Source organism: uncultured Microbacterium sp. (assembly GCF_900078385.1).
Lineage (GTDB): Bacteria > Actinomycetota > Actinomycetes > Actinomycetales > Microbacteriaceae > Microbacterium.
This window is the reverse complement of sequence record NZ_FLQR01000007.1, coordinates 1-111,499: the sequence shown is the minus strand read 5'-3', so window position 1 is coordinate 111,499 and position 111,499 is coordinate 1. Positions and strand designations below refer to the sequence as shown.

110 protein-coding genes, 1 pseudogene and 1 riboswitch (1 of these 112 cut by a window edge) are annotated in these 111,499 nt (G+C 71.8%); of the genes and pseudogenes, 70 read left to right on the top strand and 41 right to left on the bottom strand.

Annotated features, from left to right (window positions below):
- The 5 genes from dnaK to QZL85_RS08200 all read left to right on the top strand — a co-directional run.
- Nucleotides 1-1,823, top strand: the 3' portion of a protein-coding gene (gene dnaK, locus QZL85_RS08220; protein ID WP_295575940.1) for a molecular chaperone DnaK. The gene continues 55 nt to the left of window position 1, outside the view; only the last 1,823 of its 1,878 coding nucleotides appear in the window; its start codon lies beyond the left edge, outside the window; its stop codon occupies nt 1,821-1,823.
- Nucleotides 1,824-1,828: 5 nt separating this feature from the next.
- Nucleotides 1,829-2,443 (top strand): nucleotide exchange factor GrpE, encoded by a 615-nt coding sequence (gene grpE / locus QZL85_RS08215; RefSeq protein ID WP_295575938.1) that lies wholly within the window; start codon nt 1,829-1,831, stop codon nt 2,441-2,443.
- 15 nt (nt 2,444-2,458) lie between these two features.
- Nucleotides 2,459-3,439 carry a DnaJ C-terminal domain-containing protein gene (locus QZL85_RS08210; RefSeq protein ID WP_295575936.1) on the top strand — a complete coding sequence of 327 codons (981 nt, stop codon included), beginning with the start codon at nt 2,459-2,461 and terminating at the stop codon, nt 3,437-3,439.
- 20 nt (nt 3,440-3,459) lie between these two features.
- On the top strand, nt 3,460-3,894 hold the full coding sequence (locus QZL85_RS08205) for a heat shock protein transcriptional repressor HspR (RefSeq protein ID WP_295575934.1): 435 nt from the start codon (nt 3,460-3,462) through the stop codon (nt 3,892-3,894).
- A gap of 63 nt (nt 3,895-3,957) precedes the next feature.
- On the top strand, nt 3,958-5,058 hold the full coding sequence (locus tag QZL85_RS08200) for an alcohol dehydrogenase catalytic domain-containing protein (protein ID WP_295575932.1): 1,101 nt from the start codon (nt 3,958-3,960) through the stop codon (nt 5,056-5,058).
- Between the two features lies 1 nt (nt 5,059).
- On the opposite strand, the gene QZL85_RS08195 is transcribed toward QZL85_RS08200, so the two are convergent.
- Entirely contained in the window at nt 5,060-5,650 is a 591-nt protein-coding gene (locus QZL85_RS08195; RefSeq protein WP_295575930.1) for a hypothetical protein, read from the bottom strand.
- Between the two features lie 36 nt (nt 5,651-5,686).
- On the opposite strand from QZL85_RS08195, the gene QZL85_RS08190 reads away from it, so the two are divergent.
- The 14 genes from QZL85_RS08190 (at nt 5,687) to QZL85_RS08125 (ending at nt 21,035) form a co-directional block, all read left to right on the top strand.
- Entirely contained in the window at nt 5,687-6,901 is a 1,215-nt protein-coding gene (locus QZL85_RS08190; protein WP_295575927.1) for an endonuclease/exonuclease/phosphatase family protein, read from the top strand.
- Nucleotides 6,902-7,017: 116 nt separating this feature from the next.
- The gene (locus tag QZL85_RS08185) at nt 7,018-8,223 is read left to right on the top strand and encodes a glycosyltransferase (RefSeq protein WP_295575925.1); all 1,206 of its coding nucleotides are present in this window, start codon (nt 7,018-7,020) and stop codon (nt 8,221-8,223) included.
- 2 nt (nt 8,224-8,225) lie between these two features.
- Nucleotides 8,226-9,317, top strand: coding sequence for a glycosyltransferase family 1 protein (locus QZL85_RS08180; RefSeq protein ID WP_295575923.1), 1,092 nt, complete (start codon nt 8,226-8,228; stop codon nt 9,315-9,317).
- 56 nt (nt 9,318-9,373) lie between these two features.
- On the top strand, nt 9,374-10,072 hold the full coding sequence (locus QZL85_RS08175) for a hypothetical protein (protein WP_295575921.1): 699 nt from the start codon (nt 9,374-9,376) through the stop codon (nt 10,070-10,072).
- A gap of 346 nt (nt 10,073-10,418) precedes the next feature.
- Nucleotides 10,419-11,384 carry a GlxA family transcriptional regulator gene (locus QZL85_RS08170; RefSeq protein ID WP_295575918.1) on the top strand — a complete coding sequence of 322 codons (966 nt, stop codon included), beginning with the start codon at nt 10,419-10,421 and terminating at the stop codon, nt 11,382-11,384.
- A gap of 36 nt (nt 11,385-11,420) precedes the next feature.
- On the top strand, nt 11,421-12,509 hold the full coding sequence (locus tag QZL85_RS08165) for a response regulator (protein WP_295575916.1): 1,089 nt from the start codon (nt 11,421-11,423) through the stop codon (nt 12,507-12,509).
- A complete protein-coding gene (locus QZL85_RS08160; RefSeq protein ID WP_295575914.1) occupies nt 12,506-13,480 on the top strand; it encodes an ATP-grasp domain-containing protein in 975 nt (324 codons plus the stop codon). The genes QZL85_RS08165 and QZL85_RS08160 overlap by 4 nt, the downstream gene beginning before the upstream one ends.
- 2 nt (nt 13,481-13,482) lie before the next feature.
- Complete coding sequence (locus QZL85_RS08155; RefSeq protein WP_295575912.1) at nt 13,483-14,205, top strand: PHP domain-containing protein; 723 nt, start codon at nt 13,483-13,485, stop codon at nt 14,203-14,205.
- The gene (locus QZL85_RS08150) at nt 14,202-15,701 is read left to right on the top strand and encodes a glycosyltransferase family 2 protein (protein WP_295575909.1); all 1,500 of its coding nucleotides are present in this window, start codon (nt 14,202-14,204) and stop codon (nt 15,699-15,701) included. Before QZL85_RS08155 ends, QZL85_RS08150 begins: the two co-directional genes overlap by 4 nt.
- On the top strand, nt 15,698-15,838 hold the full coding sequence (locus QZL85_RS08145; RefSeq protein WP_295575907.1) for a hypothetical protein: 141 nt from the start codon (nt 15,698-15,700) through the stop codon (nt 15,836-15,838). Before QZL85_RS08150 ends, QZL85_RS08145 begins: the two co-directional genes overlap by 4 nt.
- Nucleotides 15,835-16,194 (top strand): response regulator, encoded by a 360-nt coding sequence (locus tag QZL85_RS08140; protein ID WP_295575904.1) that lies wholly within the window; start codon nt 15,835-15,837, stop codon nt 16,192-16,194. The genes QZL85_RS08145 and QZL85_RS08140 overlap by 4 nt, the downstream gene beginning before the upstream one ends.
- On the top strand, nt 16,191-17,924 hold the full coding sequence (locus QZL85_RS08135; RefSeq protein ID WP_295575901.1) for a PAS domain-containing sensor histidine kinase: 1,734 nt from the start codon (nt 16,191-16,193) through the stop codon (nt 17,922-17,924). The genes QZL85_RS08140 and QZL85_RS08135 overlap by 4 nt, the downstream gene beginning before the upstream one ends.
- Before the next feature lie 45 nt (nt 17,925-17,969).
- Nucleotides 17,970-20,174 (top strand): ATP-dependent Clp protease ATP-binding subunit, encoded by a 2,205-nt coding sequence (locus tag QZL85_RS08130; protein WP_295575899.1) that lies wholly within the window; start codon nt 17,970-17,972, stop codon nt 20,172-20,174.
- Nucleotides 20,175-20,201: 27 nt separating this feature from the next.
- Nucleotides 20,202-21,035 (top strand): UbiA family prenyltransferase, encoded by an 834-nt coding sequence (locus QZL85_RS08125; protein ID WP_295575896.1) that lies wholly within the window; start codon nt 20,202-20,204, stop codon nt 21,033-21,035.
- 19 nt (nt 21,036-21,054) lie between these two features.
- On the opposite strand, the gene QZL85_RS08120 is transcribed toward QZL85_RS08125, so the two are convergent.
- The 4 genes from QZL85_RS08120 to QZL85_RS08105 form a co-directional block, all read right to left on the bottom strand.
- Complete coding sequence (locus QZL85_RS08120; protein ID WP_295575895.1) at nt 21,055-22,185, bottom strand: NAD(P)/FAD-dependent oxidoreductase; 1,131 nt, start codon at nt 22,183-22,185, stop codon at nt 21,055-21,057.
- A complete protein-coding gene (locus tag QZL85_RS08115) occupies nt 22,178-22,876 on the bottom strand; it encodes a methyltransferase domain-containing protein (protein ID WP_295575892.1) in 699 nt (232 codons plus the stop codon). The genes QZL85_RS08120 and QZL85_RS08115 overlap by 8 nt, the downstream gene beginning before the upstream one ends.
- The gene (locus QZL85_RS08110; protein ID WP_295575889.1) at nt 22,873-23,994 is read right to left on the bottom strand and encodes a type III polyketide synthase; all 1,122 of its coding nucleotides are present in this window, start codon (nt 23,992-23,994) and stop codon (nt 22,873-22,875) included. The genes QZL85_RS08115 and QZL85_RS08110 overlap by 4 nt, the downstream gene beginning before the upstream one ends.
- A gap of 95 nt (nt 23,995-24,089) precedes the next feature.
- Nucleotides 24,090-25,361 (bottom strand): MFS transporter, encoded by a 1,272-nt coding sequence (locus QZL85_RS08105; RefSeq protein ID WP_295575886.1) that lies wholly within the window; start codon nt 25,359-25,361, stop codon nt 24,090-24,092.
- Between the two features lie 58 nt (nt 25,362-25,419).
- Between QZL85_RS08105 and QZL85_RS08100 the strand changes: the two genes are divergently transcribed.
- Entirely contained in the window at nt 25,420-25,938 is a 519-nt protein-coding gene (locus QZL85_RS08100; protein ID WP_295575884.1) for a transcriptional regulator, read from the top strand.
- A 21-nt stretch (nt 25,939-25,959) separates the two neighbouring features.
- Here QZL85_RS08100 and QZL85_RS08095 read toward each other — a convergent pair whose 3' ends face one another.
- Entirely contained in the window at nt 25,960-26,538 is a 579-nt protein-coding gene (locus QZL85_RS08095; protein ID WP_295575882.1) for a nitroreductase family protein, read from the bottom strand.
- A 124-nt stretch (nt 26,539-26,662) separates the two neighbouring features.
- Here QZL85_RS08095 and rraA point away from each other — a divergent pair, with 124 nt between their 5' ends.
- Both rraA and QZL85_RS08085 read left to right on the top strand, forming a co-directional pair.
- The gene (gene rraA / locus QZL85_RS08090; RefSeq protein WP_295575879.1) at nt 26,663-27,130 is read left to right on the top strand and encodes a ribonuclease E activity regulator RraA; all 468 of its coding nucleotides are present in this window, start codon (nt 26,663-26,665) and stop codon (nt 27,128-27,130) included.
- 67 nt (nt 27,131-27,197) lie between these two features.
- A complete protein-coding gene (locus tag QZL85_RS08085; RefSeq protein ID WP_295575878.1) occupies nt 27,198-27,584 on the top strand; it encodes a VOC family protein in 387 nt (128 codons plus the stop codon).
- Between the two features lie 5 nt (nt 27,585-27,589).
- Here QZL85_RS08085 and QZL85_RS08080 read toward each other — a convergent pair whose 3' ends face one another.
- Both QZL85_RS08080 and QZL85_RS08075 read right to left on the bottom strand, forming a co-directional pair.
- A complete protein-coding gene (locus tag QZL85_RS08080) occupies nt 27,590-28,687 on the bottom strand; it encodes an ABC transporter permease (RefSeq protein WP_295575875.1) in 1,098 nt (365 codons plus the stop codon).
- The gene (locus tag QZL85_RS08075) at nt 28,684-29,568 is read right to left on the bottom strand and encodes an ABC transporter ATP-binding protein (protein WP_295575872.1); all 885 of its coding nucleotides are present in this window, start codon (nt 29,566-29,568) and stop codon (nt 28,684-28,686) included. Before QZL85_RS08075 ends, QZL85_RS08080 begins: the two co-directional genes overlap by 4 nt.
- A 186-nt stretch (nt 29,569-29,754) precedes the next feature.
- Between QZL85_RS08075 and QZL85_RS08070 the strand changes: the two genes are divergently transcribed.
- On the top strand, nt 29,755-30,324 hold the full coding sequence (locus QZL85_RS08070) for an NADPH-dependent FMN reductase (protein WP_295575870.1): 570 nt from the start codon (nt 29,755-29,757) through the stop codon (nt 30,322-30,324).
- Nucleotides 30,325-30,401: 77 nt separating this feature from the next.
- Here the strand turns inward: QZL85_RS08070 and QZL85_RS08065 are convergent, their stop codons facing one another.
- Entirely contained in the window at nt 30,402-31,052 is a 651-nt protein-coding gene (locus tag QZL85_RS08065) for a response regulator transcription factor (RefSeq protein WP_295575868.1), read from the bottom strand.
- Entirely contained in the window at nt 31,049-32,293 is a 1,245-nt protein-coding gene (locus QZL85_RS08060; protein ID WP_295575865.1) for a sensor histidine kinase, read from the bottom strand. The genes QZL85_RS08065 and QZL85_RS08060 overlap by 4 nt, the downstream gene beginning before the upstream one ends.
- A 151-nt stretch (nt 32,294-32,444) precedes the next feature.
- Here QZL85_RS08060 and QZL85_RS08055 point away from each other — a divergent pair, with 151 nt between their 5' ends.
- Genes QZL85_RS08055 through QZL85_RS08045 form a run of 3 tightly spaced genes read left to right on the top strand, consistent with a single transcriptional unit; the run spans nt 32,445 to nt 34,197 of the window.
- On the top strand, nt 32,445-32,882 hold the full coding sequence (locus QZL85_RS08055) for a VOC family protein (RefSeq protein WP_295575862.1): 438 nt from the start codon (nt 32,445-32,447) through the stop codon (nt 32,880-32,882).
- On the top strand, nt 32,882-33,568 hold the full coding sequence (locus QZL85_RS08050) for a helix-turn-helix domain-containing protein (protein ID WP_295575859.1): 687 nt from the start codon (nt 32,882-32,884) through the stop codon (nt 33,566-33,568). Before QZL85_RS08055 ends, QZL85_RS08050 begins: the two co-directional genes overlap by 1 nt.
- A complete protein-coding gene (locus QZL85_RS08045) occupies nt 33,565-34,197 on the top strand; it encodes a dihydrofolate reductase family protein (protein WP_295575856.1) in 633 nt (210 codons plus the stop codon). Before QZL85_RS08050 ends, QZL85_RS08045 begins: the two co-directional genes overlap by 4 nt.
- Before the next feature lie 13 nt (nt 34,198-34,210).
- Here the strand turns inward: QZL85_RS08045 and QZL85_RS08040 are convergent, their stop codons facing one another.
- Nucleotides 34,211-35,056, bottom strand: coding sequence for an exodeoxyribonuclease III (locus tag QZL85_RS08040; protein WP_295575853.1), 846 nt, complete (start codon nt 35,054-35,056; stop codon nt 34,211-34,213).
- Between the two features lie 102 nt (nt 35,057-35,158).
- Between QZL85_RS08040 and QZL85_RS08035 the strand changes: the two genes are divergently transcribed.
- The gene (locus tag QZL85_RS08035) at nt 35,159-35,953 is read left to right on the top strand and encodes a trypsin-like serine protease (RefSeq protein WP_295575850.1); all 795 of its coding nucleotides are present in this window, start codon (nt 35,159-35,161) and stop codon (nt 35,951-35,953) included.
- 30 nt (nt 35,954-35,983) lie between these two features.
- On the opposite strand, the gene pntB is transcribed toward QZL85_RS08035, so the two are convergent.
- Together pntB and QZL85_RS08025 are read right to left on the bottom strand one after the other, a co-directional pair.
- Nucleotides 35,984-37,384: a Re/Si-specific NAD(P)(+) transhydrogenase subunit beta gene (gene pntB, locus QZL85_RS08030; protein WP_295575847.1), complete on the bottom strand. Its 1,401-nt coding sequence runs from the start codon at nt 37,382-37,384 to the stop codon at nt 35,984-35,986.
- Entirely contained in the window at nt 37,381-38,922 is a 1,542-nt protein-coding gene (locus tag QZL85_RS08025; protein ID WP_295575844.1) for a Re/Si-specific NAD(P)(+) transhydrogenase subunit alpha, read from the bottom strand. The genes pntB and QZL85_RS08025 overlap by 4 nt, the downstream gene beginning before the upstream one ends.
- Before the next feature lie 175 nt (nt 38,923-39,097).
- Here QZL85_RS08025 and pyrE point away from each other — a divergent pair, with 175 nt between their 5' ends.
- Nucleotides 39,098-39,676 (top strand): orotate phosphoribosyltransferase, encoded by a 579-nt coding sequence (gene pyrE / locus QZL85_RS08020; protein WP_295575841.1) that lies wholly within the window; start codon nt 39,098-39,100, stop codon nt 39,674-39,676.
- 18 nt (nt 39,677-39,694) lie between these two features.
- On the opposite strand, the gene QZL85_RS08015 is transcribed toward pyrE, so the two are convergent.
- Nucleotides 39,695-39,874, bottom strand: coding sequence for a hypothetical protein (locus tag QZL85_RS08015; protein WP_295575839.1), 180 nt, complete (start codon nt 39,872-39,874; stop codon nt 39,695-39,697).
- 106 nt (nt 39,875-39,980) lie between these two features.
- Nucleotides 39,981-40,790, bottom strand: a complete 810-nt coding sequence (locus tag QZL85_RS08010; RefSeq protein ID WP_295575837.1) for an HAD-IIA family hydrolase — start codon at nt 40,788-40,790, stop codon at nt 39,981-39,983.
- 41 nt (nt 40,791-40,831) lie between these two features.
- Between QZL85_RS08010 and QZL85_RS08005 the strand changes: the two genes are divergently transcribed.
- The gene (locus QZL85_RS08005) at nt 40,832-41,785 is read left to right on the top strand and encodes an SDR family NAD(P)-dependent oxidoreductase (RefSeq protein ID WP_295575835.1); all 954 of its coding nucleotides are present in this window, start codon (nt 40,832-40,834) and stop codon (nt 41,783-41,785) included.
- A gap of 3 nt (nt 41,786-41,788) precedes the next feature.
- On the opposite strand, the gene QZL85_RS08000 is transcribed toward QZL85_RS08005, so the two are convergent.
- The gene (locus tag QZL85_RS08000; protein ID WP_295575832.1) at nt 41,789-42,427 is read right to left on the bottom strand and encodes a metal-dependent transcriptional regulator; all 639 of its coding nucleotides are present in this window, start codon (nt 42,425-42,427) and stop codon (nt 41,789-41,791) included.
- An 8-nt stretch (nt 42,428-42,435) separates the two neighbouring features.
- Nucleotides 42,436-43,707: an Nramp family divalent metal transporter gene (locus QZL85_RS07995; RefSeq protein ID WP_295575830.1), complete on the bottom strand. Its 1,272-nt coding sequence runs from the start codon at nt 43,705-43,707 to the stop codon at nt 42,436-42,438.
- A gap of 150 nt (nt 43,708-43,857) precedes the next feature.
- On the opposite strand from QZL85_RS07995, the gene QZL85_RS07990 reads away from it, so the two are divergent.
- A complete protein-coding gene (locus QZL85_RS07990) occupies nt 43,858-44,505 on the top strand; it encodes a TrmH family RNA methyltransferase (RefSeq protein WP_295575827.1) in 648 nt (215 codons plus the stop codon).
- 126 nt (nt 44,506-44,631) lie between these two features.
- Here QZL85_RS07990 and QZL85_RS07985 read toward each other — a convergent pair whose 3' ends face one another.
- Nucleotides 44,632-45,951 carry an MATE family efflux transporter gene (locus QZL85_RS07985; RefSeq protein ID WP_295575823.1) on the bottom strand — a complete coding sequence of 440 codons (1,320 nt, stop codon included), beginning with the start codon at nt 45,949-45,951 and terminating at the stop codon, nt 44,632-44,634.
- A 96-nt stretch (nt 45,952-46,047) separates the two neighbouring features.
- Between QZL85_RS07985 and QZL85_RS07980 the strand changes: the two genes are divergently transcribed.
- Genes QZL85_RS07980 through QZL85_RS07970 form a run of 3 tightly spaced genes read left to right on the top strand, consistent with a single transcriptional unit; the run spans nt 46,048 to nt 50,807 of the window.
- Nucleotides 46,048-47,841: a lipase family protein gene (locus tag QZL85_RS07980; protein ID WP_295575821.1), complete on the top strand. Its 1,794-nt coding sequence runs from the start codon at nt 46,048-46,050 to the stop codon at nt 47,839-47,841.
- Between the two features lie 19 nt (nt 47,842-47,860).
- The gene (locus QZL85_RS07975; protein WP_295575818.1) at nt 47,861-49,840 is read left to right on the top strand and encodes a M13 family metallopeptidase; all 1,980 of its coding nucleotides are present in this window, start codon (nt 47,861-47,863) and stop codon (nt 49,838-49,840) included.
- Between the two features lie 49 nt (nt 49,841-49,889).
- Nucleotides 49,890-50,807 carry a serine hydrolase gene (locus tag QZL85_RS07970; RefSeq protein ID WP_295575815.1) on the top strand — a complete coding sequence of 306 codons (918 nt, stop codon included), beginning with the start codon at nt 49,890-49,892 and terminating at the stop codon, nt 50,805-50,807.
- Nucleotides 50,808-50,849: 42 nt separating this feature from the next.
- Here the strand turns inward: QZL85_RS07970 and purU are convergent, their stop codons facing one another.
- Both purU and QZL85_RS07960 read right to left on the bottom strand, forming a co-directional pair.
- Nucleotides 50,850-51,728: a formyltetrahydrofolate deformylase gene (purU, locus tag QZL85_RS07965; protein ID WP_295575814.1), complete on the bottom strand. Its 879-nt coding sequence runs from the start codon at nt 51,726-51,728 to the stop codon at nt 50,850-50,852.
- 74 nt (nt 51,729-51,802) lie between these two features.
- Entirely contained in the window at nt 51,803-53,242 is a 1,440-nt protein-coding gene (locus QZL85_RS07960; protein WP_295575811.1) for an MFS transporter, read from the bottom strand.
- A gap of 132 nt (nt 53,243-53,374) precedes the next feature.
- Between QZL85_RS07960 and QZL85_RS07955 the strand changes: the two genes are divergently transcribed.
- Complete coding sequence (locus QZL85_RS07955) at nt 53,375-54,094, top strand: GNAT family N-acetyltransferase (RefSeq protein WP_295575808.1); 720 nt, start codon at nt 53,375-53,377, stop codon at nt 54,092-54,094.
- A 7-nt stretch (nt 54,095-54,101) separates the two neighbouring features.
- Here QZL85_RS07955 and QZL85_RS07950 read toward each other — a convergent pair whose 3' ends face one another.
- Nucleotides 54,102-54,479: a hypothetical protein gene (locus QZL85_RS07950; protein ID WP_295575805.1), complete on the bottom strand. Its 378-nt coding sequence runs from the start codon at nt 54,477-54,479 to the stop codon at nt 54,102-54,104.
- 126 nt (nt 54,480-54,605) lie between these two features.
- Here QZL85_RS07950 and QZL85_RS07945 point away from each other — a divergent pair, with 126 nt between their 5' ends.
- Entirely contained in the window at nt 54,606-54,764 is a 159-nt protein-coding gene (locus QZL85_RS07945) for a hypothetical protein (protein ID WP_295575802.1), read from the top strand.
- Here the strand turns inward: QZL85_RS07945 and QZL85_RS07940 are convergent.
- Complete coding sequence (locus tag QZL85_RS07940) at nt 54,748-55,239, bottom strand: YcxB family protein (RefSeq protein ID WP_295575800.1); 492 nt, start codon at nt 55,237-55,239, stop codon at nt 54,748-54,750. The two genes, QZL85_RS07945 and QZL85_RS07940, sit on opposite strands and share 17 nt — an antisense overlap.
- Before the next feature lie 37 nt (nt 55,240-55,276).
- Here QZL85_RS07940 and menC point away from each other — a divergent pair, with 37 nt between their 5' ends.
- Both menC and QZL85_RS07930 read left to right on the top strand, forming a co-directional pair.
- Nucleotides 55,277-56,410 (top strand): o-succinylbenzoate synthase, encoded by a 1,134-nt coding sequence (menC, locus tag QZL85_RS07935; protein WP_295575798.1) that lies wholly within the window; start codon nt 55,277-55,279, stop codon nt 56,408-56,410.
- 19 nt (nt 56,411-56,429) lie between these two features.
- On the top strand, nt 56,430-57,284 hold the full coding sequence (locus QZL85_RS07930) for a hypothetical protein (protein WP_295575795.1): 855 nt from the start codon (nt 56,430-56,432) through the stop codon (nt 57,282-57,284).
- Between the two features lie 56 nt (nt 57,285-57,340).
- Here the strand turns inward: QZL85_RS07930 and QZL85_RS07925 are convergent, their stop codons facing one another.
- Nucleotides 57,341-58,801, bottom strand: a complete 1,461-nt coding sequence (locus QZL85_RS07925) for a flotillin family protein (RefSeq protein WP_295575793.1) — start codon at nt 58,799-58,801, stop codon at nt 57,341-57,343.
- 85 nt (nt 58,802-58,886) lie between these two features.
- Nucleotides 58,887-59,981, bottom strand: coding sequence for a bifunctional 2-polyprenyl-6-hydroxyphenol methylase/3-demethylubiquinol 3-O-methyltransferase UbiG (locus QZL85_RS07920; protein ID WP_295575791.1), 1,095 nt, complete (start codon nt 59,979-59,981; stop codon nt 58,887-58,889).
- Nucleotides 59,982-60,066: 85 nt separating this feature from the next.
- On the opposite strand from QZL85_RS07920, the gene QZL85_RS07915 reads away from it, so the two are divergent.
- On the top strand, nt 60,067-60,441 hold the full coding sequence (locus QZL85_RS07915; protein ID WP_295575788.1) for a DUF4870 domain-containing protein: 375 nt from the start codon (nt 60,067-60,069) through the stop codon (nt 60,439-60,441).
- Nucleotides 60,442-60,563: 122 nt separating this feature from the next.
- Nucleotides 60,564-61,952 carry a glycine--tRNA ligase gene (locus QZL85_RS07910; RefSeq protein WP_295575787.1) on the top strand — a complete coding sequence of 463 codons (1,389 nt, stop codon included), beginning with the start codon at nt 60,564-60,566 and terminating at the stop codon, nt 61,950-61,952.
- Nucleotides 61,953-61,982: 30 nt separating this feature from the next.
- Here the strand turns inward: QZL85_RS07910 and QZL85_RS07905 are convergent, their stop codons facing one another.
- The 3 genes from QZL85_RS07905 to QZL85_RS07895 are packed head-to-tail and all read right to left on the bottom strand — an operon-like array spanning nt 61,983 to nt 63,455.
- A complete protein-coding gene (locus tag QZL85_RS07905; protein WP_295575786.1) occupies nt 61,983-62,405 on the bottom strand; it encodes a DUF1801 domain-containing protein in 423 nt (140 codons plus the stop codon).
- A 49-nt stretch (nt 62,406-62,454) separates the two neighbouring features.
- On the bottom strand, nt 62,455-62,883 hold the full coding sequence (locus tag QZL85_RS07900; protein ID WP_295575784.1) for a DUF1801 domain-containing protein: 429 nt from the start codon (nt 62,881-62,883) through the stop codon (nt 62,455-62,457).
- A complete protein-coding gene (locus QZL85_RS07895) occupies nt 62,883-63,455 on the bottom strand; it encodes an HhH-GPD-type base excision DNA repair protein (protein ID WP_295575783.1) in 573 nt (190 codons plus the stop codon). The genes QZL85_RS07900 and QZL85_RS07895 overlap by 1 nt, the downstream gene beginning before the upstream one ends.
- Nucleotides 63,456-63,499: 44 nt before the next feature.
- Here QZL85_RS07895 and QZL85_RS07890 point away from each other — a divergent pair, with 44 nt between their 5' ends.
- The 6 genes from QZL85_RS07890 (at nt 63,500) to QZL85_RS07865 (ending at nt 67,612) form a co-directional block, all read left to right on the top strand.
- Complete coding sequence (locus QZL85_RS07890; RefSeq protein WP_295575781.1) at nt 63,500-64,966, top strand: NAD(P)/FAD-dependent oxidoreductase; 1,467 nt, start codon at nt 63,500-63,502, stop codon at nt 64,964-64,966.
- A gap of 93 nt (nt 64,967-65,059) precedes the next feature.
- Nucleotides 65,060-65,431 (top strand): hypothetical protein, encoded by a 372-nt coding sequence (locus tag QZL85_RS07885; RefSeq protein ID WP_295575780.1) that lies wholly within the window; start codon nt 65,060-65,062, stop codon nt 65,429-65,431.
- Between the two features lies 1 nt (nt 65,432).
- Complete coding sequence (locus tag QZL85_RS07880; protein WP_295575777.1) at nt 65,433-65,843, top strand: phage holin family protein; 411 nt, start codon at nt 65,433-65,435, stop codon at nt 65,841-65,843.
- Entirely contained in the window at nt 65,833-66,102 is a 270-nt protein-coding gene (locus QZL85_RS07875; RefSeq protein WP_295575774.1) for a hypothetical protein, read from the top strand. Before QZL85_RS07880 ends, QZL85_RS07875 begins: the two co-directional genes overlap by 11 nt.
- 172 nt (nt 66,103-66,274) lie before the next feature.
- Complete coding sequence (locus QZL85_RS07870) at nt 66,275-67,078, top strand: uroporphyrinogen-III synthase (RefSeq protein WP_295575773.1); 804 nt, start codon at nt 66,275-66,277, stop codon at nt 67,076-67,078.
- 75 nt (nt 67,079-67,153) lie between these two features.
- Nucleotides 67,154-67,612, top strand: a complete 459-nt coding sequence (locus QZL85_RS07865; protein ID WP_295575770.1) for a hypothetical protein — start codon at nt 67,154-67,156, stop codon at nt 67,610-67,612.
- A 3-nt stretch (nt 67,613-67,615) separates the two neighbouring features.
- Here the strand turns inward: QZL85_RS07865 and QZL85_RS07860 are convergent, their stop codons facing one another.
- On the bottom strand, nt 67,616-68,437 hold the full coding sequence (locus QZL85_RS07860) for an ABC transporter permease (protein WP_295575768.1): 822 nt from the start codon (nt 68,435-68,437) through the stop codon (nt 67,616-67,618).
- A complete protein-coding gene (locus QZL85_RS07855; protein WP_295575766.1) occupies nt 68,434-69,648 on the bottom strand; it encodes an ATP-binding cassette domain-containing protein in 1,215 nt (404 codons plus the stop codon). Before QZL85_RS07855 ends, QZL85_RS07860 begins: the two co-directional genes overlap by 4 nt.
- Nucleotides 69,649-69,748: 100 nt before the next feature.
- Between QZL85_RS07855 and QZL85_RS07850 the strand changes: the two genes are divergently transcribed.
- Nucleotides 69,749-70,834 carry an enoyl-CoA hydratase/isomerase family protein gene (locus tag QZL85_RS07850; RefSeq protein WP_295575763.1) on the top strand — a complete coding sequence of 362 codons (1,086 nt, stop codon included), beginning with the start codon at nt 69,749-69,751 and terminating at the stop codon, nt 70,832-70,834.
- 4 nt (nt 70,835-70,838) lie between these two features.
- Nucleotides 70,839-71,768, top strand: coding sequence for a DnaJ domain-containing protein (locus QZL85_RS07845; protein WP_295575760.1), 930 nt, complete (start codon nt 70,839-70,841; stop codon nt 71,766-71,768).
- Between the two features lie 14 nt (nt 71,769-71,782).
- Here QZL85_RS07845 and QZL85_RS07840 read toward each other — a convergent pair whose 3' ends face one another.
- On the bottom strand, nt 71,783-73,147 hold the full coding sequence (locus QZL85_RS07840) for a D-alanyl-D-alanine carboxypeptidase family protein (RefSeq protein WP_295575757.1): 1,365 nt from the start codon (nt 73,145-73,147) through the stop codon (nt 71,783-71,785).
- Nucleotides 73,148-73,218: 71 nt separating this feature from the next.
- Nucleotides 73,219-73,328, top strand: a riboswitch (TPP riboswitch).
- On the opposite strand from QZL85_RS07840, the gene QZL85_RS07835 reads away from it, so the two are divergent.
- From QZL85_RS07835 to QZL85_RS07825, 3 genes are all read left to right on the top strand, one after another.
- Nucleotides 73,321-73,953 carry an ECF transporter S component gene (locus QZL85_RS07835; RefSeq protein ID WP_295575754.1) on the top strand — a complete coding sequence of 211 codons (633 nt, stop codon included), beginning with the start codon at nt 73,321-73,323 and terminating at the stop codon, nt 73,951-73,953. It overlaps the preceding riboswitch by 8 nt.
- 1 nt (nt 73,954) lies before the next feature.
- A complete protein-coding gene (locus QZL85_RS07830; protein ID WP_295575752.1) occupies nt 73,955-75,424 on the top strand; it encodes an ABC transporter ATP-binding protein in 1,470 nt (489 codons plus the stop codon).
- Entirely contained in the window at nt 75,421-76,212 is a 792-nt protein-coding gene (locus tag QZL85_RS07825) for an energy-coupling factor transporter transmembrane protein EcfT (protein ID WP_295575750.1), read from the top strand. The genes QZL85_RS07830 and QZL85_RS07825 overlap by 4 nt, the downstream gene beginning before the upstream one ends.
- Before the next feature lie 16 nt (nt 76,213-76,228).
- Here QZL85_RS07825 and QZL85_RS07820 read toward each other — a convergent pair whose 3' ends face one another.
- Nucleotides 76,229-76,621, bottom strand: a complete 393-nt coding sequence (locus QZL85_RS07820; protein WP_295575748.1) for an MmcQ/YjbR family DNA-binding protein — start codon at nt 76,619-76,621, stop codon at nt 76,229-76,231.
- Nucleotides 76,622-76,672: 51 nt separating this feature from the next.
- Here QZL85_RS07820 and QZL85_RS07815 point away from each other — a divergent pair, with 51 nt between their 5' ends.
- On the top strand, nt 76,673-77,752 hold the full coding sequence (locus QZL85_RS07815) for a DNA polymerase IV (protein ID WP_295575746.1): 1,080 nt from the start codon (nt 76,673-76,675) through the stop codon (nt 77,750-77,752).
- A 35-nt stretch (nt 77,753-77,787) separates the two neighbouring features.
- Here the strand turns inward: QZL85_RS07815 and QZL85_RS07810 are convergent, their stop codons facing one another.
- Nucleotides 77,788-78,630, bottom strand: coding sequence for an SDR family NAD(P)-dependent oxidoreductase (locus QZL85_RS07810; protein ID WP_295575744.1), 843 nt, complete (start codon nt 78,628-78,630; stop codon nt 77,788-77,790).
- Nucleotides 78,631-78,665: 35 nt separating this feature from the next.
- A complete protein-coding gene (locus QZL85_RS07805; protein ID WP_295575742.1) occupies nt 78,666-79,391 on the bottom strand; it encodes an aminoglycoside 3'-phosphotransferase in 726 nt (241 codons plus the stop codon).
- A gap of 100 nt (nt 79,392-79,491) precedes the next feature.
- Between QZL85_RS07805 and QZL85_RS07800 the strand changes: the two genes are divergently transcribed.
- Genes QZL85_RS07800 through QZL85_RS07790 form a run of 3 tightly spaced genes read left to right on the top strand, consistent with a single transcriptional unit; the run spans nt 79,492 to nt 81,877 of the window.
- Nucleotides 79,492-80,253, top strand: a complete 762-nt coding sequence (locus QZL85_RS07800) for an SDR family NAD(P)-dependent oxidoreductase (RefSeq protein WP_295575740.1) — start codon at nt 79,492-79,494, stop codon at nt 80,251-80,253.
- 8 nt (nt 80,254-80,261) lie between these two features.
- Complete coding sequence (locus tag QZL85_RS07795; protein ID WP_295575738.1) at nt 80,262-81,044, top strand: enoyl-CoA hydratase/isomerase family protein; 783 nt, start codon at nt 80,262-80,264, stop codon at nt 81,042-81,044.
- The gene (locus QZL85_RS07790; protein ID WP_295575736.1) at nt 81,041-81,877 is read left to right on the top strand and encodes an NAD(P)-dependent oxidoreductase; all 837 of its coding nucleotides are present in this window, start codon (nt 81,041-81,043) and stop codon (nt 81,875-81,877) included. The genes QZL85_RS07795 and QZL85_RS07790 overlap by 4 nt, the downstream gene beginning before the upstream one ends.
- Nucleotides 81,878-81,893: 16 nt before the next feature.
- Here the strand turns inward: QZL85_RS07790 and QZL85_RS07785 are convergent, their stop codons facing one another.
- The 6 genes from QZL85_RS07785 to QZL85_RS07760 form a co-directional block, all read right to left on the bottom strand.
- Nucleotides 81,894-82,751, bottom strand: a complete 858-nt coding sequence (locus QZL85_RS07785) for a Cof-type HAD-IIB family hydrolase (RefSeq protein WP_295575734.1) — start codon at nt 82,749-82,751, stop codon at nt 81,894-81,896.
- Between the two features lie 58 nt (nt 82,752-82,809).
- Nucleotides 82,810-84,228, bottom strand: a complete 1,419-nt coding sequence (locus QZL85_RS07780; protein ID WP_295575732.1) for a glycoside hydrolase family 1 protein — start codon at nt 84,226-84,228, stop codon at nt 82,810-82,812.
- Nucleotides 84,229-84,241: 13 nt separating this feature from the next.
- Nucleotides 84,242-86,092, bottom strand: a complete 1,851-nt coding sequence (locus tag QZL85_RS07775; RefSeq protein ID WP_295575731.1) for a beta-glucoside-specific PTS transporter subunit IIABC — start codon at nt 86,090-86,092, stop codon at nt 84,242-84,244.
- A gap of 183 nt (nt 86,093-86,275) precedes the next feature.
- Complete coding sequence (locus tag QZL85_RS07770; RefSeq protein ID WP_295575729.1) at nt 86,276-87,178, bottom strand: PRD domain-containing protein; 903 nt, start codon at nt 87,176-87,178, stop codon at nt 86,276-86,278.
- A 29-nt stretch (nt 87,179-87,207) separates the two neighbouring features.
- Nucleotides 87,208-87,849 (bottom strand): LysE family translocator, encoded by a 642-nt coding sequence (locus QZL85_RS07765; RefSeq protein ID WP_295575727.1) that lies wholly within the window; start codon nt 87,847-87,849, stop codon nt 87,208-87,210.
- Between the two features lie 14 nt (nt 87,850-87,863).
- Nucleotides 87,864-88,322 carry a GNAT family N-acetyltransferase gene (locus QZL85_RS07760; RefSeq protein WP_295575724.1) on the bottom strand — a complete coding sequence of 153 codons (459 nt, stop codon included), beginning with the start codon at nt 88,320-88,322 and terminating at the stop codon, nt 87,864-87,866.
- 59 nt (nt 88,323-88,381) lie between these two features.
- Between QZL85_RS07760 and rlmN the strand changes: the two genes are divergently transcribed.
- The 4 genes from rlmN to QZL85_RS07740 all read left to right on the top strand — a co-directional run bounded on the left by rlmN (nt 88,382) and on the right by QZL85_RS07740 (nt 91,726).
- On the top strand, nt 88,382-89,638 hold the full coding sequence (gene rlmN, locus QZL85_RS07755; protein ID WP_295575721.1) for a 23S rRNA (adenine(2503)-C(2))-methyltransferase RlmN: 1,257 nt from the start codon (nt 88,382-88,384) through the stop codon (nt 89,636-89,638).
- 180 nt (nt 89,639-89,818) lie between these two features.
- Nucleotides 89,819-90,832, top strand: a complete 1,014-nt coding sequence (locus QZL85_RS07750; RefSeq protein WP_295575719.1) for an aldo/keto reductase family protein — start codon at nt 89,819-89,821, stop codon at nt 90,830-90,832.
- A 1-nt stretch (nt 90,833) separates the two neighbouring features.
- Nucleotides 90,834-91,310 carry an NUDIX domain-containing protein gene (locus QZL85_RS07745; protein ID WP_295575716.1) on the top strand — a complete coding sequence of 159 codons (477 nt, stop codon included), beginning with the start codon at nt 90,834-90,836 and terminating at the stop codon, nt 91,308-91,310.
- A gap of 56 nt (nt 91,311-91,366) precedes the next feature.
- Entirely contained in the window at nt 91,367-91,726 is a 360-nt protein-coding gene (locus tag QZL85_RS07740; RefSeq protein ID WP_295575714.1) for a VOC family protein, read from the top strand.
- Between the two features lies 1 nt (nt 91,727).
- Here the strand turns inward: QZL85_RS07740 and QZL85_RS07735 are convergent, their stop codons facing one another.
- On the bottom strand, nt 91,728-92,264 hold the full coding sequence (locus QZL85_RS07735) for a ribonuclease H (RefSeq protein WP_295575713.1): 537 nt from the start codon (nt 92,262-92,264) through the stop codon (nt 91,728-91,730).
- A 163-nt stretch (nt 92,265-92,427) separates the two neighbouring features.
- Here QZL85_RS07735 and QZL85_RS07730 point away from each other — a divergent pair, with 163 nt between their 5' ends.
- From QZL85_RS07730 to QZL85_RS07690, 9 genes are all read left to right on the top strand, one after another.
- Nucleotides 92,428-93,057, top strand: a complete 630-nt coding sequence (locus QZL85_RS07730; protein WP_295576358.1) for a GntR family transcriptional regulator — start codon at nt 92,428-92,430, stop codon at nt 93,055-93,057.
- Nucleotides 93,054-94,580: an MmgE/PrpD family protein gene (locus QZL85_RS07725; RefSeq protein WP_295575711.1), complete on the top strand. Its 1,527-nt coding sequence runs from the start codon at nt 93,054-93,056 to the stop codon at nt 94,578-94,580. The genes QZL85_RS07730 and QZL85_RS07725 overlap by 4 nt, the downstream gene beginning before the upstream one ends.
- On the top strand, nt 94,580-95,482 hold the full coding sequence (gene prpB / locus QZL85_RS07720; RefSeq protein ID WP_295575709.1) for a methylisocitrate lyase: 903 nt from the start codon (nt 94,580-94,582) through the stop codon (nt 95,480-95,482). Before QZL85_RS07725 ends, prpB begins: the two co-directional genes overlap by 1 nt.
- 2 nt (nt 95,483-95,484) lie before the next feature.
- Complete coding sequence (locus tag QZL85_RS07715) at nt 95,485-96,675, top strand: bifunctional 2-methylcitrate synthase/citrate synthase (RefSeq protein WP_295575707.1); 1,191 nt, start codon at nt 95,485-95,487, stop codon at nt 96,673-96,675.
- Between the two features lie 188 nt (nt 96,676-96,863).
- Nucleotides 96,864-98,036, top strand: coding sequence for a thiolase family protein (locus QZL85_RS07710; RefSeq protein ID WP_295575704.1), 1,173 nt, complete (start codon nt 96,864-96,866; stop codon nt 98,034-98,036).
- Nucleotides 98,037-98,160: 124 nt separating this feature from the next.
- Entirely contained in the window at nt 98,161-104,247 is a 6,087-nt protein-coding gene (pulA, locus tag QZL85_RS07705) for a pullulanase-type alpha-1,6-glucosidase (RefSeq protein ID WP_295575702.1), read from the top strand.
- Between the two features lie 140 nt (nt 104,248-104,387).
- The gene (locus QZL85_RS07700) at nt 104,388-106,235 is read left to right on the top strand and encodes a hypothetical protein (protein WP_295575699.1); all 1,848 of its coding nucleotides are present in this window, start codon (nt 104,388-104,390) and stop codon (nt 106,233-106,235) included.
- 197 nt (nt 106,236-106,432) lie between these two features.
- Nucleotides 106,433-107,587 carry an acyl-CoA dehydrogenase family protein gene (locus tag QZL85_RS07695; protein ID WP_295575697.1) on the top strand — a complete coding sequence of 385 codons (1,155 nt, stop codon included), beginning with the start codon at nt 106,433-106,435 and terminating at the stop codon, nt 107,585-107,587.
- Nucleotides 107,588-107,591: 4 nt separating this feature from the next.
- Complete coding sequence (locus QZL85_RS07690) at nt 107,592-108,368, top strand: enoyl-CoA hydratase (protein WP_295575695.1); 777 nt, start codon at nt 107,592-107,594, stop codon at nt 108,366-108,368.
- A gap of 6 nt (nt 108,369-108,374) precedes the next feature.
- Here QZL85_RS07690 and QZL85_RS07685 read toward each other — a convergent pair whose 3' ends face one another.
- A complete protein-coding gene (locus QZL85_RS07685; RefSeq protein WP_295575694.1) occupies nt 108,375-108,887 on the bottom strand; it encodes a MarR family winged helix-turn-helix transcriptional regulator in 513 nt (170 codons plus the stop codon).
- A gap of 104 nt (nt 108,888-108,991) precedes the next feature.
- Here QZL85_RS07685 and QZL85_RS07680 point away from each other — a divergent pair, with 104 nt between their 5' ends.
- The 3 genes and pseudogenes from QZL85_RS07680 to QZL85_RS07670 form a co-directional block, all read left to right on the top strand.
- A complete protein-coding gene (locus QZL85_RS07680; protein WP_295575691.1) occupies nt 108,992-109,768 on the top strand; it encodes an electron transfer flavoprotein subunit beta/FixA family protein in 777 nt (258 codons plus the stop codon).
- A gap of 11 nt (nt 109,769-109,779) precedes the next feature.
- Nucleotides 109,780-110,772: an electron transfer flavoprotein subunit alpha/FixB family protein gene (locus QZL85_RS07675; RefSeq protein WP_295575689.1), complete on the top strand. Its 993-nt coding sequence runs from the start codon at nt 109,780-109,782 to the stop codon at nt 110,770-110,772.
- A 221-nt stretch (nt 110,773-110,993) separates the two neighbouring features.
- Nucleotides 110,994-111,499 (top strand): annotated as a pseudogene (locus tag QZL85_RS07670) (cytochrome b/b6 domain-containing protein); the annotation flags it as partial.

Sequence of the window (111,499 nt, the reverse complement as noted above, 5' to 3'; positions counted from 1 at the left end):
TCGAAGGCGGCGAGCCGAAGGTCATCGCCAACGCCGAGGGCTTCCGCACGACCCCGTCGGTCGTCGCGTTCACGAAGGACGGCGAGGTGCTCGTCGGCGAGACCGCCAAGCGCCAGGCCGTGACGAACGTCGACCGCACCCTGACCTCCGTCAAGCGCCACATGGGCACCGACTGGAAGACCCAGTCGATCGACGGCAAGGCGTACACCCCCCAGGAGATCTCCGCCCGCATCCTGCAGAAGCTGAAGCGCGACGCCGAGCAGTACCTGGGCGACACGGTGACGGATGCCGTCATCACGGTCCCCGCCTACTTCAACGACGCCGAGCGTCAGGCCACGAAGGAGGCCGGCGAGATCGCGGGCCTGAACGTCCTGCGCATCATCAACGAGCCCACCGCCGCCGCGCTCGCGTACGGCCTCGACAAGGGCAAGGAGGACGAGCTCATCCTCGTCTTCGACCTCGGTGGCGGCACGTTCGACGTGTCCCTCCTCGAGGTGGGCAAGGACGACGACTTCTCGACCATCCAGGTGCGCTCCACCGCCGGTGACAACCGCCTCGGCGGCGACGACTGGGACCAGCGGGTCGTCGACTACCTCATCAAGCAGTTCAAGGACACGACCGGCGTCGACGTCTCGGGCGACAAGATCGCGCTGCAGCGCCTCAAGGAGGCCGCGGAGCAGGCGAAGAAGGAGCTCTCGTCCTCGACGAGCACGAGCATCAACCTGCCGTACCTCTCGCTGACCGACTCCGGCCCCGTGTCGCTGTCCGAGACGCTGACGCGCGCCAAGTTCGAGGACCTGACGAAGGACCTGCTCGACCGCACGAAGAAGCCGTTCGAGGACGTCATCCGCGAGGCCGGCATCAAGGTCGCCGACATCGACCACGTCGTCCTCGTCGGCGGCTCGACCCGCATGCCCTCCGTGGGCGAGCTGGTCAAGCAGGAGACCGGCAAGGAGCCCAACAAGGGCGTGAACCCGGATGAGGTCGTCGCCGTCGGCGCCGCCCTCCAGGCCGGCGTCCTCAAGGGCGAGCGCAAGGACGTGCTGCTCATCGATGTCACCCCCCTGAGCCTCGGCATCGAGACCAAGGGCGGCATCATGACGAAGCTCATCGAGCGCAACACCGCCATCCCGACCAAGCGCAGCGAGACCTTCACGACGGCCGACGACAACCAGCCGTCCGTCGCGATCCAGGTCTTCCAGGGCGAGCGCGACTTCACGCGCGACAACAAGCCGCTCGGCACGTTCGAGCTGACCGGCATCGCGCCGGCCCCGCGCGGCATCCCGCAGGTCGAGGTCACCTTCGACATCGACGCGAACGGCATCGTGCACGTGTCCGCGAAGGACAAGGGCACCGGCAAGGAGCAGTCGATGACGATCACGGGCGGCTCGTCGCTGCCCAAGGACGACATCGAGCGCATGGTGCGCGAGGCCGAGGAGCACGCCGCCGAGGACAAGAAGCGCCGCGAGGCCGCCGAGGTCCGCAACCAGGCCGAGACCCTGTCGTACTCGATCGACAAGCTGATCGCCGACAACGCCGACAAGCTGCCCGAGAACGTCAAGACCGAGGTCCAGGCCGACGTCGACGCGCTCAAGACGGCGCTCGCCGGTGACGACGACGACGCGGTGAAGACCGCGTTCGACAAGCTGAACACGTCGCAGACGAAGCTCGGCGAGGCCATCTACGCCTCGTCGCAGGCCGAGCAGCAGGCACCGGATGCCGGTGCGCCGCAGCCCGGTGCGGAGGGCGACGCGCCGACGGCATCCGCGGAAGAGGATGTCATCGACGCCGAGGTCGTCGACGACGAGGACGAGAAGAAGTAGGACTCATGACGAAGAAGGACTTCGAACAGCCCGAAGAAGGCGACGAGGTCCTCGGCGAGGAGGGGTCGGAGGCGCAGGTCTCCGACCCCGACCCGCAGGAGGACACCGCCGAGGCGGACATCGCCGACGAGGACGAGCTGACCGTCGAGGACATCCTCGGCGCAGCGCAGTCCGACGAGGCGACCGTCGCGGACGCGCCGGCCGAGGAGCACGACCTGCTCATCGACCTCAAGCGCCTGCAGGCCGAGTACGCCAACTACCGCCGCCGCACCGAGGAGCAGCGGGAGACCGAGATCGAGCGCGCCAAGGGCGCGGTCGCGAAGGGCCTCCTGCCCGTCCTCGACGACCTGGACCGCGCCGAGAAGCACGGCGACCTCGAGGAGGGCACACCCTTCACGCAGATCGCCGACAAGCTCCGCGGCGTCGCCGAGCGCATGGGCCTCACCGCCTACGGCGAGGCCGGCGAGGCCTTCGACCCGCAGCGGCACGAGGCGATCTTCCAGGCCCCGACCCCGGGTGTCGAGACCGCGACGGTCCTCGAGGTGGTCGAGGTCGGCTACCGGCTCGGCACCACCGAGCTGCGGCCGGCGAAGGTCGTCGTCGCCGTCCCGGCGGAGTAGTCGGAGAGGAGTTCCATGGCCAGTCAGGACTGGTTCGACAAGGACTTCTACAAGGTCCTCGGTGTCAGCAAGGACGTCACCGACGCCGACCTGAAGAAGACGTACCGCAAACTCGCGCGCACGCACCACCCCGACTCCAATCAGGGGGATGCCGGCGCCGAGGCGAAGTTCAAGGAGATCAGCGAGGCCTACGCCGTGCTGAGCGACAAGGAGCAGCGCGCGGAGTACGACCAGATCCGCGCCATGGGCTCCGGTGCGCGCTTCCAGGCGCCCGGCGCCGGCGGAGGCTTCGAAGACGTCTTCAGCCGCTTCGGCGGGCGCGGCGGCGCGCAGTCGGCCGACTTCGACGACCTCTTCGCGATGTTCGGCGAGCAGACCGGCGGTCGCTTCGGGTCGGGCCGGTTCGGCCAGACCTCGGGCGGCTTCCGGGGCTTCGGCGGCCCGCAGCGCGGCGCCGATGTCACGGCCCGCACGACGCTGGACTTCCAGACCGCCGTGCGCGGCGAGACCATCTCGCTGCAGGGCGAGGACGGCAAACCGTTCAAGGTGAAGATCCCCGCGGGCGTGGCCGACGGGCAGAAGATCCGCCTGCGCGGTCGCGGGCGCCCGTCGCCGGACGGCGGCGAGCCGGGCGACATCGTCGTGGCGGTGGCCGTCCGCCCGCATCCCGTGTTCACGCGCGACGGACTGAACCTCCGCGTCACCGTCCCGGTGACCTTCACGGAGGCGGCACTCGGCGCGACGATCGAGGTGCCGACGCTCGGCGGCGACCCCGTCAAGCTCCGCGTGGCCCCCGGGACCCCGTCCGGGCGCGTGCTCCGCGTCAAGGGTCGGGGCGTCGAGACGGCCAAGGGCACGGGCGATCTCCTGGCCGAAGTGCAGGTGGCCGTGCCGTCCCACCTCGACGACAAGGCACGCGAGGCGCTCGAGCGGTTCCATGAGTTCGAGTCCAAGGAGAATCCGCGCGCCGACCTCATGAGCAAGGCCCGCGAGTAGAGACGACGAGGTGAGGACGCATGGCTGACGGCACGATCGATGAGGATGCCCCAATCCTCGCCATCGCGGTGGCCGCGGAGCTCGCCGGGATGCACCCGCAGACCCTGCGCCAGTACGACCGGCTGGGCCTCGTCATCCCCGCCCGCACCCAGGGCGGCTCGCGGCGCTACTCGCTCCGCCACGTCGCGCAGCTGCGCGAGGTCGCGGCGCTGTCCGCCGACGGGATGAGCCTCCCCGCCATCGCGCGGATCATCGATCTGGAGAACCAGGTGCGCCGGCTCCGCCGCGAGGTGATCGACCTCGAGCAGCGCCTGCGCGACGAGGTCGACCAGCGCCGCGGCGCGCGCGTCTTCGCCGCCGGGGCGAGCGGCAGCGTCGTGAGGCTGCGGCACGGCACCCGCGTGCGCCGGGCCACCGAGGTCGTCCTCTGGCAGCCCCGCGAGCCCCGCGACTGACCTGACGCCGCGGTCCGCCGGCCGAGCGGTCGGGTAGCGTCGGACGCAGACGAGGAGGTCGCCATGCAGATCGTCGGTGCAGTCCTGGAGACATCGGGCGCGGACGCGCCCTTCGCGCAGTCGCGCCCGTTCCGCGTGGGGCCGCTCGAACTCGACGGACCCGAGGCCGGCGAGCTGTTCGTGCGGATCGAGGCCGCCGGCGTCTGCCACTCCGACCTCAGCGTCGTGGACGGCAACCGCCGCCGCCCGACCCCGATGCTGCTCGGTCACGAGGCCGCCGGCATCGTCGAACGGCTCGGATCCGGCGTGACCGATGTCGCCGTCGGCGACCGCGTCGTCATGACCTTCCTGCCGCGCTGCGGCGAGTGCGCGGGATGCCGCACCGACGGGCGCCTCCCGTGCGAGGTGGGCACCGCGGCCAACAATGCCGGCACGCTCGTCGGTGGCGGCATCCGCCTGCATCGGGGGAGCGACCCGGTGCACCACCATCTGGGCGTGAGCGGGTTCGCGTCGCACGCGGTCGTCAGCCGCACCTCGGTCGTGCCGGTGCCGGCCGACGTGCCGGGCGAGATCGCGGCGCTGCTCGGCTGCGCGGTCCTCACCGGGGGTGGCGCCGTGATGAATGCGGCCCGCCCCGAGCCCGGCACCACGATCGCGATCGTCGGACTGGGCGGGGTCGGGATGGCGGCGCTCCTCGTCGCGGTCGCGCTCGGTGTCCGGGTGATCGGCATCGACGCCGTGCCGGCCAAACTCGATCTCGCGCGCGATCTCGGCGCGGCCGAGGCCCTCTCGCCTGCGGATGCGGTCGAGCGCGGTGTCCGGGTCCCGGCCGCCGTCGAGGCCGCCGGCAACGCGCGCGCCTTCGAGACCGCGCTCGCCGTGACCGCCCCCGGCGGCACGACCGTGACCGTCGGTCTTCCCGCCCCCGACGCCCGCGCGGCGGTGTCGCCGCTCCAGCTGACCGCGGAAGCCCGGACGATCATCGGCAGCTACCTCGGCTCGGCGGTGCCGAGCCGCGACATCCCGCAGTACGTCGACCTCTGGCGGGCCGGCCGGCTGCCCCTGGAGAAGCTCGTCTCCAGCCGCATCCGCCTCGACGACATCGACGCCGCGATGGACCGCCTCGCGGCGGGCGGCGAGCTGCGTCAGCTCATCACGTTCTGACTCAGCTCGGATCGAGCCGGAGCACGTTCGTCTCGCCGACGGAGAGGTCGTCGACGAGCCGCAGCGAGCGGGCCACCTCGTCGACGGCGGCCAGGGCCGTGCCGAATCGCTCCCGGTCGGCGCTGACGGCCGTCAGCGTCACGAGGTGCGAGCCGGTGTCCCACGTATAGGTCGCGAACGGCGGCGTGCGGGGGTCCGGCGGCAGATCCATCACGAGCTTCTCGCCGACGCCGAGGTAGGTGCCGCGGAACGATTCGGTGTCGTCGTACTCGATCGGCATCATGGCCCGCGCCGCACGCACCTGCGGCGTGGCCTGCTGCACCTGCGCGAGGGTCACGAGCAGCTCGGGGTCGTCCTTCCAGACCCACGCGAGCACGCGCCCGTCGGCGCGGCGCATGAGCAGCGGAGCCGCCTGGCTCATCGCCCACGCCGCGACGCGGCTGCCGGGTCGATCCGCCCGGCCGACCGCCGTGTTCGCCTGCGCCAGCAGCATCCCGATCGCGCGCTTGCGGGCCCGCCGGCCACGCAGGCCGAGCGAGCCGGTGACGGGCACCCAGCGGCGCGGATCGGCGTCTGCCTGCAGTCGGGCCATGACACCCAGCGTACGGTCCTGTTAGCATCGGCGCCCATGCGCCTGCGTTCCCCCCGCCTGGCTGCCGTCGCCCTCCTCGCGACGCTCGCCCTGCTCACGCCCACCAGTCCCGCCGTCGCCGCGATCGCCCGCCCCGCACAGGTCGGTCTCGTGAGCTTCACGGGCGCCTCGCTGACCTCGACGGGCGCGACGCTCACGGTCGACTGGCCGGATGCCGCCGGTGCCGCCGGCTACGAGGTGTTCGCCGCGCGGAGCCTCGACGCGGTCGCGGCGGCCACGACTCCGGCCGTCAGGGTGACCGACTCGAGGGCCACCGTCTCCAGGCTCACCGCGGGCGTGGACTACTTCGTGCAGGTGCGCGCGGTCAACTCCGTCGGGGTGGGACCGCGGTCGTCGCGCGTCGGCCACGGCACGATCGCGTCGCAGGGGACATTCCCCGCCGGCGCGCCGTCCTACCGCGCCCTGACCTGGAACGTCTGCTCCAACGCGTGCGCCGGCATCACGACGCGAGCCAAGGTGATCAACCGCCGCATCACGGAGATCGCCCCCGACATCGTCGCGCTGCAGGAAGCATCGAAGTACACCACCGCGCCCACCGGGTACCGGTTCGTCGCGAACGGGCAGAACGACATCCTCGTCCGGTCGGGACAGTTCGCCGTCGTCCCGATGAAGACCGCGGCGACGGCGGGGAGCACCGTCTTCGCCCGGAAGTCGGCGACGCCCGGCAAGGGGATCGCGTGGGCCGCCCTCCGTCACCGCACCGGCGCCTATGTCGTCGTCTTCGACGCCCATCTCGTCTCCGGGACCACCGCGGCGCAGGTGGCGCAGCGCACGTACGAGGCCGAGCGCCTGAACGCCTTCGTGCTGTCGACGCTCGGAAAGCTCGCCGCCTCCTACGGGTCGCTGACGAACTGGAAGAACGCGCCCGTCATCATCCTGGGCGACTTCAACACACACAAGTCCCGCGTCGGCGACGGTACCCAAGCCGTGCTGCAGAAGGCGGGCTGGTACGACGCATACGATCAGGCCCGCAGCCTGATGGCGCAGCACCACAACTCCGCGAACCCGACCATGCAGACGGCGCCGGTCATCGGGGTGAGGTGGGGCGACCACGTCGACAAGGTGCTGGTGCGCCCATCGCGCACGGCCGTCATCCGGTGGGCGAACGCCGGGAAGCGGGTCGGCGGGACGTACGTCGCGCCGCTCGGATCGGATCACCACCCCGTCCTGGCAGTGGTGTCCGTCCGCTGACGGATGCCGCCGCGCGCGGCACGGCTCCGGGCCCGGCGGGGACGCTCGACTAGACTCGGAACCGGCGCAGACGCGAACCGCGGCTCGCGCCAGCCGCACAGATTGGCCCGTTTCCTGTGACCGACTCCGCGACACCTCTCAGCGAACCCGTCGCTGACCGACGTCCGCTCACGATCGTGATGGCAGCCGACACCTTCGGCCCCGATGTGAACGGCGCCGCGCGCTTCGCCGAGCGCCTCTCGGCGGGCCTCGCCGCGCGCGGTCACGACGTCCACGTCGTGACGCCGAGCGTCACGCACTCCCAGCACGGCACGTTCACGGAGATCATCGAGGAGCAGGCCATCACGGTGCACCGGCTACCGGGATGGCGCTGGTACCCCCACGACTGGCTGCGCTTCGTGCTGCCGTGGATGGCGAAGCACTACGCGCGCCGCATCCTCGCCGAGGTCAAGCCCGACGTCGTGCACAGCCAGTCCCACATCGTCATCGGCCGCGGGATGACGCGCATCGCGCGCCAGCGCGGCATCCCCGTCGTCGCGACCAACCACGTGATGGCCGAGAACATCATCGACTTCACGACCCTGCCGCCGCTCCTCGACAAGGTCGTCATCAAGCTCGCGTGGGACGACGCCAAGCGCACGTTCGAGATGTCGCGCGCGGTCACGACGCCCACGCGTCGCGCCGCCGAGTTCCTCGAGAAGACGATCGACATCCGCGGGGTCGTCGCGATCAGCTGCGGCATCGACAAGGGCAACTACACCCCCGACCTCACGCCGCGCCCGCACCGGCGCGTGCTGTTCGTCGGACGCCTCACGACCGAGAAGCACGTCGAGGTCACGCTCGAGGCCATCGCGAAGCTCGTGCCCGAGCTCGACATCGTCTTCGACATCGTCGGCGGGGGCGACCAGCGCCGGAACCTCGAGCAGACGGCGCACCGGCTCGGCCTCGACGACCGGGTCGTCTTCCACGGCCGCACGTCGGAGGAGGACCTCCGGGCCGCCTACACGCGCGCCGACGTCTTCGCGATCGCCTCGATCGCGGAGCTGCAGTCGATCGCGACGATGGAGGCGATGGCGTCCGGGCTCCCGATCGTCGCCGCCGACGCCGTCGCCCTCCCGCACCTCGTGCACGACGGCGAGAACGGCTACCTGTTCGCGCCGGGCGACGTCGACGACCTCGCCGAGAAGCTCCGCCGGGTCCTGACGGCGTCTCCCGAGGAGTACCTGCGCATGCAGCAGGCGTCCCTCACCGCGGTCGAGGCGCACGACATCCACAAGACGCTGGACACGTTCGAGAAGCTGTACCGCGGCGAGCCGCTCTGACGATGCGGCTGCTCTTCGACGCCCGGTACATCCGCACCGACTTCCACGACGGCATCAGCCGCTACTCGGCCGAGCTCGCCGCGGCCGTCGCCGCCGTGGCTCCGGAGCGCGGCGTCCAGGTCGTCTACCTGATCTCCGACGAGCGTCAGCGCGCGTTCCTCCCACCGGGCGCGGCGGTGCTCCCGATCCACGCGCCCACCTCGTGGCGTGAGCCGTTCACCGCGCTGCGGCTGAACCGCCACCGCCCCGACGTCGTGTTCTCGCCGATGCAGACCATGGGCTCGCTCGGCCGTCGGTTCCGCCTCATCCTCACGCTGCACGACATGATCTACTACCGGCATCGGACCCCGCCGCGCGAGCTCCCCGCCCCGATCCGGCTCGGCTGGCGGCTGTTCCACCTCAGCTACCTGCCGCAGCGCATCGCGCTCAACGCGGCCGATGTCGTCGCGACGGTGAGCGAGACGAGCAAGCGGCAGTTCGCCGCGGTGCGCCTCACGAAGCGCCCCGTCGTCGTCATCCACAATGCCCCGCAGCGTCTCGCCGCGCTGCTGCAGACGGGTAGCGTCGTGGTGCCGGGCACGCAGAACCTCGTCTACATGGGCTCGTTCATGCCGTACAAGAACGTCGAGACGCTCGTGCGGGCGATGGCGTCGCTGCCGGGCCGCACGCTGCACCTGCTCTCGCGCATCTCGCCGGCGCGGCGCGCCGACCTCGAGGCGCTCGCGCCCGACGGAACGGATGTCGTCTTCCACAGCGGGGTCACCGACGAGCAGTACGCGGCACTGCTGGCCGACCGGGCGGTGCTGGTGAGCGCCAGCCTCGACGAGGGGTACGGTCTGCCGCTGGCGGAGGCGCTCGCCCTGGGCGTGCCGGCCGTCGTGACCGACATGCCGATCTTCCGCGAGGTCGCCGGCGATGGCGCGCGCTACGCCCCCGGAACGGATCCCGACGCGTTCGCCGCCGCCGTGCGGTCCCTCGACGACCCCGCCGAATACGCCCGCACCGTCGCGGCCGGCACCGCGCACATCGCGCGCTTCTCGTGGGCGCGGTCGGCCGGCATCCTGCTCGACACGGTCGCCGGCCTGGCCCGCTGACGGATCCTCGCGGCGAACGTCTCGCGTGGGGAGTCGCGGTGAGTCAGGATGTGGCCATGACCGAGCTCGTCGACGACGTCGTCCCGCCCGCTGTCGCTGATGCGCGACCGAGTCGGCGCGTCGGCCGTGGGGTAACGGTCACGGTCGGCATCGCCGGTGTCGCGGCGCTCGCGCTGATCGGATGGTTCGTGGCTGTGCAGGTCTCCCTCAGCAACGTGCGGATCGCGTACGACGCGGCACCCGTGCGGTGCGATGGCGCGAACGTCGGCCTCTACTCGTCTGACGACGCGGACGGCACGACCGCTGAAGTCCCGTTCGACGACCGCCTTCTCTCGCCCGTCGTCGATGTCACACAGGGGATGCTCTGCGCGGTCCGCCTGCACATCGTGAACACCTCCTGGGCCGAGGTCGAGGTGATGACGGTCGGGGCGCCGATGATGGGACGCGAGATGTCGACGCCTCTGCGCGCGCTCCATGTCAACCCGAACGGACAGACGCGGCTGCCCGATACGGTCGAGGGCTCGGCCGAGTTCCTGATCGAGGGCGGGATCACCGTGCCGGCGGGGGGATCGCAGACGCTCCTGGTGGTCATCGACGCGTCGGGCGTGCGTGACGGGTTGGGTCCGTGCATCGCGCTACGACCCTCGTCGCCGTATGTCGTCGTGCAATTGGCCGGACTGTCGCGCCACGTGGCATCCGATGAAGAAGACGGCATCTGGTACCGCCGCGGCTCCGCTGCTGAGTGCGACTTCTGACTGCCGGCCGCGCCGCACCGCTTCGCCGCCGATAGCGATAGCACCCGAACGCGGAGAGCGCCGGACGCTGCCGCCCGTCAGGGGGCTGTCTCAGCAGCACCTGGCGCTCTCGCGTGAACGGTGTGGGAACCTCCCCGGGGAGAGGCGGCCCGCGTGCGTCAGGGGTGACGCGCGGGGTCGGTGGGCGTGGCGCGGTAGCCGTCGGTGGTTACGGCCCGGGCGGTGCCGATCAGGCCGACGACGGCGAGGGCCGCCAGGAGTATTACGATCATCATGGCAGAAAAGCTACGCCGCACTTGATACTGCCACTAGTGGCAGACCAGCCGCTGTTGGTAGGATTTCTGCCATGAAGACTGTCGCGTGCGTCGTCCAGCCCGGATTCGCCCCGTTCGAGTTCGGCCTCGCCTGCGAGGCCTTCGGGCTCGACCGCAGCGACGACGACATCCCGAACTTCGACTTCCGCATCGTGACGCCCGATCCGGGCGCCGTGCCCAGCAACATCGGGTTCTCCCTCAACGTCGACGCCGACCTCGCCTTCGCCGACGAGGCCGACCTCGTCGTCATCACGCCGATCCCGCGGGAGGCCTGGGATCACGTCGACGAGCGCGTCACCGCCGTGGTCCGGCGCGCGGTCGAGCGCGGCGCGTGGGTCCTGACGGTCTGCAGCGGCGCGTTCGTCGTCGCGGCCGCCGGCGTCCTCGACGGCCGCCGCGCGACGACGCACTGGCGGTACGCGGACACGATGGCGCGCATGTACCCGGCCATCGAGGTCGACCCGCACGTGCTGTACGTCCAGGACGGCCGCATCATCACGAGCGCCGGCACCGCGGCGGGCCTCGATGCCTGCCTGCATCTGCTGCGGATCGAACTGGGCGCCGAGACGGCCAACAAGATCGCCCGCCGCATGGTCGTCCCCCCGCAGCGCGACGGCGGCCAGGCGCAGTTCATCGACCGGCCGCTGCCGGTGTCGACCTCCCTCTCCCTCACCCCGGTGACCGATTGGATGCTGGAGAACCTCCGCCTGGACCTGCCCGTCGACCAGCTCGCGGCGCGCGCGCACATGTCGCCCCGCACCTTCGCCCGCCGGTTCAAGGCGGACTACGGCACGACGCCCGCCGCCTGGCTCGCGCGGCAGCGCATCATCCACGCGCAGCGCCTCCTCGAGCAGACGGATCTGGGCCTCGACAAGATCGCCTGGGAGTGCGGCTTCGGGTCGGCGGCCGTGCTGCGTCAGAACTTCGGGCGGACGCTCGGCACGACGCCCACGGCCTACCGGGCGCGCTTCACCTGCACCGAGCCGATGGCATCCTGACCTGATCGGGTTCCACGGCGTATATCGTGAGTCGTGATGTCGAACCCCCCTTTCCGCGTCATCGTCCTCGAAGACGATGAGGACGTCGCCGTCTATGTGAAGACCGTCCTCGAGCGACGGCTCGGCTGCGACGTGCGCCTCCTGGGCAGCACCTTCGGGTTCTCCGAAGCCGTCCGCGAGTTCGCGCCGGATGCCGTCGTGACCGACATCGAGATGCCCGGCGGCAGCGGCCTGGACATCCTCGGCATCGCGCGCGACCTCGACCCGGAGCTCCCCGTCATCGTCATGACGGCGCACGCCTCGGTCGACTACGCCGTCCGGGCCCTCCGCGGGGGCGCCGACGAGTACCTCCAGAAGCCGCTCGTCTCGGCCGAGCTCGTCCGTGCCGTCGAGCGCCTCGCGACCGCCGCCCGGCAGGCGCGCGCGGCACGGCGCAAGCGCGCGGTGCTCGCGATCGGCGCGCACCCGGACGATGTCGAGATCGGCGTCGGCGGCACGCTCGCCGCGCACGCCGCCGCCGGTGACCCGATCACGATCCTCACGATGTCGCGGGGAGCGCGCGGCGGCCCGGCGGACGACCGTCAGCACGAGTCGCTCGCGGCGGCCGATCTGCTCGGCGCCCGCCTGTTCCTCGAGGACCTCATCGACACGGCGATCCCCAACGCCGATCCGACCGTCGGCATCATCGAGCGCGTCGTCGCCGAGGTGCAGCCGACGACCGTGTACGTGCACTCGCGCAACGACCGCCATCAGGATCACCGCGCCGTGCACGAGGCGGCCGTCATCGCCACCCGTCGGGTCGAGAACCTCGCCTGCTATCAGAGCCCGAGCGCCACGATCGAATTCCGTCCGTCGCGCTTCGTGTCGATCGACGGCTTCACCGAGGCCAAGCTCGCGCTGCTCGCCTGCTTCGCGTCGCAGTCCGGCATCCGCGACTATCTCGAACCCGACCTCGTCCTGGCCACCGCGCGGTACTGGTCGCGCTTCGGCACCGGCACGCACGTCGAGCCGCTCGAAGTGATCCGCGACGCCAGCGGGATCGGCGTCGGCGGCGCGGCGCCCGCGACGCGCGCCGCCGCCCACGAGGGCCGCCCCCGCGACGCCACGAGCGGAGACTCCGCATGACCACCCGTGTTCTCGTCACCGGCGCCGGGGGACCCGCCGGCGTCGCGGTCATCCGCTCGCTGCTCAAGCGCGACGACCTCGAGGTCTTCGCCGCCGACATGGACGGCTGGGCCAGCGGCCTCTACCTCGTGGATGCCGACCACCGGCGCATCATCCCGCCCGGTCGACGAGACGACTTCGTCGACGCCGTCGCCGCGCTCGTGGCCGCGGACGCACTGGGGCTCGTCGTCTCGACCGTCGACGTCGAGCTCGTGCCGCTGAGCGCCCGCCGCGACGAGCTCGGCGCCCCGCTCGCCGCTCCCAGCGAAGAGGCGCTCCGCACGTGCCTGGACAAGTGGCTCCTCGTGCAGGCGTGCGCGCCGCACGCGCGCGTCCCCGAGACCGCGGTCCTCGACGACGCCGGCGTCGCGCGGGCGTGGGACTTCCCCGTGATCGTCAAGCCGCGCAGCGGCGCAGGCTCCCGCGGCGTGCACCTCGTCGCGGACCGCGCCGCGCTCGAGGCCGAACCCCGCGACGACGGGTGGATCATCCAGGAGAACCTGCCGGGCGAGGAGTTCTCGGTCGACGTCTTCATGGGCCGGAACGGCCGGGCCGTGTCGGCCGTGCCGCGCCTGCGGGCCCGCGTCGACTCCGGCGTCGCGATCGCCGGCCGCACCGTCCATCGCGACGAGCTCGAGCGCACCGCGGAAGCGTGCGCGGCCGCGGCCGGCATCGTCGGGGTGTGCAACGTGCAGCTGCGCTACGACAGCGCCGGCGCCCCGGCGCTGCTCGAGATCAACCCGCGCTTCCCGGGCGCGATGCCGCTCACCATCGCCGCCGGCGTCGACATGCCCTCGCTGGCCGCCGACCTCGCCCTGGGCCGCGAGATCCCGGAGCGCGTGGCGTTCGCGGAGATCGCGAACGTCCGCTTCCTCGAGGACGTCTTCGTGCCGACGACGGAGATCCTCGCCGGTGTCGAGGCCGAGCGGTGAGCATGACCGAGCTCACCGGTGACTGGCACGTCCACTCGACGTTCTCCGACGACGCCGTCAGCACGCTCGAGGAGAACATCGCCGCCGCGCACGCGCGCGGGCTGCGCGCCATCCGCCTCATCGACCACGTGCGGGCCGACACGACGTGGGTTCCGGACTTCCTCGCCGCCGTCCGCGGTCTCGCCGTCCCCGACGGACTGACCGTCCGCACGGGGGTGGAGGCGAAGATCCTGGATGCCGCCGGCACCCTCGACGTCCCCGCCGACCTCGTCGTCGGGCCCGGCGGCGTCGACGGCATCGTGATCGCCGACCACCAGTTCCCGGGCCCCGACGGCCCATGGAGTCCCACGCGCGCGATCGCCGCGCTGGCCGCCGGCGAGCTCTCCTCGGCCGAGGCCGTCGCGATGCTCGTCCACGCCACGGTCGCCGCCATGGAGAGCGCGGGCGGCGGTGCGCAGCTCGCGCATCCGTTCTCGATCCTCCCGAAGATCGGGCTCAGCGAGGACGACATCCCGGGCGACCTCCTGCGCGCCTGGGCGGAGGGCGCCGCCCGCACGGGCACCCGCGTCGAGGTCAACGAGAAGTGGGCCTGCCCCTCGCCGCGCGCCGTGCGCGCCGCGCGGGCCGCGGGGGCCGAGCTCGTCGCCTCCACCGACAGCCACCGCGCCGAAGACGTCGGTCGCTACGACCGGGTGGTCGGCATCCTGCACGCCGCGACGCCATGACCGGACAGGGCTGGCTCGACGCCGGCGAGAGCGTGCTCGCCGTCGTCCTCACGATCTTCGCGCTCGCGGGAGCCGTGCCCGCCGTCATCATGGGCTTCCAGTTCCTCCTGGTCCCGGTGCACGGGTTCGTCAACCACTACCGCCGCGCCGCGCCGACCACTCCGCGCGTCGCCGTCATCGTCCCCGCCTGGAACGAGGGAGCCGTCATCGGCGCCTCCATCGACCGGCTCATGGCCCTCGAGTACCCGGACGGGCATCTCCGCATCTACGTCGTGGACGACGCGTCGACCGACGACACGCCCGACGTCGTGCGCGCGAAGGAGCGGCAGTACCCGGGATCCGTCTTCCATCTGCGGCGCGAGCGCGGCGGCGAGGGGAAGGCGCACACTCTGAACCACGGCATCCGCCACGTCCTGTCGGAGGACTGGATGGAGGCGATGCTCATCATGGACGCCGACGTCATCTACCTCCCCGACTCGCTGCGCAAGATGACGCGCCACTTCGCCGATCCGAAGGTCGGCGCCGTCACCGCCTACATCCGGGAGGGGAGTGCGGAGAAGAACTTCCTCAATCGGTTCATCGGCTTCGAATACGTCCTCTCCCAGCTCGGCAGCCGCCGCGCGCAGAACGTCCTCGGTGCGATGGCCTGCCTCGCCGGCGGCGCGCAGCTGCACACGCGCCACAACATCGAGCAGCTCGGCGGCGCGATCGACACGAGCTCGCTCGCCGAGGACACCGTCACGACCTTCGAGACGCAGCTCGCCGGCCGACGCGTCGTGTTCGAGCCGTACGCCGTCGTCCTGGCGGAGGAGCCGCACCGCGTCGGCGCCCTGTGGAAGCAGCGGCTGCGCTGGGCGCGCGGCAACGTGCAGCTGACGGCGCGCTTCCGGAAGCTGTGGTTCCGGCCGGCGCGCGGTCACCGGCTCGGGTCGATCTCCTTCGGCCTCACATGGTTCGGCGTGTTCCTGCTGCCCGTCTTCATGATCCTGGCCTCGATCGGCCTCATCGGCCTGTACCTGATGCAGTCGCCGATCTCCGGAGTGATCTTCCGATCGATGTGGATCGTCATCGGCTGCGCCTACATCTACACGATCACGCTCGCCGTCCAGCTCGACCCCGGGATGGCCCGCGCCGCGTGGCGCGAGGTGCTCGTCTTCCCGGGCCTCGTCTCGATCGTCGTCATGCTGTCGGCGTTCTTCCCCGGCCTGTTCACGGAACTGGTGCCGGCACTGTTCGGCCTCCGGATGAGCGAGGGCGGCATCTTCGCGTGGTATCTCGCGATCTACGCCTGGATATCGTTGTGCATGGTGGGCGCGTGGGGCGCGAAGCGCCTCGACGACGCCCGCGTGCCGCAGTGGATCGTCGCCCTGTACGTCTACCTCGTCGGCTACGGGCCGATCCTCTGCGCGGTAACGTTCGATGCGTATGTCAAGGAGGCGCGGGGAGCCGCCATGGTCTGGGACAAGACGGAGAAGACGGGTCGGGTGATGGGATGAGCGAGCTGGGGACGCGCGCTGCGCTGGAGGAGATCGAGCGCGATCGGCGCACGGAGCGGAGAGTGGTCGTGCAGGCCGTCGTCGCGCTGCTGGTCGTGACCGGCTTCGTGCTGATCCGGCTGGTGATCGTCGGATGACGGGGCTGCCGTGGCGCGTCCTCGTCATCGATGACGTCGAGGATCAGCGCGACCTGCTCGCGCACCTGTTCACGCGGGCGGGCTGCGTCGTGCAGGTCGCCGCGGGCACGGAGGAGGCGCAGGAGCTGCTGCGGGCCGCGACGCCGGACATCGCCGTGATCGATCTCCTCCTCGGCGGGGACGACAACGGCTGGACCGCGATCGACGCCACCCGTGAGCTCGCGCCGAGCGCGAAGATCATCGTCACGTCGGTGCTGGACGTCGCAGAGTTCCCCGAGGCGGATGCCCGTCTGCCGAAGCCCTTCACGATCGCTCAGGTGCAGGCGCTCGTCGACGGATTCCGCCCGGCGTCGTGAGCGAATCCCAGACGCTCTTCACCGTGACGCGCGGCGAGTCGCCCGCGTTCCGTCATCTGTCGGTCGTGATCGCCGTCGCGTTCGCACTGCTCGCGGTCGCCCTGAGCGGTGGCGAGCTCATCGCGTACCCGGGCTGGATGTGGAGCGGGGTCGGCATCGTCGTCGCCGTCCAGCTCATCGCCACCGCGCTGCCGTGGCCGACGATCGACGCCGGCTGGGTCGTCGCCGTGCCCCTGGCATCCCTCGCGGGGCTGGCGCTCTTCCGCGTCGGCACCGGTGGCTCGTCGTCGATGTTCGGCGCCATCGTCGTGCTCCCGCTCATCTGGATCGCGATCGAGAAGGGGCTGCGCGTCGTCGTCATCGCCGCGGCCGCGATCGTGGTGACGCTCATGATGCCGTTCCTCTGCGGCACGGAGGACTGGGCCAACGGCCAGCTGGTGCGCGTCGCCTTCGGCGGGGTCGTGTTCACGGGTGTCGCGATCATCGTGCACGACGTGGCGCGGCGCGCACGCGCCCGCCTGACCGAGCTCGACGAGGTCTCCCGCGAGCGCGCGCGACTGCTGGACGAGGCGGCGGCGGCCACGGCGGAGCTGTCCCGGACGGCCGAGGAGCTCCGCGCGAGCGAGGCCTTCATGGACAGCGTGTGGCACGCGATCGTCAACGAGGGCGTCGTCGTGACCGAATCCGACGGCCGGATCGTCTCCTGGGGTCCGGGCGCGACGGCGCTGCTCGGCTACCCCGCCGAGACGATGGCCGAACAGTCCGGCGCCGCCGAACCGCGGAATGTCGGCGACATAGTCTGGCCGCAGGATGCCGAGGGCTCCCCGGCGCGGTTCGCCCGCGCCGTCGACGCGGGCTCCGCGCCCGGGGGCGGCGACGGGGAGCTGGTGCTGCGGACGGCCGCGGGCGACCCGCTGCCCGTCTTCCTCACCTGCTCGCAGCGCCACGACGCCGCAGGCGACGCGGTCGGCTACATCTTCGTCATCCACGATGCGCGTCACGCGCAGGAGATCTCGCGGCTGAAGGACGAGTTCGTCGGCACGGTGTCCCACGAGCTGCGCACCCCGCTGAGCTCGATCATCGGCTACCTGGAACTCGTGGCGGAGGAGCAGGAGAACCTCACCGACGACCAGAAGCGCTTCCTGAAGGTGGCCGAGCGCAACGCGCACCGGCTGCTCCTGCTCGTCGGCGACCTGCTCTTCATCGCTCAGGTCGAGGCGGGGAAGCTCCCCATCGATCCGGTCGAGGCCGATCTGACCTCGGTCGCGGCGGCGTCCGTCGAGTCCATCGAGCCCGTCGCGGCACGCGCCGGCGTCACCGTGCGCGCCGAACTGCCGGACGCGCCGGTCTCGGTGTCCATCGATCTCCGTCGCGTGGGCCAGGCCGTCGACAACCTCCTCTCGAACGCGGTCAAGTTCACCCCGGACGGCGGCACCGTCACGGTCGTCGTCCGCACCGAGGGCGATGACGCCGTCATCGAGGTGCGCGACACCGGCATGGGCATTCCCGCCGACGAGCTGGAGCAGCTGACGCAGCGCTTCTTCCGGGCGAGGATGGCGACGCGCCAGGCGATCCAGGGCGTCGGCCTCGGCCTCAGCATCACGAAGGCGATCGTCACGGCGCACGGCGGCCTGCTGTCGGCGTCCAGCACCGTGGGCGAGGGCACGACGTTCGAGATCCGCCTCCCGGCGCAGCGGGAGCGGACCTCCCCGGTCGACACCCTCGCGTGATAAACTTGAGTCCGTAAGGCTCAAGTTTGGGATGCGAGGGGAACGATGAACGCACAGCCCACGCCCGGCCAGGAGGAGCAGCAGAGCGCCCTCGAGCAGTTCGGGATCAATCTGACCGAGCGCGCACGGCAGGGCAAGCTCGATCCCGTCATCGGCCGCGACAGCGAGATCCGCCGCGTCAGCCAGGTGCTCACGCGCCGGACGAAGAACAATCCCGTGCTCATCGGCGAACCCGGCGTCGGGAAGACCGCCGTCGTGGAGGGCCTTGCCCAGCGCATCGTGGCCGGTGACGTCGCGGAGTCGCTCAAGAACAAGGAGCTCATCACCCTGGACATCTCCGCGCTCGTGGCGGGGGCGATGTACCGCGGGCAGTTCGAGGAGCGGCTGAAGAGCGTCCTCAAGGAGATCACCGAGTCCGAGGGACGCGTCATCACGTTCATCGACGAGCTGCACGTGCTGATGGGCGCCGGCGGCGGCGAGGGGTCGGTCGCGGCATCCAACATGCTCAAGCCCATGCTCGCCCGCGGCGAGCTGCGTCTCATCGGCGCGACGACGCTCAACGAGTACCGCGAGTTCATCGAGAAGGATGCCGCGCTGGAGCGCCGGTTCCAGCAGGTGTACGTCGGCGAGCCCAGCGTCGAGGACACCGTCGCGATCCTCCGCGGGCTGAAGGGCCGGTACGAGGCGCACCACGGCGTCACGATCAGCGACGGCGCGCTCGTCGCGGCGGCGGCGCTGAGCAACCGGTACATCCCTTCGCGGCAGCTGCCCGACAAGGCCATCGACCTCATCGACGAGGCGATGAGCCGCCTCAAGATGGAGATCGACTCGAGCCCCGTCGAGATCGACGAGCTGCGCCGCCAGGTCGACCGCATGCGCCTGGAGGAGCTCGCCCTCAAGCGCGAGAAGGACGACGCGTCGAAGGAGCGCCTCGCGAAGCTGCGCGAGCAGATGGGGAAGGCGGAGGCTCAGCTCACGGCGCTCGAGGCGCGCTGGGAGCGCGAGCGCGCCGGACTGAACCGCGTCGGCGACCTCAAGAAGCAGTACGACCGGGCCGTCACCGAGCGCGATCGCGCCCTGCGGGAGGCCGACTACGCACGCGCCTCGAAGCTCGAGTACGAGACGATCAAGCGGCTCCAGCAGGAGATCGCCGACGCCGAACGTGCCGAGGCGAATCCGACCGAGGAGCGCATGGTCAACGAGCAGGTGACCGACGAGGACATCGCGGCCGTCATCGCCGCGTGGACCGGCATCCCGGTCGGCCGTCTCCTGCAGGGCGAGTCCGAGCGTCTCGTGCACCTGGAGAACGAGCTCGGCAAGCGGCTCATCGGGCAGAAGCAGGCCGTCAAGGCCGTCGCCGATGCGGTCCGCCGCTCGCGGGCGGGCATCAGCGACCCGAACCGCCCGACCGGTTCCTTCCTCTTCCTCGGCCCGACCGGTGTCGGCAAGACCGAGCTCGCGAAGGCGCTCGCCGACTTCCTCTTCGACGACGAGCACGCCATGGTCCGCATCGACATGAGCGAGTACGGCGAGAAGCACACGGTCGCCCGGCTCGTCGGGGCCCCTCCGGGGTACATCGGCTACGAGCAGGGTGGTCAGCTGACCGAGGCCGTGCGGCGCCGGCCGTACTCCGTCGTGCTGCTGGACGAGGTCGAGAAGGCGCATCCCGAGGTCTTCGACGTCCTGCTGCAGGTGCTCGACGACGGTCGTCTCACCGACGGGCAGGGCCGCACGGTCGACTTCACCAACACGATCCTCATCCTCACATCGAACATCGGCTCGCCCATCCTCATCGACCCGATGTTCTCGCCCGACGCGAAGCGCGAGCAGGTCATGGCCCTCGTGCGGCAGGCGTTCCGCCCGGAGTTCCTGAACCGCCTCGACGACATCGTGCTGTTCCAGGCGCTGACCGAGGACGATCTCGCGCAGATCGTCGAGCTCTCCGTCGACACGCTGCAGCGCCGCCTCAAGGACCGCCGGCTCACGCTCGCCGTCACGCCGGACGCCCGCGCGTGGCTGGCCGAGCGCGGCTACGACCCGCTCTTCGGAGCCCGGCCGCTGCGCCGGCTCATCCAGTCCGAGATCCAGGACCGCCTCGCGATGGCGCTGCTGTCCGGAGGGGTCCGCGACGGCGACATCGTGCGGGTCGACGTCGCGGCCGACGGGTCGCAGCTCGTGCTCACGAGCGACGGCGCTCCGCCGCCGGTGGCGGACGACGACGTGATCGAGGCGGAGCTGCTCGAGGACTGAGCCCGGCGGGCGTGAGAGCATCGAGCAGTGACCACGCTCCGCGCCCTGTGGGGGTCGACGCACCCCGGGCCCTCCGTCGTCGTGACGGTGCTCGCTGTGGTGCTCGGGATCGCGGCCGGCGTCGACCCCTGGCGCGTCGTGCTGCTCGGGGCTGCCGTGCTGAGCGGGCAGCTGTCGGTCGGGATCTCCAACGACGTCATCGACCGTGATCGCGATCGTGCGGTCGGCCGCACCGACAAGCCGCTCGTCCGAGGCGAGGTCTCGGCGCGGACGGCATGGATCGCGGCCGTCGGCACGCTCGCGCTCGCCGTGGTCCTGTCCGCCGGGCTGGGGTGGGGGATGCTGGCGGCGCACGCCGTCGCGCTGGCCGCCGCCTGGTCCTACAACGCGGGACTCAAGTCCACGCCGGTCTCGATCGTCCCGTTCCTCGTGAGCTTCGGGATCTTCCCGTCCCTCGCGACCCTGTCCGCCGCTCCGCCGCACCTCGCGCCGGCGTGGGCGTGGATCGCCGGCGCGGCTCTCGGCGCGGCCGTGCACCTCACGAACGTCCTACCTGACCTGGACGACGACGACCGCACCGGGGTGCGCGGACTGCCGCACCGGCTCGGTCCGCGCCGCGCGGTCGTGCTCGCGGCGGGCGCCGTCACCGCCGGTGCGGGCGCGGTGCTGGTCGGAGCAGCCGGCGCCGGCGCGATCGGCGCGCTGTCCTGGGTGCTCTTCGCCGGAGTGGTCGCCCTCGCCGCCGCGACGGTCGTGCGTGTGGTCGTCCGGCGACCCGACCGCACCGTCTTCCGGCTCGTCATGGCCGCGGCACTGCTGCTGGCCGCCCTGCTCGTGGCCGCGCCGGGCGCGCTGCGCTGACCCGCCTCCGGACGCCGGCTCAGCGCGCGGCGGCGTCGAACCCCATCGCGTACCCGCGGGCCGCGAGCGGACCGGCCGCACCGAGCGCGGCGCGCAGCGCCGCCTCGCGGAGGACGTGACCCACCGCTCCCCGTGGCCGGCCGAGCCCCGTGTTGAGCGCGGCCAGGCGTGCCGCCCATCCGGCCGAGCGCACCCGCGCCCGCTCCCAGGCCGCGAGTTCGGCCTCCGGTTCCCGTCCCGTTCGCAGCCACAGGGCCAGCAGCGGTGCGAGGGTCGCGGCATCCAGCAGTCCGAGGTTCATCCCCTGCCCGCCGATGGGGCTGACTTCGTGCGCGGCGTCGCCGATGACGACGACCCGGCCGCGGCGGAGCCGCGGCGCGACGATCCGCCGCACGCCGAACGCCGTCGCCGAACCGGTCGCGTCGACGGCATCCGCCTCACCGCGGTCGGCCAGAGCGGCGCGCAGTCGCGCGAGTCGGGCGGCGGGGTCATCGGCGCCGCCGCCATCCCACGCGACGAACCGGCGGCGCCCACCGGGGAGGGGGAACGATTCGAGGACGCCGGACGGCGCCAGATGGACGACGGCGACCTCCGCATCCGCCCGCCCCGGCACGTCCGCATCCGTCATGAGGTACCGGTCGGGGTACGCGGTCTGCCGGAGCGCGCCCGGCCGATACACGAGCCCGCGCGCCCCCGCGCCGCCGGCGACGACGACGAGGGGCGCCGACAGCTCGCTCCCACCCGCGGCCGTCACGCGGACGAGGGCGGCCTCCGTGCGGATGCCGTTCACGGCGACGCCGCGCTGCGGCTCTGGGGCGCCGACGGCCAGCGCCGCCTCGGTCTCGGCCTGGGGGAGGGTGGCGACGAAGGGATGCCGCGCGCTCAGCCGATCGAACCGTACGACGCCCAGCAGCCGCCCGTCGCTGCGCGCCTCGCCGCGGCGGACGCGCACGGCCCGTTCCAGGATGCGGTCGGTCGCGCCGCCGTCCTCCAATGCCGCGAGCACGGGCGCGTGCAGGCCGATGGCGCGCGATCCCGGGCCCCGCTCGGTACGGCGCTCGAGCAGCGCCACGTCGACGCCGCGGCGGGTGAGCTCGGCCGCCAGCAGCGTCCCGACGGGCCCGGCGCCGACCACGACGACGTCAGGCATCGCCCACGCTCCGCGCCAGCAGGCGGAAGGGCGCCGGACGCTCGATCCGCCACGGGCTCGGTGCATCCGCGATCGCCGCAGCGAGCTCGTCGGTGCGGAAGCTGCGCCGGATCGAGCGCAGCCCGTCGGTGCGGAGGAACGTGCCCCGCGCGTACGGCGTGATCCCGACGGTGTACAGCGCGTACGCGAGCCGGCCGCGCTCGATGTCGGAGTGCAGGACCGGACCCGTTGACAGCGCGCGGGACTCCGCCGCGAACGCCGCGAGCCCGGTGCCGAGATGATGCAGGACGTGGTTGGAGACGACCGCGTCGAACCGCTCGCCCTCCGCGACGAGGGTCGCGGCATCCACCGCCCGGAACCGGATGCCGGGCGCCGCCCACCGTCCCGCGACGTCGTGCGCCCGCGGGTCGGGGTCGACGCCGGTCCACTCGACGGCCAGACCGTCGGCCCGGGCCAGGCCCGCGAGACGCGCGACGAGGTCGCCGCCGCCGCAGCCGAGATCGAGCACGCGTGCCGGTCGGCCGAGCCCGGCGAGGTGGGGCCGGAGCACCGAGCGGTACACGCCGCCCCAGCCGGAGACGAGGCGGTTCACGACGGCGAACCGGTGCAGCGTCGCGGCCAGACGCGCCGGGTCGCAGTCCGGGTCGTCCATGAGCTCGCGGAGCGTCTCATCCCGCGTGGCGAGGCTCACGCGTGCTCCGCCGTGCGCCGGGTGAGGAGGGCCGACTCGACGGTGAGGCCGGGTCCGAAGGCGAGGGCCGCGATGCGCTGGACGGGCGGGGCGGCATCGCCCGTCGACCCCTCGAGGAACCGGCGAAGGATGAACAGGATCGTCGCGCTGGACATGTTCCCGTAGTCGCGGAGGACGCCGCGGGAGGCGGCGAGCGCGTCAGGGCCGAGTTCGAGGCCGGCTTCCACGCGGTCCAGCACGCTGCGCCCGCCCGGATGCACCGCCCACGCGTCGACGGCCTCGTCGCCGAGGAACCGGTCGACGGCGCCGCGGATCTCGCGGCCCACGATCCGGGGGACCTCGGCGGAGAGGACCATCTCGAAGCCCGCGTCGCCGACGGTCCAGACCATGTCGCTCTCCCCCTCATCGGTCAGCGCCGTGCCGAACCGCTCCAGCTCGAGCCAGTGCTCACGGCGGAGCGCGGTGTCGGCCGTCACGACGGCCGCCGCGGCCCCGTCGGCGAAGACGGAGGAGGCGACGATCTGCTGCGGGTCCTCGGACGAGCGGAAGTGCAGCGTGCAGAGCTCCGCGCAGACCACGAGGACGACGGCCTCCGGCTGCGCGGCGCAGATGCGCGCGGCCGTGCGCAGTGCGGGCAGGCCCGCGGCGCAGCCCACGAACCCGAGGTGATACCGCTCCACGGTCGTCGGGAGGCCCAGGTCGCGGACGAGCCGGTAGTCGGGGCCGGGCGCGACGAGACCCGTGCACGAGACGGTCACGACGTGGGTGACCTGACCCGGGGCGACGGCGGCGGCCGTCAGGGCCGACCGCGCGGCCTCCGCGAAGAGCGCGGGCGCCCGCCGGATGAACTCCGCGTTGCGGTCCCCGGTGGTCGGGCGCAGCAGCGTGCCCGCCGCATCCACGACGGCCAGCGCCTTCTCGTCGTCGGACTCCTGCCCCGACAACCCGGCCAGGACGGTATGCCGGTGCTCGATCGCCGCGGCGTCGAAGGCGGCGTGGATGAGCCGCTGCGCGCGCCGGTCGATGCCCGGCTGCGCGGCGAAGAGGTCGCGCACCTGCCCCTGCGCCAGCCGCGTCGAGGGGACCGCGGTTCCGATGGACAGGACGCTCGTGGTCATGGTCCACCCTAACCAGGTCTGGAGGTCGCGAGGCCGGGGGTGGTGCCGTGGTGATCGGCGGTCTACAGTGCTCCGGCCGGTTGCGGGCCTCCCCGTCAGTCGCCGGGCGTCGGCAGCTCCCGCATCCGCCAGAACGGTCCGGTGACGACGAAGAGGGCGGACAGGACCGCGCCCACCGCCGCGATCCACATCGTGGTCGGGACCCCGAGCCACGTGCCCAGCCCGCCGGCCAGCAGCGCCGCGATCGGCATCACACCCCACACGCAGAATCGGATGGAGGCGTTCATGCGGCCGAGGAGCCTCGGCGGCGTGATGCGCTGCCGGAAGGTGACCTGCGTGATGTTGTACAGCAGGACGCTGAAGGTGGCGAGGAAGCTCTGCACGAGCAGGAGCGGGAACGCGATCGACGGGGTGATCACCGCGACCGGCAGGAGCAGCGCGATGAGGGAGAAGACGAGGGCGCTGACCGGGATGGTGCGCGCTTCCCCCAGCCGGCGGAGGATCCGGGGGGTGACCAGGGCGCCGATGAATCCGCCCACCGCGCCGACGGCGAAGATGACCCCCATCTGGGCGGGGGACAGGCCGAGCGTGCGCAGGAGGAAGATCGGCAGCAGCGTGAAGGTGATCGTGCTGAAGAAGTTCGACACCGCCGTCGTTCCGACGATGCGGCGCAGGTGCACGTTGTGGAACACCCAGCGCAGACCCTCCCGGATCGAGCTGACGAGCGGATCGTGCTCGTGCCGCTCGGCGACCCGCTCGGTGTCGCGGGTGCGCAGCAGCGCCCCGGCCGAGAGGAGATAGGTCGCGGCGGTGACGAGGACCGCGAAGGGCGCCGTGATCACCCCGATGAGCCAGCCGCCGGCGGCGGGGCCCGCGATGCCGGCGAGCTGGGCGGTGGACTCGAGCTTGCCGTTGGCCTCGGCGATGTGGTTCGCGGGCACCAGCGACGGGACGACGCTCTGGTAGGACACATCGAAGAAGACGGTGGCGACGCCCATGACGAGCGCGACGAGGACCATGTGCCAGATCTCGAGCACGCCCGCCCACCACAGCAGGGGCAGCGCCGCGAGCGCGACGGCACGGACGAGGTCGGCGGCCACCATGACGTGCCGCTTGCGGAGTCGGTCGATCCACGCGCCGGCGGGAAGCCCCACGAGCAGGAACGCCGCCGTTCCCGCGGCTCCCAGAAGCCCGACGTCGAACTCCGTCGCCTGGAGGAGGAGGACGGCGAGGACGGGCAGTGCGAGCTCGGTGATCTGCGCGCCGAACTGGCTCAGCGCCTGTCCGCTCCACATCGTGAGGAAGTTGCGGTCGCGCCACAGCGATCGGTCGGACGTCAGCGTCGGCGACTCGACTGGTTGGGACATGTCGATCAGTCTGGAGCGACTAGTTGGGTTTTGTCAATCGCAACGCTACGCTCGGGTCATGACCGAGGACCCGAACGGCTCCGACAAGGCGGCCGTCGCTCTCGCGCGAGCGCTCAGCTCGCCCCTGCGGCTGCGTGTGCTGCGCCTCTGCGCGTTCGACGCGCGCACCAACAAGGAGCTCGCGGAGCTGCTGGATGTCAACCCGGGCACGATGCTCCACCACGTGCGGACCCTCGTCGACACCGGACTGCTCGCCGCCGACGCGGAGCGCACCGGAACCCGCGGCGCGCGCGAGGTGCCGTACCGTGCGACGGGGCGGTCGTGGCACGCGCCGCACGGGCCGAACTTCTCCGTTGTCCTGCTGGAGACCATGCGGCAGCAGCTGCAGGACGTCGACCCGCAGCTCGTGGAGACGAGCTGGCTGGGCCTTCGGCTGAACCCCGAGAACCTCGACGAGCTGCACCAGCGGCTGTACGGACTGCTGCAGGAGTTCAAGGACCGAGGGCCGGATGCGGGCGGGGAGTCGTACTCGCTCGTGACCGTCCTGCATCCCGATCGGAACCCGCCGACCGTCTAGCGGCCGCGTGGGAACCGGCGCTTACGCGCCGACGAGCGAGTCCGCGATGCTGCGGCGCGTACGCGGGGCGAGCTCGCGCTCGCGGAGCGGCTCGGGGGCGCCCGCGACATCGCCCAGGGCGCCGACGGCCATGACGGTGAGCGGCGTGATGTCCGCGCCGAGGCCGAAGGCCGCGGCGATCGCGGCGCGGTCGAAGCCGCCCATCTGGTGGGTGTGGAGGCCGGAGGCGTGCGCCTGCACCGTGAAGTGGGCGGCGGCCTGGCCGGTGTCATACGTCGCGAAGTGCTGCGGCCGGCCGTCGACCTCGGTCGTCGCCGCGAAGACCACGAGGGCGGCGGCGTCCGTGGCCCAGCTCTGGTTGAACCCCACCAGCGTGGCGACGACGGCCGCGTGCGCCTCGGTGCCGCGACGCGCGACGATGAAGCGCCACGGCTGCGTGTTGTTGGCGGAGGGCGCCCAGCGCGCCGCCTCGAGGGCGCTCGCGAGCGCCGCCTCGTCGAGGGGCGCGACCGGGTCGAAGATGCGGGTGCTCCAGCGCTCCGCGAGGACGTCCAGGATGGGGGCGTCGGTGGATGCCGTGCGGTCGAGGGTGAGGTTCACGTCGTCTCCTGATGGTGCTGCTGCGGGGGAGAGGGACGCCGTCGGCCCGGTTCACTTCGATTCAAGCGTATGCACCTCGGATTTGTTCCCGGTGCCGGAGCCGGGTGGGCAATAGCGTGGGTCCATGACGACCGCGACGGCCGACCTCTTCGACGAACGGGGGGAGACGCTCGACTCCCTCTCCCTTCAGCTGCACGACCTCGGCGGGCGGGTGGCGTTCGACGGTGTCGTCCGCACCGTGCGCTGCCACCGGGACAACGCGCTCGTCAAGGCGACGCTGGCGACACCCGGCGGCGGTGCGGTGCTCGTCGTCGACGGCGGGGGCTCGCTCGAATCGGCGCTCGTCGGCGACCTCATCGCCGCCTCCGCCGTCGAGAACGGGTGGGCCGGGGTCATCGTGCACGGCGCCGTCCGCGACCGCGCCGCCCTGGCGACCCTGCCGCTCGGCGTCAAGGCACTCGGCTCGAATCCGCGCAAGAGCGCGAAGGACGGTCACGGCGAGGTGGATGTGACCGTGACGATCGCCGGCGTCTCCTTCCGCCCCGGGGCCCACGTGTGGGCAGATGCCGACGGCATCCTCGTGGAGCGCTGAAGGCCTTCCGTCGCGGCGCGGGGCGGTCGATACTGGCCACGACGCCCGCCCGACCCCGAGGAGCATCATGATCCGTTCCGCCGCGTCGTTCGCCGGATTCTCGGTGGACGACATCGCCGCCGCCGAGGCGTTCTACCGTGACGTGCTGGGGCTCCCGGTCCAGACCAACGCGATGGGGATCCTCGAGATCACGATGCCGGGCGGCTGGCGCGTGATCGCCTATCCGAAGGACGACCATGTGCCGGCGAGCTTCACGATCCTGAACCTCCTCGTCGACGACATCGACGCCGCCGTGGACGAGCTGAACGCGCAGGGCGTCGCGACGAAGCTCTACCACGACCCCGACTTCGGGACCGACGAGCGCGGCATCGCCCGCGGGAACGGCGGCCCCGACATCGCGTGGTTCCGCGATCCCGCGGGCAACGTCCTCTCCGTGCTCGTGGACGCCGGGTAGACGGCTCAGGCCTTCAGGGCCTCCGCGAGCGAGACGCGGGCGCCCATCCGCAGCAGCGAGTTCTCGTAGATCTTCGCGCCGACGAGGATCGCCGCGACGCACGTCGCGAGCAGGATCGCCAGGGAGAGCAGCGGCTCCCACCACTGCGCCTCGCCGAGGAAGATCCGCACCGGCATCCCGACGGGCGCGGAGAACGGCACGTACGACATCACCGTCAGGACGACGGGGTTGTCGTTGAAGAAGATCACGAGGAAGTACGGCGCCATCACGAGGAAGGTGAGCGGCGTCGTGGTCGACCCGATGTCCTCCTGACGCGACACCATCGCCGCGGCCGCCGCGAAGAGCGACGCGAGCAGGATGAAGCCGAAGAGGAAGAACACCGCGAACCAGACGAGCGGTGCGCCGAGGCCGCTGAGCAGCGCGCTCTGCCCCGTGACGGTCAGCCCGACGATCGTGATCGCGGCGAGCCCGATCACCTGGCCCATCGCGAGGACCGTGTTGCCGATGACCTTGCCGGCCAGCAGCGCCCGGGTGGGGATGGCGGAGATGAGCAGTTCGACGACGCGGGTCTGCTTCTCCTCGACGACGCTCTGCGCGATGGTCGAGCCGAACGTGAGGGCGGCCATGAAGAAGATCAGGCCGAAGCCGAGCGACACGATGTAGCGGAGGAACTCGTCCGTGCCGCCGGTCGTGAGCAGCTCGACCTCGGGCGTCACGTTCAGGAGCGACTGGAGGGCCGAGGGTGCCGACTCGTCGGCGACGATCGTGTACCCGAACGGCTCGGCGCCGCCGGGGATGAGCGCCGCGTCGACGTCGCCCGAGCGGACCAGGTCGCGCGCGGCGTCGGCGGTCGCGACCTCGGTGAGCTCGACGACATCCTCCGCGCCGGCGAGGGCCGATGCCGTCTCGGAGGTGACCGCGACGGGGATGCGGGTCTCGGTCTGTGCGGCGAACCCGCCCCACAGCACCCCCGCCAGGGCGATGGCGAAGAGGATCGCGGTCGAGATGACGAACGCCTTGCTGCGCAGCTTCGAGCCGACCTCGCGCTCGGTGACGAGCCAGACGCTCTGCGCGAACGAGGGGGCGACGGTGGGGGTGCTCACTGGATGACCTCCTTGAAGATCTGGGCGAGGGAGGGATGCCGGGGGGAGAAGCTCGCGACGTCGCCGGACTCGACGGCCCGGCGGAGGACCCGCTGCGCCGTCTCGTCGCTGTCGGCGTCGAACACGGCATAGCCGCCGTCGAACTCCAGCACCTCGACGCCCGGCTCCGCGCGCAGCCAGCCGGCGTCGCCGCCGGAGATCAGCTCGAACCGGCGCAGGGCGTGCTGCGCGCGGAGCTCGTCGCGGCTCCCGGCGGCGCGGATCGTGCCGCCCGCGATGATGACGAGGTCATCGCACAGGCGCTCGACGACGTCGAGCTGGTGCGAGGAGAACAGCACGGCGGCGCCCGCCGCCGCGCGGGCCTGGAGCACCGCCGCCACGACGTCGACCGCGAGGGGGTCGAGGCCGGAGAACGGCTCGTCGAGGATCAGCACCTGCGGGTCGTGCACGAGCGCGGCGGCGATCTGCGCGCGCTGCTGGTTGCCGAGCGACAGGGTCTCGACGTTGTCGCCGAGGCGCTCGCCGAGCCCCAGCTCCTCGAGCAGGGCCGTGCCGCGCGTCGTGGCATCCGTCTTCGTGAACCCGTGCAGCCGGGCCAGGTAGACGATGTGCTCGAGGACCCGCATCTTCGGGTACAGCCCGCGCTCCTCCGGCATGTAGCCGAACCGGCGCCGGTCGACGGCCGTCACGGGGCTGCCGTCGAGGGTCACGGTGCCCCCGTCGCGGGCGAGGACGCCGAGGATGATCCGCATCGTCGTGGTCTTGCCGGCGCCGTTGCCGCCGACGAAGCCCGTCAGGCGGCCCTCGGTCACGGCGAACCCGACGTCGTCGAGCACGCGGCGCGCACCGTAGCTCTTCGTGATCCCGCTCAGTTCGAGCATCGTTCCTCCTCCATCATCGTGTCTCCGACGCTACGGATCCGGCGCGCGCCGCGCCTCCCCCCTGCGGGGGATCCCGGCTCCCCCTTCAGGATCCATGCGCGGGAATAGGCATCGACGGCGAGCCGTTGGGGCCAGTGTCACCGGCGCGATCCGCCGCGCCATCGCATCCCCTGGAGGAATCACACCATGACCGACCGGACCATCGGCTACATTGTCGGCAGCCTCTCGTCGACCTCGATCAACCGCCGCCTCGCGAAGGCTCTCGAGCGGCTCGCTCCCGAGGGGACGACGCTCGTCGAGATCCCGATCGCCGACCTGCCGTTCTACTCCGTGGACCTCGAGGCCGACTTCCCGCAGGCCGCGCGTGACTTCAAGGATGCGATCGACGGCGTCGACGGCGTCATCATCGTGACCCCGGAGTACAGCCGCTCGATCCCCGGCGTGCTGAAGAACGCGCTGGACTGGTCCGCGCGCCCCTACGGACAGGCCTCCTTCAACGGCAAGCCCACCGCGGTCATCGGCACCTCCGGCGGCGGCATCGCCACCGCCGCCGCGCAGCAGCACCTGAAGGCGATCCTCAGCCACTTCAACGCGCCGACGCTCGGCCAGCCCGAGGGCTACGTGCAGTCCCTTCCGGGCCTGTTCACCGAGAACGGCGAGGTCACGAACGATGAGACCGCCGCGTTCCTCGTGGCGTACCTCGACGCGTTCCGCGCCCTCATCGAGCGCTACGCCCCGGTCGCCGTCGCGGCCTGACCCACGACTCCTCCGACGCCCCCTGCCGCTGTGGCGGGGGGCGTCGTCGCGTCCGCCGGGGCGGACGGGTGGTCGGCTCAGGCGAGGCCGCGCCGGTGCGCCCACACGACGGCGGCCACACGATCGCGGACCCCGAGCTTCTGCAGGACGTTCGACACGTGCGTCTTCACGGTGGCCTCGCCGATGAACAGCCGCTCGCCGATCTCGGCGTTGCTGAGGGCCTGCGCCACGAGGCGCAGCACCTCCTGCTCCCGCTCGGTCAGATCGACGGCGGGCTCGGGTGCCGGCGCTGGCGCATCGACCCGCTGACGCGCGAAGCGCTCGATGACCCGGCGCGTCACGGCGGGCGCGAGCAGCGCGTCGCCGGCCGCGGCGACCCGGACCGCCGCCGTGAGCTCCTCCGGCCCCGCGTTCTTCAGCAGGAACCCGCTCGCCCCCGCGTCGAGCGCCTGGAAGAGGTAGTCGTCGCGATCGAAGGTCGTGACGACGACGACCGCCGCGTCGTTGCCCGGATCGGCCACGATCCGTCGCGTGGCTTCGAGGCCGTCGACACCGGGCATCTGCACGTCCATGCAGATCACGTCGGGATGCAGAGCGGATGCCGCCGTCACGGCGGCCGCGCCGTCCGCGGCTTCGCCCACGATCACGACGTCGCCGGCGGCCTCGAGGATCATCCGGAACCCCGCACGCATCACGGCGTGGTCGTCGACGAGCAGCACGCGGATCACGCCGGCACCGCCGCGACGGCGGGAACCCGCGCCCGCACCACGAAGCCGCCCCGAGCGCGTGGTCCGGCCTCGAAGGTGCCCCCCGAGGCGGCGGCGCGCTCCCGCATGCCCACCAGGCCCAGGCCCGGGCGCCCGCTCGCCATGACGCGCCCGCTGTTGGCCACTTCCAGCTCGATGGCCGCATCGGCGTAGCGCAGCCGGACGTCCGCGACGGCATCCGGTCCGCCGTGGCGGCGTGCATTCGTGAGCGCTTCCTGCGCGATCCGATAGAGGTTCACCTGCACGAGCTCGGACGCCTCGACGGGGTCGCCCACGACGGTCAGGGTCGTCGGCAGACCGTTCTCGCGGGCGTGGTCGACGAGGTCGCCGAGCGCGTCCAACCGCAGCGTGGACGCGCCGGGTCCGTCGGCGTCGGGGGTGCGCAGCGTCTCGAGCAGCTGGCGCAGCTCGTCCAGCGCGTCCCGCGCCGACGACTCGATCGCCCCGAGCGCGCCGCGTGCGGCGGCCGGGTCGCGGTCGAGCACGGCGCGCGCCGCACCGGCCTGCACCCCCATGGCCGACACGTGGTGCGCGACGACGTCGTGCAGCTCGCGGGCGATGCGCACGCGGTCGAGAGCCACGGCCTGCGCGGCGGTGAGCTCCCGCTCCCGCTCGAGGTCCGCCGTCCGCTCCTCCAGTGCGGCGCGCGCCAGCCGCTGCGCGTGGGCGCGCTCGCCGAAGAAGTAGGCGCCGCCGAAGAAGGCGGCGTTGACGAGGAACTGCATGAGGATGAACGCCGCGAACGGCGAGAAGAGCCCGGCCCGCGACAGGCCGTCGTCGGAGTCGCCGACCGCTGACTGGAAGGTCGTGACGATGAGCCAGACGAACATGCCCACGATGACGAGCACGCGCACCGCGGTCGCACGGCGCCGATCCTCCGCCCACGCGCCGACCGTGTACATCGCGATGAACAGGGCGATGTTGCCGACGTAGACCTCCGGAATGCGGAACGAGACGCCGACGAAGAACGCGATCGCGATCGCGACGAGGACGAGTTCCGGATGCCGACGGCGCAGCGCCAACGGAGCCGTGAGGCCCAGCGCGTAGACGACACCCCAGCCGAGCGGGGGCCCGTCCTCGCCGTAGACGCCGGCGACCTGGCCGAGGCCCGTGCTGAGGATGGCCGCGACCAGCAGGAGTCCGGCGAGCCACAGGTCGCCGGAGAGCGGGCGGGGGCGGGGTCGGCGGGGCGGGGACGTCATCCCTCCAACGTAGGGCGGAGACAGGACCGGGGCATCCGTCGCGCGGCGGAGATCACCCCTCCACGCTTGCTCTTGACAAGCAAGCTTGTTATTTGCAAGTGTGAGTTCGATCCCCGGCACGGACGCCGGGGCCTCACCACTGGAGGACGCGATGACCGACATCTTCGTCAACCTGCCGACCACCGATCTCGAGCGCAGCAAGGCGTTCTACACGGCCCTCGGCTGCGAGCTGAACCCGCTCTTCACCGACGAGAACGCCGCGTGCGTCGTGTGGGCGGAGAACATCTACTTCATGGTGCTCACGCGCGAGTTCTTCGCGACGTTCACCGACAAGGACGTGGCCGACCCGCGGACGACCGCGCAGGTGCTCACCGCCCTGAGTCGCCCGTCGCGGGACGAGGTCGACGCCGTGCTCGCCGCCGGGCTCGCCGCGGGCGGCGTCGAGCCGCGTCCCGCGCAGGACTACGGCTTCATGTACTCCCGCGACCTGGAGGATCCGGACGGCAACGTGCTCGAGTTCGTCTACATGGACCCCAAGGCCGCGGAGCAGGGACCGGACGCCTACCTCGCGGAGCAGGCGCAGCAGTAGTGGCATCCCGGAGCTACGGCCAGTACTGCGGGGTCACGACAGCCGTGGAGCTGCTCGGGGAACGCTGGTCGCTGCTCATCGTCCGCGACCTCCTCGTCGGACCGCGCCGCTACACCGACCTCAAGCAGGGGTTGGCGCGCATCCCGACGAACATCCTCTCGACGCGACTCAAGGAGCTGCAGGAGGGCGGGGTGATCCGCCGGGTGCCGCTCATGAACTGCGGCCTCGTCTACGAGCTGACCGACTACGGTCGCCGGCTCGAGCCCATCGTGCTCGCGCTCGGCCGGTGGGGGTTCGAGGCGATGGGCGACCCCGGTCCGGGCGACGTCGTGACGGCCGATTCGCTGACGATCGCGTTGCGGACGGCCTTCCGACCGGATGCCGCGGCGGTCATGCCTCCGACGGCATACGACGTGCACGTGGGCGCCGTCGCGCTGCGCGCCGACGTGTCGCGGGAGGATCTGCGGATCGCGCAGCTCGCGCCGCCGGCGCCGCCGGTCGGTGGGCGACCGCCGGAGGGCGAGGCCGACGTCGTGTTCGCCGCGAGTCCCGGCATCCGGCACATCATCTCCGGCGCACTCACGCCGGCCCAGGCGGTCGACGAAGGAGTGGTGCGTGTCGTCTCGGGCGACGAGACTCTGCTCGAGCGGTTCGCCGCGACCTTCCACATCGGAGGCACCTCATGACCGGACGCATCGTCATCGACATCTTCATGACCCTGGACGGCGTCGCGCAGGCGCCGGGCGGTCCGGACGAGGATCCCAGCAGCGGGTTCCCCTACGGCGGCTGGCAGGCGCCGTTCGCGGATCGTGCCAGCGGAGAGCAGATCGTCGAAGGCATCACGCGCATCGACGCGCTCCTCCTCGGACGCCGCACGTACGACATCTTCGCGGCGTACTGGCCGGGTCACGCGGGACAGGCCTCAGTCATCGCGGACGTCCTCAACGGCGTGCCGAAGTACGTCGCGTCGCGCGGCACGCCGACGCTGGACTGGGCGGAATCCACTCTCCTCGGCCCCGACCTCTCCGCCGAGATCGCCGCGCTGCGCGACCGGTACGACGAGACCCACGTCATCGGGAGCATCGACTTCGCGCACAGCCTGCTCGACGCGGGCCTCTTCGACGAGCTGAACCTGTGGGTGTACCCGCTCGTCCTCGGGCGAGGGAAGAAGGTGTTCCCGGAGGGCGCGGTGCCCTCGACCCTGCGGCTCGTCGAGCCGCCGTTCGGGTCGGAGACCGGCGCCGTGCGCCTGCGCTACGCCCCGGCCGGCCCGGTCACGACAGGCGACATGGGCGCCGACGACCGCGGAGCCTGAGCGCGCGCGGGACTCAGCCGAAGATCATCGGCACGTCGTCGTCGTCGTCCGGCCCCGTGAGGTCGAGGTCGACGACGACGGGGACGTGGTCGCTCGGAGCGTCGCCCTTGCGCTCGTTGCGGTGGATCGCCGCGCCGGCCACGGCGTTCGCGAACGCGTGCGAGCCGAGGATGAAGTCGATGCGCAGGCCCTGGTTGCGCGGGAAGCGCAGCTGCTTGTAGTCCCAGTACGTGTACCCCTCCGGCACGAGGGGGCGCACGGTGTCGGACAGCCCGGCATCCAGGAGCGCCTGGAATGCGGCACGCTCCGGCGGCGACACGTGGGTCGTCGCGCCCACGAGCACCGTGGGATCCCCGTTGTCGGCGTCGGTCGGGGCGATGTTGAAGTCGCCGGTCAGCGCCAGCGCCAGGTCGGGCTGGGCGGCGAGGGTCTCCTGCGTGTATCCGCGCAGCGCCTCGAGCCAGTCGAGCTTGTACAGGTAGTGCGGGTCGTCGAGGGAGCGGCCGTTCGGGACGTACAGACTCCAGACCCGCACGCCGCCCACCGTCGCGCCCATCGCCCGCGCCTCGAGTGCGGCGCCCGGGCCGTTGTGGCCCTTCTCGAACCCCGGCATCCCTGGGAACGCCGTCACGACGTCGTCGAGCGGCTCCCGGCTCGCGATCGCGACGCCGTTCCACTGGCTGAGGCCGTGCGCCTCGACGGTGTACCCGGCCGCCTCGAACTCGGCGTACGGGAACTGCTCGGGCTTGCACTTGATCTCCTGCATCGCGAGCACGTCGACGTCCTCGCGGACGGCGAACTCGACGATCCGCCCCACACGGGCGCGGATCGAATTGACGTTCCAGGTGGCAAGACGCATGACATCCAGCCTATGCACCGCCGACGACGTCGGAGCAGATCGCCCCTTGTCGTGGTCGCCTCGAAGTGGGATGCTCAGCCCACCCGTGAACAAGGAGGAGAAATGCGCAGACCCGCTTTCGCCGTGGCGGCCGTGGCCGCCCTGCTGCTCGTCTCGATGGCGTCACCCGCCCAGGCGATCACCGACGGAGTCCCGGACGGTGACGACCACCCGCAGGTGGGACTCATGGTCGCCTTCGACGCCGACGGCCCCGCGTGGCGCTGCAGCGGCACCCTCATCTCGCCGACCGTCTACCTGACGGCAGGGCACTGCACGTACGGGGCGACGCACGTCGAGATCTGGTTCGGCGACGACATCCGCGACGCCGCAGCCAACTCGTACCCGACCACGGGCGACGTGAGCGGCACTCCCTACACGCACCCGCAGTACGACGACGCCGCGTTCTACCTCTACGACGTCGGGGTGGTCGTGCTCGACGAGCCCGTCATCCTGCCGGAGTACGGCACCCTGCCGACGCTGAACCTGCTCGACACCCTCGGCGCGAAGAGCGGCAAGAAGAACGTCACGTTCACGGCCGTCGGCTACGGGCTGCAGAAGTCCTTCCCCGACGCCGCATCCTGGAAGGACCAGGCCGAGCGACTGCGCATGGTCTCCTACCCGAAGCTCAACCAGATCAACACCGGGTTCACGGGCGACGGCTCGCTCCTTCTGTCGAACAATGCGCACACGGGCGGCACTTGCTCCGGCGACTCCGGCGGACCGAACTTCCTCGGCGACTCGCTCGTGATCGCCGGGGTCACCTCGTTCGGCCTGAACAGCACGTGCGCCGGCACGGGAGGCGTCTACCGCGTCGACCGCGCCGACGACCTCGCGTTCATCGGCTCGTTCCTGGACTGACCGACCGCACGAACCGACCGAGAGGGCGGGTCAGAGGACGCGCAGGATGTCCTCGACCCGCTCTTTCGCGTCCCCGAAGAGCATCTGCGTGTTCTCCCGCCAGAAGAGCGGGTTCGCGACCCCCGCGTAGCCGGAGGCCATCGACCGTTTGAAGACGATGACGTGCTCGGCCTCCCAGACGCGCAGCACCGGCATCCCCGCGATGGGACTGCTCGGATCCTCCGCCGCGGCCGGGTTGACGGTGTCGTTCGCGCCGATCACCAGCACGACCGACGTGCGGGCGAAGTCGTCGGTCACCTCGTCCATCTCCAGCACGATGTCGTACGGCACGCGCGCCTCGGCCAGCAGCACGTTCATGTGCCCGGGGAGGCGTCCGGCGACCGGGTGGATGCCGAACCGGACGTCGACCCCGCGATCGCGCAGGCGCTGCGTCAGCTCCGCGACGGGGTACTGCGCCTGGGCGACCGCCATCCCGTATCCGGGCGTGATGATGACCGACGAGGCGGATGCCAGCAGCTCGGCGGCGCTCTCCGCGTCGATCTCCCGATGCTCGCCGGTCTCCGCGTCGCCGCTCTGCGGCGCCTCGATGCCGAAGCCGCCCGCGATGACGGAGAGGAACGAGCGGTTCATGGCCTTGCACATGATGAACGAGAGGTACGCACCGGAGGAGCCCACCAGGGCGCCCGTGACGATCAGCAGATCGTTGTTCAGCAGGAAGCCCGCCGCGGCGGCCGCCCAGCCCGAGTAGCTGTTGAGCATCGAGACGACGACAGGCATGTCGCCGCCGCCGATCGAGGCGACGAGGTGCCAGCCGAGCGCGAGCGCGACGACGGTGACCGCGATCAGCAGCCAGAGCGACGGCGTCAGGACGTACCAGACGGTGAGCGCCACGAAGAGGATGAGGGCGCCGAGGTTGAGGATGTTCTTGCCGGGCAGGACGAGAGGACGCGACGGCATCCGCGCGGACAGCTTCAGGAACGCGACGATCGAGCCGGTGAAGGTGACCCCGCCGATGAAGACGCCGATGAAGACCTCGGCCGCGTGGATGTCGCGGAGCGCGCCGACCAGCTCGGGCGCGTGCAGGTGCCCGTTCCAGCCCACGAGGACCGCGGCGAGGCCGACGAAGGAGTGCAGAAGGGCGATGAGCTCCGGCATCCCGGTCATGGCGACGACGCGCGCGCGCCACAGGCCGATGGCCCCGCCGACGATCATCGCGACGAGGAGGACGACGAGTCCGGTCATCGCCGCGGGCGATCCCCAGCCGGCCGTGGCGGCGAGCCAGAACGTCGCGACGAGCGCGATCGCCATGCCGATGATGCCGAACACGACGCCCCGACGGGCGGTGTCGTGCTTGCTGAGACCGGCGAGGCTCAGGATGAACAGCAGCGCGGCGACGAGGTACGCACCGGTCGCGACGGATTCGGCGGTCATCGACCGGCCCCCTTCTGGAACATCGCGAGCATGCGCCGCGTGACGGCGAACCCGCCGAAGATGTTGATGCTCGCGAGCAGCACCGCGACGGCCGCGAGGGCCTGCACGATCGGGTCGTCCACGGTGATCTGCAGCATGGCGCCGACGATGATGATGCCGGAGATCGCGTTCGTCACGCTCATGAGCGGTGTGTGCAGCGCGTGCGCCACCTTGCCGATGACGTAGAACCCGACCACGACCGACAGGACGAGCACGGTGAAGTGCTGCGGCAGCGGGGCGGGCGCGACGGCTGCCACGAGGAAGAGCGCCGCGATGCCGAGGGTCGTCAGCACGCCCTTCAGCACGGGGCTGACGGGCGCGGCCTGCCGCACCGCCGGCGGCGCCTCGGCGGGGGTCGCCGCCGACGTCGCCGAGACCTGCACGGGCGGGGGCGGCCACGTGACGGCGCCGTCCTTCACGACGGTCACCGAACGCTGCACGATGTCGTCGTCGTCGATCGTCAGCTGCCCGTCCTTGCCCGGCGTCAGCAGCTTCAGGAGGTTCAGCAGGTTCGTCCCGTACAGCTGCGAGGCCTGCTGGGGGAGCCGTCCGGCGAGGTCGGTGTAGCCGAGGATCACGACGCCGCCCGGTGTCACGATGCGCTCGCCGGCGACCGAGCCCTCGACGTTGCCGCCCTGCGCGGCGGCCATGTCGACGATGACGCTGCCCGGCCGCATGGCCGCGACGTCCGCTGCCGTGATGAGCCGCGGGGCGGCGCGGCCCGGGATGAGGGCGGTCGTGATGATGATGTCGACGTCGGCGGCCTGCTCGGAGTAGATCTCCGCTGCGCGCCGGTCGTACGCGGCGCTCGTGGCCTTGGCGTAGCCGTCGGCGGAGACCATCTGCTCGGCCACCTCCACCGCGAGATACTCCCCGCCGATCGAGCGGACCTGGTCGGCGACCTCCGGGCGGGGGTCGGTGGCGCGGACGATCGCGCCCAGGCTCGATGCCGCGCCGATCGCGGCGAGGCCCGCGACGCCGGCCCCCGCGATGAGCACCTTGGCGGGCGGGACCTTGCCGGCCGCCGTCACCTGACCGGTGAAGAACCGGCCGAACTCGTGCGCGGCCTCGACGACGGCGCGGTAGCCGGAGATGTTCGCCATCGAGCTCAGGACGTCCATCGACTGCGCGCGGGAGATGCGCGGCACGGCGTCCATCGCGAGGGCCGTGACGCCCTGCGCTGCGAGGGCGGTCAGCAGCTCCGGCCGGAACGCGGGCGCCAGCAGGCCCACGATCGTCGCGCCGGGACTGAGCAGCGCGATCTCGTCGGGCTCGGGGGCGTTGACCTTCAACACGACGGGAGCCGACCAGGCCGTGGCGCGGGGGGCGATGCGCGCGCCCGCCGCGACGTAGGCACCGTCCGGGAAGGACGAGGCGGCGCCGGCATCCGCTTCGACGACCACGTCATACCCCAGGGCCAGGATCCGACCGACGGTGAGCGGGGAAGCGGCGACGCGGCGCTCGCCGGGTCGCTCGGCGACGATGCCGATCTGCGTCATGGGGAGCTCCTGAGTTCGGTGCCGGCGGCGCCCGTCGGGAGGCGCGTCACGGCAATAGTGGACCGACTCCCGACTCTAGGGATGCCGCACCCCCGCGCTCGGGACATTTCCCGGCAAAAACAACGGTTCCGTCCGCGGCGTCATCCCCGCGCGGCTCCTCCGTAGACTCGGAGGCATGACCGTCGCCTCCACGCCCGAGCTCGAAGCCGACCGCCGGCGCCTCATCTCCCTCATCCAGGACGAGGCCGTGTTCCACGGCGACTTCACGCTCTCCAGCGGCAAGAAGGCGTCGTACTACGTGGACATGCGCCGGCTCACCCTCGACCACCGGGCGGCCCCGGCGATCGGGCGGATCATGCTCGACCTCATCCGCGATGTCGACGGCGTCGTCGCCGTCGGCGGCCTCACCCTCGGCGCCGACCCCATCGCGAACGCGGTCCTGCACGAGGCCGCGCGCACCGACCATCCGCTCGATGCGTTCGTCGTCCGCAAGGAGCCGAAGGACCACGGCCGTGGCCGGCAGGTCGAGGGCGCCGACATCGTCGGCAAGCGCGTCGTCGTCGTGGAGGACACGTCGACCACGGGCCAGTCGGCGCTGAAGGCCGTCGAGGCGCTGCGCCGCGAGGGCGCCGAGCCCGTCGCCGTCGCCGTCATCGTCGACCGGAAGACCGGCGCTCAGGCCGCCGTCGAGGCCGCGGGTCTGCAGTGGCTCGCCGCGATCGACTTGGACGACCTGGGACTGCAGCCGCAGTAGTCGACGCGTGTCGCGCCGTCAGGCGAAGATCGGCAGCTGCGAGGCGAGCGCGAGCATGAGGCCCAGGAGCGTCAGCAGCACGAGCGCCCGGCCGTTCGGCAGCGGCGTCCCCTGCGGGGCGTCCTTCCGGCCGCGCAGGAAGAGCACGAGCGCGACGAGGAGCACGGCGAGCCCGGAGAGGGCGAGGAAGACCGCCATCAGCGGTCCCCGCGGTCGCGACGGACGTACTGCACGATGAAGACCACGAGCGTCCCGACGAGGATGACGGCGCTCGCGGCGAAGAGCAGGTTCTGCTCGACCTCGTTCACAGGAGCTCCGGCAGGTCGGACTCGGCGGGCTGCGCGTCGACGAGGTCGGCCACGGAGTCGAGGATCTCGTCCGGGCGGAACGGGTAGCGCTCGACCTCGGCGCGGTCGGAGATGCCCGTCATGACCAGCACGGTGTGCAGGCCCGCCTCGATGCCCGCCACGACGTCCGTGTCCATCCGGTCGCCGATCATGCCGGTGTTCTCCGAGTGCGCACCGATGCGGTTCATGGCGGAGCGGAACATCATCGGGTTCGGCTTGCCGACCACGTACGGCGCCTTGCCGGTCGCGTGCGTGATGAGCGCCGCGAACGACCCCGTCGCCGGCACGACGCCCGACGGCGTCGGGCCGGTGGCATCCGGGTTCGTGATGATGAAGCGGGCGCCCGCGTTGATGAAGCGGATCGCCTGCGTGATCGCGTCGAACGAGTAGCGACGCGTCTCGCCGATGACGACGTAGTCGGGGTTCGTCTCGGTCATGACGTAGCCCGCCTCGTGCAGCGCCGTCGTGAGGCCCGCCTCGCCGATGACGAAGGCGGTGCCCCCGGGGAGCTGGGACTTGAGGAAGTCCGCCGTCGCGAGGGCCGAGGTCCAGAGGCGGTCCTCCGGCACGTCGAGGCCGGAGAGCGCCAGCCGTGCGCTCAGATCCCGCGGCGTGTAGAACGGGTTGTTCGTGAGGACCAGGAAGGGCGTTCCGGCGTCGCGCCACTGGGCCAGGAGCTCGGCCGCGCCGGGGATCGGCCGGCTCTCATGGACGAGGACCCCGTCCATGTCGGTGAGCCAGCACTCGATATCGGCGCGTGTCCGCATGGGGCCAGCCTAGCCGGGACGATCCGCCATAGTCTCGACGGGTGACGCGCGCCTCGTGGGACCCAGAGAGCCTTCCCGACCTCACCGGGCGGCGGTATCTGGTGACGGGGTCCACCGCCGGGCTCGGCTTCTTCTCGTCGCTGCAGCTCGCCGGTGCGGGCGCCCGCGTCATCATGACGGGCCGGAACCCGAATCGCCTCGTCGCGGCGCGCGCGGCCGTGCTGCGGCAGGTGCCCGATGCGGCGGTGGAGACCATGGTGCTCGACACGACGAACCTCGGCTCGATCCGCGCCGCGGCGGCGACGGCGCGCGGACGGACGGGACTGGACGGGCTGCTGCTGAACGCCGGGATCGTGCATCCGCCGGCCGAGCGCGAGACGACCCGGGACGGTCGCGAGCTCGTGTTCGCGACCAATGTGCTCGGGCACTACGCACTCGCCGGCGAGCTGCTGCCCGCGCTCGCGACGGCCCACGGGCGGATGGTGTGGGTGGGGTCGCTGTCGACGGCGATGTGGCAGTACGACCCGATCGATCCGGAGCTCGACAACGGCTACACAGCGTGGCGCGCGTACGTGCAGTCCAAGGTCGCGACCACCGCACTGGGGTTCGAGGCCGATCGGCGGCTGCGGGCCGCCGGCATCCCCGTCACGAGCGTCGTCGCCCACCCCGGCTACGCGATCAGCGGCCGCACGCGCGGCATCGTCGGCGTCAACGAGCCGAGCCGCGGCAAGCGGTTCGCCGACAACCTCCAGGCGGCGTTCGCGCAGTCCAAGGAGAGCGGTGCGTGGTCGCTCGTGCGGGCGCTCGTCGACTCCGAGATCGAGGGCGGCGAATACTGGGGGCCGGCCGGCCGCACGCGCGGGACCCCCCGCGCGGCCGTCGCGCCCAAGATCACGCGCGACCTCGACATCGCCGCGCGGCTCTGGAACTACTGCGAGCACGCGACGCGGATCCCGTGGCCCTTCGACAAGCTCCGCAAGTCGAAGCGGCGCTGAGCGTCAGGCGCTGAGCCAGACCGCCTGGGCGGCGCCGTCCGGTAGGGCGACGCTGCCCCCGCCGTCGATGCGCACGGCGTCCCGTTCGGTCACGACGAGAGTGTGTCCCACGTCGATCCCGGCGGCGTCGAGCGCGCGGAGCAGGGCCGGATCGCGGTCGGCGACCCGCAGCACGCGCCCGGTGTGCCCGATGCCGGCCTCGCCCAGCAGGACGAAGGGCTCCCGGTGCACCACGCCGTCGGCATCCGGGATCGCGTCGCCGTGCGGATCGAAGCGCGGGTGCTCCAGACGGGCGTCGATGCCCTCGAGGAGCCGGTCGCTGATCGTGTGCTCGAGGACCTCGGCCTCCTCGTGGACCTCGTCCCACGCGTACCCGAACTCGCGGACCAGCCACGTCTCGATGAGGCGGTGCCGTCGGATGATCGCCGCGGCCCGGTCGCGCCCGGTCTGCGTCAGCGCGATGGGGCCGTAGGGGCGGTGCGACACGAGACCCTGGCCGGCGAGCTTCTGCACCATCTCGGTCACCGTCGACGGAGCGAGCCCGAGTTCGGCGGCCAGCTGGGACGGCGTGATGTCGGCGCTCTGCCACTCGGTGTGGTGGTAGATCGTCTTCAGGTAGTCGTCGATCGCGGCGGAGGGCACGCTCCAGGCTATCCGCCCGTGAAGACCAGCCACAGGAGCACCGCGTTGAGCGCGATGAGGAAGACGGAGGCCAGGATGCCGGCGATCGTCGTGATGAGGCGGTTCCGGTGGACGCCGAGCACGTCGCGTCGCGCCGTCAGCGCGACGAGCGGGATGAGGGCGAACGGGATGCCGAAGGACAGCACGACCTGGCTGATGATGAGCGCGAAGGTCGGGTCGACACCCGCCGCGAGGATGATGAGCGCGGGGATGAGGGTCACGAGGCGCCGCGCGAGGAGCGGCACCCGGACGCGGAGCAGGCCGTGCATGATCTCGGCCCCCGCGTAGGCGCCGACCGCCGTGCTCGCGAGCCCGCTGGCGAGGAGCCCGACGGCGAACAGCGTCGCGACGACCGGCCCGATGCCCGCCTCCAGCGCGGCGTGCGCACCTTCGAGGCTGTCGGTGCCCGGGACGCCGGCGAGGCTCGCCGCGGCCAGCAGCAGGATGCAGAGGTTGACGGTGCCGGCGATCGCCATGGCGATCGTGACATCCCACTTGGTCGCGCGGAGGAGGCGAGGGGTGTCGTCTTCGAGGGGCAGGCCGGTGGGACGGAAACGGTCGCGGGCCAGCGCGCTGTGCGCGTAGATGGCGTGCGGCATGATCGTCGCACCGAGGATCGAGGCCGCCAGGAGGACGGAGTCCGAGCCCTCGAAGCGCGGGACGAGACCGGCCACGACCCCGGCGGGGTCGGGTGGCGCGAGGAACACGCCGTAGGTGAAGCCCAGGGCGATGATCAGGACGAGGCCGATGATCACGAACTCGAAGCTCCGCGCGCCACGACGCGACTGGATGAGCAGCAGCACGATCGACACGGCGCCTGTGATGACGCCGCCCCACAGCAGCGGGACGCCGAAGAGGAGCCACAGGGCGACGGCGCCGCCGATCACCTCGGCCACGTCGGTGGCCATCGCGACGAGCTCGGCCTGCAGCCAGTAGGCCCGTCGTGCGACCGTCGTGCGGAAGCGGTCCCCCAGGGCCTCGGGCAGGCTCCGGCCCGTCACGATGCCGAGCTTCGCGGACAGGTACTGGATGAGCCATGCCATGACGTTGCCGATGACGACGACCCAGACGAGCAGGTACCCGTAGCGGGCGCCGGCCGTCATGTTGCTCGCGACGTTGCCCGGGTCGAGGTACGCGACACCGGCGACGAGCGCGGGTCCGAGCAGCCAGGCGGCGCGGCGCCCCGGCCGGCGCGGGGCGGGCGCGCTCACCCGTCCGGGGGACGTCGCTGTCTTGGACATACCGGAACCCTACCGCAGGATTTTTCGGTGTGCCGAAAAATCTGGCGCTGCTGCAACAACTCCGCCCAGATGCGTCCGTCGGCCCTGGACACCACGTCGGCGCACTGTCGCGGCGGAGTTGTGGTTCACGGCGCCGGGTAACCTGGCCCGGTGGATGACGCACCCGGCCCGCAGCACGTCGAGGCGGAGCCGCAGCTGCCCGTGGGCGTGGGGCCGTGGCCGGGCGGCCCGGACGCCTGGCCGGACGAGTCGCGCTACGACCGGGAGCTCCTGGCATCCGGCGATCGCCGCAATGTCGTCGACCGGTATCGGTACTGGACGATGGAGGCCATCGTCGCCGACCTCGACGCCCGCCGGCATCCGTTCCATGTGGCCATCGAGAACTGGCAGCACGACATGAACATCGGCTCGATCGTGCGCAGCGCGAACGCGTTCGGGGCCGCCGAGGTGCACATCATCGGCAGGCGGCGCTGGAACCGGCGCGGCGCGATGGTCACCGACCGGTACCAGCACGTGCGCCACCACGAGGACGTCGCCGCCTTCACCGCGTGGGCCGAGGATGCCGGCATCCCGGTCGTCGCGGTCGACAATGTCGACGGGTCGGTGCCGGTAGACAAGGCGGAGGTGCCGGAGCGCTGCGTCCTGCTCTTCGGTCAGGAGGGCCCGGGCCTTTCGCCCGAGGCGCTCGCCGCCGCGGGCTCGGTCGTCGAGATCACGCAGTACGGCTCGACGCGCTCCGTCAACGCCTCGGCCGCCGCCGCCGTGGTCATGTACGAGTGGTGCCGCCGCTGGGCGTAGCCCGCACGGCTGCGCGGCTCGCGACGCTGAGAAACCAGAATCCGCGTGAGAAACATGTCCCGGCGTGATTTCTCATGTCGGATGTGGTTTCTCAGCCGGATGCCGGAAGCCGGATGCCGGATGCCGTCACGCGCCGGCGGTCACCCACTCGGGGCGCCGGACGCGCCAGCCCAGCGTCGCGAGGCGCGCGAGCATGTAGACGCCGAAGAAGCAGACGGCGAGCCACGCGAGACCCGCGGCGCCGGTCGGCTGCAGCATCCACAGCACGACGAGCGCGGGCAGGTACGGCACGAGGTTCAGGACGCCGGCGACGGCGAGGTACTTCGCATCTCCCGCCCCCATGAGCACGCCGTCGAGCACGAACACGACACCGCACACCGGCTGCGCCACCGCGAGCACGAGCAGGGCGGGCTGGATCAGGCCGGCGATGGCAGCATCCCCCGTGAACACGAGCCCGATGACCCCGGACAGGGCCGCGATGACACCGCCCACGATGACGCCGAACCACGCGCCCCACGCGACCGTGCGGCCGAGCACGCGGCGCACGAACGACTCGTCGCCCGCGCCGAGGCCGCGGCCGATGAGGGCCTGCGCGGCGATCGCGAGCGCGTCCAGGGCGAACGCGGCCGTGGAGAACATCGTGAACGCGACCTGCCAGCCGGCGAGCTCCTCCGTGCCGAGGGCCGTCGCGACGCCGACCGTCACGAGCAGCGCAAGCCGCAGGGACACGGTGCGCAGGAACAGCCACCCGCCCGAGCGCGCCGACCCGCGCACCCCCTCCCGGCGGGGGAGGACGGATGCCGCGTGCCGGCGCGCGAGGCGGCCCACGACGAGGACGTACGCCCCGACCATGCCCCACTGCGCCGCAACGGTGCCGGCCGCGGAGCCGGCGATCCCCCAGCCGAACCCGTAGATGAAGAGCCAGTTCAGCAGGGCGTTGGCGCCGAAGCCGAACCCCGCGATCCACAGCGGCGTCACGGTGTCCTGCATGCCGCGAAGGAGCCCCGTGGCGGCGAAGACGATGAGCATGGCCGGCAGACCCCACATCGACAGGCGCAGGTAGATCTCCGCCTGCTCGGCGACCTCCGGCGTCGCACCGAACGCGCCGACGAGCGCCGGGGTGGCCAGCGATCCGACGACCGCGAGCACCCCGCCGAGGCCGAGCGCGAGCCAGAGGCCGTCGATTCCCGCGCCGACCGCGCTCGCGGCATCGCCCGCGCCGAAGCGGCGCGCGACGGCGGGGGTCGTCGAGTAGGCCAGGAACACCATGAGCCCCACGACCGTCTGCAGCACGGCCGACGCGATGCCGAGCCCTGCGAGGGGGACGACGCCGAGGTGGCCGACGAGCGCGGCGTCGACGATGAGGAACAGCGGCTCCGCGACGAGGGCGCCCAGGGCGGGCACGGCGAGGCGCAGGATCTCCCGGTTCAGGGTCTGCGCCGCCATGCGTCGAGCCTAGGGGCGGCGCGGCGCGGCGGGGGCGGCCGGCGGGGCCGTCGGCGGGCGGCGCCCGCACGCCCTAGCCTGGTCGCGGGAGGCGGCATGGCCGACACGGTGGCGCGCGGGCTCGTGGCGAGAGCCGTCGGGCGGATGCCGCGCTGGCTGCGCGCCGTCCTCGCGGTCGCGGCCGTCGTCTTCGGCGCGGTGCTGGTCCTGCATCTCACGGCGGCGATCGGGATCCTCGCGCTGCTGATCGGTCTCGGCATGATCGTCGTGGGCGTCCTCGAGCTCGGTGCACGCGGAGACGACGCCGACCGGCCGCGCTGGCGTCTGCTGACCGCCGCCCTCTGGGTCGCCGGCGGGATCTTCGTCCTGGCCTGGCCGGGGCTGACCGTGCGGCTGCTGGCGGTCGTCGTCGGTCTCGCGCTCATCGTGAACGGCGTCCTCGGCGTCGTCGCGGCCTTCCGCCGCGCGCACTCCTGGGACGCGCGGGTCGCGGACGCGGCGTTCGGTCTCGCCGGGATCGTCTTCGGCGTCGTCGCGCTGGCCTGGCCCGACATCACCCTGCTGGTGGTCGCCGTCGTCTTCGGCGCGCGTCTCGTGATGGGCGGGCTCGCCGCCCTGTGGCGTGCGCTGCGCCCCCGCCGCGGCCCCGACCCGGATGCCGCGGCGGATGCGGTCCCTCGGCGCCGGTGGGGACGCGCGGCCGTCGCGATCGGTGCGGTCGTGGTCTCGGTGGCCGCCGCCTCGGTCAGCGTCGCCCTGCACGGCGGATCGCCGGTCGTCGACGACTTCTACGCCGCACCGCGCAGCGTGCCCGACGAACCCGGCCGCCTCATCCGCGCCGAGGTCTTCACGAGGGAGGTGCCGGACGGTGCGCGCGCCTGGCGCATCCTCTACACGACGACTGGCGGCGACGGGGAGCCGCGGGTCGCGAGCGGCCTCGTCGTCGTCCCGACCACAGGCGGCGGCGGGTGGCCCGTCATCGACTGGAACCACGGCACGACCGGATCCGCGCAGCAGTGCGCGCCGTCGCTCGTGGCTGAGCCGTTCGAGTCCGGTGCGCTGTTCGTCCTCCCGGAGATCATCGCGCAGGGCTGGGCGCTCGTGGCCACCGATTACATCGGCCTCGGCACCGTCGGTCCGCATCCCTACCTCGTCGGCCAACCCACGGCGCATGCGTCGCTCGACGCCGTCCGCGCCGCGCGCGAGCTGGCCGCCGCCGACCTCGGACCGCAGACCGTCGTGTGGGGTCACTCGCAGGGCGGCGGCGGAGCGCTGTGGACCGGGGCCGTCGCCGGCGACTACGCGCCGGACGTCCCGCTCGCCGGGGTCGCCGCGCTCGCGCCGGCGGGCGATCCGCCGGGCCTCATCGACGCCCTGCCCGGCATCACCGGCGGCAGCATCTTCGCGTCGTTCGCGGTGGCCGGCTACACCGGCGTCTACCCGGACGTGACGTTCCGCGAGTACGTCCGGCCGGGCGCCGAGGTCACCGTCCGCGCGATGGCACAGCGCTGCCTGTCCGATCCCGGCACCACCGTCTCGGTGCTGACCGCGCTCGGGCTCTCCCGCGACCCGCAGATCTTCGCGACCGATCCGACCTCCGGCGCGCTGCGCGCGCGGCTCGAGGCGAACATCGCGCCCGCCACGATCTCGGCGCCGCTGCTGCTCGGACAGGGCGTCGCCGACACGCTCATCTCCGCGGCCGGACAGGATGCGTTCGTGACGCGTCTCTGCGATGCCGGTCAGCAGGCCGACTACCGCCGGTACGCGGGCCGCGACCACCTGTCGCTCGTCGCGACGGACTCGCCCGCCATCCCCGATCTGCTCGCCTGGACGCGTGACCGGTTCGCGGGGGAGCCGGTCGAGCCCGGGTGCACGCGAACGGACCGGTAGCGACGCCTATCCTTGATCCATGACCGAGAACACCACCCGCTCAGGGATCGAGATCGCCGAGCTGAGCGAGCAGATCCGGCCCCAGGACGACCTGTTCCGCCACGTCAACGGCGCATGGCTCGACCGCACCGACATCCCGGAGGACAAGGCCCGCTGGGGGTCGTTCCACCTCATCGCCGAGCAGGCGGAGAAGGACGTGCGGACGATCATCGAGGAGTCCCAGGATGCCGAGCCCGGCACCGAGACCCGCAAGATCGGCGACCTGTACGCGAGCTTCATGGACACCGCCCGCGCCGACGCGCAGGGCGCCGACCCCATCGCCGCGCAGCTCGCGCGCGTCGACGCGATCACCGGCATCCCGGAGCTGCTGCGGACGGTCGGCGAGATCGAGCGCGAGGGCGTCGGCGGCGTCATCGCCACCTACATCGAGCCGGACCCCGGCAACCCGCAGCGCTACGTCGCGTTCTTCCTGCAGAGCGGCCTGTCCCTGCCCGATGAGAGCTATTACCGCCTCGAGAACTTCGAGGCGACCCGCACCGCGTTCCGCGGCTATGCCAAGACGATGCTCGAGCTCGCCGGCCTCCCCGAGGCCGACGCGCAGGCCGACCGCATCCTGGCGCTGGAGACCGAGCTCGCGACGCACCACTGGGACAACGTGCGCAGCCGCGACGCCGTCGCGACCTACAACCTGATGACGTGGGCAGGCGTCGAGGAGCTCGCCGGCGTGAGCCTCGACCCGTGGCTCGAGGGGCTCGCGGGCGACCTGCGCGACGGGTTCGCCGAGATCAACGTCAATCAGCCCAGCTACCTCACCGGGCTCGGGTCGCTGCTGACCGAGGAACGGCTCGACGACTGGAAGGCCTGGCTGCGGCTGCACATCATCCGCGCCTCCGCGCCGTTCCTCTCCGCCGACATCGTGGAGGCGAACTTCGCCTTCTACGGCACGGAGCTCACCGGCGTCCCCGTCAACCGGGAGCGGTGGAAGCGCGGCGTCGGTCTCGTCGAGGCGGCGCTCGGCGAAGCGGTCGGCAAGGTCTACGTGGAGCGGCACTTCCCGCCGCGCGCCAAGGAGGAGATGGACGAGCTCGTCGCGAACCTCATCGAGGCCTACCGGCAGTCGATCTCGGAGCTGGAGTGGATGACGCCCGCGACGCGCGAGCGGGCGCTCGAGAAGCTCGCGGCCTTCACCCCGAAGGTCGGCTACCCGGTGAAATGGAAGGACTACGGCGACCTCGAAGTCGACGCGGACGACCTCATCGGGAACGTCCGTCGCGCGAACGCGTGGGAGCACGACCGCCAGCTCGCGAAGCTCGGCGGACCGATCGACCGCGACGAGTGGTACATGACGCCGCAGACGGTCAACGCGTACTACAACCCGCTCATGAACGAGATCGTCTTCCCGGCCGCGATCCTGCAGTACCCGTTCTTCGACATGGACCGGGATGCCGCAGCGAACTACGGCGGCATCGGGGCGGTCATCGGCCACGAGGTCGGGCACGGCTTCGACGACCAGGGCAGCGCGTTCGACGGCACCGGCGCGCTCAACGACTGGTGGACCGACGAGGACCGCGCGGCATTCCAGGAGCGCACCGCCGCCCTCATCGAGCAGTACAACGCGCTCGTGCCGCGCGGGCTGTCCGAGGATCACACGGTCAACGGCGCGCTCACGATCGGCGAGAACATCGGCGACCTCGGTGGCCTCGGCATCGCGATCAAGGCCTACCGGCTGCACCTCGCCGAGACCGGCGAGAGCGGCGACGGCCCGGTGATCGACGGATTCACCGGCATCCAGCGCCTGCTGCTGAGCTGGGGTCAGATCTGGCAGCAGAAGGGGCGGGATGCCGAGACCATCCGGCTCCTCACCGTCGACCCGCACTCGCCCAACGAGTTCCGCTGCAACCAGATCGTCCGCAACGTCGACGAGTTCTACGAGGCCTTCGGCGTCACGGAGGGCGACGAGCTGTGGCTCGACGCCCACCAGCGCGTCACCATCTGGTGACACCCGACACACCTGTGCGCGCCGCGAGGCGCTTCCCGGAAGGAACGTCGTGAGCACGGCCGAGCCCTCACGAGACACCGCGGCGCTGCGGGGATCGCAGCGCGCCGGACGGGGCCGCTCCCGGCGGTCGGCGACCGGTCGCCGCTCGTTCGACGCGACACTGAAGGCCCTCGACGCGCTGGCGACGTCGGGCGCCCAGGTGTCGGTCCGCATCACGGATCTCGACCGCGGCACCGCGGTGCTCGCAGGTGACGACCACCTCGTCCTTCCGGTCGGCGGGCTCGGGATCGTGCCGCTGCTCATCGAGGTCGCCGCCGGATTCGAGGCGCGCACGATCGAGCCGCTCGAGATCATCGAGCGCTCGTCGCTGGCACCTGTCGCGCTCGGCGGCATCTGGCAGCACCTGAAGGCCCCGGCGCTGCCGGTCGTCGACCTCGCGGTGCTCGCGGCGGCCACCGGCGACGCGCTCGCCGCGAACGCCCTCCTCGAGCGGGTGGGGCTGGATGCCGTGCGCACCCGGATGGAGCAGATCGGCCTGTCGCGGTCGGCGCTCATGGATCGCTTCCGCGACGAGCGCGGTCCCGACGACGCCCCGCATGAGGCGCTCGGATCGGCGGGGGAGCTCGCGGCCGTCTTCGCGGCGCTCGTGAACTCCCTGGTCGTCTCGGCGCCGGTCAGCGCCCAGGTCGCCGAATGGCTGAGCCTCAACCACGACCTCTCGCTCGTGGCATCCGCGACGGGACTCGACCCGTTCACGCACGACGACGACCGCCACGACCTGCTGTTCATCAACAAGACCGGACGTGCCGACGGGGTGCGTGCGGAGGCCGGGGTGCTCGCCGGTCCCCGCGCGGGCGTCGCCTACGCGCTCATCGTGTGCTTCGACGATCTGTCGATCTCGCACCGGCTGCGCGCGCACGAGGCGTTCCGCACCCTCGGGCTCGACCTCATGGAGTACGTGTTCTGAGCGTCGCCGCGGGCGGTGCCCGGCGAGGCCGGGGACGGCCGGTCAGAAGACGATCGTGTGGTTGCCGTGCGGGATGACGCGGTCCTGCGCGTGCCACAGCACGGCGCGGGAGAGCACCTGGCGCTCGACGTCCGCGCCCCGGCGGGCGAGCTCGGCGGACGAATCGGCGTGGGTCACCCGCACGGTGTCCTGCTCGATGATCGGACCCTCGTCGAGGTCGGTCGTGACGTAGTGCGAGGTCGCGCCGATGAGCTTCACGCCCCGCTGCTTCGCCTTCTTGTACGGCTCCGCGCCGATGAAGGCCGGCAGGAAGGAGTGGTGGATGTTGATCACCGGGACGCCGAGCTTCTCGAGGAAGTCCGCCGAGAGGATCTGCATGTACCGCGCGAGCACGACGAAGTCGACGTTGCCGACCAGGAGCTTCAGGATCTCCGCCTCGGACGCCGACTTGTCCGGTCCGGGGGCGGAGGGGACGTGGAAGAACGGCACCCCGAACGAGCGCACGTCCTCCGCGGCCGTCGTGTGGTTGGAGACCACCATCGGGATCGTGACCGGGAGGTCGCCGCGGCGGTGGCGCCACAGCAGATCGAGCAGACAGTGGTCCTGCTTGGAGGCGAGGATCGCCATGCGCTTGGGCACGGACTGGTCGGTCAGCGACCACTCCAGTTCGAACGGCGCCAGCGTCGTACCGACCTCGGCCTCGATCGCGGGGCGGTCGGCCGCGAAGTCCGGCCGGTGGAAGACGACGCGCTGGAAGTACGCGCCGCCGACCGGGTCGTCGGAGTACTGGTCGAAGGCGACGATGTTGCCGCCGATGCGCGTGATCATGGCCGAGACGGCCGCCACGATCCCCGGGGTGTCCTTGCCGTGCACGATGAGGCACGCGTGGGCGGGCAGGAGCTGCGGGTTGTGCACGGTCATGCAGTCGATTCTGCCGTGTCCCGCACGGACCGCTGTCACGAGCCGCGGGTCGGGCGCCGCGACGTGGGGGGTGCTCAGTCGCGCAGCGACGGATGCTGCTCCTCGGCGGCCCGCTGCGCCGGGATGGCCAGGGCGACGCCGAAGGCGATGAGCGCGGCGATGCCGCCGAGGAGGAAGGACAGCTGGAACGCCGTGGGCGAGGGGACCGGCATCCCGTCGTGGACGGTCGTGTAGGTCGCGAGCACCGCGCCGACGACGGCGGCGGCCGTACTGGTGCCGAGCGAGCGGAACAGGGCATTGAGGCCGTTCGAGGCGCCCGTCTCGCTCTGCGGCACCGACCTCATGATGAGCATCGGCATGGCGGCGTACCCGAACCCGATGCCCACGCCGATGCCGATGTTGGCGACGAGCAGGTGCCACACCTCGCTGGAGAGCAGCAGCGTGAACCCGTACGACAGGATGAGCGCGAGGGAGCCCAGCACGAGCAGGAGCTTGGGCCCGACGGTGCGCGCGAGCCGGCCGGAGAACGGCGAGAGCACCATCATCACGAGGCCCGCGGGCATGACGATGAGGCTCGCCGCCACGAGTGAGAGCCCGAAGCCGCCGGCCGCAAGCGGCAGCTCGAGCATCTGCGGGTACGAGACGTTCGAGGAGAACAGCGAGAACCCCATCGCGACCGAGGCGAGGTTGGTCAGCAGCACGGGGCGCCGTGCCGCGACGCGGAGGTCGAGCAGGGGCTCCGCGATGCGCAGTTCGTACCAGCCCCACACGAGCAGCACCGCGACGCCGCCGAGGCCGCAGAGGAGCACGGCCGGCGACGTCCATCCCCACTCGTTGCCGCGGGAGACGGCGAGGAGCAGGCCGATGAGGCCGACGGCGAGGCCCGCCGCGCCGACGAAGTCGAACCGGCCCGCGGTGCGCAGGACACTCTCCGGCACGATCCACAGCACCAGCACGAACACGACGACGCCCAGACCTGCGGACATCCAGAACAGGACGTGCCAATCCGCGAACTCGGTCACGAAGGCGCTGATCGGGAGCCCCAGCGCGCCGCCGACGCCGAGGGTCGCGCTGATGAGGGCGATCGCGGCGTCGACGTGGCGCTTGTGCAGGACGTCGCGGAGGATCGAGATGCCGAGCGGGACGACGCCGGTGACGGCGCCCTGCAGCGTGCGGCCGACGATGACGCCCACGATCCCCGGCGACGTCGCGGCGATGACGGAGCCGAGGACGAGGAGTCCCAGCAGCACGAGGACGATGCGCTTCTTGCCGTACATGTCGCCGAGGCGACCGGCGATCGGCGTGATGACGGCGGCGGCGAGGAGCGTCGAGGTCACGACCCAGGCGGTGTCGTCCCGGCTGGCGTTCAGCAGCTCCGGCAGCTTCGCCTGGATCGGGACGACCAGGGTGAACATGAACGAGGAGCAGAGCCCGGCGATCGCGAGGACGGCGACGATCGCGGCCTGCGGCGGGGTGCGGGTGAGGCGCTTCCTCGCGTCCTCGTCCCCCGGCATCCCCTCAGGCTATCCCGCCCCTCGCACCCCCAGGGCCGCCCTCCCCTCCTGTTACGCGAGCCGTGATGGGCTCGCCGGGTGGGGTGTGGAGGCACACGGTGAGGGGGGCCCTGCCGGAGTAGCGTGTGCGGCATGACCGATTTCGCACCCGACGGCATCGAGATCCGCTCCCTCACCACGGTGGAGAGCATCGTCGAGGCGAGCCGCGTGCTGGGGGAGGTGTGGGGCGGGGATGCCGGGATGCCGGCGAACCTGCTGCGCGCGCTCGCGCACTCGGGCAACTACGTCGTCGGGCTGTACGACGGCGACCGGATGATCGGCGCGTCGGCGGGCTTCTTCGCGGCGCCGGCCGAACGGTCCATGCACTCCCACATCACCGGGGTGCTCGAGGAGTACCAGTCCCGCGGCCTCGGCCGCGTGCTCAAGCAGCACCAGCGCGACTGGGCCTTCGCCCGCGACGTCGGCCACATCACCTGGACCTTCGACCCGCTCGTGGCGCGCAACGCGCACTTCAACCTGCTGATCCTCGGCGCGCGCGTGACGGAGTACCTCGTCGACCACTACGGCTCGATGCCCGACGCGCTCAACCGCGGGGATGAGACCGACCGCCTGCTCGTGTCGTGGTCGCTCGCGTCGCCCCGCACCGGCAACCCGCCCGACGAGGACATCGTCGCCTCCGTCGCCATCCCGCGCGACATCGAGACGATGCGGCGCGAGCGACCCGCGGATGCCGAGCAGTGGCGCCGAACGGTGCGCGAGCAGTTCACCGACCTCTACGGACGCGGCCTCTCCGTCGGCGGGTTCCGCGACGAGGCCGGCTACCTCTTCGTGCAGGAGCCCGCGCGCGGCTGACTCCGGCTCAGCCGAACGTGAATCCGTCCGGGTCGTCGTCGCGCGGTGCGCGCAGTCGCTCCGGCAGCGGCCACGGCAGCTCGAACCTCCGCCCGGGCCGGCGCACGTCGCCGAAGTCCTCGAGCTTCACCACGATCCGCTCCGGCGTGACCTCGACCATCCGCACGCGCAGCGGCCCCACGGCCTCGCCCTCCAGCATCCAGGGGTCGGCGAGGTAGCGGATTCCGCGCTCGTCGAGAGCGGCCTCTGCCTCGAGCCAGTCGACGGATGCCGCGACCTCCCGGCCGAGCAGATCCACGGCCGTCCACGCGTCGCCGTCGGGGCGGATCCAGCCCACGGCCTCGCCGTCCTCGCGGCGGTGCACCGTCCAGTCGTCCTCGATCACTCCGCCACGCTACTCGCGGCCTGCGCTCCCCGCGCAGCCCCGCGCGCCGGCGTGCCCGACCGCCGAGCCGACGTATCAGCACCCGCCCCGCGCGCTCCTGAAGGCATACCCGCCCCGAGGAGAACCATGATGCGCATCTGCGCGAACGCCCTGCGCTCGGCCGTCGCGCGGATCCGCGCGGCACGCCGACCGCGCCGCAAGCTCCACCCGCACCGCCGCTCGACCTATCTGCCGCCGCGCGACCCGAGACTCAGCCGCGTCCCCGGCCTCAGCGCCCGGGTGTGATCGCGCGCTGCAGCCGCGCGAGGTCGTCGTCGGTGAACACCGCCCGCGGGAAGAGTGCCACCGCGGGGCTCGTGTGCAGCCGGACCAGCACGGCATCCGGCGTCGCGTGCACGGCGCGCAGCGCGGCGAAGCGGACGTCGCCGCGCCCCATCGCCGACTCGTACGCGAGTCCTTCATCGCCGACCTGCACCGAGATCGACGACCCGGCGGGGTGAGCGCGGCGCACGGACGTGCGGGTCATCCGGTAGGTGAGGCCGACGATCGCGCCGATCAGCGCGACCCAGAGCGCCAGGAGCCACAGCACGGCGGCGTCGCCCAGCGTGACCGCCACGAAGATCGCGAACGCGGCGCCGATCGCGCCGATCACCCACACCGCGATCCAGCGGCGCCGGCTGAGCTCCCACCGGAGGTAGGCGGCCGCCAGGCGTGTCGGCATCCCGGCGTCCGCCACGATCGAGTTCGCTGAGGTGGGCACGGCACCGATCCTACAAACCCGCCGCTAGCCTGGCCGCATGCCCCTCGCCCGCCCGGCCGCCGCCGTGACCCTCGAGTCCATCGAGCTGCGCGTCCTGCACCTTCCGCTCGTCGCACCGTTCACGACATCGTTCGGCACCGAGACCGTCCGCGAGGTCATCGTCGTCCGCGCCCGGACGACTGACGGCGAGGGCTGGGGCGAGATCGTGACGCAGCACGCCCCGCTCTACTCCAGCGAGTACACGCAGGGGGCGTGGGACGTCGCCGAGCAGTTCCTCGTGCCCGCGCTCCTGGATGCCCGGACCTTCGCCCCGGGTGACGTCGCCGGCATCCTCGAACCGTTCGTCGGGCACCGGATGGCGAAGGCCGGACTCGAGCTCGCCCTCCTCGACGCCGCGCTGCGCGCCGAGAGCCGCTCGCTCGCGGAGCACCTCGGTGCCGTGCGGGACCGCATCCCGAGCGGCGTCAGCGTCGGCATCCAGCAGGACCCGGCCGCGCTCGTCGACACCGTCGCCGGGTACCTCGACGAGGGGTACGTGCGGATCAAGATCAAGATCAAACCGGGCCGCGACATCGCCGACACGGCGGCGGTGCGGGGCGCATTCGGCGACATCCCGCTGCAGGTCGACGCGAACTCCGCCTACACGCTCGCCGACGCCGACACGCTCGCCGAGCTCGACCCGTTCGACCTCCTCCTCATCGAGCAGCCGCTGCAGGAGGACGACATCGTCGACCACGCCACCCTCGCGAAGCGCCTGTCGACCCCGGTGTGCCTCGACGAGTCCATCGTGTCGCTCAAGGCGGCGCGCGACGCACTCGCGCTCGTGGCGGCGTCCGTCATCAACATCAAGGCGGGCCGCGTCGGCGGCTACCTCGAAGCCGTCCGCATCCACGATCTGTGCCGGGATGCGGGGGTGCCGGTGTGGTGCGGAGGGATGCTGGAGACCGGGATCGGCCGCGCCGCGAACGCCGCACTGGCCGCGCTTCCGGGCTTCACGCTGCCGGGCGACGTCTCCGCGTCGAACCGCTTCTACGCGCACGACATCGTCACGGACCCGATCGTGCTCGAGGACGGGCACGTGCGGGTGCCGACCGGGCCGGGGCTCGGCATCGGGATCGACGAGGCCGCGCTCGCGGAGGCGACGGTGCGACGAGTCGAACTCCGGCTCTGATCCGATCTACGCTGGCCGGGTGCCAGGTCGCGCGAAGCATCGACGCGGGCTCGCGGCCGTCGCGGCGGTCGCGCTCGCGCTGACCGGGTGCGCCGCCGCGGACGCCGCCGACGGGCTGCCGCCCGGCGTCGCCGTCGAGCTCACGCAGCTGCGCTCGGACGTCGCCGAGCGCCGCATGCAGGTGCGGGTGCAGAACGACACCGACGCGGTCATCGAGGTCGAGGGCGTCACCGTCGCAGACCGGCGGTTCGCGGAGCCGGCTCACCAGGTGATCGATCGCTCCACCTCGATCGCCCCGGGCCGCACGGTGGCGCTGCCGGTGCAGCTCGCCCCGGCCGCCTGCGCGGCGCCCGCGGCGGTGGATGTCACCGTGACGCTGACCTACCGCCTCGACGACGCGCTGCGGACCACGACGGTCGCGGCCCGAGAGGACTTCCCGTTCCTCGCCGACCTGCACGCGCGGGAATGCCTCGCCGCGTCCGTCGCCGCGTCCGCCGCCCTCTCGCTCGGACCGTTCGCCCCCTCGCCGCCGGGTGAACCGGCCGTGCTCCCGCTCGAGGTCGCACCGCGCGCCGGCGGCGCGGCCGTGCGGCTGGTCGCCATCCGGGAGACGAATCTGCTGTCGTATCGACAGCGGGATGCCGCGGCCACCGCCTACCCGCTCGATCGCCGCGTGGGCGCCACGGCCGAGTCGATCGCCCTGCCGATCATCCCGGCCCGGTGCGACCCGCACGCCGTGCAGGAGGACAAGCGCGGCACGGTGTTCACGCTCGACGTCGAGGTCGACGGGCGCGCCGGGACGATCCAGCTCGCGGCATCACCGGAGCTGCGAGCCGGCATCCTCACCTGGGTGACGGCCTGGTGCCGGGGCTGAGCGGCGCCGCGGACCGGCGGGACCGCCGGCTGAGCGGCGCCGCGGACGGCTGAGCGTCAGGACGCCGGCGCCGACTCCTCCGCGGCGAACGCCCGGCCGATCTCCGCACCGCGCGCGACGGGATCGCCGGCCGGTGCCGCATCCGCCGCGGTCTCCGCGGGGAGCACGGCGGCCTCCTGGCGGATGCCCTGCGCGACGCCGCGCCCGGTCGCCTGACCCTGGATGATCTGCCGCAGGTCGATGCCCGTCGCCGCCTCGACGGCGTCGAAGGTCGCGCGCATGCCGGTCGCCGACTCGGCCGCGATGTGGCTCGAAGCGCCCTCGCCGCCGAGCACCGTGATGGAGCCGACCTTGTCGAAGCCGCGGGCGAACTGCGTCATCATCGGCACGAGCGCCTCCAGGGCGCGCTGCGCGAGCAGGGCCTCCTGGTTGCGCGAGAGCGCCTCGGCCTCGGCCTCGATGGCGCCGGCCCTCGCCTCACCGGCAAGCCGCACGGCATCCGCCTCGGCCTGCGCGCGCAGGCGCGTGGCCTCGGCCTCCTGCGCCGCGATCTGAGCGCGCGCCTCGGCGGCCTTGACCTGTCCGTACGCGTCGGCGTCGGCGGAGCGCTGGCGCTGGTACAGGTCGGCGTCGGCGACCTTCTTGATGTCGGCGTCGAGCTCGGCCTGCTTGTTCTCGGCCGCCTGCAGGAGCACCGCCTGCTCGCGCACCGCGCGCTCGAGCGCTTCGGCCTGATCGGCCTCGGCGCGGGCGCGCCCGACCTCGGCGGCGGCGCCCGCCTGGTTCTTGTCGAACGCGGTCTGCTCGATGAGGTTCGCCTCGTCGGTCGCGATCTGACGGGCGCGCACCTCGCGGGCCGCGTTGATGCGTGCCACCTCGGCGTCGCGGCGGACGCGCTCGACCTCGCTCGCGCCGAGCGCGTCGATGTACCCGTTCTTGTCGGTCACGCCCTGGATCTGGAACGAATCCAGGATGAGCCCCTGCGACAGCAGGTCGCTCTTGATGCCCTCGGCGATCTGGTCCGACAGCTTCTGCCGGTCGTTCATCAGCTGCTCGACCGTGAGGGTCGCCACGACGCCGCGCAGCGCGCCCTCGAGCTGCTCGGTCGTGAACTGCTCGATCGCGCCGTCCTGGGAGAGGAAGCGCTCGGCCGCGCGACGGACGAGCTCCGGGTCGGAGCCGATCTTCACGAGCGCGACGCCGCTGACGTTGACCGTGACACCCGTGGACGACTGCGCGGTGGGCTCCATCTTGATCTGGCGGGCACGCAGCGAGATCATCTCCGCGCGCTGCGTCAGCGGATTCACGAGGGCGCCGCCGCCGGTGATGATCGAGATGCGGGAGGACTCCCCGCCTACGCCCTTCTGCGTCTTGCCGACGATGACGAGCGCCTGGTCGGCCTTGGCGACCTTGTACCAGGCGCGCACCATGATGAGGGTGAAGACGAGGATGACGGCGATGACGACGACGGTGATCCCGACGATCACGGCGACGCCTCCGGCTGCGAGGATGTCCACGGCACTCCATTCGTGTCTGGGCAGATGTCGCGCAGGATCGTGGGCCTGCGCAGGGCCTGCTTCGAACGTAGCGTGCCGCGGCGCGTCAGCGGCAGTCTCGATCCGTCAGGGTTCGAGCAGGTAGAACCGGAACGCCCCCGAAGTCCTCGATCGGCAGCACCGACACGGTGGTGTAGCCCGCCGCCCGCGCATAGCCCTCCAGCGTGGAGCGGCGCATGACGGTCCCGGTCGCGACCGAGTCGGGCGTGGACATCGAGTCGGGCAGGCAGATCAGCAGGCTGTAGCCGTACATGATCCGTTCGACCTCGTCCCCGTCGGCCGCGAACGCGTCGGCGACGGCTTCGTCCATCACGACCAGGACGCCGCCCGGACGCAGCGCGGTGCGGATCGACCGCAGGACCGCGACCGGGTCCGGCATGTCGTGCAGCGCCTCGAAGACGAACACGATGTCGGCGGTCGCCTCGCGCCCCGCGCTCAGGCTCTCGCCGGCCAGCAGTGCGAAGGACAGCCCCGGGATGCCGGCGGCGTGCCGCCGCGCGGCATCGATGGACGGCGCGTCGACATCGATCCCCTCGACATGCGCCGCCGGATACGCGCGGGCGAGCGCGATGCTCGACCATCCGTGTCCGCAGCCGACGTCGAGGACCCGGGCGTCCGGGCGAGTGAGGATGCCGGCGAGCCGGGGCACGCCGGACAGGGCGGGGGCGAGCCGCTCCTCGAACCAGGGGCGGTTCGCGTCGCCCTGCGCGTCGCGCGCGTCGGGGCCGAACTGATCCCAGGAGACGCCCGTGCCGTCGCGGTACGCAGCGAGGAGCTCCGGCGTGCGGGCGGCGGCCGCCCGCAGCAGTCGCGCGAAGGGAGCGGAGTAGGCGAGGGACGACGGGTCCGCCAGCACCGAGCGCTGCGCGGGGGACAGGCTGAACGCGCGTTCGCCGTCCTCCTCCTGCACCGTGACGAGCCCGGCCACGGCCTGCTGCTCGAGCCACTCCCGCGCGTAGCGCGGATGCACGTCCGCGCGTGCCGCCAGCTGGTCGACGCGCGCCGGCCCGTCCGCGAGCGCGGTGTACAGCCCCAGCCGGTCTCCGAGGTAGATCGACAGCGCCTCGTACCCGCCCAGGATCCGGGTGAAGACCGACGCCGCAAGGGCGGATTCCGGATCGTCGGTCGCATCCTCTGCCATGGCCCACCTCCGCGCATTCGACGGGCCACAGCGTAGACCCCGACACGGCGCCGCGACAGAGGGCCCGAGCCCTACGCTGGGGGGCATGACGATGCCTCCGCAGCCGCCGTACGGCGGCACCCCGCCCGTGCAGCCGATGAGCCCCGCCGACGAGAAGATGTGGGCGACCCTCACGCACCTCAGCGGGATCTTCTTCAGCTTCCTCGGACCGCTCGTGGGCTACCTCGTGCTGCGCGACCGGGGGCCCTTCGTGCGCGCGCACACCGCGACGGCACTCAACTTCCAGCTGACGCTGCTCATCGCCTACGTCGTCAGCGGCATCCTTGTGATCGTCGTGATCGGCGCGTTCCTGTATCCGCTCGTCGCCGTCGCCGGGCTCGTCCTCGCGATCATCGCGGCGGTCAAGGCGAATCAGGGCGAGTGGTACACCTACCCCCTGACGATCACGTTCGTGCGCTGAGGGTCGTCGGCGCCGGCCGCGGCGCCGGGCGGCGGAACGGTCGACAGTAGACTGGAGGGATGCCGGCACCTCCGGCATCCGCGCGTTCCGCGCCCGCTTGTACCGACCATTTGGAGCCACCTGTGGCCGAGCAGTCCCGTCTCGACAAAGTCATCGCCCTCGCCCGCCACCGCGGGTTCGTGTTCCAGGCCGGTGAGATCTACGGCGGATCCCGGTCGGCGTGGGACTACGGCCCCCTCGGCACGGAGCTCAAGGAGAACATCCGTCGCCAGTGGTGGCAGACGTTCGTCCGCGGCCGCGGCGACATGGTGGGCCTGGACTCCTCCGTCATCCTCCCCAAGCGCGTGTGGGAGGCCTCCGGCCACGTCGCGACCTTCACCGATCCGCTGGTGGAGTGCCTGCAGTGCCACAAGCGGTTCCGTGCCGACAACCTCATCGAGGACTTCGAGGCGCGCAAGGGCCGGCCGGCCGAGAACGGCCTCGCCGACATCCCGTGCCCGAACTGCGGCACGAAGGGCCAGTACACCGAGCCGAAGGCGTTCTCCGGCCTCGTGAAGACCTACCTCGGCGTCGTCGACGACGAGAGCGGCCTGCACTTCCTCCGCCCGGAGACGGCGCAGGGCATCTTCGTCAACTTCACCAACGTCCTCACGGCCTCACGGAAGAAGCCGCCGTTCGGCATCGGCCAGGTCGGCAAGGCGTTCCGCAACGAGATCACGCCGGGCAACTTCATCTTCCGCACGCGGGAGTTCGAGCAGATGGAGATCGAGTTCTTCACGCCCCCCGCCGAGGCCCAGGAGTGGTTCGAGCACTGGGTGCAGGCGTGCTGGGAGTGGTTCCTCGACCTCGGGCTCGACCCCGAGAACATGCGGCAGTTCGACGTGCCCGAGGACGAGCGCGCGCACTACTCCGCCGGCACCATCGACTTCGAGTACCGCTTCGGCTTCCCCGGCAAGGAGTGGGGCGAGCTCATGGGCGTCGCCAACCGCACCGACTTCGACCTGACGAGTCACATCGACGCGTCCGGGCACAAGCTCAGCTACTTCGACCAGGCCTCCGGCGAGACGTACGTGCCGTTCGTCATCGAGCCCTCGTTCGGCCTGACCCGCTCCATGATGGCCTTCCTCGTCGACGCGTACCGCGAGGAGGAGGTTCCCAACGCCAAGGGCGGCACCGACACCCGCACGGTGCTGAAGCTCGATCCCCGCCTCGCCCCGGTCAAGGTGGCCGTGCTGCCGCTGAGCCGCAACGAGAAGCTCTCGCCGCTCGCGCGCGAGGTGGCCGACACGCTGCGCACGCAGGGCTGGAACGTCGATTTCGACGACGCCGGCGCCATCGGCCGCCGGTATCGCCGCCAGGACGAGATCGGCACGCCGCTGTGCGTCACGATCGACTTCGATTCCCTCGAGGACGACGCCGTCACGGTCCGTGACCGCGACACGATGGCGCAGGAGCGGGTCGCCCTCGCGGGCCTCACCGCCTACCTCGGCGAGCGGCTGCGCGGCGCCTGACGCCGCGGGCGACGCCGCATCCCCACCGGGTCAGCCGGTGACGGTGATCGCGACGTCGTCGTCGCCCCCGCCGACGGCGTAGGCGAGAGAGCTCTCCAGGATGCCGCGCAGCACGGCCTCGTCGACCTGCTCGAGGTCCTTGATGTACAGGCACGTCACGCTCGAGGTGTGCGGGCCGAGACGCGCGAGTTCGTCCGCGTGGGCGGCCGCCGCGTCGAGGTAGATCGTCGACGCCGCCGCGCGCGGCGCGAACGCCGCGAGCGGCATGTCCCCCTCGACCCCGGTGGGGTAGCGGTAGTGGCAGCTGCCGAACCCGATGATCGTGCCCCACAGCTCCGGATCCCGTCCCGTGATCTCGCTCAGGAGCGCGATCAGGGTCTCCGCGTCGCGGCGGCGTTTGGCGGGAGTGACCCCGGCCACGAACGCGCCGACGCTCCCTCCGGTCTTCTTCATCTCGTGCTCCGCTCCTCGTGTGCCGCAGGCCCCACCGGGCCTGCGTCCGTCACCCGGTGACGGTGATCTCGGCGAACCCCTCGGGGCCCGCCTCGACACGTTCCAGCGAGGCGCGCAGGATGCCGCGCAGCGCCTCGAGGTCGACGGCGGGTACGTCCTTGATGTACAGGCAGCCGACGCCGGTCGTGTGCGGGCCGAGGGCGCCCAGTTCGTCGGCGTGCGCGCCGACGCCGTCGAGAAGGTAGATCGTGGATGCCACCTTGCGCGGCGCGAACGAGAGGAGCGGCGAGTCGCCCTCGTTGCCGGTCGGGTAGCGGTAGTGGCAGGAGCCGAAGCCGACGATGCCGCCCGCCCAGAGTTCGGGCTCGCGGCCGGTGACCTCGCGCATCAGCGCCGCCAGCGCCTCCGCGTCGCGCCGGCGCGCGGCGGGGGTCACCTTCGCCAGGTGCGCGGCGACGTCCGCGCCGGTGCGATCCATCAGGCGCCGTCCTTCGCGGCGGCCTTGGCGGCGCGCTTGTGCTCGCGCACCTTCGTCAGGCTCTCGGGGGAGACGATGTCGGCGACCGAGCGGAACGAGCCCTCGTCGCCGTAGGCGCCCGCGGCCTCCCGCCACCCGGCGCCCGTGAAGCCGTACTGCTTGCCGAGGAGGGCGAGGAAGATCTTCGCCTTCTGCTCGCCGAACCCGGGCAGCGCCTTCAGGCGCTTCAGGACCGTGGGCCCGTCGGGGGAGCCGGCCGTCCAGATGGCGGCGGCGTCGCCGCCCCACTCCGACACGACGGCCTGGCTCACCGCCTGCACCCGCCCGGCCATGGACCCGGGGAACCGGTGCACGGCGGGCGTCTCGGAGAACACCTGCGCGAGCGCCTCCGGGTCGTACCCGGCGAGCGCCGCGGCATCCAGCCCGCCGATGCGCTGTGCGATCTTCAGTGGACCGGCGAAGGCCGTCTCCATCGCGACCTGCTGATCCAGCAGCATCCCGATCAGCAGCGCCAGCGGATCGTCGGTCAGCAGGGCATCGGCGTCGGGATCACCGGTGATGTGCAGGCTCATGGTTCCATGCTCTCACCGACGGGCCGGATGCGAGGATGGATGCCATGACCGACCCCGCCTCCGGCCTCGTCGCGCGTGCGCGCGACGCGCGCGTCGTCGTCGTCGGCGGAGGGCTCGCCGGGCTCGTGGCGGCGCTCGAGTGCGCCAAGGTCGGGATCGGCGTGACGCTCGTGGAGGCCGCGGACCGCGTGGGCGGCGGGATCGTCGCCGCGGACCTCGGCGGTGTCGCCGTCGACGTCGGCGCGGACTCGTTCGACCCACCCGAGGGAGCGTTCCGCGCGCTTCTGGAGGACCTGGGACTGAGCGGCGACATCGTCGCACCGGCGGTTGGCGCCCTCTGGGTGGCCGGTCTCCCGGCGGGGCTCGCGCCCCTCCCGCGGCAGAGCATCGTCGGCATCCCCGCCAACCCGTTCGCCGACGACGTCCGCCGCATCATCGGCTGGCGCGGCGCGTGGCGCGCCTACCTCGACCGCCTCCGCCCGCCGCTGACGATCGGTCATGCGCGCAGCCTCGGGGCGCTCGTGCGCGCGCGGATGGGTGATCGAGTGGTCGACCGGATGGTCGCGCCCGCCGTCCGCGCGCGGTTCGGGGTGGACCCCGACCGGCTCGAGATCGACGCGGCGATCCCCGGTCTGAACGGCGCGCTCACCCGAGCCGGATCGCTGAGCGGCGCCGTCGCGGAGCTGCTCGCGTCGACGCCCGACGGAACGCCGCGCGCGGCGCTCCGCGGCGGCATGACCCGACTCGTGGATGCCCTGCAGGAGCGGCTCGCCGACCTCGGCGTGACCGTCACGCGCAGCACGCGCGTGCGGTCCATCGCGGGCACCGAGGACGGCTGGCTCGTCGCGTGCGACACCCGCACGCCCGCAGGCTCGGACGGCGAGATGCCCGCGGTCGAGAGCCCCGCCATCGAGACCCCCGACGAGCTCCGCGCCGACGCGGTGATCCTCGCCACGGACGAGGCGGAGGCGCGCCGGCTCCTCCGCCCGCACGTCGACCTTCCCGCCGCCGACGCCCCGACGCCGGGACGAGACGACCTCGCGCTGCTCGTCGACGCGACCGCCCTCGGCGCACCGCAGGGGATCGCCGCGGCCGTCCTGGAGGGAACCGTCGTCCGCGATGCCACCGCCGAGTGGCCGTGGCTGGCCGAGGCGCTCGGCCCGACCGTCCGCCTGCTCCGCGTCACGCTGCCCGCGGACGGGGGTGACAGCGACCCCGTGGATCGCGCGCTCAGGGCCGCATCGACCGTGACCGGCGCGCCGCTGACCCGCGCGGAGCTGCGCGGCGCGCACCGCGTGCGGTGGGTCCCCCCGTCGCCGGCCGCCGCCATCGATCACGCTGCGACGACGGTTGCGATCCGCCGCAGCGTGCACGCCGTCGGCCTCGCCGTCGTGGGCGGGTGGCTCAGCGGCGGCGACCCCGCGCAGGTCGCCGAGGACGCCGTCGCGGAGGCCGATCGGGTGCGCGCCCACGCGCTCTGGGGAACGCCGCTCGGGCACAGTACGCACTGACGAGGCCCTTGGCAACCCCCGGATGCCGGAGCAGGCATACAGGGCTACCCTGGTGTCACCAGCACCATCGGCAACGACCATGAGGAGAACCCCATGAGGGGCAAGATCGGGATCGTCATCGGATTGACCGCGGGCTACGTGCTCGGGTCTCGGGCCGGGCGTGAGCGTTACGAGCAGATCAAGGACGGCGTGCAGAAGGTGTGGGACACCCCGCAGGTCCAGAAGCAGGTCGACAAGGCGAAGGAGCTCGGCAAGTCCGCCGCCCTGGCGGTGCCCAGCGCACTGTGGGACGGGGCCGTGAAGATGGGCAAGGCCGCCACGAAGGGCGGCAGCGCCGGTGACCGGCTGGATGCGGCCATCCGCGCCGGCAAGGAATCCGCCGATGACGTCGTCCGTGCCGGCGAGATGACCGCCGCCGAGGCCAAGGAGGCCGCCGCGAAGGTGGCGAAGGCCGCGGATAGTTGAGATGAGCACCCCGCGCGGATTCCGCGACCGCTCCGACGACAGCCTCTTCGCCCTCCTGGGTGAAGTGCCGGAGCTGGTGCGCAACCTCATCACGGCGGAGATCGACTCCGCGAAGAAGTGGCTCAAGAGCGTCGGCAAGGATGCCGGGATGGGCGGGGTGTGGTTCATCATCGCCCTGTTCTTCCTGTTCTGGGCGATCCCGACCCTCGGGGCGTTCACGATCATCGGGCTCGCATCCTGGATCCCCGCATGGCTCGCCGCGCTGATCGTGCTCGTCCTCCTGCTGGTGATCGCGATCGTGTTCGCGCTGCTCGGCATCCTGCGCATCAAGAAGCTGACCCGCACCGACAGTCCCGCGAAGTCGATCAAGGCCGACGCGCGGATCGTGAAGGACGTGACCGATGAGTTCTGAGATCGTTCCCCGCACAGCCGTGGCCCTCGGCATCGCCGACCCCGTGGAGCGCGCGCGTGCCGAGTTGAAGGCCGCCCTGTTCGCCATCGAGGAGAAGGCCAACATCCCCAAGCGGATCGGCGAGGTCGTCGACGAGCAGGTCGTGGCCGTGCGGCGCTTCGCCCGCCGCAACCCCACCGGCGCCGCTGCGGCGGTCGTCGGCGTGGCCGCCGTCGTGGGCGCCGCGGTGTGGGGGATCGTCCGCCTTTACACGCGCTGACCTGGGGTGCAGAACCCGGCTGACGGGTGCGGGGTATGCTCGAACCGCAGGCAGTGGCGATGAGGCAGATGCTGCCGACGATGCGATCCCGAGCGCATGGACGTCCGTCCCCGCCCGGTCGCGCTGTCGGTCGCTCGAACGGGCGTCCGGCGAAGCACCACGAGAGTCGAGCATGAACACACAGCCACAGGCCGCCACGGCCGCGAAGCCCCTCAAGGGCTGGCGTGTGCTCGTCCCGCGCGGCGGACCGTGGGGCGACAGCGTCGCCGCGACGCTCCGCGCGCAGGGCGCCGTCCCCGTGATCGCGCCGCTCATCAACTTCGCTCCGTCGACCGACCAGGCAACGCTCGAGAAAGCCCTGGCCGACCTCGCCGCCGGCGAGTTCGACTGGGTCACCATCACGAGCGCGACCACGGTCGATGTGCTGTACGCCTACCGCGCGGTCATCCCCGTCACGACCCGCGTCGCCGCGGTGGGCGAGACGACCGCCGCAGCGCTCAGCGCCGTCGGCTACCGCGTGGACCTCGTGCCCGACGAGGACAACTCCGCCGCCGGGATGGCGGCGCAGCTGATCGGCCTCGAACCCGAACCGCGCCGCATCCTGACCCTCCGCAGCGAGATCGCCAAACCGGTGCTCACGCGACGTCTGGGCGCCGCAGGCCACGACGTCCGCAGCGTGATCGCGTACCGCACCGTGGGCGTGCCGGTCACCGAGCGCATCGCGCACGACGTGCAGACCGGGCGGATCAACGCCATCCTCATCACGAGCGGTTCCGTCGCCGAGCAGGTGCGCGAGCAGTTCCCCGACATCCCGGCCGACACCGTCATCGCGGCGATCGGTCCGCGGACCGCGAAGGACGCCCGCAAGGTGGGCCTCGGCATCCATGTCATCGCGCGCGAGCAGACGGTCGGCGGACTGATCGCCGCCGTCTCCCGCTTCCCGCTCCCGCACGCCACGGACGAGTTCAGCCTCTGATCCGCAGTCGGACACCCTCCGGATCGTTGCCGCTCCGTAAGCACACAGGCCGCCCCGCGCTGGCAGACTGAGGGCATGGTGACTCTCCTGCTCGACTCGACGCAGCTGGAAGTCGTGCTCTCCGCCGCGGAGCGGGCGCTGGCCTTCCACCGCGGCAGTGTGAAGGTGGCGCGCACGCAGATCCAGAAGGTCCAGCTGACCGACGACGCCTGGACATGGCTCCGCGGCGTCGCGAGCCCCGGCACCCACCTGCGGGGCGTCGTCGCGATGGGCACCTGGCGGGCGGCCGGGGCGTCGGACTTCGTGGTGGTGCGCGGGCACCGGCCCGCGGTCGTCATCGACATCGAGGGGGAATCCGAGTTCCAGCGCCTCGTCCTGACGACGCGCCACGCGCTCGCCCTCGTGCAGGCGCTGCAGCTCGAGACCGACTCCGAGCCGACGGATGTCGTCGAGCTCGCCACCGGCGCGATCCCCACGACCGCGCCGCGGCCGAAGCCGACGCGCGCGCGGCGGCCGGCGCCCGCGACCGCCTGAGGCTCAGCTCACGTCGCGGCGCCAGCTGAGCAGGTGCCCGAGGACGAGGAACACGACGGCGTAGGCGAGCAGCACGATGCCGCCGGCCCACCACAGCAGGCTCGTGGTCTCCCCGCCGACCATGCCCGTGTAGATGCTCGCGCCCACGAGGGCGTCGGAGGCGGCGCCCGGAAGATACTGCGTCACCGTGTCCAGCCCGTCGACGAGCCCGGCGACCACCCGAAGGATCGGCTCGACGAACTGCGTGAACGCGATCACCCCGACGACGGCCCCGACCTGGCTTCGCACGAGGGTGCCGACCCCGATGCCGATCAGCACCCACAGGGGGAAGGCGATGACCATCCGGCCGATCATCGCCCAGGTGTCCGCATCCTGCAGCTGCGTGTCGACGTCGAAGGCCGCGAGGATGCCGGCACCCGGACCGACCGTGGAGGCGATCGCGACGACGGCGAAGAGGAGTCCGACGACGATCCCGGCGACGATCTTCCCGCCGAGCGCGACCCCGCGGCGCGGGATGGCGAGGAACGTCGGCGTGAGCGTCTGGTGGCGGAACTCCCCGGTCACGAGCAGCGCGCCGATCAGCAGGGGGAAGACGTAGCCGACGGCCGTCGCGATGCTGTAGACCATCGGGGGGATGAGCTCGGCCGGCAGCTGCGGCCCCTGGGCGGCGCCGCCGAGGGCGCCGGACGCGTCGGCGGCGAAGACGGCCGCGAGGCCCGCCGCCGTCGAGCCGACCCAGGCGACGAGGACGATCACGAGGATCCACCACAGCGAGGTGGAGAACTGCTTGGTGAGCTCGGAGCGGGTCGCGCGGGACAGGCTCATCGCTGGTCACCGCCTTCCTCGGGACGGGGCGCGTCGTCATAGCGGGGCGCGTCGTCGTAGCGGGAGAAGAACTGGTCGGCCTCGACGTCGGCCTCGGTCTTCCGCTCGGCCGCCTCCCACGGGCGATCGAGGGGGAGATCCTCCTCGACGTCGCCGGACGCCTCCTCCGCGAGGTCTGTGGGCTCTGCCGCCGGCCCCGGTTCGGGGGCGGCCGTCGCCGGCTCCGGGGCCGCCGCGGGGTCCGGTCCGGGCGCGGTGTCGACCGGGGGCGGCGCGTCGAGCGCGGTGGCGGGCGGTGCAGCGGCCGAGGCGTGCGTGCGGATGCCGTTGACGAGGTCGAGGAAGACCTCCTCGAGCGCCGGTCCGCGCCGCTGCAGGGTCGAGAGGGCGATCCCGGCGGCCGCAGCGATCGCCCCCACCTCGGCGGGGTCGGCGCCGCGCGCGGAGAGCCCCGAGCGCAGGATGTCGTACGAGAGGCCGCGCGCATCCAGGGCGGCGCGCAGGGCCGCCCGATCGGGCGCGTCCACGAGGGTCGCGTACTCGTCCGGCGGGGTGAGCGACGGCAGCGGACCCTGGAAGACCAGCCGGCCGCGGGCGATGATGAGCAGCGCGTCCGCCGACTGCTGGATCTCGGAGAGCATGTGCGAGGACACCAGGACGGTCCGCCCCTGGGCGGCGAGTTCGCGGAGGAACCCCCGCATCCACTTGATGCCCTCCGGGTCGAGGCCGTTGGCCGGCTCGTCCAGCACGAGGACCCCGGGGTCGCCGAGCAGCGTGTAGGCCAGGCCGAGCCGCTGACGCATCCCGAGCGAGAACCCGCCGACCTTGCGTCCGCCGACGTCGGCGAGACCGACGACGCCGAGAGCCTCGGCGACGCGGGCGTGCGGGATGCCGGCGGCCTGCGCGTACACGGCGAGGTGGTTCGCCGCGGTGCGACCGGGATGGAAGCTCGACGCCTCCAGCGCGGCGCCGACCGTCTGCAGCGGCTGGGCGAGGTCTGCGTAGCGCTGCCCGCCGATCGTCGCGCTCCCGGACGTGGCGCGGATGAGACCGAGCAGGATGCGCAGCGTCGTCGTCTTGCCGGCGCCGTTGGGTCCGAGGAACCCGGTCACGACGCCGGGCTCCACGCGCGCCGTGAACGAGTCGACCGCCGTGACGGCGCCGAAGCGCTTGGTGACGTCGGTGAACTCGAGTACGCGTCCTTCGGGCATGCGCGGCCTTTCCTCGTCGCGGGATCCCCTCCATCCTGGCCGAAACACGTGGCGCGTGCTGTGCCCGGCCGCCCGTCGGCACGCGGGTAACGTTGCCCGGGTGAGCACCACGTCGACCGACACCGAGACCGGCACCCCGCAGACCCGCATCCGGGCCCGCGCGGATGGCAGCGTCGGCCACCTCACGCTCGACCGGCCGCAGGCCCTCAACGCGCTCGACCTCGGCATGATCGGCGACCTCGCCGCCGCCCTGGACCGCTGGGAGCGCGACCCGGACATCCAGGTGATCCTGCTCGACGGCGCCGGCGACCGCGGTCTGTGCGCGGGCGGGGACGTCCGCGGGCTGTACGACCGGATCGTCGCGGGGCACCCGGAGGACACCGGGGCGTTCTTCCGCGCGGAGTACGCGCTGAACGCCCGGATCGCGGAGTACCCGAAACCTGTCGTGGTCTTCGCCGACGGCATCACGATGGGCGGCGGCATCGGCCTCGCCGGCCACGCCGGGGTGCGCGTCGTCACGGAGCGCTCGCGCCTGGCGATGCCGGAGACCCGCATCGGCTTCACGCCGGACGTCGGCGGCACGTGGCTGCTCGGCCGGGCGCCGGGGCGCCTCGGCGAGTACCTGGGGCTGACGGGCGCCGTCATGGATGCGGCGGATGCGATCTACGCAGGGTTCGCCGACCACTTCGTGCCCAGCGCCCACCTCGGCGACCTGCACGAGGCGCTCGTGACCCGCGCCGACCCCTCGACGCCGAACGAGCTCGTCCTGCTGTTCGACGAGACCGCCGCCCCCTCCCGACTGGAGGCGGCGCGGCCCTGGATCGACGCGGCCTTCTCCGCGCCCACGGTGGCGGAGATCCTCGAGCGGCTGCGCGCCCGACCCGAACCCGAGGCTCTCGCGACGGCCGAGACCCTCGCCGAGCTCTCCCCGACAGGCCTCGCCGTCACGCTCGACGCGGTCCGCGCCGCGCGCGGACTGCCGGGGCTCCGGGACGCGCTCGCACAGGAGTACGGGCTGGTCCTGTGGTTCGCCATGACGCAGCCCGACCTCGTCGAAGGCATCCGCGCGCAGCTCGTCGATAAGGACCGGTCACCGCGGTGGCAGCCCGCGACCCTCGCGGAGCTGGCGCCCGATGTGGCCGCCGGCGCGCTGGCCTCCGTCCCCGCCACGCCGCTCTGGGACTGAGCCCGTGTTCGACAGTCCTCTCTCCGCCTCCGCCTACGACGTGCTGGAGGTCGCCCCCGACGTCGATGAGGAGGAGCTGCGGCGCGCCTATCGCCTGCGGCTGCGGCAGACCCACCCCGACACCGGTGGGGATGCGGTGCAGTTCGTGCAGGTGCAGCGGGCATGGGAGCTCGTCGGCACACCGACCGCCCGCGCCGCCTACGACCGGGGACACGGCTTCGGGGAGACGCCGGTCTCCTTCGCGCCGACCGGTCCGGCCTGGCGTCCGCCCGCCCGCCCCGCCGACACCCGCCCCAAGGCGCGGTCGCACGGTCAGCCCGGCGGCTGGCGCCGGGAGCGCTATCTGACCCTCATCCGGGAATGGGCCGGCCGCGGCGTCGCACTCGCCGACCCGTACGACCCGGCGCTCGTGCGCACGGCGCCGCACGAGATCAAGCGGCTCCTGGCGGACGCGCTGGCGGAGGAGGCGACGGCACGCATCGTCGCGGACCTCGGGATGGGCTACACCGTCTGGCACGACGTCGAGGCGCGCGACCGCGGTCCGGAGGCGAAGCTCGACCACATCGTGCTGGGGCCGAGCGGACTGTACGCCATCCTGTCCGAGGACTTCGGCGGGCCGGTCCGCACCCGCCGCGGCGAAGTGATCGGCGAGGCCGTGCCCGGCGCGCCGGTCGCGACATTGGCTGCCGGCGCCCGCGCGCTCGGGCGGGCGGCGCGGGTGAGGTTCAGCGGCGCGATCGTCGTCCTGCCCGACGACGACGTCTCCGTCGCGATCGACGAGATCGGCCGCGTAAAGTCCCTCCCCGTCGCGGTGGTCTCGCGTGCCGCGCTGGCGACGGTCCTCCGCCGCGGCGTCACCGGTGCCCGCGAGATCGGCGGCAACGAGCTGTTCGACGTGCGCACGCGCCTGCAGCAGACGGTCCGCTTCGTCTGAAGCGCCGGTGCGCGTCAGTCGACGAGACCGAACAGTTCGAGCGGGTGCGTGAGGCGCCACCACGTCGTCGGAGGGTCGATGTCGCCCGCGAGCCGGAGCGCCACGGTGTCCTCGTCGACCGGTCCGCGGAAGACAAGCCGGCCGACGTTCTCGCCCTCGCCCCGAGCCGCGCCCAGCGCGAACGACGGCTCGGCGACCGCCGAGGCGCCGTTCCACAGGGCGACGGCGCCGGCTTCGTCGGTGACGACCTCGGCGCGCTCGCCCCACGGGGTCGTCACGACACCGGCGACCGTGTCGGCGGGGAGGACTGCGGGCTGCGCGACCTCGTCCGAGACGGCCGCCAGGAGTCGCGCCGTCTCCTCGTCGCGCAGCGCATCGGTGGGCTGACCGAGCACGGTGGCGTACACGCGCACCGTCGTCTCTCCGACGACGACCTCGCGGGCGGCGACGAGGTTGTAGTAGTTCCAGAGCCCGCCGGTCTTGACACCCGTCACGGCCGGGTCGGAGAGCAGATCGTTCGTGTTCTCGACCTCGCCGGCCCCCGGCAGCGTCACCGCCGTCGTGTCGACGATCTCCGCGATCACCGGGTTCGCCAGCGCCCGGTCGGCGAGGGCGACCACGGCCGCCGGGGAGGCCTGGTTGTCCTCGTCGATGCCCGTCGGCTCGACGACCGTGATGCCGGAGAGCCCGTGCTGGGTCAGCCAGTCGCGCGCGGCGCGGGCGAACACCGCATCCGACGGCCAGAAGGTCGATACGAGTCGCTCCGCGTAGTTGCCTCCCGACCCGATGAGCATGCCCTGCAGGAGCTGGTACTGCGTCAGGGTCCCGTCGACCGGGACATCCAGCGCCGACTCGCCGCGGCCCAGGAACTCCCAGTAGGTGTAGCGATCGCTCATCGTGAAGGCATAGTCCGGGCCCGGGTCGCCGACCGCGAGCGGCTGCTGGTCGAGCACGAGCAGCGCCGTCACCAGCTTGGTGATACTCGCCATCATGACCGGGTCGGTGGTCGAGGAGATCGTCGCGGCCATCCCGTCCACCCCGACCGCCGCCGCGCCCTCCTCCGGCCACTGCGGAGCCGACAGCGGTGCCGAGACGGGCTCTATCTCCGTGGCCGTCACCACCGGCGGCACGGCGTGCAGCGGCCAGAGCAGCGTCGTCGCGACGTACGCCGCCGCGAGGAGCAACGTCCCGAAGATCGGCAGCAGGACCCCCGCACGCAGCGGCGACCGGCGGGGCCGGCGATCCAGCAGATCAGGACTGACCATCGCGTACGGGGCCGTCACGGCTCGGAGATCCATGCGGGCCGGGCTGGGAGCCAGCGCCTCTTCGTCGACCCACTCCAGCGCCCGCCGCGGGGGCGGGGCGGGGGGCCGGGTCATCCACTCAAAGTACCGCCCCGACGAACCTCGACCGTGCACCGTCGCCACCGGGAGCGGCTCGGTATACTCGAGCGCACAACCACGGGAGTCCGGTGAGCCGGGCTGAGAGGAAGCGAACCACGCTTCGACCGTCGAACCTGATCCGGATCATGCCGGCGCAGGGAGGAGAACACATGAGCACTTCCACGTTCGTGCCCGCACCCGTCGCGACCGCGAGCCGCTTCCGCTGGCGGGTCGTCGACATCGTCGTCGCCAGCGTCCTGGGCGTCGCGATCGGCCTCATCTTCTGGGCGTGGAACACCGTCGGCTACGCCTGGTTCACCGCCATGGACGGGCTCACGCCGGGGCTCGGCGGCATCGCGGTGGGCATCTGGCTGCTCGGCGGGGTCGTGGGCGGCCTCGTCATCCGCAAGCCCGGTGCGGCGCTGCTCGTCGAGGTCGTCGCCGCGATCGTCTCGATGCTCATCGGCAATGTCTGGGGTGTCTCGACGCTCCTCTCCGGCATCGCGCAGGGTCTCGGCGCCGAGCTGATCTTCCTGTTGTTCCTCTACCGGCGCTTCACGCTGCCCGTCGCCGCGCTCGCCGGCATGGCCGCCGCGCTCGGGGCCTGGGTCTTCGAGCTGTTCTACGGCAGCTCGCCGAACATCCTCAAGACGCTCGAGTTCAACCTCATCTACCTCGGGGCGCTGCTCGTCTCGGGTGCGCTCCTCGCCGGTGTCGCCGGGTGGCTCCTCGTGCGGGCGCTCGCCGCCACGGGAGCGCTCAGCCGGTTCGCCGCCGGCCGCGAATCGCGCGCCGAGGTCTGACATGACCCGGCCGGCACGGGTGAGCGCGGCGGGGTGGGGGTGGCGGTACGCCGGCCGCCGCGCCCCGGCGGTGCGCGACGTGTCGTTCACGATCGAGCCGGGGGAGCGCGTGCTCCTGCTCGGCGCTTCGGGCGCGGGCAAGTCGACGCTGCTCGCCGGCATCGCCGGTCTGCTGGGCGGCGCGGACGAGGGCGAGGTCTCCGGGTCGATCCGCATCGACGGTGAGCCCGCCGAGACGCAGCGCGGCCGGGTGGGCCTCGTCCTGCAGGACCCCGACGCCGGCATCGTGCTGTCCAAGGTCGGCGACGATGTCGCGTTCGGGTGCGAGAACCTCGGCGTGCCCGCCGGAGAGATCCCCGTGCGCATCTCCGAAGCGCTCGATGCCGTCGGGCTCGACGTCCCGCTGGACCGACCGACCAAGAACCTCTCCGGCGGGCAGAAGCAGCGGCTCTCGATCGCGGGGGTGCTCGCGATGCGCCCGGGCGTGCTCCTGCTGGACGAGCCGACGGCGAACCTCGACCCGGACGGGGTGCGCGAGGTGCGCGCGAGCGTGGAGCGGGTCGTCGGCGACACCGGAGCGACGCTCGTCGTGATCGAGCACCGCACCGAGGTGTGGGTCGATCTCATGACGCGCGTCATCGTGCTCGACGCCGCGGGCGGGCTCCTGGCCGACGGGGCGCCGGAGGCCGTGTTCGCGGCGCACGGCGACGCGCTCGCGGCCGCGGGCGTGTGGGTGCCCGGCCATCCCGTCGACCTCCCGGTGCTCGGCCCGCTTCCCGGGGCGACCGAGCCCGTGCTGGTCGCCCGCCGACTGGCGATCTCGCGCGACGGCCGCTCCGTCGTGTGCCGGGACCTCGACGTCGCGGTGCCGCGCGCGGCCGCGACCGTCATCGCGGGACCCAACGGCGCCGGGAAGTCCACCCTCGCGCTGACCCTCGCGGGTCTCCTCCCGGAGCGGGAAGGCGAGGTGACCGCATCGACCGAGCTGGCCGGCCGGCGCGGCCGCCGCCCGGCGCACTGGTCCTCCAGGGAGCTCCTGACCCGCATCGGCACGGTGTTCCAGGACCCGGAGCACCAGTTCCTCGCCCAGACCGTGCAGGACGAGCTCGCCGTCGGACCGCGGGCGCTGGGTCTTCCTGCCGCCGAGGTCGATCGCATCGTCGACGGGCTGCTCGAACGGCTGCACCTGTCGTCCCTCGCGCGCGCGAACCCGTTCACGCTGTCGGGCGGGCAGAAGCGCCGCCTCTCGGTCGCCACCGTGCTCGCCACCGGTCCTCGGATCGTGGTGCTCGACGAGCCCACCTTCGGCCAGGACCGGCGCGGCTGGATGGAGCTGGTCGGACTGCTGCAGGAGGAGATCGTCCGCGGCACGTCGGTCGTCGCCGTCACGCACGACGCGGGTGTCGCGCACCACCTGGGCGGCCGGCGGATCGAGCTGACGGCATCCGCCCCGCGGGAGGCGGCGGCATGACGACGGTGGAGAAGCCGACAGCCGCCCCGCCGCGCGCCTGGCTCGACGCCGTCAATCCCGCGACGAAGATCCTGCTCGCCCTCCTGCTCTCGATCCCGCTCCTGGCCTCGATCGACCCGGTGAGCGCGGGGGCCGCGATCACGCTTCAGCTGCTGTGCATCCCGCTGACCGGGCTGAGCGTGCCGACCGTGCTGCGGCGGCTGCTGCCGGTTCTGCTGCTCGCCCCCGTGGCCGGCATCAGCATGCTGCTGTACGCCGAACCCGGCGGGCGGATCCACTGGGCGTTCGGATACGCGACGATCAGCGACGACTCGATCGCCCTCGCCTTCGCCGTCAGCCTGCGCGTGATCGCGCTCGCCCTGCCGACGATCCTGCTGTTCGGGCGCACCGACCCGACCGAGCTGGCGGCCGCGCTCGCCCAGATCGTGCGCCTGCCGACGCGGTTCGTGCTCGGGGTGCTGGCCGGCACGCGCACGCTGGGACTGTTCCTGGACGACTGGCGCATGATGGCCCTCGCGCGGCGCGCGCGCGGCGTCGGCGACCGCGGAGCGATCCGGCGCTTCTTCTCGATGGCCTTCGTCCTCCTCGTGTTCGCCGTGCGGCGCGGCACGAAGCTGGCGATGGCGATGGAGGCGCGGGGGTTCGGCGCGCCCGGTCAGCGCACCTGGGCGCACACGTCGCGTCTGTCCGGACGCGACGCCGTCGCCGTCGCCGGGGGAGTCGTGCTGATCGCGCTCGCCCTGACGGCGGCCGCCCTGGCAGGGACGTTCCGCTTCGTGTGGTCGTGACGGACCGGCGCCCGGCTCAGCGCCGGTCCAGCTCGCGGACGAGCGTGCGCGTCGCCGTCACCCGGTACGACGCGTCGATGAGCTCGCCGACCTCGTCCCAGTCGGTACGCTCGTCGAGGTCCAGGCCCAGCCAGCCGTAGGGGCCGAGGTAGGCGGGCACCCAGAACCGGGGGTCCTGACGCAGCGCCGGTTCGTCCTCCGGATCCATCCGGATCACGATCGCCCGGTCGTGCGCGATCCACTCGTCGGCGGGATGCTGCGACGCGCCGTAATGGCAGAACACGCGCCGCGTGTAGAAGGTCGGGCGGCCGTGGCTGATCTTCTCCAGCGCCGCAGGGAACCCGAGCGCGATGCGCCGCACCCGCGCCAGCATCGGATCGGTCTCCTCGAACATGATCGGGTGCTCCACGTGGCGCATTCTTCCACCCGTCGCCGGGATCCGCGATGGCACACTGGGCGCATGGCCGACTCCGCCCGTCCGTGGGTGCTGCACGTCGACCTCGACCAGTTCATCGCGGCCGTCGAGGTCCTCCGGCGACCCGAGCTCGCCGGCAAGCCGGTGATCGTGGGTGGACGGGGCGACCCCACCGAGCGTGCGGTGGTGTCGACCGCGTCCTACGAGGCGCGCGCCTTCGGAGTGGGGTCGGGGATGCCGCTGCGGATCGCCGCGCGCAAGGTGCCGGACGCGATCATCCTGCCGGTCGATGCGCCGGAGTACACGGCTGCATCCGAGGAGGTCATGGCGACGCTGCGCGCCCAGCCGGGCGCCGTGGTCCAGGTCCTCGGCTGGGACGAGGCCTTCGTCGGCGTCACGACCGACGATCCCGAGGGGTACGCCCGGGGCATCCAGCGGGCCGTCCTCGAGCGGACGAGCCTGCACTGCAGTGTCGGAATCGGCGACACCCTCGTCCGCGCCAAGAACGCCACCGACTTCGGCAAGCCGCAGGGGAGCTTCCGGCTCACATCCGAGAACTGGCTCGAGGTCATGGGCCACCGGCCGACGACCGCGCTGTGGGGCGTCGGCGGGAAGATCTCCCGGCGGCTCGCCGCCCACGACGTCCTGACCGTCGCGCAGCTCGGGAGCGCAGACGAGGCGATGCTGGCCTCCGCGTTCGGCCCGAAGATGGGCCCGTGGTACCGGCAGCTGGGACGCGGCGACGGCTCGGCGGTCGTCGACGACACCCCGTGGGTGGCGCGCGGCCACGGACGCGAGACGACCTTCCAGCACGACCTCGTCGCACGCGCCGACATCGAACAGGCGGCGCGGGAGCTGCTCGCCCACGTGCTCGACGACGTGATCGCCGAGGGCCGCGCCGTCGTCGGTGTGGGACTCAAGGTCCGCTACGCGCCGTTCCTGACGAAGACGCTCGTGCACAAGATCGCCGCCACCTTCGACCGCGCCGAGGTGGCGGCCGAGATCATGAAGCTCGTCGACCGGATCGAACCCGACCGGCCGCTCCGCCTCCTCGGCGTGCGGGCCGAGATGGCCATGCCCGACGACGCGCGGGAAGGCCACACGCCCACCCGCAGCGGGTGGTGACGACCATCCGGGCGCTGGCGACGCCCACAGCGCGCCTAATGCCCGGCGACGTTCTCCGACAGGTCCACCATCTCGGCGCTGCGCTCCCAGAGCTTCTTCGCGACGAGCGGATCGCCGGCGAGGGGATGCGTCCGGGCGGGCCGGTTGTTCGAGTAGAAGCCGCCGGGCTCCCAGTCCACGCCGGGCTTGCCCAAGGCGAGCCAGGTCAGCCGGGAGCCGCCCACCTCCGCCGACGACAGCAGGCGCGCGGTGAGCGGACTGGTGTACAGGAAGCGCCACGCGCCCCGTGCGGCGGCGCTGAATCCGCTCGCGATGAGACCGGGATGGAAGGCGACCGCGTTGATCCCCGCATCCCCGAATCGGCGGTGCAGCTCCTTCGTGAACAGGATGTTCGCGAGCTTCGCATTGCCGTACGCGGTGCTCGCGGAGTATCTCCTCGTGCTCTCGAGGTCGTCGACGTCGAATCGTGAGAAGCGGCGCGCGGCTTCGCTGGAGGTCTGGATGACCGTCGCGCGGCTTTCGAGAAGGCGGTCTCGCAGGAGTGCCGTGAGCAGGAAGCCGCCGAGGTGGTTGACCTGGAAGGTCACCTCGTGCCCGTCGGCGGTGAGGGATCGATCCCCGAAGATGCCGCCGGCATTGTTGACGAGGACGTCGATGCGCGGATACGCCCCGAGGAGGGCGGCCGCCAGCGCGCGCACCTGGGCCAGGTCGCTGTAGTCGGCCACGAAGGAGGCGACACCCAGCGCGTCTGCGACCGCCGCCGTCTTGCGCGGGTCCCGGCCCACGACCACGACCTCCTCGCCCGCATCATGCAGCTGCCGGGCGGAGGCCGCGCCGATTCCGTCGCTGGCTCCCGTGATGATGATGGTGCGAGGCATGCGTCTCCCAAGGCCGAGTCCGGCAAGCGTAGCTGTCACGTCGCGTTCCACAGGTCGCGGTAGTAGGCGAGGCGGTCCTGATCGGGCTCGACGCCGTAGGCCTCGATGAGGGCGTCCTGCCACCCGGGACCGTAGTTCCACTCGGTGCTCATCGCCGCGACGGCGATGTCCGCCCATCGGTCGCCCCGGCCGAGAGCGCCGAGATCGACGTGCGCGATCCACCGGCCGTCGTCGCCGATCAGCGTGTTGGGGCAGCACGCATCGCCGTGGCAGACGACGAGCACATCGACCTGGGGCGGCTCGCGGAGCGCGCCGGGGAGACGGATGCCGCGGGCGGCGGCCCGCCGGATGCGGGAGGGCACGGTCCACTCGAACGGGCACTGCGCCACCGGCAGCGCGTCGTGCAGCGCGCGCAGCCCCTCACCCACGGCGCGGGCCGCGGCGGCCGGGTCGGCGAGCCACCGCGGGTCCACCGCGGACAGACCCGGCAGCGCGCGGGTCACGAGCCATTCCTCGGCACCGTCGTCGCCCACGTCGATGACGTCGGGCACCGGCGTCCACTGCCCGGCCCACCGCAGCCGGGCCGCTTCCCCCGCCATGCTCGTCTCCGCGTGCAGCGGGCCGCACTTGAGGAACCGGTCGTCGTCGGTGCGGAACGTCACGCCGCCGATCTCGTTCCGCCACACCGGCGTGACGGCGGCACCGCCGGCGAGCCGGCGCACGTGCGCGGGCACCGGCATCCGGTCGTCAGGGATCGACATGACTCCATCCTGCCCCGCTAGCCTGGGGATGCCACCGCGCGCGGAGCGAGACGCAGTCCCGCGTAAGCTGGGACGCGATACCAGTTCGAAGGAGAACCGTATGGACATCGCCGGATCGGGCGTCCTCATCACGGGTGGCGCCAGCGGCCTCGGGCTCGCGACGGCGCGCCGCCTCGCCGCCGCCGGTGCGCACGTCACCATCGTCGATCTGCCGGGCTCCGCGGGCACCGAGGCGGCGAGCGGATTCGGCGGACTCTTCGCCCCCGCCGACGTCACGGACGGCGAGCAGGTCGCCGCGGCGGTGGCGACCGCATCCGGGGCCGCGCCCCTGCGCATCGTCGTCAACTGCGCCGGCGTCGCTCCGCCCGCGAAGGTCCTCGACCGCGACGGCAACCCGTCGCCGCTCAGCGGATTCGAGAAGATCGTCCGCATCAACCTCATCGGCACGTACAACGTCATCGCGCACGCCTCCGCCGCGATCGCGAGGACCGAGCCCACGGCAGGCGGCGATCGCGGCGTCATCGTCAACACGGCGTCCGTCGCCGCATTCGACGGACAGATCGGGCAGCCGGCGTACGCCGCCAGCAAGGGCGGCGTGCACGCCATGACGCTGCCGATCGCCCGCGAGCTCGCCCGCTACGGCATCCGGGTCTGCACGATCGCGCCCGGCATCATGGAGACGCCGATGCTCGCGGGGCTCCCGCAGGCCGCGCAGGACTCGCTCGGCCAGCAGGTTCCCTACCCGCAGCGCCTCGGCCGGCCCGACGAATACGCCGCGCTCGTGCAGTCCATCGTCGAGAACGGCTACCTCAACGGCGAGACGATCCGTCTCGACGGCGCGATCCGCATGGCACCGAAATGAGCGACAGCATGAGCGACACGATCCTCCTCGCCCGGGCCGGCGCACTCGCGCGGGTGACCTTCAACCGCCCCGCGTATCTCAACGCGATGGACTTCGAGATGGGCACCCGCTGGCGCGAGGTCGCCCGCGAGGTCACGTCCGACCCGACGGTCGGCGCGATCCTGCTGGATGCCAACGGCCGCGGCTTCTGTGCCGGCGGCGACGTGGTCGCCATGGCGGGCTCCGGCGCCGGTGGAGCGGCGGTGACCGAGATGGCCCACGTCATCCACGACGGCATCCGTGCGTTCGTCGAATCCGACAAGCCGATCGTCGCGGCCGTGGACGGCGCCGTGGCGGGGGGCGGTCTCGGACTCATGCTCGTCGCCGACCACATCGTCGCCTCCGAGGGGGCGAAGTTCGTCAGCAAGTACGCCAACATCGGCCTGACCCCCGACCTCGGGGTCTCCACGCTCCTCCCCGCCGCGATCGGCCAGCGCCGCGCGCTGCACCTCCTCCTGCAGGACGTGACGATCGACGCGGAGACGGCGCTGGACTGGGGCCTCATCACCGAGATCGCCGCCGACCCGGGGGCGCGTGCTGCGCAGGTCGCCCGGTTCTGGCTCGACGGTGCGACGGCGGCGTTCGGCCAGGCCAAGCGCCTCATCCGCACCGGCGCGGGCCGCAGCCTCGCCGACAACCTCGACGACGAGGCGCGCTCGATCGGCGCCCGCTTCGACACGGACGAGTCGAAGGTGCGGGTCGCGGCCTTCGCCGCGGCATCCGCAAAGCGCATCCCCAAGGAGACCTCATGACCGCCACGCTCGCCGGCAAGACCATCCTCATGTCCGGCGGCAGCCGCGGCATCGGCCTCGCGATCGCGCTCCGCGCCGCGCGCGACGGCGCCAACATCGCGCTGCTCGCCAAGACCGACACGCCGCACCCCAAGCTCGCCGGCACGGTGCACAGCGCCGCCGAGGAGATCCGCGCGGCGGGCGGCCACGCCCTCCCGATCGTCGGGGACGTGCGCAACGACGACGACATCACCGAGGCGGTGCTGAAGACGCAGGGCGAGTTCGGCGGCATCGACATCGTCGTCAACAACGCGTCGGTCATCGACCTGTCCGGCTCGCTCGATCTGGCGGCCAAGAAGTACGACCTCATGCAGGACGTCAACGTCCGCGGCACCTTCCTGCTCTCGCGGGCGGCGATCCCGATCCTGAAGGACGCCGAGAACCCGCACATCCTGTCCCTGTCGCCGCCGCTGAACCTGAGCCCCCGATGGCTCGGCGCGCACACCGGCTACACGATGGCCAAGTACGGCATGTCGATGGCGACCCTCGGGATGGCGGCCGAGTTCGCGAAGGACGGGATCGCCGCCAACACCCTGTGGCCGGCGACGACGATCGCGACCGCAGCCGTGCAGTTCGCCCTCGGCGGCGACCGGATGATGAAGGTCAGCCGCACCCCCGAGATCTACGCGGATGCCGCGTACGAGGTGCTGCTGCAGCCTGCACGCGGGTACACGGGACAGAGCCTCATCGTGGAGGACGTGCTGCGTGCGGCGGGGATCACCGACTTCGCACGGTACGCCGCGACGCCCGGCACCCCCGACTCCGAGCTCTACCCGGACATCTTCCTCGACTGAGGCGGCGGACCGATCCTCAGACGAGGCCGAGGTCGACGAAGGCGTTCCAGACGCCGTCGTCCAGCACCGCCGTGGTGACGCGGTCGGCGCGGGCCTGCAGGTCGGGGTCCGCATTGCCCATCGCGACGGACACGCCGCACACCTCGAACATCTCCACGTCGTTCCAGCTGTCGCCGATGCCGATGGCGTCCGCGGGGTCGCGGTCCAGGTGACCGAGCACCTCCAGGATCGCGGCGCCCTTCGTCGTGCCCAGCATGCTGATCTCGCCGTTGCTGCCCCCGGGCATCGGCATGCTCCCCGGGATGACGTGGAAGGTGTCGCCGAGGTCGGTCTGCGCGCGGTCGAGGCTGTCGGAGCGGTCGCTCACGAACACGGCCTTCGCGATCTCGTCCAGGTCGGCCTCGGCGAGGTCGGCGTACTGGTGCAGCGAGACGTCCGGCACGTCGCCGTCCGCCACTCCCAGCGCGCGCAGATCCTCGGCGCGGCGCGCCCGACGGTGGCGGATGAACTCGTCGACGAGGACGCGGATGCCGGGACTCGCGAACACCCGCTCGTGCGACTGCAGGAAATAGTGCATCCCGTGCGCCTCGAAATAGGCCACGAGCCGCTCGACCTCGGCGCGCGGCATGGGGTGCGAGACGATGAGCTCGTCGCCGCGCATCGCGTAGGCGCCGCCGTTCGTGATGGCCCCGTCGAAGCCGATCGCACGGACGTCGGGGTGCACATCGCCGTCGGATCGTCCCGTGCTCAGATACACGAGGTGACCGTTGTCCCGGGCGGTGCGGACGGCGGTGACGGTGGAGGGGGCGATGACCGAGCCGTGCTCGAGGATCGTGCCGTCCACGTCGAGGAAGGCGATGCGCTGCGACGTCATGACAACTCCACGCTAGTCGCAGCGCCGACCGGGGGGATCCCGGCCGGCGCTGGACCGCTCACGAGGTGAGGCTCGCGCCGTTGGTGCGGATGACCTCGGCGTACCAGTCGAACGACTTCTTCTTGAAGCGCTCGAGCGTGCCGGAGCCGTCGTCGTTGCGGTCGACGTAGATGAAGCCGTAGCGCTTGCTCAGCTGCGCCGTGGAGGCGCTCACGAGGTCGATGCATCCCCACGTCGTGTACCCGATGAGGTCCACGCCGTCGGCGATCGCCTCGCCGACCTGCTCGAGGTGGGCCTGGAGGTACGCGATCCGGTAGTCGTCGACGACGGTCTTCACACCGTCGACCTCGACGAGCTGGTCCTTCGCGCCGAGCCCGTTCTCCACGATGAAGAGCGGCTTCTGCCAGCGGTCCCAGAACGTGTTGAGCACGAACCGCAGGCCGACGGGGTCGATCTGCCAGCCCCACTCGGACTCCTTGAGCGTGGGGTTGCGGACGCCGCCGAAGAGGTTGCCCTCGCCCATGTCGCGCTTGTCGGCGTCGACCGTCTCGCAGATGCTCGAGTAGTAGCTGAACGAGACGAAGTCGACCGTGTTCTCCTTCAGCAGGGCACGGTCCTCGTCGCTGATCTCCAGCTCGACGCCCTGCTCGCGGAGGCTCCGCAGGTAGTAGCCCGGGTACTCGCCGCGCACGTGGATATCGCCGAACGCGAGGTTCGTGCGCTCCGTCGTGAGCGCCGCGAACACGTCCTCGGGGTCGGGCGTGAGCGGATACACGGGCATCGACAGCACCATGCAGCCGATCTGCGCGTCCGGGGCGAGCTCGCGCGCGACCTTCGTCGCGAGAGCGGAGGCCACGAGCTCGTGGTGCACGGCCCGGTAGAGGTCGCTCTTGGAGAGCTGCTCCTTGGGCGTGTTGATGCCACCCGACATGAACGGCGCGTGGATCACCGAGTTGATCTCGTTGAAGGTCAGCCAGTACTTCACGCGTGCCCCGTAGCGGGTGAACAGCGTCCGGACGTACCGCTCGTAGAACCCGATGAGCTCGCGGTTCACCCAGCCGTCGTACTTCTCCGCGAGGTGCAGCGGCGTCTCGTAGTGCGAGATCGTGACGAGCGGTTCGATGCCGTGCTTCTCGAGCTCGTCGAGCACGCGGTCGTAGAAGGCGAGGCCGGCTTCGTTGGGTTCCGTCTCGTCGCCCTTCGGGAAGATCCGGCTCCACGCGATCGAGAAGCGGTAGGTCTTGAACCCCATCTCGGCGAAGAGCGCGATGTCCTCCGCGTAGCGGTGGTAGAAGTCGATCCCGACCTGCTTGAGGTTGTCCGGCGTCGGGGCCTCGTTCCGCGGCGTCATGATGCCCTTCGGCATCACGTCCTGGATCGACAGGCCCTTGCCGTCTTCGAGGTAGGCGCCTTCGAGCTGGTTCGCCGCGGTCGCGCCGCCCCAGAGGAACCCGTCCGGGAATGTCGTGGTCGTCATGTGGTGATGCTCCTTACTTCGCGACCGCGAGGGACTCGACCGACACGGCGGTGAAGAGCGGCTCGCCGTGCGCGATCGGACCGGATGCCGCCGCCTCGACGGCGGGGTACAGCTCGGGGTTGGTGATGATGACCGGCGTCGTGAGGTCGTAGCCGGCCGCGGTGATCGCGTCGACGTCGAACTCGAGCAGCAGATCGCCGGCGGCCACCTGCTGACCCGTCTCGACCTTGAGCGCGAAGTGCTTGCCGGCGAGCTTGACGGTGTCGATCCCGACATGGATCAGCAGCTCCGCGCCGTCGGCGTGGCGCAGGCCCAGGGCGTGTCCGGTCGGGAACGCCGCGACGACGGTCGCGTCGAACGGTGCGTACAGCGCGCCGGAGCGGGGGACGATCGCGACGCCGCGGCCCAGGGAGCCGTCGGCGAAGGCGGCGTCCTGCGTCTCGCTCAGGTCGACGACCGTGCCCTCGAGGGGGCTCCACACGACGATGTCGTTGCCGGACGCGGGGACGGCGACGGTCTCTTCCGGCTCCTTGAAGCCCACCAGCACGACCAGCAGGAACGGGATGACGATCGCGGCGGCGAGGCCCAGTGCGAGGAGGATCATGCTGCCGTTGCCGAAGAGGGCGGGGAGGGCGAGGCCCGAGGGGACCACGAACGCCTCGGAGAAGACGCTGCCCATGGCCACGATCGCGCCGCCGACCGCGCCGCCGACGATGCCGAAGGCGAAGGGGCGCTTGAGCGGCAGGTTGATGCCGTAGATCGCGGGCTCGGTGATGCCGGCGAGGAAGCCGGAGAGGGTCGCAGGCGCGGCGAGGGACTTGAGACTCTTGTTGCGGGCGCGGACCCAGACACCGGCGACGGCGGCGGCCTGCGCGAGCACGGCGGCGAAGACGGGGGCGATGAGCAGCATCTGGCCGGTGCTCTGGAACTCGATCTGGAAGACCGGGACGAGGCCCCAGTGCAGACCGAAGATCACGAAGACCTGCCACAGGCCGCCCATGATCGCTCCGCCGAGCCACGGCACGGTCGCGAAGATCCAGCCGATGCCGTCGCCGAGACCGCCGCCGAGGATGTCGGAGATGGGGCCGACGACGAGGAAGACGAGGGGGACGCCGACGAGGACGACGATCATCGGGGTAACGAAGCGGCGGATCGCGCCGGGGAGCTTCGCGTACAGGAACTTCTCCGCGTGCGACTGCAGCCAGACGATGACGACGATCGGGATGACGCTGGAGACGTAGCTGACCATCACGAACGGGATGCCGAAGAAGGTCAGGTCGGGTGCGCCGTTGAGTGCCGTGATCGTCGGGTAGACGAGCGCGCCGGCGATCGCGAACGCCGTCCACTCGTTGGCCTTGAAGTACCGGGCCGCCGTGATCGCGAGCGCCATCGGCAGGAAGTTGATGAACGCATCGGAGAGGGCGTTCAGGACGACGTAGGTCGTGGTGTCGGCGCTGATCCAGCCGAAGGTGACGGCCGCGGCGAGGAACGCCTTGAGCAGGCCGGTGCCGGCGAGGGCCCACAGCACGGGGGTGAAGATCGAGGAGATCATCGAGATGAACCGGTTGAACAGGTTCGTCTTCGGCGCGTCGCCGGCGTCGACGGCATCCGCGGAGCCGAGCTTGGACATGGCGCCGATCGCGGCGTAGACCTCGGGGACGTCGTTGCCGATGACGACCTGGTACTGGCCGCCCGCCTCGGTGGTCGTGATGACGCCGGGGACGGCCTTGACCGCCGCGCTGTCCGCCTTCGAGCCGTCCTTCAGGACGAAACGGAGCCGGGTTGCGCAGTGCACGAGCGACTGCACGTTCTCTTCGCCGCCGACGCCCTTGAGGACTCCGGCCGCTGTCTTCGAGTAGTCCACGGGACCCACTCACCTTCCGCCGCCACACCGCGGCACCTGTTCGGATGGACGCCACGAGCCGTTTCCGGGCAACAAAAAAACCTGAACTCGTTCACCGCCGATTCGGCGATGTGAGTTCAGGTTTTGCCTGCTGTCGCAGTAACAATCCGGAGCATCCGCAGAGCATTCGTCGCTCTGCAGCGCTCACGGTATCACGTCGGCACCGGGGTCGCCACCCGAGACGTGCTGCGTGAGGCGCTCGACGTGCACGATGAGGTACAGCACCTCTTCGTCCGTCAACTCCGATCCCGTGGCCTCGCGGACGTAGTCCTTCACCTGTTTCGCGACCTCGAACGAGCGTGGATACGAGCGCTTCGCGAACTCGAAGAACGACGAATCGGCGCTGCGGAGCATCGACCGGGAGACGAGCCGCTGGAGCAGGAACTGCACGTGCAGGATGAAGCGCGCGTAGTCGGGGCTCTCCGGGTCCACGCGCACGCCCAGCCCCGACTCGACCGTCGTGACGACGTGCTGCACGCGGCGGAACAGCAGCGCCGCCGTGCCGTTGGGCTCGTCGCGCGTCGCGTTGAGGAGGTGCATCGTCAGGAACACCGCCTCCTCCTCGGGCAGGGTCCGCTCCAGCGACGTGCCGATCGAGGAGGCCATCGCCGTCGCCGCGGCGAACTCGTCGGGGTGCAGGACCCGCAGCTCGGGCATCGACGTCGTCGGGATGCGCAGGCCCTGGTCGAGGCGCTCCAGGACGTACTGGATGTGGTCGATGACGGCCATCGAGACACGGCGGCCGAGGTCGCGGCCGAGCGTGCGCTCCGCGGCGTCGACGGCACGGGTGACGGCTTCGATGACGGGGTAGGGGACCTCGGCCAGGATGCGGCGGGCGTGGTCGCCCTCGGTCCCGGTGTCCAGGACGAAGGTCTTCTCGACCTTGGCGGGATCGACCGCATCGTCGGGCTTCAGCTGGAACCCGAGGCCGCGACCCATGAGCACGCGTTCGCGACCGGACTCGTCGATCGCGATGACGACGTTGTTGTTGAGCACCTTGTGGACGGTTCGTCCCGTGACGCGCGCAGCGGTGCGATCGTCGGCCATGCCGCCAGTCTAGGAGCCGTGCCGCGCGGTCAGTGCTGGGGGCCGGTGACGAGCAGGAGGCCGCCGAGGCCGACCATCATGCCGCCGCCCGTCGCGGTGAGCTTCTCGATGCGCCGGGGGGAGCGGGCGAACCAGGCCCGGGCCGCCGCGGCCGCGAACACCCAGATGCTGTCCGAGATGAGCGCGATGACGGCGAACACGAGTCCCAGCTCGATCATCTGCACGGGAACGGCGGCATCCGCGTGGATGTCCACGAACTGCGGCAGGACGGCCACGAAGAACGCGATCGTCTTCGGGTTGGTCACGCCCACGACGAAGCCCTGCCAGAGCTGGGTCGCCGGCGACTGCGGCAGCCGCGCGGCCACGACATCGGGAGCACTGTCGCGGCGGTGGCGGATCGCCTGGACGCCGAGGTAGATGAGATAGAGCGCCCCCAGGACGCGAAGGACCGTGAACAGCACGACCGACTGGGCGATGACGGCGCCCACGCCGAACGCGACGAGCACGACGATCGGGATGAGGGCGAGGGTGACGCCCACGACGCTCAGGAGGCCGCCGCGGCGGCCGAGCGCCAGCGTCCGGCCGACCGAGAAGAGCACGGCCGGACCGGGGATGACGATCAGGATGAGTGCCGCGAGGGCGAAGGCGGCGAGGGTGTCGAGGGAGACCATGCGTCGGGGCCGGTTCAGTCGAGCCGCTTGCGCAGGAAGATCTGGTCGCTGCCGTCGCCGGGGACGCGCTCGGTCTCGGTGTAGCCCTCGCGCCCGTACAGCCGCAGGTTCGCCTCGCTGAGCGACCCCGTGAACAGTTCCGCCTCGGTCGCGCCCGCCTCCCGCCCGCGCTGTTCGACGGCGGCAAGCAGCTGTGAGCCGATGCCCCCGCCCTGCTGGTCGGGAGCGATCGCGATCCGGCCGATCAGGAGCAGCTCGCCGTCGCGCTTCGCGCGGACGGCACCGACGATCCGCGTGCCGTCGAGGGCGACGCAGCCGAGGTTGTCCTTCAGCTCGGCCCGCAGCTCCTCCAGGGTCTGGGTGAGCGGCGGCATGTCGACCGTGTTGTAGATCTGCGCCTCGCTGAGGAATGCGGCGCGCTGGACGGTCAGGACCTCGCCGGCGTCGTCGGGGCGGATGTCGCGGATCTCCATGCCCTCACCGTAGCGGCGCCGCGCGGCACTCGCCCAGGTCGCTCCTCTAACCTGGGACGATGACCGAGTCCTCACCCGTGCGCGCCACCAAGCCGCGCACCGCGCCGCCGCGCCAGGTGCGCCCCGCCACCGAGGGCTGGTCGCAGAAGAAGGACGAGGAGGGGCGCCCGCTCCTCCAGTTCGCAAGCCCGAAGCGCGGCAAGCCGCCCGTGCACCTCGCCGACCTCACCCCGGAGCAGCGGGTCGAGAAGGTCAAGGAGCTCGGGATGCCGGGCTTCCGTGCGAAGCAGCTCGAGAAGCACTACTTCACGCACTTCACGTCCGACCCCGCGCTGATGACCGACCTCCCGGCCGCGGGCCGCGAGGATCTCGTCGCCGGAATGCTGCCGCCGCTCCTGACGGAGGTCCGGCGACTGGAGACCGATCGCGGCGACACGATCAAGTTCCTCTGGAAGCTGCACGACGGCGCGCTCGTCGAGTCCGTCCTCATGCGCTACCCGGGCCGCATCACGCTCTGCGTGTCCAGCCAGGCCGGCTGCGGCATGAACTGCCCGTTCTGCGCGACCGGCCAGGCCGGACTCACCCGCAACATGTCGGCGGCGGAGATCATCGAGCAGATCGTCCGCGCGAACCGCCTCATCGCCGACGGCGGCCTCGGCGACCCGCGCGGCCTCGGGCACGAGGGTGAGCGCGTCACGAACATCGTGTTCATGGGCATGGGGGAGCCGCTCGCGAACTACGCGCGGGTCATGCAGGCCGTGCGTGTCATGGTCGACAAGACGCACGGCATCGGCATGAGCGCGCGCGGCATCACGGTGTCGACGGTGGGCCTCGTGCCGGCGATCATCAAGCTCGCGGCGGAGGACATCCCGGTGACCTTCGCGCTGTCGCTGCACGCGCCGGACGACCACCTGCGCGACGAGCTCATCCCGGTGAACTCGCGCTGGAAGGTCGACGAGGCGCTCGACGCCGCCCGCGCCTACTTCGACAAGACGGGCCGCCGCGTGTCGATCGAGTACGCGCTCATCAAGGACATGAACGACCACGCGTGGCGCGCCGACCTCCTCGCGGAGAAGCTCAACGCCCGCGGCCGCGGCTGGGTGCACGTCAACCCGATCCCGCTGAACCCGACGCCCGGCTCGATCTGGACGGCGTCCGACGTCGACGTGCAGAACGAGTTCGTCCGCCGGCTCAACGAGTCCGGCATCCCGACGACCCTCCGCGACACGCGCGGCAAGGAGATCGACGGTGCCTGCGGGCAGCTCGTCGCCACCGAGGACGACCAGCGCGCCGCGGACGACCTTCCCGTCGCCTGACGCGGCAGGATGCAGGATCGGGTGCGACGCGCGTGACGCGTGTGGTGCCGCCCGCCCCACCCGTCACGCTCGCTCCTACAGTCTGCAACGCGGGCATGGGGGCCGCCGGTGCCGGTCGGATGAGAAAACGCTTCGTCACATGCGGGCCGCGGGCGCGGCGGACCCCGCTAGCGTGGAGGGATGGTCAATTATCGCTATCTCGGCAACAGCGGGTTCAAGGTCTCGGAGATCACCTACGGCAACTGGGTGACGCACGCCTCCCAGGTCGGCAACGACGCGGCGATCGCGACGGTGCACAAGGCGCTCGACCTCGGGATCACGTCGTTCGACACCGCCGACACGTACGCGAACACGGCGGCCGAGGTTGTGCTGGGCGAGGCGCTGAAGGGCCTCGACCGCACGCAGTTCGAGGTCTTCACGAAGGTCTACTGGCCGATCGGCCGCAAGGGTCCGAACGATCAGGGCCTTTCCCGCAAGCACATCTTCGACGGCATCCACGGCTCGCTCTCGCGCCTCGGCGTCGACTACGTCGACCTGTACCAGGCGCACCGGTACGACTACGAGACGCCGCTCGAGGAGACGATGCAGGCCTTCGCCGACGTCGTCCGGCAGGGCAAGGCGCTGTACATCGGCGTGAGCGAGTGGACCGCTGAGCAGCTCCGCGAAGGCGCCGCTCTCGCGAAGGAGCTGAAGTTCCAGCTGGTGTCGAACCAGCCGCAGTACTCCGCCCTGTGGCGCGTCATCGAGGGCAAGGTCGTGCCCGCCTCCGAGGCGCTCGGGATCTCGCAGATCGTGTGGTCGCCGATGGCGCAGGGCGTGCTCTCGGGCAAGTACCTGCCCGGGCAGCCCGTGCCCGAGGGCTCGCGGGCGACGGACGACAAGAGCGGCGCGCAGTTCATCCAGCGCTTCATGAAGGACGAGGTCCTCACCGCCGTGCAGAAGCTCACGCCCATCGCCGAGGAGGCCGGCCTCACGATGCCGCAGCTCGCGATCGCCTGGGTGCTGCAGAACCCGAACGTGGCGGCGGCGCTGGTCGGAGCCTCGCGCCCCGAGCAGCTCGAGGACTCCGTCAAGGCGTCCGGCGTCGTCCTCGACGACGCGACGAAGGCGGCCATCGACGAGGCCCTCGCGCCTGTCGCGGTGACCGACGTCGAGGAGACGTACAAGGTCTCCCCGAAGGGCCGCCCGGCCTGACATGCCGACGACGAGCGCCGGCATCCTGCTCTACCGCCTCGACGAGGCGGGCGGGGTGTCGGTGCTGGTCGCGCACATGGGCGGGCCCTTCTGGGCGGGGAGGGACGAGGGCGCCTGGTCGATCCCGAAGGGCGAGTTCGGCGGCGACGAGTCGGCGCTGGACGCCGCGCGGCGTGAGTTCCGCGAGGAGCTGGGGGTGCAGCCGCCGGACGTCGACTACGCCGAGCTCGGCACCTTCGCGTACTCGTCCGGGAAGCGCGTGACGGTCTTCGTCGCCGACGGCGCGGACTTCACGACCACGGATTTCGTGTACGGCGAGTTCGCGCTGGAGTGGCCGCCGAGGTCGGGCCGGATGCAGTCCTTCCCCGAAGTCGATCGGGCCGAGTGGATGCCGGTGGAGCGCGCGCGGGAGCGGCTGGTCAAGGGCCAGCGACCCGCTCTCGACCGGCTCGGCGAGCTGATCTCCGCCGCCCGCTGACGCTCTTGCGCGCCTCGATCCGCAGGTCGAGACTGGCGGCGAGGAGAGGAGCCGTCATGGCGCACGGGGACATCACGCACACCGAGATCCCGGTCACGGATTACGCGCGGGCGACCGCGTTCTACGGGGATCTGTTCGGCTGGAAGATCACGGAGGCGCCCGAATTCGAGGGCTATCCGATGTGGCAGGCCCCCAACGGCGTCAGCGGCGGCGCGCTCACCGAGCGCACCGAGGGCTTCACGCAGCCGCGGTCCGTCGTCGAGGTCGATTCGATCGACGAGACGGTCGCGAAGGCCACCGCGGCAGGCGGCAGCGTGCTGCTGCCGAAGTCGAACATCACCGAGACGAGCTGGTGGGCCATCATCGTCGACCCGGATGGCAACCAGCTCGGGCTCTTCGAAGGGGCGATGGGCTGAGTCAGCGCTTCTTCGCGGGCGCGGCCGAGACGTCGAGCTTGTCGTGCAGCCCGCCGAGGGACGACCACGCGCTCGTCTTGCCCTGAGCGCCGTGCTCGGCGCCGCGGACGGCGCGCTCGTCCGCCCACTCGTTGAGCACGTGCCCGCGGTGTCCGCGGACGTGCTCGAGGACGACGTCGGGGAGCCCGGCCGCGCGGCGCGCGTCGCGTGCGACGATCAGCTGCTCCAGAAGGTCGCGGTTCTTCGTCGGCGCCCCGGTCGAGGTCTTCCACCCCCGGCGACGATGACCGTCCATCCACTTCTCATAGGAGTCGATGGCGTACTTGGAGTCGGCCTGCACGATGAGGTGCGGGACGTCCGAATGGTCCTCGATCGCCCGCAGCAGACCGAGCAGCTCGCCGACGTTGTTGGTGCCCTGGGGGAGGGCGCCCGCTGCCCAGTGCCCGTCTTCGCCGACCCACGCCCAGCCCGTCGGCCCCGGGTTGCCTTTGCACGCGCCGTCGGTGGCAACGATGTACGGCTGGGGGTCGTCGGTCACCCTTCGACGGTAGTCGATGCGGCGCGGCCCATCGGCCTGTGAGGGTCTCACTTGCGGCCGATGTATACCCAGAGACAGGAATCGCGGCTACAGAGTGCGCTGCAAGGTTCTTGTGTATACACTGAGGATCATGGCCACGGTGATCGGGCAGTCGGATGCGTCGATGCGCGCGAGTGATCGCGCGTACCGGGCTCTCCTCGAGGAGATCCAGTCCGGTGCACTCCGGCCCGGCAGCGTCCTCGGCGAGGTCGAGCAGGCGGCCCGCCTCGGCGTCAGCCGCACGCCGCTGCGCGAAGCCCTCGGCCGCCTCGCGGCGGACGGCCTCGTCGCGCAGGCGTCCCCGCGCGTCACGGTCGTCACCGACATCGACGCCGGCGACATCCGCGAGCTCTTCGAAGTGCGCCGCGCGCTCGAGGAGTCCGCGGCGCGCCTGGCCGCCGTCCGCGGCGACGCCGACACCTTCGCGGCTCTCGCCGACGAGTTCGCGCACATCGAGCCCGCCGCCCAGTCCGACGCCTACTACGCGCTCATCGCCCGGTTCGACCAAGCTCTCGACGGCGCCGTCGCGAACGACTACCTCACCGGCGCCCTGCGCAACGTCCGCACGCACCTCGTCCGCGTCCGCCGCCTCGCCCGCGACAACCCCGCGCGGCTCGCGGCATCCGTCGGCGAGCACCGGCTGATCGCGTCCGCGATCGCGGCCCGCGATGCCGACCTCGCGGCGCACGCCACCCACGTCCACCTGCACAACGCCCTCGTCAGCATCCTCGACTCCCTGGAGGCCACCCCATGACCGTCACCCACCACGTCCGCGTCCACCGCAGCGACGAAGACCTCCCGCGCACCGCGCAGCTCGCGTACAAGATCGCCGAGGTCGCCGCCGACCCCGTCGCCGTCGACGCCGACGTCGTCGACATGATCATCAACCGCGTGATCGACAACGCATCCGTCGCCGCCGCCTCGCTCACGCGGGCCCCGGTCAGTGCCGCCCGCGCGCAGGCGCTCGATCACCCCGTCTCCCGCGGCGGCGCCGGCGCGACGGTCTTCGGTGTCGACAACGCGACGCACACGAGCCCGGAGTGGGCGGCCTGGGCGAACGGCGTCGCGGTCCGCGAACTCGACTACCACGACACGTTCCTCGCTGCCGAGTACTCGCATCCCGGCGACAACATCCCCCCGATCCTCGCGGTCGCCCAGCACGTCGGCGCCGACGGCGCAGCCCTCGTCCGAGGCCTCGCGACGGGTTACGAGATCCAGATCGACCTCGTGCGGGCCATCTGCCTGCACAAGCACAAGATCGACCACGTCGCGCACCTCGGCCCGTCCGCCGCCGCGGGCATCGGGACCCTCCTCGGCCTCGACGTCGACACGATCTATCAGGCCGTCGGCCAGGGCCTGCACACGACGACCGCGACGCGTCAGTCGCGCAAGGGCGAGATCTCCACGTGGAAGGCGCACGCCCCCGCGTTCGCCGGGAAGATGGCCGTCGAGGCCGTCGACCGCGCCATGCGCGGCGAGACCAGCCCCAGCCCCATCTACGAGGGCGAGGACGGCGTCATCGCCTGGATGCTCGACGGCACGGACGCCTCGTACGACGTGCCGCTGCCGGCCGCGGGCGAGGCGAAGCGCGGCATCCTCGACTCGTACACGAAGGAGCACTCCGCGGAGTACCAGGCGCAGGCGTGGATCGATCTGGCCCGCAAGCTCCACGGGGAGCGGCCCGAGCTCGCCGACCCGGCGAACATCGAGCGCATCGTGCTGCACACGAGCCACCACACCCACTACGTCATCGGCTCCGGCGCGAACGACCCGCAGAAGTACGACCCGACCGCGTCGCGCGAAACGCTCGACCACTCGATCCCGTACATCTTCGCCGTCGCGCTGCAGGACGGCGGCTGGCACCACGTCGACTCGTACACCCCCGAGCGTGCGGGACGCGCCGACACGGTGGCGCTCTGGCACAAGATCACGACGGCCGAGGATGCCGAGTGGACGCGCCGCTACCACTCCGACGACCCGAACGAGAAGGCCTTCGGCGGTCGCGTCGAGATCCGCCTCACGAACGGCGAGACCGTGACCGACGAGATCGCGGTCGCCGACGCGCACCCGCTCGGCGCGCGCCCGTTCGCCCGCGCGGACTATGTCCGCAAGTTCCGGCTCCTCGCCGAGCCCGTCCTCGAGCCCGCGGAGATCGAGCGGTTCCTCGCCCTCGCCGAGCGTCTGCCGGCGCTGACGGCCGACGAGGTCCGCGCGCTGAACATCGTCGCGAAGCCCGGGGTCCTGGAATCCGCTCCGGCGCCGAGGGGTCTCTTCTGATGCTGTACGCCACGACGCCTGCGGCCGAGAAACGCCGCATCCTGCGCGAGCGGCTCGCCGCCGGGGAGCTGCTCCGCTTCCCGGGCGCCTTCAACCCGCTCTCGGCGCGGCTCATCGAGCGGAAGGGCTTCGACGGGGTCTACATCTCCGGAGCGGTCCTCGCCGCAGATCTCGGCCTGCCCGACATCGGGCTCACGACCCTCACCGAGGTCGCGGGCCGCGGCCAGCAGATCGCGCGGATGACGGAACTGCCGGCGATCATCGACGCCGACACCGGCTTCGGCGAGCCCATGAACGTCGCCCGGACGATCCAGACCCTCGAGGACGCCGGCATCGCGGGCGCCCACATCGAGGACCAGGTCAACCCCAAGCGCTGCGGGCATCTCGACGGCAAGGCCGTCGTCGACGCCGACACGGCGGTCAAACGCATCCGCGCCGCCGTCGACGCGCGCCGCGATCCGAACTTCCTCATCATGGCGCGCACCGACATCCGCGCCGTCGAGGGCCTGGACGCGGCGATCGACCGCGCGCAGGCGCTCGTCGAGGCGGGGGCGGATGCGATCTTCCCCGAGGCCATGCGCACCCTCGACGAGTTCGAGGCGATGGCATCCGCGGTGAGCGTGCCGATCCTCGCCAACATGACCGAATTCGGCAAGAGCGAGCTGTTCTCCGTCGACCAGCTCCGCGGCGCCGGCGTGGGGATCGTCATCTGGCCGGTGTCGCTCCTGCGCATCGCGATGGGCGCCGCAGGGCGCGCGCTCGATACGCTGACGGACGAAGGGCACCTCACGGGGCGCCTGGGAGAGATGCAGCACCGCGCCGACCTGTACGACCTCATCGACTACGAGGCGTACAACCACTTCGACACATCCGTCTTCAACTTCCAGATCACGAAGGAGTGAGCATGGCCGACACCGACATCAGGAAGGGCCTGGCCGGAGTCGTCGCCGACGTCACCGCGATCAGCAAGGTCAACCCCGACACGAACTCGCTGCTCTACCGCGGGTACCCCGTGCAGGAGCTCGCCGCGACGCAGCCCTTCGACGCCGTCGCCTATCTGCTGTGGCACGGCGAGCTGCCCACCGACGAGCAGCTGGCCGCCCAGCGCGCGGAGGGCCGGCAGTACCGAGCGCTCGCCCCCGAGGTGAAGACCGCCATCGACCAGCTGCCGCTGGACTGCCACCCGATGGACGAGCTGCGCACCGCCGTCAGCGCCATCGGGGCCATCGACCTGGCCGGCAAGGGCTCGGTCCTCGATGCCGTCGGCACCGTCGACGAGAACAGGGCGCGCAGTCTGCACCTGTTCGCCGCACTTCCTTCGATCGTCGCGTACGGGCAGCGCCGCCGGCACCACCTCGAGCCGATTGCGCCGCGCGAGGAGCTCGACTACTCGTCGAACTTCCTCTGGATGACCTTCGGCGAGGAGCCCGACCCGGTCGTCGTCGACGCGTTCAAGCGGTCGATGATCCTGTACGCCGAGCACTCCTTCAACGCGTCGACCTTCACCGCCCGTGTCATCACGTCCACCCTCAGCGACCTGTACTCGGCGGTCGTCGGCGCCATCGGCGCACTCAAGGGCCCGCTCCACGGCGGCGCGAACGAGGCGGTGCTGCACATCTTCGACGAGATCGGCTCGGCCGACAACGTCGTGCCCTGGCTCGACGAGGCGCTCGCCGCCAAGCGGAAGATCATGGGCTTCGGGCACCGCGTCTACAAGCGCGGCGACTCCCGCGTACCGACGATGAAGGCGGCGCTGGACAGCCTCGTCGACTTCTACGACCGTCCCGACGTGCTCGACCTGTACTCCACGCTCGAGTCCGAGTTCGTGGGGCGCAAGGGCATCTACCCGAATCTGGACTACCCGTCCGGCCCGGCGTACAACCTCATGGGCTTCGACACCCTGACGTTCACGCCGCTGTTCGTCGCGGCCCGGATCACCGGCTGGACCGCGCACATCCTCGAGCAACAGGCCTCGAACGCGCTCATCCGCCCCCTGTCGGCCTACGACGGCCCGGACGAGCGCCACGTCGACGGCTACCGCGCCGACACGGAGGCGATCGCGATCACCCGGCGCCCGGAGGAGGCCGCCGGCTGACCCGCGACGCCCGCGCGCCGTCGCGCCGTCGCTCCGTCCCCCCTTGGGCCGCGACCGTCCGGCGAGCCGATAGGGGTTCGCCGAGCCCATGACGGATCGGCGCGGAACTCGGAGGGGTTCGGCGAGCCGATCAAGGTTCGCCGGGTCGGGAGGGGTGAGGGTGCCCGCGGGCGCGCACAATGGATGCCATGACCCGCACCGCCGTCATCGTCGACGCCATCCGCACTCCGTCCGGCCGGGGCAAGCCCGGCGGGGTGCTCAGCGGCATCCACCCCGTCGACCTCGCCGCCGCGACCCTGCGCGCCGTGCGCGAGCGCAACGGCCTCGGCCCCGCCGACGTCGATGACGTGCTGTGGGGCTGCGTCAGCCAGGTCGGCGAGCAGAGCGGCAACATCGCCCGCCAGGCGGTGCTCGCGGCCGGATTCGCAGAGACGGTCCCGGCGGCGACGATCGACCGGCAGTGCGGCTCGAGCCAGCAGGCTGCGCACTTCGCAGCGCAGGGCGTCATGGCCGGGCAGTACGACATCGTGATCGCCGGCGGCGTCGAGTCGATGAGCCGTGTGCCGCTGGGCGTCTCCGCGTCCGTCGCCGGCTCGCCGCTCTCGCCCGGCCTGCGCGCGCGGTACCCCGAGGGTCTCGTCAATCAGGGCGTCTCCGCCGAGCTGATCGCCCAGCGCTGGGGCTTCACGCGACAGGACCTCGACGCCTACGCCGTGGAGTCGCACAGCCGTGCCGCCGAGGCCGCAGCGGAGGGCAGGTTCGACGGGCAGCTGCTGCGGATCGACGGCATCGAGGTGGACGAGACCGTCCGCGCCGGCACCACGATGGCGGGGCTGGGCGCGCTCGCGCCCTCGTTCCGCACCGACGCGCTCGCCGCGCGCCTCCCCGAGGTCGAATGGAGGATCACGCCGGGCAACTCCTCGCCGCTGACCGACGGCGCCTCCGCGGTGCTCATCATGAGTGAGGAGAAGGCGCGCGAGCTCGGACTCACGCCTCGCGCCCGGTTCCACGCGTTCGCCGTGACCGGCGACGACCCCCTCCTCATGCTCACCGGCCCGATCCCCGCCACGCGGCGGATCCTGGAGCGGAGCGGCCTCACGATCGACGACCTCGACGTCTACGAGGTCAACGAGGCGTTCGCGTCCGTCCCCCTCGCCTGGGCCGCGGAGCTGGGCGCGGATGCCGCGAAACTCAACCCGTGGGGTGGGGCCATCGCCCTCGGGCACGCGCTCGGCTCCTCCGGCACCCGGCTCCTCGGGACGATGCTCGCGTACCTCGAAGCGACCGGCGGCCGCTACGGTCTGCAGACCATGTGCGAGGGCGGCGGCATGGCCAATGCGACGCTCATCGAGCGCCTCTGAGCCGTTCCTCGCGGACGCTTCATGAGAGTCCTCTCACGATGAAAGCGCTTGCAAACGCGGAGTTGGTAGCGTCGGCCTCGTACCGGGTACATCGACGTGCCTGGCTCTAGCTCGGGAGCCTCCTGTGTCCACGACCAATGCCGCGTCCACCCCCCTGGAGCCTCGCGGACGGCGCCTGATCGCCGCCCTCGCCGGGCTCGCGCTCGTCCTGAGCGGGGCCGTCGCGAGCGTCACCCCGGCTGTCGCGAGCGTGACCCCCGCCGTCGCGACCGACCGCACGTTCGCCGTCGTCGGCGACCTGCAGAGCGAGCTCGGCTGCCCCGGTGACTGGCAGCCGGACTGCGCGCAGAGCGAACTGGAGCCCACGGCCACCCCCGGCCTCTACGCATCCGAGTTCGACGTCCCGGCCGGGACCTGGCACTACAAGGTCGCCGTCGACGACGCGTGGGACGAGGCATACGGCCTGAACGGCGGCTCCGACGACATCCCGCTGACGATCGCCGGCCCCGCGACGCTCCGCTTCGTCTTCGACGACGTGCAGCACCGCGTGGGCCTCGAGGTCGTCGCCCTGACCGGGGGCTACACGGCCGCCGACGACGCGCTCGTCGCCGCGCCGGTGCGCCAGGCCGGCGCCGGCAAGCAGTTCTACTTCGTCATGACCGACCGGTTCGCCAACGGCGACACCTCCAACGACACCGGCGGGCTCACCGGTGACCGGCTCGCCACCGGGTTCGATCCGACATCCACGGGCTTCTACAACGGCGGCGACATCGCCGGTCTCCGCTCGCAGCTCGACTACATCGCGGGGCTCGGGACGACGGCGATCTGGCTCACGCCGAGCTTCAAGAACAAGCCCGTCCAGGGGGAGGGCGCCAACGCGAGTGCCGGGTACCACGGGTACTGGATCACCGACTTCACGCAGATCGATCCGCACCTCGGCACGAACGCCGACCTCGAGGCCTTCATCGACGAGGCGCACGCCGAAGGCATCGACGTGTACTTCGACATCATCACCAACCACACCGCAGACGTCATCTCCTACGAGGAGGGGACGTACGGCTACATCGACCAGGAGACCGAGCCCTATCGCGACGCGGACGGCGCGGTCTTCGACCCCGCCGACTTCGCCGGCACCGGCGAGTTCCCCGACCTGGATCCTGCGACCTCCTTCCCGTACACCCCCGTGGTGGCGGATGCGGAGACGGACGTGAAGGTCCCGGCGTGGCTGAACGACGTGACGCTGTACCACAACCGCGGCGACTCGACCTACTCCGGCGAGTCCACGACCTACGGCGACTTCTCCGGACTCGACGACCTCATGACGGAGCACCCCGACGTCGTGTCGGGCTTCGTCGACGTGTACCAGGACTGGATCGACCTCGGCATCGACGGCTTCCGCATCGACACCGCGAAGCACGTCAACTTCGAGTTCTGGGAGCAGTGGAGCGAAGACGTCCGCGCCTACGCGGCCGCGCAGGGCAAGGAGGACTTCTTCATGTTCGGCGAGGTCTACGACGCGGACCCCGCCCTCCTGGCCCCGTACGTGCGGCGGACCGACATGAACTCGGTCCTCGACTTCACCTTCCAGTCCTCCGCGGTCGGGTACGCCAAGGGCGGGTCGGCGACCAAGACGCTGCAGACGATGTTCGCGGGCGATGACCGCTACACGACCCCGGACTCGTCGGCGACCGCCCTGCCGACCTTCCTCGGAAACCACGACATGGGCCGCGTCGGCTACTTCCTCAAGGGCAGCGACCACGCCGAACAGCGCGATCGCCTGGCCCACGACCTCCTCTTCCTCAGCCGCGGCCAGCCCGTCGTGTACTACGGCGACGAGCAGGGTTTCACCGGCGCCGACCCGGGCAACGACAAGAGCGCGCGGCAGACGCTGTTCGCCAGCGACGTGCCGGAGTACCAGAACCAGACCCTCATCACGGGGGAGACGGCCGGCTCGGTCGACCGCTACGACACCGGGGCGCCGCTGTACTCGCACGTCGCCGAGCTCTCCCAGCTGCGCGCCGAGCACCCCGCGCTCGTCGACGGGGCGCAGATCGAGCGCTATGCGACCGACGGTCCGGGGATCTACGCGTTCTCCCGCGTCGACCGCGACGAACGCGTCGAGTACCTCGTGGCGGTCAACAACACGGCGGATGCCGCGGGCGCCGCACTGCGGAGCCTGACGGCCGGCGCGACCTACACGCCCGTGTACGGCGACGCGGCCCCGGTGTCCTCCGACGCGTCCGCCGCCCTGACGGTCACGGTTCCCGCCTTCTCGTCCGTCGTGCTGCGGGCCGACCGCGCGGTCACCGCGCCGGACTCCGCGGCCCCCCTCACCGTCACGGTGCCCGCGCCCGGCGCCGGCGTCACCGGCTCGACGCCGGTGGCGGCCACGGCCGACCAGTTCTGGCGGGAGACGAGCTTCGCGTGGCGCGTCGTCGGATCCGACGACTGGCGGGCCCTCGGCACCGCGGAGGACACGGCTCCGCGGGTCTTCCACGACGTCGACGGACTCGCCGCCGGCACGCTCCTCGAGTACCGCGCCGTCTCCACCGATGCGGCCGGCCGGCGCTCGGCGGCATCCACCTACGCGTCCGTGGGCAACAAGGTCACACTCGCGGTCGAGCAGGGGCCCCAGCAGCCCAGCGACCCGACCCCGTACGGCACGGTCAGCATCCCGGGCAGCCTCAACTCCGAGATGGGCTGCGCAGAGGACTGGATGCCGGGTTGCGACCAGGCGCAGATGACGCTGCAGGACGGCATCTGGCGGCTCGCCGTCGACCTGCCGGCCGGTTCGTACGAGTACAAGGCCGCGACGGAGAAGAGCTGGGACGAGAACTACGGCGCGAACGGCGCCCTGAACGGCCCCAACATCCCGCTGGCGCACCCCGGCGGACCCATCACGTTCTACTTCGACGCGCGCACGAAGATCGTGCAGTCCTCCTCCGAGGGACCGGTCGTGACACTGCCCGGCACGCACCAGAGCGAGCTGGGCTGCGCGGCGGACTGGTCGCCCGACTGCCTCCGCACCCTCATGCTCGACGGGGACCGCGACGGCGTGTACGAGTTCTCCACGAACAAGATCCCGACCGGCACCTATCAGCTCAAGATCACGCACGGCCTGAACTGGGACGAGAACTACGGCGCGGACGGCGCGCCCGGCGGCGCCGACATCTCCTTCACCGCCACGGAAGGCGTCTTCACCGTCTTCACCTACGACTCCGAGACCCACCTGCTCACGATCGCGGCCGCCGATGCTCCGCTCGCCGGCACGGGCGAATCGCGCGCGCACTGGATCGACGCCGACACCATCGCATGGCCGACGACACTCGGCGGTGCCTTCGCCGGCGGCCGGTGGCAGCTGTACGCGTCCGCGGACGGCACGCTCGACGTCGTCGACGGCGAGGTCACCGGGGGATCGGATCCCGTCACCCTGACGGGCATCGTGGGCGGACTCACCGATGAGCAGGCCGCGCGGTTCCCGGCGCTCGCGGACTACACGGCGCTGCGCGTCGACGGGCTCGACCGCGCCGCCGTCGCCGACCTGCTCCGCGGGCAGCTGCGGGTGGCCCGCCGCGACGGCACGGGGGCTCTCATCGCGCTCACCGGCGTGCAGATCCCCGGCGTCCTCGACGACCTCTACGCGGACGCCGCGGCCGACGACGCCCTCGGCGTCACGTTCCGCGGAGCGAAGCCGACGTTCCGGCTGTGGGCGCCGACCGCGCAGTCCGCGACGCTGCTGACCTGGGATGCCGGTGCCGCCGGCACTCCCGCGCGCCACGCCGCCACGTTCGACGCCGCAGCCGGCACCTGGAGTGTCGCGGGCACGCGTGCGCTCAAGGGCGACGAGTACCAATGGGAGGTCGTCGTCTACGCCCCGTCGACCGACGCGATCGAGGAGAACGCCGTCACCGACCCGTACTCGGTCGCGCTCACCGAGAACTCGACGCGCTCCGTCGCGATCGATCTGGACGACAAGACCTGGAAGCCGAAGCAGTGGCGCAAGGCCACGGGCCCCGCCATCGACGACCCCGTCGACCGGTCGATCTACGAGCTGCACATCCGCGACTTCTCCATCACGGACGAGACCGTGCCCGCGCGGGAGCGCGGCACGTACCTCGCGTTCACGCGGAAGAGCGCGGGCACCGCACAGCTGAAGCAGCTCGCCGACGCCGGCATGAACACGGTGCACCTCCTGCCCTCGTTCGACATCGCCACGATCGAGGAGGACCGCGCCGCGCAGCAGACCCCCGACTGCGACCTCGCGTCGTTCGGACCGGCATCCACCGAGCAGCAGGCGTGCGTCCAGGCCGTCGCCGATGCGGACGGCTTCAACTGGGGCTACGACCCGTTCCACTTCTCCGTTCCGGAGGGCTCCTACGCCGTCGATCCCGACGGTGGCGCGCGTGTCGGCGAGTTCCGCTCCATGGTCGGCGCCCTCCACGGCATGGGACTGCAGGTCGTCCTCGACGAGGTGTTCAACCACACCGCGCAGTCCGGCCAGGGGGAGAAGTCGGTCCTCGACCGCGTCGTGCCCGGCTACTACCACCGGCTGACCGCTGCCGGCGCGGTGCAGACCTCGACCTGCTGCCAGAACGTCGCCACCGAGCACGAGCTGGCCGAGAAGCTCATGGTCGACTCCGTCGTCACGTGGGCGCGGGACTACAAGGTCGACGGCTTCCGCTTCGACCTCATGGGCCACCACTCCAAGGCCAACGTGCTCGCGGTGCGGGCGGCGCTCGACGAGCTCACCCTCGCACGCGACGGCGTCGACGGCTCGAAGATCTACCTCTACGGGGAGGGCTGGAACTTCGGCGAGGTCGCCGACAACGCCCTCTTCGAGCAGGCCACACAGGGTCAGCTCGGCGGCACCGGCATCGGCACCTTCAACGACCGGCTCCGTGACGCCGTGCACGGCGGCAGCCCGGTCGACTCCGGCTCCACCTTCCGGCAGGGCTTCGGCACCGGCCTCGGCACCGATCCCAACGGCAACCCGATCAACGGAACCCCGGAGCAGGCGCTCGCCGACCTCGGCCACCAGATGGACCTCGTGAAGCTCGGGCTCGCCGGAAACCTCCGGGACTACCAGCTCACCGATCACACCGGTGCCGTGAAGCTCGGATCCGAGCTGGACTACAACGGGCAGCAGGCCGGGTACGCCGACGAGCCGGACGAAGTCATCAACTACGTCGACGCGCACGACAACGAGACGCTCTTCGACCTGTCGGTCCTCAAGCTCCCGACCGACACGACGATGGCCGATCGCGTCCGCATGAACACCCTGTCGCTCGCGACGGTGACGCTGTCGCAGACGCCGTCGTTCTGGCACGCCGGCACCGAGCTGCTGCGCTCGAAGTCGCTCGACCGCAACAGCTACAACTCCGGCGACTGGTTCAACCGGATCGACTGGACCGGGCAGGAGTCCACCTTCGGCTCTGGTCTGCCGCGCGCCGCGGACAACGAGCAGAAGTGGCCGGTCCTGCGCCCTCTACTGGAGAACCCCGCGCTGAAGCCGGATGCCGCCGCCATGGCGGCGGCGGAGGCCGCCGCGCTGGATCTTCTCCGAGTGCGCTCCGACGTCGACCTGCTGCGGCTCGGCTCGGCGGCGCTCATCGAGCAGAAGGTGACCTTCCCGGGGAGCGGCAGCGAGCAGACACCGGGCGTGATCGTCATGCAGATCGACGATCTCGTCGGACCCGACGCCGACCGCGACCTCGACGGCGCGCTCGTCGTGTTCAACGCGTCCCCCGAGCCCACGTCGCAGACCGTCGCAGGTCTCGCCGGCCGTCACTTCGCCCTCACCTCCGCGCAGGCGCGCGGGGCGGACCCGATCGTGAAGACCACCACGTGGAACGCCGGCACGGGCACGGTGACGGTCCCGGCCCGCACGGTCGCGGTCCTCGTCGACCCGGCGGCGATCACGACGAGCATCACGGCCGGCCCGGACCGGCTCATCGCGAAGCACGGCAGCACCGTCACGGTCGTCGGGAAGGTGCGCGCCGCCGACGGCAGCGCGCCGGTCGGAACCGTGACGGTGACCGACGGGTCGAAGGTCGTCGCGACCGTCGCGCTCGCGGCGTCCGCGAAGGGCCGGTTCTCAGTGGCACTGTCCGGCCTCGGGCGCGGGGCGCACCTGCTGCGGGCGTCGTTCGCCGGCGGGGCGGACTACCGCGATTCACGCATGATCGCCCCCGCGCCGCTGCTCGTGTACTGATTCGGCTGCGGCCGACGCGAGACCCCCGACCCGGGGTACGCACCGTCGAGGATTCTCGTGGTATTCAGGAATCTGCGTATTCCAGAGTCGGTTGCCCACTCCGCCCCCGCCGGACGCGCTGCGATCGAGGAAGGGACCCCATGACCAACCGATCCCCGCGGAGGCCGGGCGCTGCGAGCGTCGCCGTCACCGCCGCACTGCTGGCCGGACTCGTCGGTTCGCTCACGGCGGCGCCGGCGCACGCCGTGGCCGCCGATCCGGACCTGTTCTGCGACATCCCCGGGCAGGAGCTCGCGATCTCACCGATCGCCGACCTGCAGGACGGCGACTCGGTCACGTGGCTGTCGACCGTCAAGGGCACGACGCCCACCTCCTTCACCGGCGAGTACGTGGGGAAGCTGGAGAACGGCCTGGGCTACGACGCCTCCGGCAACCCGCGCGATCTTCTGCTGGTGAAGCTCGACGGCGACATCGTCAACGGAGCCCCGGGCTCGCTCGCGGCAGGTGTGTGGTCCGGTGCTTCCGGCTCCCCCGTCTATGACGCCGACGGCGCCCTCATCGGTGCCGTGTCGTACGGCTTCAGCTTCCTCGCCGACAACGTCGCCGGCGTCACGCCCGCTGCGTACATGAAGGCGATCGGCCAGCTCCCCGGGATCCAGAAGCTCAGTCCCGCCGCGACGAACCGGGCCGCGCGGATGGCCGGCGAGGAGGCCGTCGCCGAGACGGGCACGATCCGCCGCCTGGAGCCGGTGCGCGTCACCACCGGCACGACGGCCCGATCTCTCGACGAGTACAACGCCTCGCTCGCGAAGAAGGTGGAGGGATTCCGCGGCGTCGCCGCGAGCGGCCGGGCCATCGACGGCGGTGCGAACGACGGCGCGGACTACCCGATCGTCGTGGGCGGCAACATCGCCGTCTCCTACGCGTACGGGGCGGTCGGTGAGGCGAGCGTCGGCACCGTCACCGCGATCTGCGGCGACGAGGTCTTCGCCTACGGCCACCCGGGCAACTGGAACTCCAAGCTGTCGGCCAACATCCACGGCGCCTCCGCCGCGCGGATCGTCCCCGACCTCACCGGCTCGTACAAGCTGGTGAGCGCGATCGGCAAGGTCAAGGGGAAGCTCGTCGACGACAGGCTGGCCGGTGTCCGCGGCCTGCTCGGCGCGGGGACCGCCACCGTCCCCATCACGACGACGAGCCTCGTCGGGAGCCACCGCAGCACAGCGGTCAGCCACGTGTCCGAGAAGCAGCTGATCGCCGCCGCCGCCTACACGCAGGTCGGCAACGAGGTCGCGCGCATGCTCGACAACGGGCAGGAGGCCTCGGCGAAGGTGAGCTGGTCGATCGTGTACCAGCGAGCCAGCGGAGCCGTCGCCACGCTGAAGAACATCGACCGCTATGCCGACCCGAACGAGATCGCCGCCTACGTCGGCGCCGGTGTGGCCGACGACATCGCACAGCTGCAGGCCAACCCCTTCGAAGACGTCAAGATCGTGTCGGTCGCGGTCGCGGCCCGCTTCGCCGAGGACTACCGCGCCGCGCGTCTCGCCGGCGTCCAGATGCTCAAGAAGGGCACGTGGACGACGCTCACGCAGGGCAGCGTCACGAAGGTCACGCGCGGGGCGACCTACTCCTTCCGCGCCGTGCTCAGCCCGATCCCGGGCGCCGCGCGGGTCACCGAGTACAGCCCGTTCACCGTCAGCATCCCCAAGGGCGTGAAGAAGACCATGACGATCGCGCTGGCGGTGCCCGGCTTCGGGGACGGGTTCGGGGAGGAAGCGGAGGAGCCGAAGACCTTCTCGGCCTTCATCGCCGCACTCGACGACAACGCGCGATCGGACGTCTTCGATCGCACGCGCACCTACACCTCGACGCACGGCCTCAGGGTCGCGCGGACGTCGACGACGGTTGCGCCGACGGTCCTCATCGACGACGGCAAGACGGTGCTGTTCCGGCTCGAGGCGCCCGCGTTGTCGACGCAGCGATAGCCGCCGGCGGCCTCGCGGGCCGCGTGCGCTCCCTCGCGCCGCAGCACCTCACGTGGTGCTGCGGCGCGATGTCTCTCGGGAGCCTGCCTCCGCCCGCGCAGCTCCCGTTCCAGATGCTAGGACATCCATGTAAAATGAGCAGTGTGCCCAACCTGGCACCGACGACGATGTCACCCTGTCTCACGAGGACGTGATCCATGAGCATGACCCTTCCTTCCGCGCTCGGCGCCGACGAACGCGCCGCCATCCTGGACGCCGTACGCGCGTTCGCGCAGTCCGCGCTCGCTCCGCATGCCCTGGAGTGGGATCAGCAGAAGCACTTCCCACGGGACGTGCTCGAGTCGGCCGGGGAGCTGGGACTCGGCGGGATCTACGTGCGCGAGGATGTCGGCGGCACGGCCCTCGCCCGCGAGGACGCCGCCGCGATCCTCGAGGAGCTCGCCGTCGGCGACCCGACGATCGCCGCCTACATCTCCATCCACAACATGGTGGCGTGGATGATCGACGCGTACGGCACCGAGGCGCAGCGCACGGCGTGGCTTCCCAGCCTCGTCGCGATGACCCACCTCGGCGCCTACTGCCTCACCGAGCCGGGGGCGGGATCGGATGCCGCCGCCATCGCGACGAGCGCGATCGCGGACGGCGAGGAGTTCGTCCTCACGGGGGTCAAGCAGTTCATCTCCGGGGGCGGCGAGGCCGCCGTCTACGTCGTCATGGCGCGGACCGGCGAGCCCGGTGCCCGCGGCATCACGGCGTTCCTCGTGCCGGGAGATGCCGCAGGGCTGTCGTTCGGGCCGAACGAGAAGAAGATGGGCTGGAACGCGCAGCCCACCCGCCAGGTCATCCTCGACGAGGTGCGCGTTCCGGCATCCGCCGTTCTCGGCGGGATCGGCAATGGGTTCAAGCTCGCGATGAGCGGCCTCAACGGCGGCCGCATCAACATCGCCGCCTGCTCGCTCGGCGGCGCGCAGTGGGCCCTCGACCGCGCCGTGCAGTACGTGCAGGAGCGCTTCACCTTCGGTGAGCCGCTCGCGGAGAAGCAGTCCGTCGTCTTCACCCTCGCCGACATGGCCACCGAGCTGCACGCGGCGCGCGCGCTCGTCCGCGACGCGGCGCGCGCCGTCGACGAGGGCGCGGACGACGCCGCCATGCGGTGCGCCATGGCGAAGCGGTTCGCCACCGATGCGGGTTTCCGCATCGCCAACGAGGCGCTCCAGCTGCACGGGGGGTACGGCTACCTGCAGGAGTACGGCATCGAGAAGGTCGTCCGCGACCTCCGCGTCCACCAGATCCTGGAGGGGACGAACGAGATCATGCGCGTAATCATCGGCCGTCACCTTCTGCAAGCATGAGGACATGACCGACTTCGACACGATCCTGGTCGAGACGCGAGGACGCGTCGGCTGGATCACCCTCAACCGCCCCGAGGCCCTGAACGCCCTGAACTCCCAGGTGATGCGCGACATCGTCGCCGCCGCGGAGGCGTTCGACGCCGACGAGGGCATCGGCGCGATCGTCGTGACCGGCAGCGAGCGCGCGTTCGCGGCCGGTGCCGACATCAAGGAGATGGCCGACAAGACCGGGCTCGAGATGGTGATGGGCGACCACTTCGGCGCGTGGGGCCGCTTCGCCGCGGTGCGGACGCCCGTCATCGCCGCCGTTTCGGGCTACGCCCTGGGCGGCGGGTGCGAGCTCGCCATGATGTGCGACATCATCCTCGCCGCCGACACGGCGCAGTTCGGCCAGCCCGAGATCAACCTCGCGGTGATCCCCGGGATGGGCGGGACGCAGCGGCTCATCCGTGCAGTCGGGTACTACAAGGCCGCCGAGCTCGTGCTCACGGGGCGTCTCATGAAGGCCGACGAGGCCGAGCGCGCGGGCCTCGTCTCGCGCGTCGTGCCGGCATCCGATCTCCTCGAGGAGGCGCACCGGACGGCCGAGCTCATCGCGTCGAAGTCGCTCCCGTCGGTGTATGCCGCGAAAGCGGCGCTGGATGCCGCGATGGAGACGCCGCTCGCCGAGGGTCTCCGGTTCGAGCGCCACGTCTTCGCGTCGCTGTTCGACACCGCCGACCAGAAGGAGGGGATGGCCGCCTTCCGCGAGAAGCGGTCACCCGACTTCACGCACCGGTGAGCGGGGTCAGCCTGCGGTGTCGCCGGATGCCGTACGCAGTCGCGCGATGAGGGCGATGAGCGTCTCGGCGTCGTCGGTGTCGAGACCCGGGCGTTCGAAGACCGTGGTGTTCAGCGCCGCGGTCGCGTGCGCCGCGAGCCGGCCGCCCTCCTCGGTGAGCGCGACGAGTGTGCCGCGCCCGTCCGAGGGGTGCGGTTCGCGCCGCACGAGACCGGCCGTCTCGAGCCGGTCGACCGTGTTCGTCACGCTCGTGGGGTGCACCTGGAGGCGACGCGCCGCGGAGGAGAGCGGCATCCGCCCCTCCCGCGCGAAGCTCAGCAGGGTCAGCAGCTCGTATCGCGCGAAGGTCAGACCGAGCGGCTTGAGCGTCTCGTCCACGCGCGCGAGCATGAGCTGGTGCGCGCGCATGATGCTCGTCACGACCGTCATGCCCGCCGCCGCGTCGGTCCAGCCGTGCGCGGTCCACTGGCGGCGCGCTTCGGCGATGGGGTCGAGGGCGACCGGTTTCACGCGAGCCACAGATCACCTCCTGCGATCGGGGACAACGGTAGTCGGTTCCCGCCGGTCGATTGGGGTGGGCTCGGCGCGCTCAATAGACTCGGCAGAGGAATGAGGAGGAGCCGATGAGGATCGTCGTCCTGGTCAAAGAGGTCCCGGACACCTACGGAGACCGCAAGCTGAATCTCGAGACGGGGCTCGCCGACCGCGAGGCGTCGGACCGCGTGCTCGACGAGATCGGCGAGCGGGCCCTCGAAGTGGCGCTGTCCTACGCGGACAAGAACGCGGGCACGGAGGTCGTCGTCCTCTCGATGGCACCGGAGGCGTCGACCGCGACGATCCGGAAGAGCCTCGCGATGGGCGCGGCGTCGGCCGTGCACGTCGTGGACGAGGCGCTCGCCGGCGCCGACCTGGGCATCACCGCCCGTGTGCTCGCCGCCGCAGTGCAGCGGACCGGCTTCGACCTCGTCATCACGGGCAACCTGTCCACCGACGGCACCGCCGGCGTCATCCCCGCGATGATCGCCGAGCACCTTCGCGTGCCGCACGCGACCGCGCTCTCCGCCGTCGAGATCTCGGAGACCTCGGTGTCCGGCACGCGCGCCTCCGACGCCGGGACCGCGCAGGTGACGACGCCACTGCCGGCCGTGATCTCGATCACCGAAGCCCTGCCCGATGCCCGGTTCCCGAACTTCAAGGGCATCATGGCGGCCAAGAAGAAGCCGCTGGAGACCGTGTCCCTCGTCGATCTCGGCGTCGAGGTCGACCCGGCATCCGTGCCGCAGACCATCGTGACGGTCATCACCGAGAAGCCCCCGCGCGGCGCGGGCGTGAAGATCGTGGACGAGGGCGACGCGGGCGAGAAGGTCGCCGCGTTCCTCATCGAGAACCGTCTGGTGTGAGGGAGAGCGACATGACCGACTTCGCTGCAGATGCGATCCTCGTCCTCCTGGACATCACCCCCGCGGGCGAGCTCGCCAAGTCGTCGGCTGCCCTACTCGGTGCGGCCTCCGGCGTCGGCACGCCCGTCGCGCTCGTCGTCGCCGGTGAGGAGCGGCACGCGGAGCTCGCGGCCGCCGCGGGCGCCCTCGGCGCCGCGCACGTGCTCACCGCCGCACTCGGCGGTGCCGACACGGCGCTGACCGTCCCGCTCGTCGACGCGCTCGCCGCCGCGGCCGCGGCGGTCCGGCCCGACGCCGTCCTCGTGTCGAATTCGATCGAAGGCCGGGACGTCGCCGGCCGTTTCGCCGCCCGCACGTCGTCGGCGCTGTCGGTGGATGCCGTCGGCGTCGCCCGCGACGAGGAAGGCGTGGTCGCTCAGCACTCCGTCTACGGCGGGGCGTACAACGTCACGAGCGCGCCGACCTTCGGCGCCGCTGTCATCACGGTCCGCCAGGGCGCCGTGGAGGCGCGTGCCGCAGCCGTCGCCGCACCCGTCGTCACGCCGCTGGAGGTCGAGGCGTCCGGCGCCCCCGCCGCCGTGATCGAGTCGTTCGAGGCGGCGGTCGCCGCCTCGTCGCGTCCCGAGCTGCGCGGCGCCGGCAAGGTCGTCTCGGGTGGACGCGGCCTCGGCTCCGCGGAGAAGTTCGCGCTCGTGGAGCAGCTCGCCGACGCCCTCGGCGCGGCTGTCGGCGCATCGCGCGCCGCCGTCGACGCGGGGTACGTCCCGTACTCCTACCAGGTGGGACAGACCGGCGTCTCGGTGTCGCCGCAGCTGTACGTCGCGCTCGGCATCTCCGGCGCGATCCAGCACAAGGCCGGCATGCAGACGGCGAAGACCATCGTCGCGATCAACAAGGACGGCGATGCCCCGATCTTCGACATCGCCGACTTCGGCGTCGTCGGCGACGTGTTCACCGTCGTGCCGCAGCTGATCGCGGCGCTCGAGGCGAAGAAGGCCCAGTAGTCATGGCGACGTACGCGCGGACGCTGCGCCGCGGCCTGCCCCGCCGCCCCGGCGGCGACGCGTGGCCGCCGGCCGGTGACGCGCCGGGAGGCCCGGGCGATTCCGAGGTTGAGTCGCGCCGAAGTGCGGGTGCGGCGGCTGCGGACCCGCACGTCGCCGCGGGTGACGTGGATGCCGCCGGTGCGGCGCCCGCAGACGTTGAGTCGCGTCACAGTGCGGGTGTGAGTGCGGGGGACCCGCACAGTGCCGCGGGTGACGTCGGTGCCGCGACGGCGGTGGGCGTTGCGTCGCGTCACAGTGCCGGTGCGACGGCTGCGGACCCGCACGTCGCCGCGGATGAAGCGGATGCCGCCGCGGCGGCGCCCGCCGCGCGGACGCTGCGTCGGGGTCTGCCGCGCGTGCCCGGCGGCGAGCCGTGGCCGCCCGCATCCACGCTGTCCGCCGCCGCCGTTGCCGTGCCCGGTGCCGTGCCCGATGCTGGCCCACTTCCCGCAGCCACGTCTCTCGAGGCGTCCTCGACCTCCGCAGCGGACTCGGATACGGCCGCCGCGCCGGACTCACCTGCCGCCGCGCCCACTGGCCTCACGCCGTCGGCCGCGACCCCGCCCACCGCGGGGACGGCGCCGGCGACCGTCGCCGCAGCTCCGGCCGCCGACGCCGGCGCCGAGCTGCGCCGAGGCCTGCCCCGCACGCCCGGCGGCGAGCCATGGCCTCCCGCCGGCACCGT

Excerpts from the sequence above, each read along its gene's own strand:
- QZL85_RS07885 (WP_295575780.1), top strand. The coding sequence starts at position 65,060 with ATGAGGGGCAAGATCGGGATCGTCATCGGATTGACCGCGGGCTACGTG.
- QZL85_RS08180 (WP_295575923.1), top strand. The coding sequence starts at position 8,226 with ATGCGGCTGCTCTTCGACGCCCGGTACATCCGCACCGACTTCCACGAC.
- QZL85_RS07825 (WP_295575750.1), top strand. The coding sequence starts at position 75,421 with ATGACGACGGTGGAGAAGCCGACAGCCGCCCCGCCGCGCGCCTGGCTC.
- QZL85_RS08130 (WP_295575899.1), top strand. The coding sequence starts at position 17,970 with ATGAACGCACAGCCCACGCCCGGCCAGGAGGAGCAGCAGAGCGCCCTC.
- QZL85_RS07815 (WP_295575746.1), top strand. The coding sequence starts at position 76,673 with ATGGCCGACTCCGCCCGTCCGTGGGTGCTGCACGTCGACCTCGACCAG.
- QZL85_RS08120 (WP_295575895.1), bottom strand. The coding sequence starts at position 22,185 with ATGCCTGACGTCGTCGTGGTCGGCGCCGGGCCCGTCGGGACGCTGCTG.
- QZL85_RS07895 (WP_295575783.1), bottom strand. The coding sequence starts at position 63,455 with ATGAGCCTGCACATCACCGGTGATCCCGACGCCGATGCCCTGCTGACC.
- QZL85_RS07865 (WP_295575770.1), top strand. The coding sequence starts at position 67,154 with ATGGTGACTCTCCTGCTCGACTCGACGCAGCTGGAAGTCGTGCTCTCC.
- purU (WP_295575814.1), bottom strand. The coding sequence starts at position 51,728 with ATGACCGTGCACAACCCGCAGCTCCTGCCCGCCCACGCGTGCCTCATC.
- rraA (WP_295575879.1), top strand. The coding sequence starts at position 26,663 with ATGACGACCGCGACGGCCGACCTCTTCGACGAACGGGGGGAGACGCTC.
- QZL85_RS08110 (WP_295575889.1), bottom strand. The coding sequence starts at position 23,994 with ATGACCACGAGCGTCCTGTCCATCGGAACCGCGGTCCCCTCGACGCGG.
- QZL85_RS07985 (WP_295575823.1), bottom strand. The coding sequence starts at position 45,951 with ATGGCGGCGCAGACCCTGAACCGGGAGATCCTGCGCCTCGCCGTGCCC.
- QZL85_RS08025 (WP_295575844.1), bottom strand. The coding sequence starts at position 38,922 with ATGACGCAGATCGGCATCGTCGCCGAGCGACCCGGCGAGCGCCGCGTC.
- QZL85_RS07900 (WP_295575784.1), bottom strand. The coding sequence starts at position 62,883 with ATGGATCGCACCGGCGCGGACGTCGCCGCGCACCTGGCGAAGGTGACC.
- QZL85_RS08170 (WP_295575918.1), top strand. The coding sequence starts at position 10,419 with ATGAAGACTGTCGCGTGCGTCGTCCAGCCCGGATTCGCCCCGTTCGAG.
- QZL85_RS07945 (WP_295575802.1), top strand. The coding sequence starts at position 54,606 with ATGATGCGCATCTGCGCGAACGCCCTGCGCTCGGCCGTCGCGCGGATC.
- QZL85_RS07840 (WP_295575757.1), bottom strand. The coding sequence starts at position 73,147 with ATGACCCGGCCCCCCGCCCCGCCCCCGCGGCGGGCGCTGGAGTGGGTC.
- QZL85_RS07695 (WP_295575697.1), top strand. The coding sequence starts at position 106,433 with ATGAGCATGACCCTTCCTTCCGCGCTCGGCGCCGACGAACGCGCCGCC.
- QZL85_RS07750 (WP_295575719.1), top strand. The coding sequence starts at position 89,819 with ATGGTCAATTATCGCTATCTCGGCAACAGCGGGTTCAAGGTCTCGGAG.
- QZL85_RS08175 (WP_295575921.1), top strand. The coding sequence starts at position 9,374 with ATGACCGAGCTCGTCGACGACGTCGTCCCGCCCGCTGTCGCTGATGCG.
- QZL85_RS07830 (WP_295575752.1), top strand. The coding sequence starts at position 73,955 with ATGACCCGGCCGGCACGGGTGAGCGCGGCGGGGTGGGGGTGGCGGTAC.
- QZL85_RS07675 (WP_295575689.1), top strand. The coding sequence starts at position 109,780 with ATGACCGACTTCGCTGCAGATGCGATCCTCGTCCTCCTGGACATCACC.
- QZL85_RS07980 (WP_295575821.1), top strand. The coding sequence starts at position 46,048 with ATGGCCGACACGGTGGCGCGCGGGCTCGTGGCGAGAGCCGTCGGGCGG.
- QZL85_RS07805 (WP_295575742.1), bottom strand. The coding sequence starts at position 79,391 with ATGTCGATCCCTGACGACCGGATGCCGGTGCCCGCGCACGTGCGCCGG.
- QZL85_RS07995 (WP_295575830.1), bottom strand. The coding sequence starts at position 43,707 with ATGTCCAAGACAGCGACGTCCCCCGGACGGGTGAGCGCGCCCGCCCCG.
- QZL85_RS07710 (WP_295575704.1), top strand. The coding sequence starts at position 96,864 with ATGACCCGCACCGCCGTCATCGTCGACGCCATCCGCACTCCGTCCGGC.
- menC (WP_295575798.1), top strand. The coding sequence starts at position 55,277 with ATGCCCCTCGCCCGCCCGGCCGCCGCCGTGACCCTCGAGTCCATCGAG.
- QZL85_RS08085 (WP_295575878.1), top strand. The coding sequence starts at position 27,198 with ATGATCCGTTCCGCCGCGTCGTTCGCCGGATTCTCGGTGGACGACATC.
- QZL85_RS07975 (WP_295575818.1), top strand. The coding sequence starts at position 47,861 with ATGACCGAGAACACCACCCGCTCAGGGATCGAGATCGCCGAGCTGAGC.
- QZL85_RS08160 (WP_295575914.1), top strand. The coding sequence starts at position 12,506 with ATGACCACCCGTGTTCTCGTCACCGGCGCCGGGGGACCCGCCGGCGTC.
- QZL85_RS08055 (WP_295575862.1), top strand. The coding sequence starts at position 32,445 with ATGACCGACATCTTCGTCAACCTGCCGACCACCGATCTCGAGCGCAGC.
- QZL85_RS07890 (WP_295575781.1), top strand. The coding sequence starts at position 63,500 with ATGACCGACCCCGCCTCCGGCCTCGTCGCGCGTGCGCGCGACGCGCGC.
- QZL85_RS07880 (WP_295575777.1), top strand. The coding sequence starts at position 65,433 with ATGAGCACCCCGCGCGGATTCCGCGACCGCTCCGACGACAGCCTCTTC.
- QZL85_RS08045 (WP_295575856.1), top strand. The coding sequence starts at position 33,565 with ATGACCGGACGCATCGTCATCGACATCTTCATGACCCTGGACGGCGTC.
- QZL85_RS07795 (WP_295575738.1), top strand. The coding sequence starts at position 80,262 with ATGAGCGACACGATCCTCCTCGCCCGGGCCGGCGCACTCGCGCGGGTG.
- QZL85_RS08165 (WP_295575916.1), top strand. The coding sequence starts at position 11,421 with ATGTCGAACCCCCCTTTCCGCGTCATCGTCCTCGAAGACGATGAGGAC.
- QZL85_RS08075 (WP_295575872.1), bottom strand. The coding sequence starts at position 29,568 with ATGCTCGAACTGAGCGGGATCACGAAGAGCTACGGTGCGCGCCGCGTG.
- rlmN (WP_295575721.1), top strand. The coding sequence starts at position 88,382 with ATGACCGAGTCCTCACCCGTGCGCGCCACCAAGCCGCGCACCGCGCCG.
- QZL85_RS07725 (WP_295575711.1), top strand. The coding sequence starts at position 93,054 with ATGACCGTCACCCACCACGTCCGCGTCCACCGCAGCGACGAAGACCTC.
- QZL85_RS08155 (WP_295575912.1), top strand. The coding sequence starts at position 13,483 with ATGACCGAGCTCACCGGTGACTGGCACGTCCACTCGACGTTCTCCGAC.
- QZL85_RS07920 (WP_295575791.1), bottom strand. The coding sequence starts at position 59,981 with ATGGCAGAGGATGCGACCGACGATCCGGAATCCGCCCTTGCGGCGTCG.
- QZL85_RS08195 (WP_295575930.1), bottom strand. The coding sequence starts at position 5,650 with ATGGCCCGACTGCAGGCAGACGCCGATCCGCGCCGCTGGGTGCCCGTC.
- QZL85_RS07835 (WP_295575754.1), top strand. The coding sequence starts at position 73,321 with ATGAGCACTTCCACGTTCGTGCCCGCACCCGTCGCGACCGCGAGCCGC.
- QZL85_RS08190 (WP_295575927.1), top strand. The coding sequence starts at position 5,687 with ATGCGCCTGCGTTCCCCCCGCCTGGCTGCCGTCGCCCTCCTCGCGACG.
- QZL85_RS07740 (WP_295575714.1), top strand. The coding sequence starts at position 91,367 with ATGGCGCACGGGGACATCACGCACACCGAGATCCCGGTCACGGATTAC.
- QZL85_RS08015 (WP_295575839.1), bottom strand. The coding sequence starts at position 39,874 with ATGGCGGTCTTCCTCGCCCTCTCCGGGCTCGCCGTGCTCCTCGTCGCG.
- QZL85_RS07680 (WP_295575691.1), top strand. The coding sequence starts at position 108,992 with ATGAGGATCGTCGTCCTGGTCAAAGAGGTCCCGGACACCTACGGAGAC.
- QZL85_RS08200 (WP_295575932.1), top strand. The coding sequence starts at position 3,958 with ATGCAGATCGTCGGTGCAGTCCTGGAGACATCGGGCGCGGACGCGCCC.
- QZL85_RS07915 (WP_295575788.1), top strand. The coding sequence starts at position 60,067 with ATGACGATGCCTCCGCAGCCGCCGTACGGCGGCACCCCGCCCGTGCAG.
- QZL85_RS07715 (WP_295575707.1), top strand. The coding sequence starts at position 95,485 with ATGGCCGACACCGACATCAGGAAGGGCCTGGCCGGAGTCGTCGCCGAC.
- QZL85_RS07770 (WP_295575729.1), bottom strand. The coding sequence starts at position 87,178 with ATGGCCGACGATCGCACCGCTGCGCGCGTCACGGGACGAACCGTCCAC.
- QZL85_RS08145 (WP_295575907.1), top strand. The coding sequence starts at position 15,698 with ATGAGCGAGCTGGGGACGCGCGCTGCGCTGGAGGAGATCGAGCGCGAT.
- QZL85_RS08100 (WP_295575884.1), top strand. The coding sequence starts at position 25,420 with ATGACCGAGGACCCGAACGGCTCCGACAAGGCGGCCGTCGCTCTCGCG.
- QZL85_RS08140 (WP_295575904.1), top strand. The coding sequence starts at position 15,835 with ATGACGGGGCTGCCGTGGCGCGTCCTCGTCATCGATGACGTCGAGGAT.
- QZL85_RS07790 (WP_295575736.1), top strand. The coding sequence starts at position 81,041 with ATGACCGCCACGCTCGCCGGCAAGACCATCCTCATGTCCGGCGGCAGC.
- QZL85_RS08010 (WP_295575837.1), bottom strand. The coding sequence starts at position 40,790 with ATGCGGACACGCGCCGATATCGAGTGCTGGCTCACCGACATGGACGGG.
- QZL85_RS08040 (WP_295575853.1), bottom strand. The coding sequence starts at position 35,056 with ATGCGTCTTGCCACCTGGAACGTCAATTCGATCCGCGCCCGTGTGGGG.
- QZL85_RS07730 (WP_295576358.1), top strand. The coding sequence starts at position 92,428 with ATGCGCGCGAGTGATCGCGCGTACCGGGCTCTCCTCGAGGAGATCCAG.
- QZL85_RS08070 (WP_295575870.1), top strand. The coding sequence starts at position 29,755 with ATGACCGACCGGACCATCGGCTACATTGTCGGCAGCCTCTCGTCGACC.
- QZL85_RS07765 (WP_295575727.1), bottom strand. The coding sequence starts at position 87,849 with ATGGTCTCCCTCGACACCCTCGCCGCCTTCGCCCTCGCGGCACTCATC.
- pntB (WP_295575847.1), bottom strand. The coding sequence starts at position 37,384 with ATGACCGCCGAATCCGTCGCGACCGGTGCGTACCTCGTCGCCGCGCTG.
- QZL85_RS07760 (WP_295575724.1), bottom strand. The coding sequence starts at position 88,322 with ATGGAGATCCGCGACATCCGCCCCGACGACGCCGGCGAGGTCCTGACC.
- QZL85_RS07905 (WP_295575786.1), bottom strand. The coding sequence starts at position 62,405 with ATGAAGAAGACCGGAGGGAGCGTCGGCGCGTTCGTGGCCGGGGTCACT.
- QZL85_RS07855 (WP_295575766.1), bottom strand. The coding sequence starts at position 69,648 with ATGCCCGAAGGACGCGTACTCGAGTTCACCGACGTCACCAAGCGCTTC.
- QZL85_RS07810 (WP_295575744.1), bottom strand. The coding sequence starts at position 78,630 with ATGCCTCGCACCATCATCATCACGGGAGCCAGCGACGGAATCGGCGCG.
- pyrE (WP_295575841.1), top strand. The coding sequence starts at position 39,098 with ATGACCGTCGCCTCCACGCCCGAGCTCGAAGCCGACCGCCGGCGCCTC.
- QZL85_RS08105 (WP_295575886.1), bottom strand. The coding sequence starts at position 25,361 with ATGTCCCAACCAGTCGAGTCGCCGACGCTGACGTCCGACCGATCGCTG.
- QZL85_RS08150 (WP_295575909.1), top strand. The coding sequence starts at position 14,202 with ATGACCGGACAGGGCTGGCTCGACGCCGGCGAGAGCGTGCTCGCCGTC.
- QZL85_RS07785 (WP_295575734.1), bottom strand. The coding sequence starts at position 82,751 with ATGACGTCGCAGCGCATCGCCTTCCTCGACGTGGACGGCACGATCCTC.
- QZL85_RS07875 (WP_295575774.1), top strand. The coding sequence starts at position 65,833 with ATGAGTTCTGAGATCGTTCCCCGCACAGCCGTGGCCCTCGGCATCGCC.
- QZL85_RS08035 (WP_295575850.1), top strand. The coding sequence starts at position 35,159 with ATGCGCAGACCCGCTTTCGCCGTGGCGGCCGTGGCCGCCCTGCTGCTC.
- QZL85_RS08205 (WP_295575934.1), top strand. The coding sequence starts at position 3,460 with ATGGCTGACGGCACGATCGATGAGGATGCCCCAATCCTCGCCATCGCG.
- QZL85_RS08210 (WP_295575936.1), top strand. The coding sequence starts at position 2,459 with ATGGCCAGTCAGGACTGGTTCGACAAGGACTTCTACAAGGTCCTCGGT.
- prpB (WP_295575709.1), top strand. The coding sequence starts at position 94,580 with ATGCTGTACGCCACGACGCCTGCGGCCGAGAAACGCCGCATCCTGCGC.
- QZL85_RS07960 (WP_295575811.1), bottom strand. The coding sequence starts at position 53,242 with ATGCCGGGGGACGAGGACGCGAGGAAGCGCCTCACCCGCACCCCGCCG.
- QZL85_RS07870 (WP_295575773.1), top strand. The coding sequence starts at position 66,275 with ATGAACACACAGCCACAGGCCGCCACGGCCGCGAAGCCCCTCAAGGGC.
- QZL85_RS07955 (WP_295575808.1), top strand. The coding sequence starts at position 53,375 with ATGACCGATTTCGCACCCGACGGCATCGAGATCCGCTCCCTCACCACG.
- QZL85_RS07745 (WP_295575716.1), top strand. The coding sequence starts at position 90,834 with ATGCCGACGACGAGCGCCGGCATCCTGCTCTACCGCCTCGACGAGGCG.
- QZL85_RS07700 (WP_295575699.1), top strand. The coding sequence starts at position 104,388 with ATGACCAACCGATCCCCGCGGAGGCCGGGCGCTGCGAGCGTCGCCGTC.
- QZL85_RS07860 (WP_295575768.1), bottom strand. The coding sequence starts at position 68,437 with ATGAGCCTGTCCCGCGCGACCCGCTCCGAGCTCACCAAGCAGTTCTCC.
- grpE (WP_295575938.1), top strand. The coding sequence starts at position 1,829 with ATGACGAAGAAGGACTTCGAACAGCCCGAAGAAGGCGACGAGGTCCTC.
- QZL85_RS07780 (WP_295575732.1), bottom strand. The coding sequence starts at position 84,228 with ATGACGACCACGACATTCCCGGACGGGTTCCTCTGGGGCGGCGCGACC.
- QZL85_RS07690 (WP_295575695.1), top strand. The coding sequence starts at position 107,592 with ATGACCGACTTCGACACGATCCTGGTCGAGACGCGAGGACGCGTCGGC.
- QZL85_RS08060 (WP_295575865.1), bottom strand. The coding sequence starts at position 32,293 with ATGACGTCCCCGCCCCGCCGACCCCGCCCCCGCCCGCTCTCCGGCGAC.
- QZL85_RS07800 (WP_295575740.1), top strand. The coding sequence starts at position 79,492 with ATGGACATCGCCGGATCGGGCGTCCTCATCACGGGTGGCGCCAGCGGC.